This is a genomic window from Micromonospora okii, from assembly GCF_020884795.1.
Lineage (GTDB): Bacteria > Actinomycetota > Actinomycetes > Mycobacteriales > Micromonosporaceae > Micromonospora > Micromonospora okii.
Map to the genome: position 1 here is coordinate 40,812 of NZ_BBZF01000020.1, position 115,343 is coordinate 156,154.

Here is a 115,343-nt window from a genome sequence, read left to right on the forward strand (position 1 = left end):
GACGACCTGCCACTGACGGGTCGGTCCTCGGCGCCCCGGGTGGACACTCGTCCACCCGGGGCCGCCCGCTGTCTGAGGGGAGAACGGATGGGCACGGCCGACCGGCTTTTCCGGCGGGCGGTCCGCGACGCGGGCGGCTGGACGGTGGGGCTGGCGGTGGTCACGCTGACGGGCGCCGTCGCCGAGCTGCTGCTGCCGGCGGCCCTCGGCCTCGCCGTCGACGCGGCGCTGACCGGCGGGAGCCGGTGGTGGCCGGTCGCCGTCTGCGCCCTGGTCGCCGTGCTCGTCGCCACCGACGCCCTCGGCGCCCTCGCCAGCGGGTACGGGGCGGCCCGGGCCACCGCCCGGCTACGCGGCAGCCTGCTGCGGCACCTGTTCGCCCTCGACGTGCGGGCCGCCCGCCGGTACCCCGTCGGGGACCTGGTGGGTCGGTTGGTCGGGCAGGCCGCCGACGCCGGGCAGGCCGCCACCACCGTCGTGCTCGGCGCGATCGCCGTGCTGCCCCCGCTGGGCAGCGTCGTCGCGCTCACCCTGATCGAGCCGGCGCTGGGCGTCACCCTGCTCGCCGGGCTGGCGCTGCTCGCGGTCCTGATGCGCGCCTTCGTCACGGACGCGTCGGAGGCCACCGCCGGCTACCAGCGCACCCTCAACTCGATCGCCGGCCGGCTGCTGGAGTCGCTGACCGGCGCGCGCACCATCGCCGCCGCCGGCACCCGCCGGCGGGAGGAGCAGCGGGTGCTGGCGGCCCTGCCCGAGCTGGGCGGGCACGGTCGGCGCGGCTGGGAGCTGCTGGCCCGGGCCGGCGCCCGCACGGCCGCCGTGGCGCCGCTGCTGCAACTGAGCGTGGTGGCCGTCGGCGGGTACGCGCTGACGGCCGGCTGGCTCACCCCCGGCCAGCTCGTCTCGGCGGTCCGCTACGCGGCCGTCGGCGCCGGCCTCGGCGCGGTGCTGGCCACCCTGAACCGGCTGGTGCGCAGCCGCTCCGGGGCCGCCCGGCTCGCCGAACTGCTGGCCCAGCCCGCGCCCGCCGACGGGGACCGGCCGCTGCCGCCGGGGCGCGGGGCGCTGCGGATGCGCGGCGTCAGCGTGTACGCCGACGACGGCCGGCCCGTCCTCGACCGCGTCGACCTGACCGTCCCGGCCGGCGCCACGGTGGCCGTGGTCGGCCCGTCCGGGTCCGGCAAGTCCACCCTCGCCGCCGTCGCCGGCCGGCTGCACGACCCGGACGCCGGGGAGGTGCGCCTGGACGGGATGCCCCTGTCGCGGCTGCGCCCGGACGCCCTGCGCCGGGCCGTCGGGTACGCCTTCGACCGGCCGGCGCTGGTCGGCGCGACCGTGCACGACGCGGTCGGGCTGGCGCTGCCCGCCGGGCAGGCCGCGCCCCCCGCCGACGGCTCCCCGGCCACCCCCGCCGTGCGACGGGCCGCCGAGGCGGCGGCGGTCGCCGACGTGGTCGACCGGCTGCCGGAGGGCTTCCGCACCCCGCTGGCCGACGCGCCGTTCTCCGGCGGCGAGGCCCAGCGCCTCGGGCTGGCCCGCGCCTTCGCCGGGGCCGACCGGCTGCTGATCCTCGACGACGCCACGTCCAGCCTCGACACCGTCACCGAGCACCGGATCTCCCGGGCGGTGGCGGGGCGGCCGGGCGAGCGTACCCGGCTGGTGGTCACCCACCGGGTCGCCACGGCGGCGGCGGCCGACCTGGTCGCCTGGCTGGACGGCGGCCGGCTACGCGCCCTGGCCCCGCACGCCCGGCTCTGGGCCGACCCCGCCTACCGGGCGGTGTTCCGCGCCGACGGGGAGGCCGCATGAGCCGGTCCGAGCGCACGGCCCCCGGGGTGGGGCGGGCCACCTGGGCGGCGCTGCGCGCCCGGCGGCGGGCCGTGGCGCGGCTCGCCGGCTGGTCGGCGGTCGAGTCGCTGCCGGCGCTGCTGTCCGGGGCGCTGGTGGCGCGGGCCGTCGACGGGGGCTTCCTCGCCGGCCGCTTCGGCGCGGGCCTGGGCTGGCTGGCCGCGCTGGCCACGGCGGTGCTCGTCGGCGCGGTGGCGACCGGCCGCACGTACCGCAGCCTCGGCGCGGTGGTCGAGCCGTTCCGCGACGACCTCGCCGCCCGGGTGGTCCGGGCGGCCCTGCGGGAGGCCACCCGGGCCGGGGGCCGCCCGGACAGCGCCGCCGCAGCCCGGCTGACCCACCAGGTGGAGCTGGTCCGGGACACCTTCGCCGGCCTGCTGATGGTGAGCCGGGGGTTCCTCTTCGCCGCCGTCGCGGCGCTGCTCGGCCTCCTCGCCCTCGATCCGGTGGTGGCGGCCCTGGTCGCCGCGCCGCTGGTCGTCGGGGTGGGCGTGTTCCTCGCCGCGCTCCCGGCGATGGTCGGGCAGCAGCGCCGGTACGTGCGCGCCGGTGAGGAGCTGGGCCGGGCCGCCGCCGGCGCGCTCTCCGGGCACCGGGACGTGCGGGCCTGCGGCGCGGCCGGGCGGGTCGTCGCCGACGTGGAGGGCCGGGTGGCCGACCAGGCCGCCGCCGAGCGGACCCTGGCCCGGATGGCCGCCGTGCGCGGCCTCAGCATCGGCGTGGGCGGCTGGCTGCCGCTGGCCCTGCTGCTGGTGGCCGCGCCCTGGCTGGTAGACCGGGGGCTGACCGCCGGCGCGGTGCTCGGGGCGCTGGTCTACGTCACCACCGGCCTCCAGCCGGCCCTGCACGCGCTGGTGCAGGGCATCGGCGGCGGGGGGCTGCGTTACGTGGTCACCCTGGAACGCATCCTGCGGACCTGTCCCGACGACGACGCCCCCACCGGCCTCGACGGGGCCGCGCCCGCTCCCGGCGACGGCGGGGAGCCGGCCGTGCGGGCCCGGGGGCTGACCTTCCGGTACGGCGTCGCGGCGCGGCCGGTGCTGGAGGACGTGACCCTGACCCTGCCGGCCGGCGAGCACCTCGCCGTGGTCGGGCCGAGCGGGGCGGGCAAGTCCACCCTGACCGCGCTGCTGTCCGGGCTGCTCGCCCCGCAGGCCGGCGCGGTCCTGCTGGGCGGGGCGCCGGTCGACGCCGTCGCGCCGGAGGCCCTGGCCCGGCTGAGGGTGCTGGTGCCGCAGGAGGCGTACGTCTTCACCGGCACCCTCGGCGACAACCTGCGCTACCTGCGGCCGGACGCCGACGACGCGACCGTGGCCGCCGCCCTCGACGCCCTGGGCGTGCGACCCCTGGCCGACCGCCTCGGCGGGCTGGACGGTGCGGTGACACCCTCAGACCTCTCCGCCGGCGAGCGGCAGCTCGTCGCCGCCGTGCGCGCCTACCTCTCCCCCGCCCCGCTGGTGCTCCTCGACGAGGCGACCTGCCACCTCGACCCGGCGACGGAGGCGAGGGTCGAGGACGCCTTCGCCCGCCGGCCGGGCACGCTGGTGGTGATCGCGCACCGGATCAGCTCGGCTCTGCGGGCCCGCCGGGTGCTGGTGCTCGACGGCGAGCGGCCGGCGCTCGGCACGCACGAGGAGCTGCTGGCGACGTCGGCGACGTACCGGGAGCTGGTCGGTCACTGGGACGACCAGCCGGCGGCGTCCCCGGCGTCGGCCCGGCGGGGCTGAACGCCCCGCCGGGCCGACGGGTCAGATCCAGCCCGACTCGCGGGCCACCCGGACCGCCTCGATCCGGGTGCGGGCCCCGGTCTTGCGGGCGATCCGCCCGAGGTGGTTGCGGACGGTGCCGCAGGACAGCCGCAGCGACCCGGCGACCTCCGCGACCGGGGCCCCGGCGGCGGTCAGCCGCAGCACCTCGGTCTCCCGCTCCGTCAGCGGGCTGTCGGCGGCCAGGGCCGCCAGGACCAGTTCGGCGTCGACCACCGACTCGCGGCGGGCGAGCCGCCGGACGCCGTCGACGACCCGCTGCGGCGGGACGTCGTTGGCCAGGATGCCGACCGTACGACCCGGGGCGAACACCCCGTGCAGCCCCCGCACCCGGCGCGGCGCGGCGAGCACGAGCAGCGGGCACTGGCCCACCGCCACCGGACCATCACTGATCAGATCGAAATCCACCACGGCGACGTCCGGCCGACCGACACGGACCGCCTGGCCGACCGCGTCGCCGCTGCCGACCTCCGCCACCACGTGGATGTCGTCCTCGGCGGCGAGGACGAGCGACAACGCCCCCCGAACCAGTGCACCGTCCAGGGCCAGCAGGGTACGGATCACTTGGACCTCTCCCAGCGTCTCGACGTATCACAGATCGTGAACATCTAAACACGGCCTCCCCGACCCCGCTCGGTGAGCGAAAAAGACGCCGGTGACCAGGGCGAAAGCGATTTCCGGCGGTTACAGCCAACCGTCGCGCTGCGCCAGCCGGACCGCCTCCATCCGGTTACGGGCGCCCGTCTTGTGCAGGATCGCGGACAGGTGGTTCCGCACCGTGCCGTGGGCCAGGAAGAGCCGGCGGGCGATCTCCTTCAGCGGCACCCCCTCGGCGGCCACCCGCAGCACCTCCAACTCACGCCGGGTCAGCGGGTTGACCGGCGGGCTGAGCACGGCGACTGCGGCGGCCGGGTCGATCACCCGTTCCCCGCCTGCCGTCGCCCGTACCGCGCGGACCAGCTCGGCCAGCGCGGCGTCCTTGCTGACGAGGCTGCGCGCCCCGGCGGCCAGGGCCGCCTCGACCAGCGGCGGGCTCCACCGGTGGCTCATCGCCACCACGGCCGTCTCCGGCGCCTCGGCGACCACCTTGGCCACCACCCACGCCGACTCGGGCACCTCCGACCTCAGCTCCAGCACCAGCACGTCGGGGCAGCCCCGGCGCAGCACCCCCCACAGCTCACCCACGCCCGCGGCGTCGGCGATCACCTCCATGTCCTCCTCGTTCGACAGCGCGGCGCACAGCGCGCTGCGCAGCAGTCCCATCTCCTCGGCCACGACGACGTGGATCACCACGGATCTCCGATCTCGGGTACGCGCGCCGCCCCGGCCGCCGGCTCTTCGGCGGCCCGGGGTTCCGTACGCGCGTAAACGGACAAGGTCGGCCCGACGAACGTCCATAGTGGACTGTGCCGGGCTACCGTGTGGCCACGTCGAGCGGGTTCGGCGGCGCGGGGGCCGACGAGCGCGGGACGGGCCCGGCCGGGACTCAGCCGGGACGGGCGGCGACCGCCGGGGCCCGGCTGCGGACCGGGACCGGCGGGACGGCGGTGCGGGCCCGCCCGTCCAGGTGCGGCGGCCAGCGGAACGCGTCGGCGACGGCGCAGGTGCTCCCGCCGCCGGAGCTGGCGTCGCCGGCGCATTCGCCCGGGGACGGCACGGGCCGGGGGGTCGGGCCGCCCGTCGCCGGGAGCCCGTCGAGCACCCGGTCGGCGTCGCGGCCGTCGTCGCGGGGCGCGTTGCGGTGTGCGCTGCGGTGTGCGTCGGCGACGTCCGGCCGACCGGCCCGGAACGCCCCGGGCCGCACGTCGTCGGTCGCGCCCGCCGCCCTCGCGGTCGACGACGAGACCCCGGCGGGCGCGGGGAGGCCGGGCAGCCCGGCCGGCGGATCGGGCGTCGGGCCGGGCGTCGGCGCGGGCCCGACCGGCGGCGACGGCCCGGTCGGGCCGGGCGGGAGCGGCAGATCCGGCAGGAGCGGTAGATCCGGCAGATTCGGCAGGGCCGGCAGCCGCGGCAGGGCCGGCAGCGCCGGCGGGAGCAGGTCGCCGACCAGCCCCAGGGCCGAGGGCACGACCTGCTGCGCCAGGTCGGAGGCCACGGTGGTGGCGGTCAGGCGGTGCGCCGACGCGCCGACGGGTTCCGGCAGGAAGGCCGGGACGGTGACCAGCCCGCGCCCCGCTCCCCCGCCGGGCGCCGGGACGGGGGGTTCAGGGGCCTCGGGGGGTGACGGCGCTCGCGTGGAGGGTTTTCCAGGCCCGGCGGGCTCTTCCGGAGAGGCGGGCTTCTCGGGCGCGGGTTCTTCGGGAGCGGCGGGCTTCTCGGGCGCGGCGGGCTCGTCGGGAGCGGCAGGCTTCTCGGGCCGGTGCGGCTCGTCGGGCCCGTCCGGCGGGGGCGCGGGTGGTGCCGGTACGGATGGAGCGGGTCCCTCCGGCTCCGCCGGTCGGGGCAGCGGCAGCGGCCGGGTCAGCCGGCCCAGAACCCGCCCCAGTGCGGGACGCCCCCGGTCGGACGGCGCGGGACGCCCCTGCTCGGCTGACTCCCGGCGCCCCCGGTCGGACGGCGCGGGACGCCGCAGGTCGCCGTCGCCGTGCGACGGGAGGACCACGGCGAGCGGGCGGTCGACGCGGAGCGCGGGAGCCGCCTCCGCCGGGCCCGCGCGCGGGATCCGCTCACTCGCGGCGGCCGAGCCGGCGAGCAGGACGGCCGCGACCACCCCGGCGCCCAGCGCCGCCGCGAGCAGCGCGAGCCGCCGCACGAGCCGGGCCGCGTCGCGCCCCGCCCCGGCGCACCGCGGCGCGGCCACCAGGGGCGAGCGGACAGCGGAACAGCGCACGGACCGACCTCTCTCCCGGGCGAAGATGTCGACACATGGTAGCTATGCGATCACTCACCCGCAGCCCTCCGCGCCGGCCGATAACACCGGCCGTTCGGGGGGATCCGGCCGGCCGGTCAGCCCGACGGGAGGTGGTCGCGGAGCGCGTCGAACTCGCTCCTCGTCAGGTACGACGGATTGGCCGCCTGCGGCTGACGGAACACCTCGATGCCGGCCAGCCGGGCGTCGGCGCGCAGCCGCTGCCGGGGGACCCGGTCCGGCTCGGCGAGGACGGTCAGGTCCAGCGGCACCGACCAGCCGCCGTCGCCGTCGACGACCGGCGCGGCGGTGATCCGGCCCACGCCCCAGACCCCGTACGGCAGCCGGCCCCGACTGCCGCTGGCCCAGAGCACGACCGGCTGGCCGGGCCGCATGAGCCGGGCCCGGTAGCCGGGCCGCACGCACCAGCTCGTCACGTGGGGCTCGCGCCGGAACCGGGCGGCCAGGTCGACCCGGTCGGCGTTGCCCTTGACCAGCCACGCCCCCAGGTCGTCGAGGGTCACCCGGCGCTCGCTCACCCGGCCATTGTGCCGCCCGTCCGGCGTCCCCGCCGGACGGGCGGCCGGTGTCACTCGGCGAGCCAGCGGTGGATGCAGTTCAGCAGGTCCTCGGCGTCGACCGGCTTGGTGACGTAGTCGCTGGCGCCGGAGGTGATGCTCTTCTCCCGGTCGCCGTGCATCGCCTTCGCGGTGACCGCGATGATCGGCAGGTCCGCGTAGCGCGGCATGGCGCGGATCGCGGCGGTGGCGGCGTACCCGTCCATCTCGGGCATCATCACGTCCATCAGCACGAGGTCGATGTCGTCGTGCCGCATCAGGGTCTCGATGCCCTTGCGGCCGTTCTCCGCGTAGACCACGTCGAGGCCGTGCAGCTCCAGGATGTTGGTCAGGGCGAAGACGTTGCGGGCGTCGTCGTCGACGACCAGGACCTTGCGACCGCCGAGCCCGCCGGCGAAGCCGACGCGGGGCGCGGGGGCCTCCGGGACGGCCGACCGGGGCAGCGGCACCACGCGCTCGGTCGCGTCCACCGACAGGTGCAGGGTGATCCGCTCACGCAGGTCGTCCAGGCTGCCGAGGACCTCCAGGGGGCGGTCGCCGGCCATCGCCCGCAGCAGCGCCTCCTGCCCGGCCGCCAGCGGGCGCGCGTGGTACGCGAGCACCGGCACGCCCCGGTTGGCCGGGTCGTCGTGCAACGCCCGCAGCAGCACGGCCGCGCTGTCGTCGGGCAGGTCCAGGTGCACGACCAGGCAGCGGTGCCGGCGGCCGACCGCGGCCTCCAGCCCGGCGGGGGCGTCCAGCGCGGTGGCGACCTCGACCGGCGACCGGCCGTCGGCCAGCCCGGCCGCGACGCCGTGCACCAGCATGGTCAGCAGCCCCTTGTCGTGGTGTTCGAGGACGAGCACCCGCCGCTCGCCGGCAGCCTGGTCGGTCACCCCCGACCCGAGCGTGTCCGGCGTGGCGGCCAGGCCCAGGTCGGCGACGAGGGCGGCCAGGGACGCGCCCGCGTCGGAGCCGGACGACGGGGCCGGGGCGACGACGGCCTGGTCGGGCAGCGTCGCCGGCAGGTAGAGGGTGAAGGTGCTGCCCCGCCCGAGGACGCTGCGCGCGGTGATCCGGCCGCCGAGCAGGTGGGCGATCTCCCGGCTGATCGACAGGCCCAGCCCGGTGCCGCCGTACCGGCGGCTGGTGGTGCCGTCGGCCTGCTGGAAGGCGTCGAAGATGGCGGTGAGGTGCTGCTCGGCGATGCCGATACCGGTGTCCACGACCCGGAAGGCCAGCACCTTCTCCCCCGGCGTGAAGTGCTCCGACAGCTCGTCCGGTCGGGCCAGCTCGATGCGCAGCGTCACCCGGCCGTGCTCGGTGAACTTGACCGCGTTGGAGACCAGGTTGCGCAGCACCTGCCGCAGGCGCTGCTCGTCGGTGTGCAGCCGCTCCGGCACGTCCGGGGCGGTGCTGATGTCCAGCTCCAGGCCGCGCGGGGTGGTCAGCGGCCGGAACGTCGCGTCGACGTAGTCGCGCAGCTCGCTGAGCGCGAACGTCTCCGGGTTGACGTCCATCTTGCCCGCCTCGACCTTGGACAGGTCGAGGATGTCGTTGATGAGCTGGAGCAGGTCGGTGCCGGCGGAGTGGATGACGGTGGCGTACTCGACCTGCTTGGCGGTGAGGTTGCGGTTCGGGTTCTGGGCCAGCAACTGGGCCAGGATGAGCAGGGAGTTCAGCGGGGTACGCAGCTCGTGGCTCATGTTGGCCAGGAACTCCGACTTGTACTTCGAGGCCAGCGCGAGCTGCTGGGCGCGCGCCTCCAACTCCTGGCGGGCCTGCTCGATCTCGGAGTTCTTGGTCTCGATGTCGTGGTTCTGCCGGGCCAGCAGCGCCGCCTTGTCCTCCAGCTCCGCGTTGGAGCGCTGGAGTTCCTCGGAGCGGGCCTGGAGCTCCTCGGAGCGGGCCCGCAGCTCGGCGGCGAGCCGCTGCGACTCGGTCAGCAGCACGTCGGTGCGGGCGTTGGCGACGATCGTGTTGACGTTGACGCCGATGGTCTCCATGAGCTGGTCGAGGAAGTCGCGGTGGACCTCGGTGAACCGGCTCATGCTGGCCAGCTCGATGACGCCGAGCACCTGGTCCTCGAAGAGGATCGGCAGCACCACGAGGTGCAGGGGCACGGCGGCGCCGAGGCTGGAGGAGACGGTGACGTAGCCGGCGGGCACGGCGTCCACCACTATCGCCCGCTTGCTCGCCGCGGCCTGTCCCACGAGGGAGTCGCCGAGGGTGTACCGGCGGTCGGAGGCACGGTGACCGTACCCGCCGACGACCCGCAGGGTGGGGGTGCCGGCGGCCTCCTCGACCAGCAGGAACGTGCCGAGCTGCGCGGAGACCAGCGGGGCCAGCTCGTCCATCACCAGGCCGGCGACGACCTCCAGGTCCCGGTGGCCCTGCATCAGCCCGGAGATGCGGGCCAGGTTGGTCTTGAGCCAGTCCTGTTCCTGGTTGGTCCGGGTGGTCTCGCGCAGCGACTCCACCATCGAGTTGATGTTGTCCTTCAGCTCGGCCACCTCGCCGGAGGCGTCCACGGTGATCGAGCGGGTGAGGTCGCCGGTGGCCACGGCGCTGGTCACCTCGGCGATCGCCCGGACCTGCCGGGTGAGGTTGCCGGCCAGCTCGTTGACGTTCTCGGTGAGCCGCTTCCAGGTGCCCGAGACGCCCTCGACCTCGGCCTGGCCGCCGAGCCGCCCCTCGCTGCCCACCTCGCGCGCGACGCGGGTCACCTCGGCGGCGAACGAGGAGAGCTGGTCCACCATCGTGTTGATGGTCGTCTTCAGCTCCAGGATCTCGCCCCGGGCGTCCACGTCGATCTTCTTGGTCAGGTCGCCCTGCGCGACGGCGGTGGTCACCTGGGCGATGTTGCGGACCTGGCCGGTGAGGTTGTTGGCCATCGAGTTGACGTTGTCGGTGAGGTCCTTCCAGGTGCCGGCCACGTTGGGCACCCGGGCCTGCCCGCCGAGCCGACCCTCCGTGCCCACCTCCCGCGCCACCCGGGTCACCTCGTCGGCGAACGCGCCGAGCGTGTCCACCATCGTGTTGATGGTCTGGGCGAGCACGGCGACCTCGCCCTTGGCCTCCACCGTGATCTTGCGGCTCAGGTCGCCCTGCGCCACGGCGGTGGCGACCAGCGCGATGGAGCGCACCTGGTTGGTGAGGTTGTTGGCCATCTCGTTGACGTTGTCGGTGAGGTCCTTCCAGGTGCCGCCGACGTTGAGCACCCGGGCCTGCCCGCCGAGCCGACCCTCCGTGCCCACCTCCCGCGCCACCCGGGTCACCTCGTCGGCGAACGCGGAGAGCTGGTCGACCATCGTGTTGATGGTCTCCTTCAGGGCGAGGATCTCGCCCCGGGCGTCGACCCGGATCTTCTGGGTCAGGTCGCCCTTGGCGACGGCCGTGGTGACCTCGGCGATGCTGCGCACCTGGGCGGTGAGGTTGTCCGCCATGACGTTCACCGACTCGGTGAGGTCCTTCCAGGTGCCCGAGACGCCCTTGACGTCGGCCTGGCCGCCGAGCCGGCCCTCGGTGCCGACCTCCCGGGCCACCCGGGTCACCTCGTCGGCGAACGACGAGAGCTGGTCCACCATCGTGTTGATGGTGTTCTTCAGCTCCAGGATCTCCCCGTGCGCGGTGACGGTGATCTTCTGCGACAGGTCGCCCCGGGCCACCGCCGTGGCCACCTGGGCGATGCTGCGCACCTGGTCGGTGAGGTTGACGGCCATCGAGTTCACCGAGTCGGTGAGGTCGCGCCAGGTGCCGGCGACGCCGCTGACCTGGGCCTGGCCGCCGAGCCGGCCGTCGGTGCCGACCTCCCGGGCCACCCGCGTCACCTCGTCGGCGAACGACGAGAGCTGGTCCACCATCGTGTTGATGGTGCTCTTGAGCTCCAGGATCTCGCCCCGGGCGTCGACGGTGATCTTCTGCGACAGGTCGCCCCGGGCCACCGCCGTCGTCACCTGGGCGATGTTGCGCACCTGGCTGGTGAGGTTGCCGGCCATGAAGTTGACCGAGTCGGTGAGGTCGCGCCAGGTGCCGGCGACCCCCGGCACCTCGGCCTGGCCGCCGAGCCGCCCCTCGCTGCCGACCTCCCGCGCCACCCGCGTCACCTCGTCGGCGAACGACGAGAGCTGGTCCACCATCGTGTTGATGGTGATCTTCAGCTCCAGGATCTCGCCCCGGACGTCGACGGTGATCTTCTGCGACAGGTCGCCCCGGGCCACCGCCGTGGCCACCTCGGCGATGTCGCGCACCTGGTCGGTGAGGTTGCCGGCCATGGCGTTGACGGAGTCGGTGAGGTCCTTCCAGGTGCCGGAGACCCCCGGGACCTCGGCCTGGCCGCCGAGCTGACCCTCGGTGCCGACCTCCCGGGCCACCCGGGTCACCTCGGAGGTGAACAGCGACAACTGGTCGACCATGCCGTTGAAGACGGTGGCGATCTCGCCGAGCAGGCCGTCGGCGTCCTGCGGCAGCCGGGTGCCGAAGTCGCCGTCGCGCACCGCGGTCAGCCCGGCGAGCAGTTGCCGCAGCCCCGGGTCCGTGACCGACCCGGCAGGGCCGGACGCGGCCCCGCCGCCCGCGCCACCACGTCGTACCGCCGACCGCTCGACCATCGCAAACCCCCGGAACCACCCAGCCGGACGGATGGTCCGGCGGCGACAGAGAACCGCGCAAGTATGCACGGAACGTCGCCGGTGCGCAGCGGCCGGAGGGGCAGCCGTGGCGCGGGGTCAGCGGGGGTGGGTCGCCGGGGCGGGCAGGCGCGCGCTGACCCAGGCGGTGGTGCCCCGGCCGTCGTCGCGGATCTCCAGGCCGTCGGTGAGCTGCTGGGCCAGCCACAGGCCGCGGTGGCCCACCTCGTTGGGGGCGGGCAGGGCGACCCGCACGTCGCCGAGGCCGGGGCCGTCGTCGCTGATCTCGCAGGTCAGCAGGGCGCCGTGGCGGCGCAGCCGCAGCCGCCCGCTGCCTCCGCCGTGCCGGACGACGTTGGTGACCAGCTCGTGCACCGCCAGCACGAAGTCCTCCAGGGCGTCGCCGGCCAGCCCCGCACCGCCGGCCGCGTCGGTGACGGCGTGGCGCAGTGCCGTCACCGCCTCGGCGCGGATGGACTCCGCCAACAGCGCCACTCCGGTATCCCCACGGGACGCGCCGGCTGTCGTGCCGCCGCCGTCACCCCCACCGCTGCTCATGGCGGGACCGTACACGTCCGCCACGCGCCGTGGGCGGGTCGGCCGGCTGATGGGGGTGACGGAGGCCGTCCGACGCCGGCCGTCGGCCGCCACGCCGCTTCGCCCGGCGGGTCACGGGGTGGACGCGGCCGGCAGCTCGGAGAGCATCTTCACCTGGGCGGTGCGTGAGCGCTCGATGCGGTCGGCGAGGTCGCGCACGTCGGGGCCGACCGCCGTCGGCAGGTGGGCGCGGGCCAGCGCGGCGGCCTGCCGCTGGTGGGCGGCGAGCACGTCGACGAGGACGGCGTCGAACCGGTCGGCGGTGGCGGAACGCACCCGCTCGAGGTCGGCGTCCACGGCGGCCGTCGGCTTCGCGCCATGCCCGGCGTGCTCGTCGGCGGCGCCTGCGGAGGCCGTGGCCTTCGCGCCATGCCCAGCGTGCTCGTCGGCGGAGGCCGCGGAGGCCGTGGCCTTCCCGCCATGCCCGGCGTGCGGGTCACCAGCGTCGGCCGGGACGGCGCGGAGCCACCGCCGCATGGTGGCCAGCTCGTCGGCCTCGGTGGCGTCGATGGCCGCGACGAGGGTGCGCAGCTTGGGGTCGACGAGGCGGGCCGCCGCCTCGGTGGCGAGGACCCGGGTGCGGTCGTGGTGGGCCACCATCGCCTTGAGGAACGGCACGTCCGCCGGGTTGGGCGGTTGCGCGGCGGCCGACCCGGCGGGCGGGCCGGGCTCGGCGGCGGGCGCGGCGCCGGACGCGGCGCAGCCGCCGACCGCCAGGAGCGCGGCGAGCGCGACGAGCGCGGGGAACTGTCTCATGCCGGGGCCTCTCGTGCGGGCGGGTGTGGCCCGTGACCGGGCCACACCCCTTTCGCGTGTCAGATCCGGGTCCAGAGGGCCGGCACGTTCGGCGGCTCCCAGCCGGCGATGGCGGTGTGCGCCATCGTGCACTGGTAGGTCGAGCCACCGTAGGTGACCCGGTCACCCGCCTTGTACGACTGGCCGGTCGCCCAGGTGCCGCTCGGGGCGGGGGTGGTCGCGGGCGGGTTGCTCGGCGCCGGGGTGGACGGCGCCGGGGTGGACGGCGCCGGGGTGGACGGCCGGGTCGGGGACGTGGTGGGCCCCGGGTTGCCGCTCCCGCCGCCGATCTGGAGGTCGACGCAGGAGTAGAAGGCGTTCGACGTGTCGGAGATGTTCCAGATGGCGAGCAGCTTCTGCCGGCCGCTGAAGCCGCCCAGGTTCACCTGGTGGGAGACGGTGGCCGCGGGCTGACGACCGCCGCCGTCGACCAGGCCGACCCGGGTGCCGCCGATGTAGTACTCCCAGTTGCTGGTGGCGTGCCGGGCGGTGTTGGTCCAGGTGAAGGTGACCGAGCTGCCGACCGAGGTGGCCGGCCAGTTGCGGCTGTCGTCGTTGAGCTCGGCGAACATGGGGATGCCGGCGTGGCAGTTCCGCAGCCCCTTCGGGCCCTCGACGCTCTGCGGCTCGTACTTGACCTGGCCACAGTTGGAAACCCGGCCCTGGGCGCAGAGCGCCTGCCGGCTGGGCGGGCCCGAGACGTAGCCATGGGCCTGGACGGGGGCCGCGATGGCCAGGGACGCGACGACGGCACCGGCCGACGCCAGCGGGAGAACGATCTTTCGACTCACGTGCGCGCTCCTTGGTCAGGTCGGGCGTGTTACGCAGCGGTGAGCTGCTGCTACACGCCCTCGGTGGGGTTGTGGTGAACATATAGTAAGCTTTGTTAACAGTAAATACCCCAAGCACAAAACGCCAAACCGGACACATTGGTCAGGATGAGCCCCGCCGACCCCCTTCCGCCGACCCCGGCGGCGGCAGAAGTCCGACCCAGCGCCGGCAGCACGAGCAGGGGCGGACGGAACCCACGGCGGTCCCATTCCATTCCGCGCCGACGGCACACGTCTTCGGTTCCGCGCAACCAATGAAGCATTGACGGCGGATGAACGTTTTCGCACCCGACCCCGACCGACATCCACTCGCGCGGCAGGAAATGCGCAGGTCGGCGGAGGCGGAATCCCCTCCCCGGGCGGCGGTCGACAATTCCAGACGGAGGGTGACAAACCCCTCCGCAGAAGCCCCTCCACCGGGGCGGCGCAGCGGTCATCTCCCTGCTCAGCACCCCGAAGCGCCCACGACTCGGGGGCACCGGCAGCGCCACCTGCCATCACCGAGGGACGACGAGCCGCGAACCGCGAGTCGACGCACCCGACCCCGGATGCAATGACCGTCCTAACTGGACAAACAGCAAGATAAGATGACCTCACCGAATGCGAGCCAGGCCCGCTCCCCGCTGTCCGGAAGACGCGACGACGGCCGCCACAGAAAAGCAGCGTTAAAGCCGCCGCGACTCGCAGGAAAAGGATCGTCGGAACGGCTGAACGGCGCTCACCGCGCGCCCGGGGGGTGCTGCGCCCAGCCGCGCTCGACCGAGCGGCGGCACCGGTCGGGGTCGTCCCCGGCGCTGGCGAACAGCGCGGCCAGCAGGAGGATGCCGTGGTCGAGCGTGGCGACCGGCAGGGGGCCGGTGGCGACCAGCGAGACCAACCCGTGGCCGATCACCCAGCTCTGGGTGGCCAGCTCCAGCGGCACGACGTCGGGGCGGAAGCGGCCCGCCGCCCGGCCGCGCGCGGCGGCCTGGACCAGGTACTCCAGGGTGCTGTCGGCGGCCTGGGCGTCCTCCAGGTCGAAGGTCGCGTCGAACATGACCCGGTACAGGTCGGGGTGCTCCAGGGCGTTGCGCAGGTAGGCGGCGACCAGGGCGGTGAGGTCCCGCACCGGGTCGTCGGAGACCGGCACCCGCGCGAGCCGGGCGCCCAGGCGGGTGAAGCCCTCCTGCCGCAGGGCCTTCCACATGCCGTCCATGCCGCCGAAGTACGTGTAGACGGCCATCGTCGACACTCCGGTCCCGGCCACCAGCGCGCGCAGCGTGATGGGCTCGCGCGTGCGCAGCATGTGGGCGGCCCGCTCGATGAGCAGGGTCCACACCGTCGGGTCCTTCGTCCTAGCCACGGCCCCAGAATATATAACATAGCTGTGCTATGTTTCGCCCTGGCCTCGGTCGACGGCTCCTTCGCCGACGTGGCCAAGCTGACCGTCTACGTCGTCGACTTCACCCCCGACAAGATGGGGCCGCTGGTCGAGGGGATCGCCCGGGCCTGCGCGACGCTGGGCGTCACCCCGGCCCCTCCGCTGACGGGGATCGGTGTCAGCGCGCTCGCCGGCCCCGACCTGCTGTGCGAGGTCGAGGCCACCGCGGTCCTGGACTGAGCGAGCGGCGCTCCCGGGGCCCGGCCCCGAACCTTGGGAACGGCCGGGCCCCGGGAGCGGCCGTCAGGAGCGCCGGGCGTACGGCGCGATCGGGTTGACCAGGGTGCCGGCGAACTGCAACGCCGCCGACGGGTCGGACAGGTCCACCATCTGCTGGTTGTCCCGCAACTGGAGCCGGTTGAGGCAGGAGTGCGCGAACTCCGGGACGAACAGGTCGTGCCGGCGCAGCCGCTCGGCCAGGTGCGGCACCCGCTCGGCGTAGTCGGACGCGCAGTCGGCGACCGTGCGCCAGAACTCCTCCTCGGTGAGCAGCCCCGCGTCGGTGAAGACCACGTTGAGGTGGCGCAGGTAGCAGGAGAAGACGTCCGTGAAGATCGACAGGATCTTCTCGTCCTCGGGAATGTTCGCCCGGACCCGGTGCACCGCCTCGGGCAGGTCGGCGTCGGGGTCCATCACCACGATCTCCTCGGCGATGTCCTTGAAGATCGCCCGCTCCACCGCGCCGTCGCGCAGCACCAGGATGACGTTCTCGCCGTGCGGCATGAACGCCAGGTCGTAGGCGTAGAGGCAGTGCAGCAGCGGGACGAGGTACGCGTCGAGGTAGCGGCGCAGCCACTCCCCCGCCGCCAGCCCCGACTCGGCGACCAGCGCGGCGGCGAACGACGCGCCGGCCGAGTCGACGTGCAGCAGCGACGCCATCGTGGCCAGCCGGCGCCCCGGCTCCAGGCCCGGCACCGGGCTCTCCCGCCACAGCGCCGCCAGCATCTTCCGGTACGGGGAGTACCGGTCGGTGGCCGCCTCGAAGCGGCGGTTGCGGTACCCGATCGCCGCCCGCTCCCGGATGATCGTCAGCCCGGTGGCCTTGAGCACCTCGTCGCGGTCGATGAGGTCGGCGAGCCAGTCGTTGATGGCCGGGGTGGCCTCCATGTACGCCGCCGACAGCCCCCGGATGAAGCCCATGTTCAGCACGGCGAGGGCGGTCTTGACGTAGTGCCGCCGGGGGTGGCTGACGTTGAAGAAGGTGCGCAGGGACTGCTGGGCCAGGTACTCGTCGGGGCCCGCGCCGAGGAAGACCAGCCGCCGCTCGGCCACGTCGGCGGCGAACGTGACGGCGAGCCGGTTCCACCACTGCCACGGGTGCACGGGCAGGTAGAGGTAGTCGGCCGGGTCGAGGCCGAGCCCGGTCAGCGTGGCGGCGAACCCGGCGAGCACCTCCTCGCCCAGTTCCTCCCGGTAGAGCGCGTCGACGTCGGTGTCGGTGCAGCAGGTGAACGTGGTGTGGTCGCGGTGACCCGCCACCCAGAACAGCCGCACCGGGCGGGCGACCTCCGGGGCGTACCGGTGGTATTCGTCGATGCCGAGGCCGATGCGGCCGTTGTTGGCGACGAAGCCGGGGTGCCCCTCGGTCATCCGGGTCTCGACGGTCTGGAAGTCCGCCCGCGCCAGCTCGGCCGCGTCGATCTCCGGCCGGTCCAGCTTGTACGCCCACCCGGCGAGGGTGGAGGTGATCTCCTCCAGGTAGACCGGCAGCACCCGGTCGGTAAGGCCGAGCGCCCCGCGCAGCTCCACGCAGAGCTCCAGGGCGTCCAGAGGCAGCTCGACCCCGTCGCGGCGGCGGGTGATGCTGTCCGGGTCGATCCGCCAGTGGTCGAGGGCGAGCCGCCGGGCCGCGAAGCGGTAGGTGACGGTGCCGTCGTCGCTGGTCACCTCGTACTCCCCCGAGCCGCCGACGGGCGCGGGGGTGAGCAGCCGCTCGTGGGAGAACTCGGCGAGCGCCTTGCGCACCAGCAGCCGGTTGGCCCGCGCCCAGTTCTCCGGGGTCAGGTGGCCGACGGCGTCGTCGGGGTCCACGACGGCCGACGCGCCGTCGCTGTCCGCCCCGCCGGTGGCGGCGGCGAACTGGGCGCGGGTGCAGAAGCTCAGCAGCCCGGTCTTGTCGGGCAGCTCCACCGTGCCGGCCGGCACGAAGCCGACGGCGGCGTTGAGGGCGTGCACCGCGCTGTTGCGCGCGTCCGGCTCGACCACCACCCGGCGGTGGGTCGGGTCGGCGAAGAGCCACGCCATCACGGTGGTGATGACGGCCCGGCTGAAGCCGGAGACCGGGGTGTCGGTCGGCGCGCAGAGGAAGTGCATGCCCACGTCGCCGGGGCGGGCCGGATACCTGCCGGCCAGCTCGACCTGGGCCGGGTCGTACCGCTCGACGAGGAAGGCCGGCTCGCCCCGCCACAGCCCGACGAACGCGGCCTGGTGCGGGTTGGCGGCGATGCGGGCGTAGTCGGCGGCGACCCGGTCCACGTCGGCGTCGGCCATCAGCCAGAACGCCGCCTTCGGGTGGGTCACCCAGGAGTGCACCAGCGCGGCGTCTGCGGCCGGGTCGAGCGCGCGCAGGGCGAACTCGCCGAGCCGGGGGTCGGTGCGGGTGTAGAGGATCTCCGTCATGCCCGCACCTCCGCCGGCACCCCGAACTCCTGGAACGCGATCCGCTCCTCGACCGGGTAGTGCTCGCGGCCGAGCACCTGCCGGATGATGATCGAGTTGCGGTACGGGCCCATGCCCAGGTCGGGCGAGGTGACGCTGTGCGTGTGGGTGCCGCCGTTCTGGAGGAACACCCGCCCGGCGTGGTCGACGCGGTAGTCGCGGCCCACGTCGAACCGGCCGTGCGAGTCGAAGCGCAGCAGGTGGCGCACCGGATCGAGGAACGAGGGCACCTCGAAGTGGTACCCGGTGGCCAGCACCAGCCCCTCCGTGTCGAGCCGCCCGGCGGTCCCCTGCTCGACGTGGCGCAGCCCGAGGCCGTACGCGCCGGTGGCCGGGTCGCGGCTCGCGTCGGTGACCTCGGTGTTGGTCAGCAGCCGGGTCTCCACCGGCCCGTGCACGCTCTTGGCGTACAGCAGGTCGTAGATGTCGTTGATCAGGTCCGCGTTGATCCCCTTGGACAGCCCCTTCTGCTCGCCTTCCAGCCGGTAGCGGGTCGGCTCGGGCAGGGCGTGGAAGTAGTCCACGTAGTCCGGGGAGGTCATCTCCAGGGTCAGCTTGGTGTACTCCAGCGGGAAGAACCGGGGCGAGCGGGTGACCCAGTTCAGCCGGTAGCCGTACGTGTCGATGTCGGCGAGCAGGTCGTGGTAGATCTCGGCGGCGCTCTGGCCGGAGCCCACGACGGTGACGCTGCGCTTCTCCCGCAGCGCCGCCCGGTGCTGGAGGTACGCCGACGAGTGCACGACGCCGTCGCCGTCGAGCCCGGCGCAGGCCGCCGGGACGTACGGCGAGGTGCCGGTGCCGAGCACCAGGTTCCGGGCCCGGTGGGTGACGGTCTCCCCGGTGGCGGTGACCGTGGCGCGGACGGTGAACAGGTCGTCGGTGGAGTCGTGGGTGACGGCGGTGACCCGGTGGCCGAAGCGCACGCCGCTCAGCTTCCGCGCCGCCCACTGGCAGTACGCGTTGTACTCGCTGCGCAGCGGGTGGAACCGCTCGCGGATGTAGAAGGGGTACAGCCGCCCCGACTCCTTGAGCCAGTTGAGGAAGGAGTACGGCGAGGTGGGGTCGGCGAGGGTGACCAGGTCGGCCACGAACGGGGTCTGCAACCGGACGGATTCGAGCAGCATCCCGGGGTGCCAGTCGAAGGACTCGCGGCCCTCCAGGAAGAGGCAGTCCAGATCGGCGATGGGTTCGGTGAGGCAGGCCAGGCCCAGGTTGTACGGGCCCAGGCCGACGGCGACGACGTCGTGGGTGGACATAGGGTCGCTTTCTGCGCGGAGTCGAGGGGTGGGCACGGTGCGCACGGCTCAGCCGACCGGGCAGGTGGCGGCGGTGCGCTCGCGCACGTACCGATGGGCGTGGCCGGCGAGGAGGTCGACGACGTGCGCCACGTCGTCCAGGGTGGTCTCCGGGTTGAGCAGGGTGAACTTGAGGTACTGCCGGCCGTCGACCCGGGTGCCGGCGACCACGGCCTCGCCGGAGGCGGCCAGCGCCCGGCGGGCGTACCGGTTGGCCTCGTCGGCCAGCGCCCGGTCGGGGCCGTCGGGCAGGTAGCGGAACACGACGGTGCTCAGCGCCGAGCGGGTGACCACCTCGAAGCGGGGGTCGCCGGCCAGCAGCCGCCACGCCGCGCCGGCGGTCTCCACCACCTCGTCGAAGAGCTGCCCGATCGCGTCGGGGCCCATCATCCGCAGGGTGAGCCAGAGCTTGAGCGCGTCGAAGCGGCGGGTCGTCTGGAGGCTCTTGTCGACCTGGTTGGGCACCCGCTCGTCAGCCGCGAGCGGGGCCGGGTTGAGGTAGTCGGCGTGGTACGTGGCGTGCCGCAGCACCTCGCCGTCGCGCACGATCAGCGCGGAGCAGGAGACCGGCTGGAAGAAGGACTTGTGGTAGTCGACGGTCACCGAGTCGGCGCGTTCGATGCCGGCGAGCAGGTGCCGCCGGGTGGGCGAGACCAGCAGCCCGCAGCCGTACGCCGCGTCGACGTGCAGCCGTACCCCGGCGGCGGCGCACCGGTCGGCCACCGCGTCGAGAGGGTCGATGGAGCCGAAGTCGGTGGTGCCGGCGGTGGCGACGACCGCCATCACGGTGAGCCCGTCGCGGGCGCAGCGGGCCAGCGCCGCCGCGAGGGCGTCGGGGCACATGCGACGGTCGGCGTCGGTGTCCACGGTGACCACCGCGTCGGCGTCGAGACCGAGTAGGACGGCGGCCTTCTGCACGCTGAAGTGGCCGGCGGCGGAGGCGAGCACCCGCAGCTTGGGCAGCAGCTCGCGGCGGGGCAGCGGCGACGCCGCGCACGCCTCCTCCCGGGCCAGCAGCAGGGCGTGCAGGTTGGACTGGGTGCCGCCGCTGGTGAAGACGCCGTCAGCGCCGGGGCCGAAGCCGATCCGCTCCGCCGTCCAGTCGACCAGGCGGCGCTCGATGAGGGTGCCGCCGGCGCTCTGGTCCCAGGTGTCCAGGGAGGAGTTGACGGCGGAGAGCACGGCCTCGCCGAGCAGCGCGGGGATCACCACCGGGCAGTTGAGGTGGGCCAGGTAGCGGGGGTGGTGGAAGTAGACGGCGTCGCGCAGGTACACCTCCTCCAGCTCGTCGAGCGCGGCGGCCGGGTCGGCGAGAGGCCGGTCCAGGTCGACGGCGGCGACCCTCGGTGCGAGCGCGGCCGGGGTGACGCCCGTCAGCGGCCGGTCGGTGCTGGCGATCCGGGCCCGGACCCGGTCCAGCCCTTCGGCCACCACCCGCCGGTACCGATCGGTGTTGTCCCGGCTCAGCAGGTGGGTGCGGGGGTTCGGCTGGCGGCCGGTGGCGGGGGGATCGTAGGCAGCGGTGCGACCCGAGATGCTCATACGGTTTCCTCGTCGGTCGGTGGGAGTCCGGGGCCGGCGGCGCGTCAGCGCGACGGCCGACGCCGGACGGGGTGTTGCCGGGGTCAGGGTCAGGCCGCCGCGGCGGCGGGGGACTCGCCGCGCAGGTGGTCCTCGGAGGCGCCGCGCCGCCAGTAGCCCGCGAAGGTGACCCGGCGGCGGTCGACGCCGCGCTCGGAGACCAGGTGGCGGCGCAGGCCGCGCACGGTCGCGGACTCGCCGGCGATCCAGGCGTACGGGATGTCGGCGGGGAGCCGGGCCGCGCGGAGGGTGTCGCGCAGCAGCCCGGAGCCGGGCGGGGTGGCGCCCCGGACCAGCCAGGAGACCTCCACCCCGGGCGGGGTGCGCAGCTCCTGGATGTCGGCCACGTGGGGCACCTCGATCCACGCCCGGACCCGGACGCCGGCGGGCAGCCAGTCCAGGATGGCCCCGACGGCGGGCAGGGCGCTCTCGTCGGCGGCGATCAGGGACCAGGCGGCGTCGGCGGGCGGGCGGAAGCAGACCGCGCGGTTGTCGGGCACGGCCGGGCCGAGCAGCACCACCGGGTCGCCGGGGCGGGCCCGGCCGGCCCACCGGGAGGCCGGGCCGGTGTCGCCGTGGCGGACGAAGTCGATGTCCACCTCGCCGCGCTCGGGCCGCTGGGCGCGGATCGTGTACGAGCGCATCACGGCGCGGACGGCGGGGTCGACGGCCCGCCAGCGGGCGAACCAGTCGTCGCCGGCGTCGATCGGCACCACGGGGGCGGGCTGTCCGGCGGCGGGCAGGAAGAGGGTGGCGCTCTGGTCCCGGCCGCCGCCGGCGAAGGTGGTGAGCTGTGGGCCGCCGAGGGTCACCCGGACCAGGGTCGGCCCGAGCCGGCGGGTGCGGACGACCTGCGCCTCGTAGAACCGGAACTGGGTGGCGACGGTGTCGAGGGTGGCGCTCGGCATGGCGGTCAGCTCACTTTCTTCGCGGCGCTGATGGCCTTGGCGAGGTTCTCCAGCAGCGGTGCGACCCCGGCGTACGACAGGCGCGGCACGGAGTCCCAGGCGGTGATCTGGTTGGCCCGCACGGCGGGTAGCTGCGCCCAGGTGGGCTTCTTGGCCAGGTCGGCCGGTTGCAGGGAGGTGCCCCGGTTGTCCAGCAGGATCAGGTCCGCCGGGTACTTGCCGGCGTTCTCCCAGCTCAGTGCCTCGAAGTAGTCGCCCTTCTCCAACTTGGTCGGCACCACGATGTCGACGCCCAGCTCGGCGAAGTACATCAGGTCGCTGGAGACCTTCGGGTTGGAGGCGTAGAACAGGTCGGGGCTGCCGGAGGCGGCGAGGACCTTGATGCCGGGGTTGGCCTTGACGGCCTGCCGGACGCTGTCGGCGGCGGCCTCGAATCGGGCCTTGGCGTCGACAACCTTCTTGGCGTTGAGGTCGGCCCCGAGGGCGGCGGCCAGCTCGGCGTACCGCTCGATGGGGCGGTTGATCGGCACCCGCGCGGTCTTGATGGCCACGGCGGGGGCCAGGCCCAGGATCTTGTCGCGGCTCTCGTCGGGCACGTACCAGAAGGCCCCCGGGTCGTACATGTGGGTGACCAGCAGGTCGGGGTTGAGGCCGGCGTACTTCTCGATGCTGAACTCGCCCCAGACGTTGCCGAGCACGGTCACCCTGCCCACGTCGAGGTCGCCGGCCTGCGGGTCCTTCGAGCCGTCGGAGCGGGTGGTCTCGCCGAACACGCCGACGATCTGCTTGTCGAGTCCGAAGTCGACCAGCGCGGCGGCCACGCCGGTGAAGGCGACGACGCGCGCCGGGGTGGCGTCCCGCGTGATCTTCTCCGGACGGTCGTCTGTGAACGACCAGGGACCGCCGCCTCCGGACGGTGAGGAGGTGTCGTCCTTGCCGCCGCAACCGCCGAGCAGGGCGCCGAGGGCGAGGGCGCCGCCGGCGGAGAGCAGACCGCGGCGGGTCAGGCGCGGACGGGACACGGGTACGGGCATGACGGCTTCTTTCCGGTCCGGGGTGGTTCGATGACCACGAGCGAGGTTAAGTTACCCTAACCTAAGTTGTTGTCAACAGAAGCGGACCCGCGTCACACCACAAAGGAGCTTCCACTGACAGTGATCGAATCGTCGCCGAGCGCCAAGGCCGCGGCGGCGACTCCCCCAGCCCCGCCGGCCCGGCGCGGCCGCCCGGCGGCCCGCCTGGCCGGCCTCCTGGTCGCGGCCCTGCTGCTCGTGACCGTGTGCGCGGTCAGCCTCGCCGTCGGGGCGAAGCAGCTCACCCTCGCCGAGGCGTGGGGCGGGCTGGTGGACCCCGACTCCCCCGCGCACGCGGTGGTGCGGGAGATGCGGCTGCCCCGCACCCTGCTGGGCCTGCTCGCCGGCGCGGCGCTCGGCGTGGCCGGCGCGATCATGCAGGCCGTCACCCGCAACCCCCTCGCCGACCCCGGGCTGCTCGGCATCAACGCCGGCGCGTCGGCGGCCGTCGCCACCGCGTCGGCCTTCCTCGGAGTCACGACCGTCGGCGGGTACGTCTGGTTCGCCCTCGCCGGCGCCGCCGCCGTCACCGCCTGCGTCTACGCCGTCGGCGGCGGCCGGGCCGCCACCCCGGCCCGGCTGGCGCTCGCCGGGGCCGCCCTCAACGCGGCCCTGTACTCGTACGTCAGCGCGGCGATGCTGCTCGACGCGGCCTCGCTGGAACGGATGCGGTTCTGGACGGTCGGCTCGCTGGCCGCCGCCGAGCCGGGCACGGTGGTGCGGGTGCTGCCGTTCGTCGCGGTCGGGCTGGTGATCGCCCTCGCGGTGGCCCGGCCGCTCAACGCCCTCGCGCTCGGCGACGACCAGGCGCGGGCGCTCGGCGCCCGCCCCGCCGCGACCCGGGCGACCGTCATCGTGGCCGTCACCCTGCTCTGCGGCGCGGCCACGGCCGCCTGCGGGCCGTTGGTCTTCGTCGGGCTGCTGGTGCCCCACCTGGTCCGCGCCGTGACCGGGCCGGACATGCGCTGGCTCCTGCCGGCCTGCGCGCTGCTCTCGCCGGTGCTGCTGCTCGCCGCCGACGTGGCCGGCCGGGTGCTCGGCCGCCCCGGCGAACTCCAGGTCGGCATCATGACCGCCGTGCTCGGCGGCCCGCTCTTCCTGCACCTGGTCACCCGCACCCGGGCGGTGCGGTCGTGACCGTCGTGCGGGTACGCCACATGTCGGTCCGCTTCCGGGCGCGGGCCCTGCTCGTGGGGCTCGGCTGCGCCCTGGCCGCCCTCGCGCTGGGCGTGCTCTCCATCGGCGGCGGCGACTACCCGATGAGCCCCGCCGACGTGCTGCGCACCCTCGCCGGCAACGGCACCACCGCCGAGAACTTCATCATCGGCGAGCTGCGGCTGCCCCGACTGGTCACCGCGATGCTCGTCGGGGCCGCCCTCGCCCTGGGCGGCGCGGTCTTCCAGGCCCTCGTGCGCAACCCGCTCGGCAGCCCCGACATCCTCGGCGTCACCCAGGGCGCGGCCACCGGCGCCCTGGTCGTGGTGGTCGCCGGCGGCGGCACCCTGGCCCTGGCCGGCGCGTCGGTCGTCGGCGGCCTCGCCACCGGCCTGCTGCTCTGGGCGGTGGCGTGGGCGCGCGGCGCGCACGGCCACCGGCTGATCCTCGCCGGCATCGGCATCGCGGCGATCCTCACCGGGGTCAACGGCTGGCTGCTGACCCGCGCGCAGCTCATGGACGCCGCCCGCGCGGTGCTCTGGCTCACCGGCAGCCTCGACGGGCGCGGCTGGGCGCAGGCGGTCCCCCTGGCCGTCACCCTGGCGGTGCTGGCCCCGGTGGTGCTCTTCGCCTGCGGCCCGGCGCTGCGGATGACCGAGCTGGGCGACGACACCGCCGCCGCGCTCGGCGTGCCGGTGCGCCGGCTGCGCACGGTGCTGCTGATCGCGGCGGTGCTGCTGGTCTCCGTCGCCGCGTCGGCCGCCGGGCCGGTCAACTTCGTGGCGCTCACCGCCCCGCACCTGACCCGCAGGCTCACCCGCGCGCCGGGCCCGAACCTGGCCGCCGCCACGGCGCTGGGCGCGGCGATGCTGGTCGCCGCCGACCTGGTCGCCCAGCGCGGCTTCCCCGGCCACCAGCTCCCCGTCGGCGTGGTCACCGGCGCGATCGGCGGCGGCTACCTGATCTGGCTGCTCGCCACCGAACGCCGCGCCGGCCGACTGTAAGGAGGGGCACCTTGTTAACGCATTCGGTAGAGGAAGGGCCCCCTCCAAACACCCGCCCGGCCCACCGCCCCCCGACAGAGAACGGAGCACCGCCCATGCGCCCCGGAACCCCTCGGCTCAGCGGCGACGGGCTGACCCTCGCGTACGACAAGCGGACCATCGCCGAGCGGCTCGACGTGACCATCCCCGACCACTCCTTCACCGTGGTCATCGGGCCCAACGCCTGCGGCAAGTCGACGCTGCTGCGCGCGCTCGCCCGGATGCTCAAGCCCACCGCCGGCACGGTGCTGCTCGACGGCCGGGACATCCACGCCCAGCAGGCCCGCAAGGTGGCCCGCACCCTCGGCCTGCTCCCCCAGTCCTCGACCGCGCCGGACGGCATCACCGTGGCCGAGCTGGTGGCCCGGGGTCGGTACCCGCACCAGGGCCTGCTGCGGCAGTGGTCCCGCGACGACGAGCGGGTGGTCGACGAGTCGATGGCCGCCACCGGCGTGGCCGACCTCGCCGACCGGCTCGTCGACGAGCTCTCCGGCGGCCAGCGGCAGCGGGTCTGGATCGCCATGGCCCTGGCCCAGCAGACCGAGCTGCTGCTGCTCGACGAGCCCACCACGTTCCTCGACATCGCCCACCAGATCGAGGTGCTCGACCTCTGCGCGCAACTGCACGAGGAGCAGGGGCGCACGCTGGTCGCGGTGCTGCACGACCTCAACCAGGCCGCCCGGTACGCCAGCCACCTCATCGCCATGCGCGACGGGAAGGTGGTGGCCGCCGGGGCACCCCGGGAGATCGTCACCGAGGAGCTGGTGCGGCGGGTGTTCGGGCTGGCCTGCCGGGTGATCGACGACCCGGAGACGGGCGCGCCGCTGGTCGTCCCCGCCGCGCGCCGGGCGGTCGCCCTGCACCGCTGACCCGCCCGCACCACCGCTCCCCCGGTACGTCGGCCGGCACCGGTCCAGTGACGAGGAAGGCGACGAGCATGCGCATGGCGATGATCTCCGGGGACGGGCTGCCGGTCAGCGGGCTGCTGACCACCTTCCGCAACGTCGTCGACCTGGCCCGCGCCGACGGCCTGCTGGAGCTGCCCGTCACCGCCGACCTGGGCTACTCGTGGCGGCCCGACAAGGCGGCGTTCTACCCGTCGGGGGCGGACGTGCGCGGGTACCCGGAGTGGCTGCGGGTCGGCGACGCGGTCCCCGTCGCAGCCGATGTCGCCCGGGAATGGATCGCGCTGCGCACCGCCGTCGCCGACGCCGACCGGCTCGACCCCGCCGCCCGCGCCGACGTGCACCGGCGCATCGCCGCGCTGGCCGAGCCGTACGAGCGGTACTTCACCGCCTGGTTCGCCGAGCGGAACGTCGACTGGGTGATCGCCATGAACATGACCCTCACCGACGCCACCCCGGTGACCGTGGCCCTGCACCGCGCCGCCGAGCGCCGGTGGGGCGGCGGCCGGCCCGGCGGGGTGGTCTTCTGGGACCACGACCTGTTCGCCAGCTACGCCGTGCACGAGGGCGACGCGCGCGTCTACCCGACCGCGCCGAACGAGTTCACGCCCGTGCCGCAGGACGTGCCGTACCACCGCTGGGTCGTGCCCACCGGGGAGCTGGCACGCGAGTGCGAGGCGTACCCGACGCGGGCCCGGCCCACCGTGGTGCCGCTGGTCCTGCCCACGGTGGAGCCGGCCGCGCCGACCGGCGCCCACCGCGAGTTCCTGGCCCAGCGGGGCGTCCCGGCGGGCGCGCCGGTCGTCGTGGCACCGGTGCGCGTGTTCCGGGTCAAGGGCGTCGAGATCGCGGTCGCGCTGCTGGCCGAGGCCCGCCGGGAGGCCGCGCGGCGCGGCGAGCCCCTGCCGCACCTGCTGGTCTTCGGCACCCTCGACGAGGACCCCGAGTACGCGAAGGAGGTGCTCGCCGTCCTGCGCGACGACCCCGGGGGCGTGCACTTCCTGGGCGGGGTGCCGCTGTCGACGTACCGCGACGACGCGGGCGGGTGGCACCTGGACGAGGTGGACCTGCTGCGCGTCGCCGCCGCCACCGACGGCGGGGTCTTCTACACCCCCAACCGCCCCGACGTGGAGAGCGTCGGCCTGGGCCCGGCGCTGGCGGCGGTGGCCGGGGTGCCGTGCGTGACGACGGCGTACCACGCGCTGGCCGGCGCGTACGGTGCGGGCCTGGACCAGGTCCGCGTCACCGACCCGGCGGAGCTGCGCGCGCCCGCCGCCGCGTTCCTCGACCAGCTCGCCGAGCTGCGCGCGGGGTCGCCGGAGCGACGGGCGGCGCTGAGGCGGAACCGGGAGGTCGTGGCGCGCAGCTTCCCGCAGGAGCCGTGGCGGCGGCTGCTGGAGGAACTGGCCGACGCGGTACGCCGGGTGAGGTCCCCCCGGCGTGGCAACTGATCATCAGTCGAGCGGGCACGTCCGGCGGCGCGGCGCCGCCGGACGGTGGCCGGGTGCGGTCAGACGCCCCGGTCGCAGAACTCGTTGTCGACGTACCGCAGGCCGGTGACGACGTTGATGACGGGCACCCACTCCTGGACCGGGGTGGAGCCGTTGTCGGTCCGCGGCTTCCACTTGACGTTCTCCACGGTGATGCCGGTGCCCCAGAGCGAGAAGCGGTTCCCGGTGCTCATCGTGTAGAGCGGCGTGCTGGTGAACCCTGGCGCGCCACGGACCGCCTGGCCGTTACCGGCCGGGGCCACGACGACCTCGCAGATGCGCGGCGGCACCGCAGCCGATGCCGGGGCGGGGACCAGGGCGCCGGCCGCGACGGCCGCCGTCACGGCGGCGGCACCGCACGACCGGCGGGAAAATGATCGATAGTTATGCATACGTGGAGGCTATCGTGGTCCTGCGCGCCCCCACTCGGCCAGTCGCGCGTCCGACACGACCTGCCCGCTCTGCCGAAGGCCCCGAAATCGCTGAGCGATCCACTCACGGCAGGCCGGGCCACGACCCTCGTCCGCGTCGAGTGGCACCGGTTATCCGGCCCCGGCTCCCCTACGATCGCGGGATGTTCCGGCCGACGTACCCGATTCGCACCGCGCGGCTCGCCCTGCGCCCGTTCACGCTGGACGACCTCAACGACGTGCACGCGTACCAGAGCCGGCCGGACGTCGTCCGCTGGATGTTCGGGGCCGAGCCGCGCAGCCGCGAGCGGTCGCGGAAGTCGCTGGTCGCGATGTCGGGCCAGGACGCGCTGCGCGCGGAGGGCGACTGCCTGACCCTCGCCGTGGCCACCGACGCCGGGGTGATCGGGGCCGTCGAGCTGGTCTGGCGCAGCGAGGTCGACCGCACGGCCGAGCTGGGGTACGTCCTGCACCCCGACCACTGGGGGCACGGGCTGGCCAGGGAGGCGGTCACGGCGCTGCTGGACTGGGGGTTCACCGACTTCGGGCTGCACCGCGTCTACGCCCGCTGCCACGCCCGCAACGAGGCGTCGGCCCGCCTGATGACCCGGCTCGGCATGCGCCGGGAGGCGCGCCACGTCGAGAGCTACCTGTTCCGGGGCGAGTGGGCCGACCGGCTCGTCTTCGCCATCCTGGCCCGCGAGTGGCGGTCGACCACGGAGAATGCACAGGGCTGAGTCCCTGGCCGGTCGACCCGCACCGCCTCGGGACGGAGGACGGCGACCAGAGGAGGTCGCCCGGGAAATTACCGACCGGTCAGTCTAGTTTCGGGGGTGGCCTTGACCTTCGCGCCCGCCTCCACCCTGTCCCCGTTCCGCCGCTGGGCGGCGCTCGGCGTGCTCGCCGCCGCCGTCCTGCTGCTCGCGATCGACGGCACGGTGCTCGCCCTGGCGGTGCCGTCGCTGACCGCGAGCCTGTCGCCGACCGCCGAGCAGATCATCTGGATCGGCGACATCTACTCCCTCGCCCTCGCCGGCCTGCTCGCCCTGATGGGCAACCTCGCCGACCGGATCGGCCGCAAACTCGTCCTGCTCACCGGCTCGACCCTGTTCGGGCTCGCCTCGCTGGGCGCGGCGTTCGCCACCAGCGCCGAGTCACTGATCTCGGCCCGGCTCCTGCTCGGCGTCGCCGGCGCGACGCTGATGCCGTCGACGCTCTCGCTGATCCGCAACATCTTCCCCGACGACGCGGAGCGCACCCGGGCGGTCGCCATCTGGTCGGCCGCCTTCGCCGGCGGGTCCGCCATCGGGCCCATGATCGGCGGTTTCCTGCTCGAACACTTCTGGTGGGGCTCGGTCTTCCTGATCAACCTGCCGGTCATCGCCGTCGTGGTGATCGCCGGCTTCCTGCTGCTACCCGAGTCCAAGGACCCGAACCCGGGCCGCTTCGACCTCCCCTCCGCGCTGCTGTCGATGCTCGCCGTCGTGCCGATCGTCTACGCCATCACCCACCTGGCCTCCGCCGGCATCAGCCCGCTCATCGTGGCGTGCGTGGCGCTCGGCCTGGCCGCCGGCATGATCTTCGTACGTCGGCAGCGCCGCCTGCCCAACCCCATGCTCGACGTCGACCTGTTCCGCAATCCCGCCTTCACCGGCGCGGTCGCCGCCGACGTCGTGTCGATCTTCGGGCTGATCGGCCTGCTCTTCTTCTTCTCCCAGTACCTCCAGTTCGTGCGCGGCTTCAGCCCGCTGCAGGCCGGCGTCGCCGAACTCCCCGCCACCGTCGCGTCGGTCGTCGTGATCGGCCTGGTCGGCGTCGCCGTCGCCCGGCTCGGCCGGGGCCGCGCGATCGCCCTCTCCCTCGTGGTCGCCGCCGTCGGGCTCGCCCTCGTCGCGCCGGCCGCCGGCCAGGCGTCGTACGTGTGGCTCGCGCTCTGCCTCGCCCCGGTGGGCCTCGGCGTCGGCCTGGCGATGACCCTGGCCGCCGACGCGATCCTCTCCGCCGCGCCACCCCACAAGGCGGGCTCCGTGTCGGCGGTGACCGAGACCGCCAACGAACTCGGCGTCGTGCTCGGCATCGCCGTGCTCGGCTCGCTGATCACGACCGGGTACCGCACAGAACTCAGCCTGCCCGGGGAACTCCCCGAGGCGGTGCGGGCCCGCGCGGAGGACTCCCTGGGTTCGGCCCTGACCGTGCTCGCCCCGGACAGCGCCGCCGCCCAGGCCGCCCGGGACGCCTTCCTCGCCGCCATGCAGACCACCTCCCTGGTCGCCGCCGCTGTCATCCTGGTCGCCGCCGGCCTCGCGTGGTGGCTGATCCCCTCACCGCGCCGCCCCCGCTAGCCTGCCCCCGCCGCTGTGGAGCTGAGTCGGCTACGACATCACGCCCGCTTCCGTACGAGTCGCTGACGACATCAGCTCCACAGGACCCAGAACAACCACCACCGGCGCACCGTCAGCTCCACGCCAGGTGCGACGACTCCGGCCGGACACGGGGCTACGCCTCAGCGCCCCGCCCCGCCGTGTCCGGGAGCCAGCCCGCCCGGACGAAGTACCCGACGTACGTGTCGAACAGCGCCTCGTCCACCTCCGGGCGGGACACCCCGGAGCCGGCCAGGGCCGCGTCGGTGGCGCTCGGGTCGAAGACCAGGCCGCCCTCCGAGCCGGCCCCGGTCAGCTCGGCCGCGAGGGTGCCGAGCAGCGGGAACGCCGCGTTGGCCGGGTCCGCGCCGATGCGGTCCAGCCACTCCCCCGGCGCGACCTCGGGCAGCGCGTACCCCCGGTCGCGCAGCCAGCCCAGCGCCGTGTCCAGCCGCAGCAGCCGCCCGGCGGCCAGGTGGAACGTGCGCCCGGCCGCCGCCGGCCGGCGGGACAGGGTGACGATCGCGTCGGCGACGTAGTCGACGGGCACCAGGTCGAACGCGGCGTCCACCCCGGCGGGCGCGGCCTGGGCCTGCACGCAGCCCTTGAGCAGCAGCCACAGGTAGTCGCCGCGCTGGCAGGCCCCGGTGCGGCTGTGCCCGGCGATGCGGGTGGGCCGGTAGATCGTGGCGGACAGCGAGCGGGCGCGGGCGGCCTCGATCAGCCCCTCGGCCACCCACTTGCTGCGCGTGTAGCCGTGTTCGAGGCTCCCCGCCGGGCCGGTGGGGTGCTCGGGGCCGACCGGGTGGTCGGCGCGCCCCGCGTAGACGCCGACGGTGGAGACGTGGTGCACCGGCACGCTGCGGTGCCGGGCCGCCAGCCGCAGGATCTCGGCGGTGCCGCCCACGGTGGCGGGCCTGAGCTGCGCGTACGGGGCGAAGAGGTGCACGGCCGCGCCCACGTGGTACACGGCGTCGACCCGGCGGGCCAGCTCGTCGAAGGCATCCTCGGTGAGCCCGAGGCGGGGTTGCGCCAGGTCACCGTGGACGGTGACGACCCGCCGTTCGGCGCGCTCGTCCCAGAGGCCGTACCCCTCCAGGGTCCGGCGCAGCCGCGCCGCCGCCTGCCCGGCGTCCGCGCCGCGCACCAGGCAGTGCACGACGGCCCGGGTGCGGTCCAGCAGGGCGCGCACGGTGAACGCCCCGAGGAACCCGGTGGCCCCGGTGAGCAGCACGTGCGCGGGGTCCACGGCCACCCGGACGGTCTCCCCGGCGGGCCGAATGTCGGCCGGCAACGCGACCTCGGCGGCGAGGTCGAGACCCGAGTCCACGCTCCGGTCGACGGCCGGGTGGCGGCCCGGCTCCACGCTCAGGTCGGCGGCGGGGTCGAGACCCGGCTCCCCGCTCCGGTCGGCGGCGGGCCGCCGTTCGCGGTCGACCAGGGCGGCGAGGCCGGCGACGGTCGGCGACGCGGCCAGCGCCCCCAGGGGGACCTGTACCCCCGACTCCTCGCGCAGCCGCAGCATGAGGCGGGTGGCCAGCAGGGAGTGCCCGCCGAGGGCGAAGAAGTCGTCGTGCACGCCGACCCGGGCCACGCCCAGCACGTCCCGCCAGATCGCGGCGATGCGGGTCTCGGTGGCGGTGCGCGGCGGCGCGTACGAGTCGACCGGCGCAGGCGCGTGCGGCGGCGGCAGCGCGGCCACGTCCAGCTTCCCGCTCGACGTGCGGGGGAACTCCCGCACAGGCACGCAGACCGACGGCACCAGGTACTCGGGCAGCCGCCCGGTCACCGTACGGCGCAGGTCTTCGGGTCTCAGGGTGACCCCGGCGGCCGGGCGGTAGTACGCGACCAGGCGCTTGCCGGCAGCCCCGAAGTCGTGGGCGACGACGGCGGCGTGCGCCACCCCGGGCACCGCCTCGACGGCGGCGGCGACCTCCTCGACCTCCACCCGGTGCCCCCGGATCTTGACCTGGTTGTCGAGGCGGCCGAGGCACTGGATGCGCCCGTCGGGCAGGTGCCGGGCCAGGTCGCCGGTGCGGTAGAGCAGCTCGCCCGGCTGGAACGGGTCGGCGACGAACCGCTGCGCGGTCAGCTCGGGCCGCCCCAGGTAGCCGGCGGCGAGCACCGGCCCGCCGACGCACAGCTCCCCCACCGCGCCGATCGGGGTGAGCCGCTGCCGGTCGTCCAGCAGCAGGACCCGCGCGCCGGGCACGGGTCGGCCGATGGGCGGCAGGTCGGGCCAGGCGTCGGGGTCGGCGTCGAGGCGTTCGGCGGTGACGACGTGCGTCTCGGAGGGGCCGTACTGGTTCTCCAGGGTTGCGCCGGGGGCCCAGCGCCGGAAGAACTCCCGCAGGGCGGGCGTGGCGTGGAGCTGCTCGCCGGCCGTGACGACCTCCCGCAGCGTGGCCGCCGGGCGGCGGGTGGCGCAGGCGTACTCGGCGAGCTGCTGGAGGGCCACGAACGGCAGGAACAGCCGCTCGACGCGCGCGGAGTCGAGTAGGTCGAGCAGGCGGGCCGGGTCGCGCCGGGTCTCGTCGTCCACTAGGACGAGGGTGCCGCCGGTGGCCCAGGTGGCGAAGAGCTCCTGAAAGGCCACGTCGAAGCTGAGCGCGGCGAACTGGAGCGTGCGGGTGCCGGGCCCGGCGGCGGAGCGGGCGCGCTGCCAGGCGAGGAGGTTCGCCAGGGACCGGTGCGGCACGGCGACGCCCTTGGGGCGGCCGGTGGAGCCGGACGTGAAGATCAGGTACGCGAGGTCGGCCGGGCCGACCGCGGGCAGCTCCACCGGGGGCGCGGCCGGCAGGTCTTCCGGGTGGAGCGTGTCGACGGTCCCGGGGAGCAGCCCGGCCAGTTCCCGCCCGACGAGGGCGACCGGGATGCCCGCGTCGGCCGCCATGTGGGCGATCCGCTCGCGCGGGTACGCGGGGTCGAGGGGCAGGCACGCGCCGCCGGCCCGCAGCACCCCGAGCACCGCGACGGCCAGTTCGGGCGAGCGCCGCAGGCAGACGCCCACGGGCCGCCCGGCCGCGCCCCGCGCAACCAGGTGCGCCGCCACCGCGTCGGCCGCCCGGTCCAGCTCCGCGTAGGACAGGACCCGGTCGCCGTGCACGACCGCCGGGGCGTCCGGCGTACGGCGGGCCTGCGCGGCGACGGCCTCGTGCGCGAGCGGCGGGGCGGCCGGGGCGGCGGGTCCGGGCGCCCAGGTTTCGAGGAGCAGCCGGCGTTCGGCGGCCGGCAGGGGTTCCAGGTCGCGCAGGGGCGCGTCGGGTCGGGCGACGGCCTCGGCGAGCAGGGTCCGCAACCGCTCCGCGAGGCGCTCGGCGGTGCTGCGGTCGAACAGGTCGGTGGCGAACTCCAGGAACCCGTGGAAGCCGCCCCGCTCGGGCACCAGGTGCAGGAAGACGTCGTACTTGGCGGTGCCCGAGTGGACGTAGAGGCGCTCGGCGGTCACGCCGGGCAGGCTCAGGGACGGCGGCGGGGCGTCGTCCACCCCGATCACCACCTGGAACAGCGGGAACCGGCCCGGCGAGCGCGCCACGTCCAGCTCGCGCAGCAGGTGCGAGTACGGCACGTCCCGGTGCCGGACGGCCCCCCACACCTGCTCCTTCGTCCGGGCGACCAACTCGGCGAACGTGATGTCGGCGGGCACCCGCTGGCGCAGCGGCATGACGTCGGTCAGGCAGGCGATCATCGGTTCGAGGGCCTCGTCGTCCCGGCGGGACACGGGCGTACCGATCACCACGTCGTCGGCCCCGGCCAGCCGGGCGATCAGCGCGGTCAGCGCGGCGGTCAGCACCGCGAACGGCGTGGTCCTGCCCCGGCGGGCCAGCGCCCGGATGCCGGTGCCGATCCCGGAGTCCAGGGTGAACTCGACGCGGTCGCCGCCCGCGCCGAGGACCGCCGGCCGGGGCCGGTCGGTGGGGAACGACGACTCCGGCGGGGCCCCGTGCAGGGCCTCCCGCCAGTGCTTGAGCGACTCGGTGCCGTCGGCGGCGTCGGCCCGGCGGCGCTGGAGCGCGTACGGGCCGAACTGGAGGGGCAACTCGGGCAGCCCGGCGTCCGTGCCATCGAGGGCGGCCCGGTAGAGCGCGCCGAACTCGGCGTCGAGCAGGCTGAAGCACCAGCCGTCGATCACCGCGTGGTGGATCGCCACCACCAGGGCCGCGTCGTCGTCGGCCAGCCGCAGCAGCGTGGCCCGCAGCAGGGGCGGGGCGTCCAGGGGCACCGGGCAGGTTGCCGCCGCGACCAGGGCGGCGGGCAGTTCGTCCGGGCCGACCCGGCGCACGTCCAGCTCCACCGGGGCGGGCGGCAGCACCGTCTGCCACGCCTGCCCGTCGACCAGGGACAGGCGGCTGCGCAGCGCCTCGTGCCGGGCCACGATCCCGTCGAGCGCCCGCCGGGCGGCGTCCGCGTCGACCGGCGCGCCCCGCAGCCGGTACGCCCACGACTCCACGTACCGGGAGGGCCCGTCCTGGAACTGGTCGTTGAGCCAGATCGACTCCTGCTCGTCCGACATCGGGTAGCCGGGGGCGGAGGAGGGGGCGGGCGTCATGAGGGGCGCTCTCCGGTTCGGACGAGGCTTCACAGGAAGGCGAGCAGGGCGTTGCGGTCGAGCTTGCCGGTGGCCGTGGTCGGCAGGGCGTCGCGGCGGCGCACGTGGTTCGGCACCAGGTAACGGGGCAACGTGGCCGCCAGGGCGCGACGCAGCGCGACGGGGGCCGGCGCGGCGGGCTCGTCAGCCGTGTAGAACAGGGCCAGCCGGTCGTACCCCTTGCCGCTCGCGGCCGGGACGGCGACGACGGCGGCCTCCCGCACGCCCGGCACCCGGCGGGCGGCGGCCTCGACCTCGCCCGGCTCGATCCGGTGGCCGGCGATCTTCACCTGGAGGTCGGCGCGGCCCCGGAAGTGCAGCACCCCGTCGGCGTCGAGGAGGCCCAGGTCCCCCGTCCGGTACACGCGCACGGGCTCCCCGCCGTCGAGCGGCAGCCGGGTGAACGCGGCCGACGTGGCGGCGTCATCGCCGACGTACCCGAGGGCCAGGCCCTCGCCGGCCAGGCAGACCTCCCCCACCGCCCCCGGGCCGAGCGCCCGGTCCCCGGCCAGGATGTGCACGCCGGTCCCGGGCACCGGCACGCCGAGCGGGACGCCGCCCGGGGCGTCGCAGTCCGCCGCCGTGACCCGGTGGGTGGTGGCGAAGACGCAGCTCTCCGCCGGCCCGTACCCGTTGGTCAGAATGGTGTCCGGGTAGCGGGCCAGGAAGCGGGCGACGTGGGTCGGCGAGAGCCGCTCGCCGCCGGTCAGGATCTGGCGCAGGCCGGCGAGGCAGGGGCGGGCCGGGTCGTCCTCGTCGACGAGAAAGTTGAACAGCGAGGCGGTCAGCCACGCGGTGTCCACCCCCGCCGAGGCGACCAGCTCGGCAAGATCGTCGGGGAGCAGGTAGTCGGCGTCCGCGATGGCGCAGGTGCCGCCGCTGGTGAGCGGCCCCCACACCTCCAGGCTGAACGCGTCCCAGGAGACCGGCGCGGCCTGGAGCATCACCCGGCCGGGCCCGAGGTCCGCGAATCCGCCCCCGGCGGGAAAGAGCCGGGTGGTCGCGCGGTGCGGCGAGAGCACCCCCTTGGGTACGCCGGTACTGCCCGACGTGAAGAAGACGGTGGCGGCGTCGCCGCCGTCGACGTACACCTCGGGTGAGGCTTCGGGGTGGCGGGCCGCCGCCTGAGCCAGCGGCTCGTCCGGCACGATCCACTGGGGTACGTCGGCGCGCGCCCCCGCGTCAGCGACCACGATGGACGCTTTGAGCAGCTTCGTGACCTGGCTAATTCGCTCCTGCGGCCAGCGGCGGTCGATGGCCGCGTACGCCGCGCCGCACTTGAGGATGCCCAGCAGGACGGCCACCAGGCGGGGCGAGCGGGACAGCCGCACCGGCACGACGGTCCCGGGGCGCACGCCCGCCGCCCAGAGGTCGGCGGCGTACGCGTCGGCGGCGGCGTCGAGGGTCGCGTAGTCGACGCGCTCGCCCCGGTGGACGAGTGCGACGGCCGAGGGGCGCAGCCGCGCCTGGCGGGCGACCGCCTCGTGGATGAGCTGGGGCGCTGCGGCGTGGGGGTGGGGCACGGGGGTGGCTCCTGAACGTCCGGCAGGGTGGGGCGGGTCGGGTGGCCGGCGCTCAGGCTTCGGTCGCCGCGATCACGTCGGCGAGGGTGTCGCTGTCGAACAGCACCTCCGGGCCGACGCGCAGGCCCAGTTCCTTGCTGAGGCGGGCGCAGATCCGCATGGCCTGGAGGGACGTGCCGCCGAAGTCGTAGAAGCTGTCGGCGGGCGAGACGTGCGGAACGTTCAGCACGTCGGCGACGATCCGAAGGACGGCCTCGTCGGTGCCGGTCGACGCTGCGGGGAGGTGCTGCTCGGTCAACGTCCTATCCCTACTCTCGCCTCGGCGGACGACACTGTGGAGTGTGCCTGAACCCGAGAACGACTCTACGAGGGCGTGCCGCCTCGCAGACGGTTGGGGAGGTGTCACGCACCGACGCGGCCCGGCCGGCCCGGACGTGTGGCCCGGGCCGGCCGCCCCCGATGGCGAACCGTCTGACGACGTCCCACCCGCGGAGTCCGCAGCTCAGGTGCGGATGTTGGGTAGGTTGACCCCGCAGGTGCGTTCGATGAACTCCCCCGCGCGGCGTCCGCTCGCCTTCACCGCCGTGTCGTTCGGCACGGCCGCCTCCGCAGCGGACGCGTCGTCGTGCTCGTGCGCGGCCGTGCCGGGGTCGTGCTCGTGCTCGGCCGCGCCGGCGTCGTGACCGGCCGCCTCCGGGCTCGATCCGGTCGGGCCGTGGTCGTGCGGGGTGGTGGGCTCGGGTCCCCCCAGTGCACCGGCGAGCCGCTCCAGGTCCGGGGTGAGTTCCCGTGGTGCGGAGCGGATCAGGGCGGCCATCGCCTCGACCCGCTGCTCACCGGTGAGCTCGCCCTGGTTGACCAGAGCGAAGGTCTGCGCCTCGGCGCAGAACTCGCTGCGGCCCGACCAGTCCGAGGGCAGATCCGGCCGGGACAGCCACCACCCGCCCAGCGCGGCGGCGGCCACCGCGACCACCGCCGCACCGGAGAACAGCAGACGACGATCAGACGTTGTCATTGATCGCGGTGATGTCGTGGCTGTCGAAGTTCTTGGGCCAGATATCGCTGCGCATACACGAGTTGTTGTCCGTGTCGGCGCTCTTCGAGCGGTGGCCCAGCGAGCCGGTGTGCCCGAGTTCGTGACAGCCGAGGCTCTGCCAGTAGCCCGTGGACTTGCCGCTCATCGTCCGGGTGTTGAACTTGACGTCGTACTGGTCGCACAGCCCGTTCCACCAGTTGGTGTCGGTGCAGGTCGTCTGCCCGTACCAGGAACTGGAGTACGACTTGTCGTAGACGTGGATGTCCCCGCCGCCGGTCGAGGTGGTGATCTGCGAGCGGTCGAGCTGAGCCCGGCCGTGCGAGACCGCCGCCTTGCCGGCGCTCGTCAGCGAGTTCGACTCCACCGCCTGTTCCTTGTTGTCCGGCTTGCCGCTGTTGGCCTTGCCGCCGTGCCCGGCCATGGCCGGTGGCGCCAACGCCACCACGGCGATCAGCGTGGCACCGAGGACGATCGTCGTGCGCTTCATTCCCCACTCTCCTCCGGAGGCTGCGGCAGCTCCGCGGTCGGCATCGACTCGGTCAGCGTGCCGGCGGCGACCTGCCCGCTCGCCGCGACGACCGTGTTGTTCAGGAACGAGGGCGCCATCGTGGTGATCGACGTGGCCAGCTCGTTCTCCGGGTTGCTGGGCCGCAGCGCGCCGTCGACCACCAGCGCGCGCCCGTCGGAGCTGGCCAGCTGGTAGGTGTAGGGGTTGCTGGCGCCGACGGCGCGGCGCAGGAAGAAGTAGCCGGTGTCGCCCACCGCACTCCACGCCACGTTGTTGGAGATGTAGCCGCGCCCCTCCTCGTCCCAGCCCTCCTCCTCGAGGGTGATGGACGGCGGGATGATCAGGTTCTTCGGGTTGTGTAGGACGTCGGACTGGCTGATCGTCACCGTCCGCAGCCGGATGTCACCGCCAACCGCCGCCGGGTCCTCGTCGGCGCTGGCCAGCCGGCCGGGCTCCACCGAGGTGACCGTGCCGAAGACCACCAGGTGTGAGGTGGCGGTCATCTGCTCGACGGTCTGGAAGTCGTACATCTCCTTGCCGAAGGCAAGCGCCTCGGGCTGTGTGTCGTAGCGCACGCCGGGGTCGGCCCGGCCGACACCCACGGCCGCCACGAGCGCGGCCACCGCGACGGCCCCTGCCGCCGTCAGGCCCAGCCGGCGTAGGCCGGGACGCCTGAGTTTCTCCACTCGCCGTTCTCCCTTTTCGAGGTCAGGCGCGGCCGGTGCCGGCCGCGCGTCCCGACCGAACGGCCGAAGGGCCGCCAGATCAGGACGGGATACACGGTCCACACCCGTGGCTGCAGGATGCTTGCAACCGGCTTGCAGCTCGTCCACTGCGGACCGCCATACTCGCGGGTGGGGAGGTGGCGGTGGAGTTCCGGGTGTTGGGCACGGTCGAGTTGTGGGCGCACGGCGTCCAGGTCGACCTCGGTGGGCGCCAGCCTCGCCTCGTTCTCGCGACGCTGCTGCTGGAGCCGAACCGGGTGGTGGCGGTGGATCGGCTGATCGACCTGGTCTGGGGTCCAGCGCCGCCGCGCAGCGCCCGGGGCACCGTGCAGGCGCTGGTCTCCCGGCTGCGCACCGCGTTGCGGCAGGCGGAGGTGCCGGTGGAACTGATCGGCCGTGCGCCCGGCTACCTGCTCCGGGTCGACCCGCTGGCGGTCGACGCGCACCGGTTCACCGACCTGGTCGCGCGGGCGCGGGCGGCCGGCGACGACGACGCCGTGGCCCTGTTCGACCAGGCGCTGGCGCTGTGGCGGGGGGAGCCGCTCGCCGACGTGGCCGACGAGGAGGTGCGGCACCGGCTCTGCGCCGGCCTGCGCGAGGCCCGCTGGACGGCGGTCGAGGAGCGGGCGGACGTGCTGCTGCGGCGGGGGCGTTCCCGGCAGGTCGCCGACGAGTTGACCGACGCGGTGGCCCGGCAACCCGGACGCCAGCGGCTGGTCGGTCAGCTCATGCTGGCCCTGTACCGGGAGGGCGGCGCCGACCGGGCGCTGGCCACCTACCGGCAGGTACGCGATCGGCTCGCCGACGAACTCGGCCTCGATCCGGCCCCGGCGCTGCGCCGCCTTGAGGAGCGGATCCTGCGCGCCGACCCGACGCTGGGGCCGCCCGCCGACGTCGCCGGACCGGGCGGCGACGACCGCTCCGCGCTCGTCCGCCCCGCCGGGCTGCCGCACAGCAGCACGACCCTCACCGGACGGGACGCCGAGCTGGAACGGCTCGACGCCGGGTTGGCGGAGCCGGCCGACCGTACCCGGATCTGGGTGATCAGCGGCACCGCCGGGGTGGGCAAGACCGCCCTGGCGCTGCACTGGGCCCACCGGGTCCGCGCGGAGTTCCCGGACGGGCAGCTCCACCTCGACCTGCGTGGCTTCGACGCCGACCGGGAGCCGATGCCGGTGGAGACGGCGCTGACCCACCTGCTGACCGCGCTCGGGGTCGACCCGAGGGCGGTGCCGGACGGGTTGGACGGCCGAACGGCGCTGCTCCGCTCGCTACTGGCCGGTCGGGACGTGCTGCTGGTGCTGGACAACGCCCGCCACGCCGACCAGGTGCTGCCGCTCATCCCGTCCCGCGGCACCGTGCTCGTCACCAGCCGGCACCGCCTCGGTGACCTCGTGGTCCGCGCCGACGCCCGGCTGCTCCCGTTGGACGTGCTCACCCCGGTGGCGTCGGTACGTCTCCTGGCGACGCTGCTGGGTGCGGCGGCCGTGCGAGCCGACCCGGCGGCGGCAGCGGAGCTGGCTCGACTCTGCGGCCACCTGCCACTGGCCCTGCGCATCGCCGCAGCCAACGTGCAATCGGCCGGCAGGGCGGACGTCGCCGGCCTGGTCCGCGAGCTGACCGACGGGGACCGGCTGGCCGGGTTGACCGTCGACGGCGCCGAGGAGGGGGCGGTGACGAAGGCGTTCGCCCTGTCGTACCGGGTGTTGTCCGGGCCGCAGCGGGAACTGTTCCGCCGCCTCGGCCTGGTGCCCGGGGCGAGCATCACCGCCGGCCCGGCCGGCGCGGTCGCCGGCGTGCCGGTGCCCACCGCGACCCGGAGACTGCGGGCCCTGGCGGCAGCGCACCTGCTGGAGCGGCACCCCGGCGAGCGCTACCGCTTCCACGACCTGCTGCGCCGGTACGCCGTGGACCGGCTCACCGCGGAGGACGACGAGGCGGCCCGCGGGGTGGCCCGGAGGCGGCTGTTCGACCACTACCTGGACACGGCCGACGCGGCGGGCCGCCGGGTCATTCCGCATTTCGTGCGGCTGCCGCGGCCGGTGGCAGCGGACCCCTTCCCCGACACCGACGCCGCCCTGGCCTGGTTGGATGCCGAGTGGGCGAACCTCACGGCGGCGGTCGAAGAGGCCGCCCGGTGCGGTCCCCGCCGGTACGCCTGGCATCTCACCGACGCGCTGCGCGCCTACTTCCACCAGCGGGGTCGTCGGGAGGAGTGGCTGAACGCGGCGACGGTGGCGCTGGCCGCCGCCCAGACCGACGGTGACGCCCGCGCCCAGGCCGCGATGCACCAGAGCATCGCGCTCGTGCAGGTCAACAGCGGCCGGTACGAGGAGGCCCGCGAGCACCTGCTCGAAGGGCTGCGGTGCAGCGACGCGGACAGCTGGCAGGAGGGACGGGCCGGGATCCTGAACAACCTCAGCGCGGTGCACCAGCGGCTCGGCGACCCGCACGCGGCGATCGACTGCGCCCGCCGGTCGTTGGCGCTCAACCGCCGGTCGGGCAATGACGGCGGGGAGGCCATGTCCCTGGCCAACCTCGGGTTCTCGCACTGGCAGCTCGGCGCGTTCGCGGAGGCGGACGCCCACTTCCGGGCCGCACTGGAGCGCGGGGAGCGGGCCGGGGCGCACTACAACGTGGCCGTGCTCCTGGTCGACCTGGCCAACGTGCGCCGGGACCGGGGCGACGCGGACGGCGCGGATGATCTCTACGCCCGCGCGCTCGCCGCCAATCGGGAGCTCGGCTACCGGTACGGTGAGGCGACCGCCCTGGCCGGCCGTGCGGTGCTCTGGAGCGACACGGATCGCGCCGAGCCGGCCCGTGCCGACGCCGAGCGGGCGGTGACGCTGACCCGGGAGATCGGCGACGCGGGCACCGAGGCGTGGGCTGCCGACGCGCTGGGGCGGGTGCTGCTGGCGCTGGGACACCCGGGCGAGGCGGCCGAGCAGCACCGCCGGTCCCTCGAACTTGCCCGGCGTACCCGATTCTGCTGGTGCGAGGCGACGGCCCTGACCGGCCTCGCCGCCGCCGAGCTGGCCGGGGGCGACCCGGAGGCCGCCGGGCGACACGGGCGGGCGGCGTTGGGTCTGGCCACCCGCTCGGGCTACCGGCCGCTTGAGATTCGGGCGTCCTATCTCCTCGCCCGGCTCGCGGAGCGGGCCGCGGACGCGGCCGAGGCAGCGCGGCTGGACGGCCAGGCGACGCGGCTGGCCCGGGAGACCGGGTACGCGCTGCCGGGTCGCCCGGCACCGCAGCCGCAGCGCTAGGTTCTGTCTTGCGGATCGCGAGTCTCGCTCGTTAGGCCCCTGCATGGCGCGAGGTGATCTCACGAACCATGAGTGGGCTGTGCTGGCACCGTTGTTGCCAGCAGTCCGTGCGGGGTGGCCGGTGGCGGGCCCCCTCGAACGCTGACTTCCACAGGCGGCACCTCTGCACCTCGCAGAGCCCGGTGCCCTGCGAAGCAGGCGTTGCCCCTATAACGCGACCGTCTTGACATCGGTCACAAGATCAGCTCGTTGGCACGGCCTTGACGTAGACGCCCTCGCCCTGGCGGCCTTCCACAAGGCCCTCCGCCTTGAGCACCAGCATGGCTCCACGGATCGAGCCGTACGACACGCCGTGCTGGGCCTGCAGCGCGTTGATCGAGGGCAGCTTGTCCCCCACGGCCAGTTCACCGGTGCGGATCTGCTCGCGGATGGCCTCCGCCACCCGCTCGTACTTCGCGGTCATCTTTACTCCTCGGGTCGCACCCCCGAGTAGATCACTTCGAGATAACCACATCAACTATGTCTAGCAACGTAGACCACGGATACTACGTCGATTATGCTCCGAGTCGTGTTCGTCCTCGGGTCGCACCAGGAGGGGCACAACGTCCGGTGTCTGCCCGCTTGTCCCACCTGCCAAGTTGGGGCAGGCACCGGACCGATCAGCAACAGCCACGCCGAGTCGGCCCTTCGACGGCCCGGACGGCGGCACTGCCGACAGCGCAGAACGGAGGCACATGGAGCCCAACCCGGACGAGCCACCAGACCCGACCGATGCCATCCCCTCCCCCGGGATCGGCCGTGCCACGGCGGAAGGCGGGGTCTACCGATCCCGGCGGAACCTGCTTACGCCGGCCGACATCCGGCGGCAGTGCTTTCCCATGACGGGGTTCGGTCGGCGGGGCCTCGATCCGGAGGCGGTCGGCAGGTTCCTGGGCCAGGTCGAAGCCGACCTGGAGGCCCTGTACCGGGAAATCGTGGCCGCGCGGGACGAGGCCAGCTACTACCGGGACACCGCAGCGGAGTTGCGCGCGGAGCGCTGGCGGCTGCGCACGCCGTGGGCACCACGTCCCCGCAACGAATACCGCCGTCCACCCATGTGCCCGCCCTACTCGCGTCAGCAGCCCGGCGGGCACCGGAGGGCGGACGACGGGCGCGGCGATGGCTGACTATCCGGCGTTGCACGGCCCGTCGCGGCCGGACTGGAACTGCCTGTCCTGCGGCGAACCGTGGCCCTGCCCGACCCGCAAACGCCAGCTCAAGGAGCTGTGCCACTGCAACATCCGCACCCTCACCCGCTACATGAGCGACTACCTACGCGACGCCCGCACCGAGATCACCGGCCTGAACGCCGCCGAAATCACCGAACGCTTCATCGGCTGGTGCGCCCGACCGCTCGGATCATGGGCGCACCAGGAACACCCGACCCGCCAGGCCGCCGACTCCGGCGGCACCCACACCAACCAGGAGGCGGAAGACATGGCCAGCAGGGACGACGAAGCGAAGCAGAGCCGGGGCGAGCAGATCCAGGAAGCCGAACGGGAAGCGGCACGGCGGCGGATCCTGGAACTGGCCGAGGCGGAACGCATCCCCGCCGAGGAGACCACCCGGGCCATACCCGACCGGCGGTGGCGTCGTGGCCAACCGTGACCTGCCCATAGGCCGCCGCGTCGCCCGCCTGCGGACCCGGCGGCAGATGACCCAACAGATGCTCGCCGACCGCCTCGGCAAATCCAAGAGCTGGGTCGACAAGGTCGAACGCGGCGTCCGCACCCTCGACAGATACTCCGTCATCACCGAAGTCGCCACCGTCCTGCGCGTCGACCCCACACTCCTGCTCGGCCACACCACCCCACCACCGACGACCAGCGGCGCAACGATCACGGCCGGAATCGACGCGGTACGCGCCGCCCTCGCCCACTACGACACCCACCCCGACCCGTACAACCCACCCGCCACCCCACCCCACGAACTGAGCCGACGCGTCGGGCACGCCTGGCTCACCTACGACCACGCCGACTACCCCGCCCTCCTCCGAGCGCTACCCGACCTGCTCGCCGACACCCAACACACCCACACCACCCACCGCGACGACGACACGACCGGCCTGCTCGTGCAGGCGTACCGCATCACCGCCTCCGTGCTGGTCAAACTCGGCGAAGCCGACCTCGCCTGGCTCGCCGCCGACCGCGCCATCGCCACCGCCACCGGCAACCCACCCCTGTCCGCGACAGCCGTCGTACCGCTCGCCCAAGCACTACGCGCCCTCGGCCGCGCCCCGCTCGCCCTCGCCGCTGCCCTCCCCGCCGCACACCACACCACCACCCACCGGCCGCCCCACGACACCCCCGACATGCTGCCGCTGCGCGGGGCCCTGCTGGTCGAGGCCGCCCACGCCGCCGCAGCCTGCGCAGACCCGGGCGGCGTACGGGAACTCCTCGACCAGGCCGCCGACATCGCCGTCCAGGTGGACGACGACACCGACCCGCACCACGTCGGCTTCGGCCCCACCACCGTCGCACTCGCCCGCATCACCACCACCGCCGACCTCGGCAACGCCCACCAGGCCATCACCCGACACACCCAGGCCATCGCCTCCGGCCACTGGCGACGACTGCCCGTCGAACACCGCGCCGCGTACCTGCTCGACATCGCGCGGGCGTACCTGTTGGTCGGCGACCTCCTCGCGGCCGGACGCACCCTGATCCACGCCGACCGCACCGCACCCGCCGAAGTACGGCTACGACCGGTGGCACGTACCGTCATCGCCGACCTGACACGCGGCGGACCGCTCCCGGCCGACGTGGCAGCCCTGGCCACGACCGTCGGCCTCCCGGCTTGACCGGCGCGCGAAACCGCCACCACGCGGACGGCTTGCCACCGAAGCTGTAGTAGCGGGTGGCGCGGTGCTCGGCGCGGCCGGCTCAGGGGCGGCGGCCCCTCGCTCCCGGTCAGGAGCCCGACGTAACAGGGCCGGGCGGTTCCTTCGGCAGCGGTTCCGCGAGATAGGTCAGGAAACTGGCGTGCCGGAACTCGTACGTGGTGCCGGAGCGCCGAAGGACCCCGCGCCGGTGCGCGTCCTCGAGGAACGTGACGAGACGGATCGGGACCCTGCCGGTGGCGGCCAGGACGAGGCGGGCCCAGGCGAATCGCAGCCAGGGCACTCCGATATTGGCCGCGCACAGCGCGACCAACGTGATGACGGCACTCCGAGCGAACTGCTGCACCCCCGACCACAGGCTCCACTGGAAGGCCGACCGAGCTCCGTTCAGGGCCGACACGGCCACCACCGACAGCAGGACGGTGCGGTCGTCCCGCAGTTGTCTCCGCAGGTCGAGGCGTTGGTCGTCGCGAGGATCGTGCAGCCCGCCGAGCAGGACAACCACTCCGATGAGGATGAAGAGGCCGGACCACACGCCGGCCAGCGCCGCCACGAGCAGACTGGTGCGCGGCCGCATGGGAACGTACGTGGCCACACCGGCCACCACGCCCGCCACCACAGCGACCGACAGGCCCCTGAGCCTCGGCGCGAGACGTGCCGGAGGGGTACCGACCCTCATCCCGTGGACCAAGAGCATCGCCGAGATGCCCGCCAGCCACCCGGTCAACAAACCGTAGCGGATTCTCATGAAGAACGAGGCGACGACGAAGGCGACGAACGACAGTGCCCTCATCGCTCCCGGGCTGAAGGTGGGGAGCTGCCACCAGGACAGGGTGGTCGTGCCGCTGGACACCATTCCCCGAGCCAGGAACCGGTGCCACCGCTCCGCCGATTTCGGCGGATACGACCGGAGCGCCCCGTCGACCCGGCTCGCCCGTTCTCCGTAGATCGCCGGTAGGTACGAGCGCATGAGCTTGGCCCGCACGTCCGGTATCCGCATGCCGACCAGCTCGCGGGGGTCCGTTCGCGGATCCTCGTAGGCGACACGCGTCAGGTATATGGCCAGCGGCGACGAGAGCAGCCGCGCCAGGCCGCCTTGCGGCTTGCTTCGGACCTGTTGGAGCACCTCCTGCCAGCGCGCCTCGCCTTGATGCTGACCCACCACGAGGAAGGCAGCGGACTCCTTGATGTCGAGGGCTTGGACCTCCACGACGGCCGCGCGGGGCAGCGTCACGCCGGACCGCTTGATCGCAGCCAGGAACGCCTTCCGCTCGCAGACCAGGACGGCAGGTCGTCCGGCCGCCAACTCGTCGCGGAAGTGGCGCAGCACGTCCGGCTGCGCCAGGATCGGAAGCTCGTCCAGACCGTCCAGGACCGGCAGGATCTGCTTGACCGCGCAGGCTGCTGCCCCCTTGCCGAAGCGGCGAGCGTCGGCCAGCGCCGGAAACTGCCGGATGAGCGTCGCCTCCAGCCAGTCGTCCAGCCGCTGATCGGAACTCCAACTCGACAGGCTGAGCATGACCGGCACGGGTTGGTTCTTGGCGTCCTCGGCCGCCAGCAGGTCGATCGACATCCGCAAGGCCATCGAGCTCTTTCCGCTCCCCGGCGCCCCGACGATCACCAACTGCCTTACCGGCAGGCTTCGGAGGAAGTCGGCGAGTTCGTCGATACGCCCGCGTGCGGTGTCGCTGTTCCACCGGATGGGCTGGAGGTAGGGCGGGTGCAGGTCCCGCCAGGTCGCCTCCTCGGCGAGCAGCGGGGTCATCTGCTCGGCTAGGAATTCGCGGACGGCTTTGGCCTGCTCCGCAGGCCCCCGGGAAGGGATGCCAGCCCGGGTCGCCGCCAGCCCGGAGGCGATCGCCACGGCAAGACCCGCGACGGCGACGGGCGGGCCGAGGCTGCTCGACAGCTTGTCCATTCGATCGAGCTGGGCGTCCGGGAGCAACCGGAGCCACTGGACGAAGGCGATCGCGGCGACAGCCGACGCGAGGACGAACAGCACCAGGAGCAGGCGCCGAACCAACGGCCGGGACATCGGCTCATTATGGGGTTCCCGCTCGGCGCGGAGGCGCCCCCGCCCCGCCGGGGACCACCGCGCGGCGGGGCGGCGGGCGGGTTACTTCGGCAGGGCCGCGGTCGACTTCGCCGACAGGTACGCCGGGAGCATCGCCGCGAACTCGTCGTCGCCCGCGCTCTCCAGGCTGAGCATGACCCGGCCGTACAGGGTGGAGACCACGAGTGCCCGCTCCCGGCTGCCGTCCTCCTCGATCCAGGTCGCCTCGTACGCGTCCAGCGAGCCGGCCTTGGTCCGGCGGTACTGCTTCTCCTTGGCCTCCTTGCCGTACCCGGCGATGTACTTGTCCACCGTGACCTGCGGGTCCAACGGCTTGGCGCCCTCGATGCGCCACACCCGCAGGAAGCCGATGTGCCCGGCCGGCTTCGCGTCGATCTCGCAGAGCATCAGGGCGGGGCCGATCTTGGCGTCGGCTACCTTGACCGCCTCCACCTTCCACTTCGGCGGCACCGAGAAGGTCATCGGCAGCGGGCAGGCGCTGCCCTCGGGGCCGACCGTGGTGCCGGCCGCCGCCGGGGCGACCTCGTCGTACCAGGGCGCGCCGCCCGCGACCGGCGACGCGCTCGCGCTGGCCGACGGCGCGGGCGAAGGCGACGCCGCGGGCTCCGTCTTCTCGGCGCAGCCGGCCGTCGCGGTGAGAGTGAGTGCGGCCAGTACGGCCACCCGTCGGAACATCGTTGCCCCCGTCGTGTCGGCGCCGCCGGTGCTGCGGCCGACGGATGCTAACCCATCACCCGTCGGGGACGATCGAGACGGTGACGGTCAGGCGGCCTCGCGGCCCCGCTCGTCGAGGGACCGGCGCGTGGCCTGGGCCGGAGCGGGGAACGGGTGGTAGGCGGACCGCTGCGGGGCGGCGTCGGCGCCGCCCCGGGACAGCCGCATGGCGCGCTCGGCGTTGGCCAGCGGGGCGCAGGGGGCCGGCTGGTGCTCGCAGAGCAGGTTCGGGCAGCGGCCGTGTTCGTCGGGCTGGTGCGCCTCGGCGACGTCGTACGCCAGGCGCCACAGCAGCGTGTCCGTCACGTCGCTCGGTGCGACCGCGTCGTGACTGGACCGGTGGTGTGTCGTGCCGGACACGGGGGACCCCTCTCGTCGTCGCTTCCCCTCAAGGTTCACCCTTCCGAGGCCGAGTAAACCACTCTCGCGACGCGTCGTTGATCACACCTCGCAGCGGGGGCCTCAGATGACGAAGTGCGTCCAGTAGGTCAGCCAGACCACGAACAGGGCGCCCTGGAGCAGGGCTAACGCGGCGGTGAGCCAGGTGTCGGCCGTGGCGTGGCGGGCCCACCGGGCCAGGACGAGCCCGACGGGGAACGCGGCGAGCAGGTAGCGCAGCAGGCTCTTGTACACCGGTGGCCCCATCGACAGCGGCACGAGGACCACGATCAGCGTGTAGACGAGGTACGGCAGCTCGGCGCGGCGGTAGCCGGCGGCGACGACCGCCACGACGGCCACGGCCAGCCAGACCCGCGCGGCGTCGGCGGCCGAGCCGCCGGTCAGCCCGTGGTACGCCACCCAGAGCGGGTCCTGCACCCGGATGCCCCAGCCGCGTTCCTGGGCGTGCTGGTAGGCGAACCAGTCCCCCGTCCGCCACGCGGCGAACGCCATGAAGGTGAGCCACCCGGCGGGCAGGAGCGCCAGCGGCCAGCCGAGGCGCGCGTACCGCAGCAGGGCGCGTGCGTTCAGGCGGTAGCTGTGCTGGCGGAGCAGGACCAGGGCGAGGGGCACGACGACGAGGAAGCCGACCGATCGGCTCAGCGCGAGGAAGAAGCCGACCACGCCGACGAGCAGCCATCGCCGCCGCTCGGCGAGGTGGAAGGCGGCGAGGGCGAGGCAGAGGAAGAGCGACTCGGTCAGCGCCGCCTGGAACAGGAACGCGACGGGCAGGAGCAGCAGGTACCGCACGAAGCGCCGGGCCGTCGCGTCGTCGCCGGTGAGCAGCTCCCCGAGCCGGTGGGCGTAGTAGAGCTGGAACAGGAAGGCGACGTTGGCGACGAGCAGCAGCGCCAGGGCGGTGTCGCCGCCGAACAGCGCCGCGACCGGCCGGGCCAGGAACGGGTAGAGCAGCGGGAAGGCGAACTCGTCCCACCCGGCGAGCGGCCGGCGGGCCAGGTGGTCGTAGAGGAAGGAGTCCCAGGCGAACCAGAGCGAGACCCAGCGGTACGGCGAGGCGGCGTGCTGCTGGTCGCGCATCATCGCCTCGTCGGGCGGGGGCGCCCCGGGCACGCCGTCCCAGGCGGTCAGCGCGATCACGCCGACCAGCGACAGCGCGAGCTTCGAGCCGGCGAAGACCGCCAGCACGTACCCCCAGGGGGCCGGCACCCGGGCGGCGGCCCTCCTGGCCCGGCCCGGCCAGCCGCGTACGCCGGTCGGCCGGTCGTCGGCGGCCCCGCGCCCCTGGCTCATCCGCTGGTCCCCCGACTCGTCCGCGCCCGGCCGGATCTTCCCGCTTTCGACCGGTTCACACCCGGGCGCGTCGGCAGGTGAGATTCGGGACGCAGCGGGTAAGGGCGGTGCCTCGTTCGGCAATCACGGGGGGCACGGGCATGGGCGCAGAAGCCGGCACGGTGGTCATCGGCGCGGGCCCGGCCGGGCTGACCGCGGCGTACGAGCTGCTGCGGCACGGCGAGCCCGTGCGGGTGTACGAGGCCGACGACGTGATGGGCGGCATCAGCCGGACCGTGGAGCGCGACGGGTGGCGCTTCGACATCGGCGGGCACCGCTTCTTCACGAAGGTGTCCCGGGTGGAGGCGTTCTGGCACGAGATCCTGCCCGACGAGGACTTCCTGCTCCGCCCCCGGATGAGCCGGATCTTCTACCGGGGCGGGCTCTACGACTACCCGCTGAACGCCCGCAACGCGCTGCGCAACCTGGGCCTGTGGGAGGCGACGCGCTGCATGGCCTCGTACGGCCGGGCGCGGCTGCGCCCGCCGAGGGACCAGTCGCACTTCGAGGGCTGGGTGTCGGCGCGCTTCGGCTGGCGGCTGTACTCGATCTTCTTCAAGACGTACACGGAGAAGGTCTGGGGAATGCCGGCCGACCGGTTGCAGGCCGACTGGGCGGCGCAGCGGATCAAGAACCTGTCGCTGTCGCGGGCGGTGCTCGCCGCGCTGCTGCCCCGGCGCAACCGCAGGGACGTGACCAGCCTGATCGAGGAGTTCCAGTACCCGAAGTTCGGGCCGGGGATGATGTGGGAGCGTTGCGCCGAGCGGGTCCGGGAGCGCGGCGGGACGGTCCGCACGGGCACCCGCGTCCGGGCGGTGCACCGCGACCCGGCAGGACGGCGGGTCACCGGCGTGACGGTCGCCGGCCCGGACGGCGTGCGGCGGGAGGAGGCCGCGCACGTCGTCTCCTCGATGCCGATCTCGGAGCTGGTGGCGGCGCTGGACCCGCCGGCCCCGCCGGAGGTGCTGGCCTGCGCCGCCGACCTGCGTTACCGGGACTTCCTGACGGTGGCGCTGGTGGTGCCGGAGGAGTTCTCGTTCCCCGACAACTGGATCTACGTGCACGACCCGGGGGTGCGGGTGGGGCGCATCCAGAACTTCGGCTCCTGGTCGCCGTACCTGGTCAAGGACGGTCGCACCTGCCTGGGCCTGGAGTACTTCGTCTTCGAGGACGACGACATGTGGCGGCGCTCCGACGCGGAGCTGGTCCGGCTGGCCACCGCCGAGTTGGAGGGGCTGGGCCTGGTCGCGCCGGACTGCGTGGAGGCGGGGCACGTGGTGCGGATGCCGAAGGCGTACCCGGTGTACGACGAGCGCTACCAGCGCAACGTCGACGTGCTCCGCGGCTGGCTGGCGCGGGAGACGCCGAACCTGCACCCCGTCGGGCGCAACGGGATGCACCGCTACAACAACCAGGACCACTCGATGCTGACCGCGATGCTCACGGCGGAGAACGTCGCCCACGGTACGGCCCACGACGTGTGGTCGGTCAACGTCGAGCAGGACTACCACGAGCAGCGGACCGGCGACGGGGACGGCCGCCGGGGCACGGGCCGCGACGCCCCGGTCCTCCCCTCCCGCCCCTCCCTCTCCCCCCGTTGATCAAGAGGTTTCCGTCAGGAGCGAGGCCGGGTTCGACGCAAACCTCTTGATCAACGCGAGCAGGAGGCGGCAGGAGAGGGTGGTCCAACCAGTTGACGGGTTGATGTGAGCGGGGCCACACTGCTGCGCATGGTCTTCGTTCCCGTTCCCCGGGTCTCCGTCTCCGATCACGTCTTCGGGCAGCTTCGGGATGCCGTCGTCAGCGGCGCGTATCGGCCCGGCGACACGCTGCCCGGCGAGCGGGAGCTGGCCGCCGGGTTCGCGGTGAACCGGCACGCCGTGCGGGAGGCGCTGCGCCGGCTGCAACAGCTCGGCCTGGTGCAGGTCAGCCAGGGCGGCGCGACCCGGGTGCTGGACTGGCGGGTGCACGCCGGGCTCGACCTGGCGCTGTCGCTGGTCCGCTCCGGCGACGCCCTGCCGGTCGACACGCTCGTGCGGGACATGCTGGAGATGCGGGCCTGCGTCGGCGTCGACGCGGCCCGGCTCTGCGCCGAGCGGGCCGACGCGGCGACGCGGGAGACCGTCGTCCGCGCCGCCGAGGAGTACGCCGCGCTCGCGCCCGACCTGCCCCGGATGGCCGAGGCCAACATCGCCCTGTGGCGGCACGTCGTGCGCGGCTCGGGCAACACGGCGTACCTGCTGAGTTTCAACAGCCTGGTCGCCGGCGCGCTCGCCGTCGGCGCGATGCCCCCGCAGCGGCACGCCGCCGAGCTGCTCGACGTCGCCGGGCACCGCCGGCTCGCCGGGGCCGTCGCCGCCGGCCGGGGCGACGTCGCCGCCGAACAGGCCCGCGCCCTGCTCACCGCCGCCCTCACCACCCCCACCCCCACCACCGCCCCCGGAAGGGAATGCCGAGCATGATCCCCGCCGTGCTCTACGCCGTGCCCGCGTTTCTGCTGCTCATCGTCGTGGAGGCGCTGTCCTACCGGTTCGCCCCCGACGACGACGAACGCGGCTACGAGCTGCGCGACACCACCACCAGCCTCACCATGGGCGCGGGCAGCCAGGTCATCGGCTTCCCCTGGAAGCTGCTCACGATCGGCCTCTACGCCGCCGCGTGGACCGTCGCCCCGGTGCAGCTCTCCCCCACCAGCGTCTGGACCTGGGTGCTGCTGTTCTTCGCCGACGACCTGGCCTACTACTGGTTCCACCGCACCCACCACGAGGTGCGCCTCTTCTGGGCGGGTCACGTCGTGCACCACTCCAGCACGTTCTACAACCTGTCGACGGCGCTGCGGCAGAGCTGGACGCCGATGACGACGCTCCCGTTCTGGCTGGCCCTGGCCCTGCTCGGCATTCCCCCGTGGATGATCTTCCTCCAGCAGTCGGTCAGCCTCCTGTACCAGTTCTTCCTGCACACCGAGCGGGTCCGGACGCTGCCCCGGCCGATCGAGTGGGTGTTCAACACCCCGTCGCACCACCGGGTCCACCACGGGGCGAACGCCGAGTACCTGGACCGCAACTACGGCGGCATCCTCATCGTCTGGGACCGGCTGTTCGGCACCTTCGCCCCGGAGCGCGCCCCCGTCCGGTACGGGCTGACGAAGAACATCGCCACCTACAACCCGCTGCGGGTGGCGACCCACGAGTACGGGGCGATCTGGGCCGACGTACGGGCGGCTACGTCGTGGCGGCACCGGCTGGGCCACGTCTTCGGCCGCCCCGGCTGGCAGCCCGCCCGATGAGCTGGCTCGCCCTCTTCGGCGTGGCCGCCGCCGTCGAGCTGGTCGGCGTGGCGCTCGACGAGCACGTGCTCCAGTGGCTGGCCAAGCCGCTGCTCGCCCCGCTGCTGCTGCTCTGGCTGCTGCGCGCGGGGCGACGCGGCGACGGGCCCGCGCCCGGGTCAAGCGGCGACCGGCCCTCATCGGGGCCGCGCGGCGACGGGCCCGGGGGCCGGCACGTCGGCGGGATGGCGGGGCGGCGGTTCGACGCCTTCGCGCTCGGGCTGGTCTTCGCCACCGGCGGAGACGTGGCGCTGCTGCTGCCCGGCGAGGCCGCGTTCCTGGTCGGGATGGGTTCCTTCCTCGGCGCGCAGGTGAGCTTCATCGTGGCGTTCGCCCGGCACCGGCGGCCCCGGGTGGCGGCCGTGGTCGCGTACCTGGTGGCGTGGGCGGCGGCCAACGTCGTGCTGTGGGGGCCGCTCGGGGACCTGCGGCTGCCGGTGCTCGGCTACAGCCTCGCGCTGTGCCTGATGGCCGCGGCGGCGGTCGGCGTCTCGGCCCGCGCGGCGGTCGGCGGGGCCCTCTTCCTCGTCTCGGACCTGCTGATCGGGGTGGACGCGGCCGGCGTGACGCTGCCCGGCCACGGCCTGCTCGTGATGGGCACGTACATCCCCGCGCTGCTGCTGCTCACCACGGCGTGGGCGGCGGCGGGTCGGACCGACGCCGCCCGCCGGACCGACCGGCCCGCCGGGACGGTCCCGGCCACCCCGGCGTCCGGTCCGGCCGGATCGTCCTGACCCGGCCCGCCGAGCACCCCTGACGCGGCTCGCCGGCCCGCCCCGAGGTGGGGCGGGCCGGCGAGCGGCAGGGCGGGCCGGCGGGTCAGTGCCGGCGGCGGCCGTAGGCGCCCGCTGCGATCGAGACGCCGATCGCGGCGAAGACGACCTGGATGAGCAGCTCGATCCAGTCGATGCCGCGCGTGTCGTCCACGCCGAGCGCGGCGGCGACGAACGTGCCGAGGATCGCGGCCACCACACCGATCAGCAGGGTCAGCCAGATCGGAATGTGCTGCTTGCCCGGCACGACAAGCCGGCCCAGCGCGCCGACGATCAGGCCGATGATGATCGCGGTGAAGATACCGGTGATTTCCACGGTGAACTCGTTCCTCTCAAAGCGTTCGTCGTAGACGCTTCCACGAGTGCCCCGGTCAGCCGGGCAACCAAACCGATGACAACCCGATCGGGGTGTTTGTCACAAAGTTTTCCCTGGTCGCAGCGGGGTGGAACGCGCCTCAGCCGGCCGAGTGGGCGTAGCGGGCGGCCCGCTCGGCGAGCCACAGCCAGCGGCGCTGCACCTCGCCGCCGGTGGCCGCGACCATCGCGAGGGCGTCGCCGCGCACGGCGGTCAGGGCCGCCGCGTCGGTCGCCGGGTCGTCCAGCAGGGCCGCGCCGTCACGGAACGCCTCGGCCTCGGCCGAACCGCCGAACCGGGGGGCCACGTCGTCGCGCCAGAAGTCGGCCCAGGGCAGCTCCGGGTTCCAGGAGAACCGGGCGTACGCCAGGTAGCTGATCTCGTTGGTCGGGTGGTAGGCGGACGGCTCGGCGAAGATGGTCAGCCCGCGCATCCCGGCCGCGCCGGAGCGGGTGGCCATGTCGGCGTACATCTCGGGCACCCACGAGTGCCGCTGCCGGTTCCACTGCGACCCGGCGTGGGTGCGCAGCACGTTCGTCGTGTGCGGCAGCCGGCCGACGTGCTCGGCGGTGAGCCGGTCGCGCTGGTCGTACCAGAAGGCCCGGTTCACGCAGTACTGGTACGCCACGTCGTCGGGCAGGTCGGCCAGGGGCTTCTGGGCGTCGAGGTCGAAGATGTTGTCCCAGTAGACCTCGACGAGGTGGCGCAGCGGCACCCCGGCCGGGCCGGGGCGGCGGGCCGTCTCCAGCAGGGTCGGGTAGACCGAGCGCATCGCCTCGTACGACCAGGAGGTGCGCTCTCCCCCGGCGCGATCGGCGCAGCGGGCGCAGGCGCAGCTTCCGTAGTCGCCGGTCTCGAAGTTGATCCCGCCGACGGGCAGGGTGTCCAGCAGCCAGTCGATCGCGTCGCGGTGCCAGGCCAGGTTCTCCGGCCGGGAGGGGCAGGCGGCCATCATGTAGTCGCTGGCCGGGAAGTGCAGGTCGCCGAACTCGTCGATGTCGAAGCCGACCTTCTTCGGCAGCTCGGCGGCGAGGTCGGGGCGGTGGTGCAGCCAGGTGGCCAGGTTGTAGCGGTGCCGGCCGTCGAAGTAGATGCCGCCGTAGGCGTTGATCCCGACCCCGGCGATGATCCGCACGCCCCGGGCGTTGGCGTACTCGCACAGGTCGCGGGCGGCCTCGACACCGCCGTGGGCGTCGCGCAGCAGCCCGTACACGACGATCCCGCCGATGCGCTCCCGGCTGCAGAAGTCGACCAGCCGCCGGTAGTCCGCGCCGAACGCGTCGGCGGACTTGCCGTACGGGTTGAGCGCGCCGATCTCCTGCTGCCCGAGCTGCCGGGTGTCCCAGTTGGTCGAGTGGTCCCAGGTCCACAGGGTGCGCAGCGGCAGCCCGGGGGCGGCGGCGGACGCGCCGACCGGCAGGCCGGCGGGCGTGGCGCGGGCGAGAAGGTCGCGGGCGGCGTAGACCAGGCCGGCGAACGGGTCGCCGGTGAGCCGGACCTCGCCGGTCTCCGGCACGTCGACGCGGTGGCCGCCCTCGGGCAGCGCCGGGTCGACAACGAGGCGGACCGGCACGGCGTCCGGGCCGCCGTCGCCCCACGCCTCGCGCAGCAGCCCGGCGGCGTACGGGGCGTGCTCGGCGTCGAGCACCCGCACGCCGGAGACCTGGCGGTACGACGACATCATGTCCTCCCGAGGGTGTGAGGTGTGGCGGCGAGGTAGTCGACCACGTCGAGCGCGGTCCACACCCCGTGCCGCCAGTAGGGGTCCTGTTCGACGATGGCGCGGGCGGCGGTCGCGTCGGCGGCCCGCAGCACCAGCACGGAGGCGGTGAGGTCGGCGCGCGCCCCGGCGACCAGGGCGGTGCCGTCGGCGAGCAGGGCGCGCACGCGGGCCAGGTGGGCGGCCCGGTGGGGTTCGCGCCGGGTGGCGGCGTCGGCGGCGAAGGCGGCGGTGACCAGGTACGTGGGCTCGAACCGCAGCGACGCGCCCGGGTCGCCGGCCGGGCCGCTCACGCCCCGGCCCTCGGCTGCGGCGCGGCTTCCGGAGCTGGCTCGACTTCCGGACCCGGCTCGGCCTCCGGCTGCGGCTCGGCTTCCGAACCCGGCTCGGCTTCCGGACCCTCGGCTCCGATCGCGCCGAGCAGGCGGCGCATGGCGACCCGGTAGACGGCCTGCGGGCGGCCCGCGCCCGTGCTCACGTGCACGCCGACCTCCTCGGCGAAGCCGGCGGCGCGCAGGGCCTTGAGCAGCCGGCGGGCCGAGCGGGCCTCCACCCCGTACGCGTCGGCGAGACCCCGGGCGGTGACCTGGTCCGGGTCGATCTGGTGCAGGGCCTCCAGCAGCCGGCGGGTGGAGAGCGGCCCGATGCGCAGTTGCTCGGAGACCCGCAGCACGCCCGGGGCGGTTTCCCGCAGCCGGGGCCGCACGGCCGTCTCCCGGCTGGAGTAGACCTCCCCGTCGGGGAAGACCACGTGGGTGTCGCCGCTGTGCCGGCCCAGGGCGAGCGCCTTGCGGGCGTTGTCCTCGGCGGCGGCGATGGTGGTGCCCGCGCCGAAGCCCACGGCGTGCTCGACGTCGACCCCGCGCAGGGTGAGCAGGGAGGCGTGCCCGTCGCGGTGCCGGGCGATGGCGCTCTCCACGGTGCCCCGGGTCGTGGTGATCAGCATGGTCCGGTCGTCGACGGTGGCGAGCCGGCCGCGCATCCGCTCGGCGTGCTCCAGCAGCGCCTCGCGCACCCGCAGCCGCTGCCGCTCGGCCTGGTACGGGTCCTGCGCGCGGTGCGTGGGCGCGCCCAGATCGACCATCATCACGGCGATCTGGGTGGCCCGGGACTGGCGCACCTCGGCGGCGAGCCAGGCCCGGCGCAGCGCGTCGCGCACCGAGGCGCGGGTGTGCTCGACGCGCCACACCGGCACGCCGGCGTCGGCGAGGTCGCGGTGCACCGCGCCGAGGCAGGTCAGGCACGCCTCGACCGCCCCGGAGTCGTACCGTTCCCGGTGGTAGGCGGTGATCTCGTCGAGGCCGGAGAAGAGCAGCCCGGAGGAGTCGGCGATCGGCAGGATCTCCGTGGGCGGGGCCACCTCGATGTCGTGGTAGGTCTCCCGTACCGTCTCGGCCTCGATGGTGTCCACACTGACCCGGGGCAGCCTCCCGCCGGTGGCCAGCAGCATCCGCGACAGCGTCCGGTACAGGTCGATGCCGGCGTGCGGGACGTAGTCGATCTCCGCCCGGAGGTCCCCGGCGGCGCTGGCGAACGCGTACGGGATGCGGCCGGTGAAGAGCAGCACCGGGCACACCTCGTCCAGCTCCCGGGCCAGCTCGGGGGCCTGCTCCGGCCGGCTGTAGACGCGGGTGGTGACCGTGTCCGCGCGACCCTCGGCCTCCGCCACCTCCCGCACGAGCCGTATCGAGTCCTCCGGGCCGATGATCCCGATCACGATTGCTGCCTCCACGTAGTGCGCGCCGCTGGCCTGGTGGGTGGGTGCTCAGCCGGTGCAGACGGTGCCGGCGAGGCCGGCGCTGACCGGCGAGGCCAGCAGGACCAGCACCGAGGCGACGTCCTCGGGGCGGCCCAGCGCGGCCTCTATCGCGGCGACCCGCCCGCCGTCGGTGCCGTTGGCCCGCGCCTCGTCGAGCGACCGCCGCATCAGCGGCGTGTCGATATCCCCGGGGCAGAGCGCGTGCACGCGGATCCCCTGTGGACCGAGCTGTCGGGCCAGCGTCAACGACAGACCGTGCAACCCTCCCTTACTCGCGCCGTAGGGTACCGAGCCGGAGCCGCTCTGTACGCCCGCCTTCGACCCGACGAGCACGAGCACCCCGCCGTCGCCGAGCCGCCGGGCGGCGTGCTTGGCGACCAGGAACGGGCCGGTGAGGTTGACGGCGATGACCCGCTCCCACAGCTCCACGGGCACGTCGCGCACGTCCAGGCCCTGGCCGCGCATGACGCCCGCGACGTGCAGCACGGCGTCGATGCCGCCCAGCTCGTCGGCGGCGGCGTCGAACGCGGCGGCGACCTCGGCCTCTGCGGTGACGTCGACCCACTGCGCGCAGGCGCGTGCCCCGGCGGCGCGGGCGAGCGCGGCGGCGGCCCGGGCCCCGTCGGCGTCGGCGTCGAGCACGGCGACGTCCGCGCCGGCTGCGGCGGCGGCCCGCACGGTGGCCAGGCCGATGCCGGACGCGCCGCCGACGACCACCACCCGCCGGCCGGCCAGCAGGCCGGCCGGCGGGGTGTCGTGGCTCACGCCCGCACCGTCCGGCGCACGGCGTCGACCACGGTCGCCGCCTCCGGCACCACGACGGCCTGGAGGGCGGGGGCGGCGGGCATCGGCACGTCCGGGGCGGCGACCCGGGCGACCGGGGCGCGCAGGTCGGCGAAGCACTCGGCAGCGGCACGGGCGGCGATCTCCGCGCCGAAGCCACCGGTCAGGTTCGCCTCGTGGGCGACGACGAGGCGGCCGGTGCGGGCCACCGACGCGGCGACCGTGTCGAAGTCCAGCGGGTTGAGCCAGCGCAGGTCGACCACCTCGACGTCAACGCCGTCGGCGGCGAGGGTCTCGGCGGCGTCGAGGGCCGCCGAGACCATCCGGGACCAGGCGACGACGGTGACGTCGGCCCCCGGGCGGACGACCCGCGCCCCGCCGATCTCCTCCACGGGGGCGTCGGTGCGCACCGGGCCCCGGGTCGGGTAGAGCATCCGGGCCTCGGCGACCACCACCGGGTCGTCGCTGACCACGGCGGTGCGCAGCATCTGGTACGCGTCGTCCGGGGTGGCCGGCAGCGCGACCCGCAGGCCGGCGGTGTGCGCGAAGTACGCCTCCGGCGAGTGCGAGTGCTGGGCGCACGCCCCGGGCGAGTAGCCCTGCTGCATCCGGATCACCAGCGGGGCCTTCCAGCGGCCGGCGCTGGAGTAGTGGATGGTGGCGATCTGGTTGACGATCTGGTCCATCGCCACGAAGGAGAAGTCGGCGTACATGATCTCGGCGATCGGCCGCAGCCCGGTCATGGCCGCGCCGAGGGCCATGCCGAGGAAGCCGGTCTCGGAGATCGGGGTGTCGAAGATCCGGTCGGAGCCGAACCGCTTGTGCAGCCCCTTGGTGGCGCCGAACGGCCCGCCGGGCAGCGCGACGTCCTCGCCGAAGTAGACGGTGTCGGTGCGGCTGTCGAGCGCCCAGGTGAGCGCCGCGTTGACGGCCTGGATGTAGCGCAGCGACTCAGACATAGACGTGCTCCTTGGCGGTCGCCGGGTCCGGGTACGGCACGGCGCGGGCGGCGGTGACGGCGGCCTCGATCTCGGCGGCCACCTCGGCGTCGATCGCGTCGAGCCGGGCGGTCAGCTCGGCGTCGGCGGCGGCGCGGACGCGGGCCAGCGGCTCGCGCTGGCGGGCGGCGGCGATCTCACCGGCCGGGCGGTAGTGCTGCGCGTCGCCGCTGTAGTGGCCGACGAGGCGCTCGGTCATCGCCTCCACGATGGACGGGCCGGAGCCTTCGCGGGCCCGCTCCACGGCCTCGGCGACCGCCTCGTGCACGGCGGCGGGGTCGTTGCCGTCGACCACGCGGCCGGGCACGCCGTAGGCGGGGGCGCGCTCGGCGAGCTGCTTCACCCGCACCATGTCGGAGATGCGCGACATCTCGGAGTAGACGTTGTTCTCCACCACCAGCACCAGCGGCAGGTCGAGCACGGCGGCCATGTTGAGCGCCTCGTGCACGTTGCCCTGGTTCATCGCGCCGTCGCCGATGCTGACCACCGACACCGCCCCGCTGCCGGTGCGCTGCGCGGTGAGCGCCGCGCCGGTGGCGATGGGCACCCCGGCGCCCACGATGGAGTTCTCGCCGACGAACCAGCGCCCCGGGTCCGACAGGTACGGCGAGGCGGCGCGCCCGCCGCAGAGCGCCGAGTCGCGCCCCATCATCTCGGCGAAGAGGCCGGCGAGGTCGACGCCCCGGGCGACGGCCCAGCCGTGGCCCCGGTAGGTCGCGGTGACGAAGTCCCCGTCGCGCAGCGCCCGGCTCGCGCCGACCGGGATGGCCTCCTGGCCGTTGCACAGGTGGATCGAACCCGGGATCTCGCCGGCGTCCTTGAGGGCGGCTAGCCGCTCCTCGAACCGGCGGATCCGGGCCATGAGCCGATAGTCGTCCGGCAGCCCCATCACACCCCCAGAGATAATTGAGCCCTATTCCGGCTCGTTGGTTGTGGAGCCTAGACCAGCAGTCCAAGGCTATGGAAGAGTGCACAAGCAAGTTTGTGGCCGTTATTGGTCTCTAATTTGGGGAGCGGGCATGGAGATCGTCGGGGTGGAGTCGGTGGTGCGCGGCGACGCGCACTTCGTCGCGCTGCGCACGTCGGACGGGACGACCGGGGTCGGCCAGTCCGCCTGCTGGGGATACCCGACGGCGGTGCACGCCGTGGTGGAGACGTTCCGGCCGTACCTGCTCGGGGCCGACGCCGACCGCATCGAGCACCACTGGCACCACCTCTACCGGATGGGGCCGTTCCGCGGCTCGGTGCTCACCGCCGCCGTCTCCGCCGTCGACCTGGCCCTGTGGGACCTGCTCGGCAGGCGGCTCGGCGTGCCGGTGTGGCAGCTCCTCGGCGGGCGGGTCCGCGACCGCATCCGGCTGCACCTGCTGCTCGGGGGCACCGGGGCCGACGCCCTCGCCGCCCAGGCCGCCGCCGCCGTCGCCGACGGCTTCACCGCCGTGAAGTTCGACCCGCTGCCGGCGAACTACGGCGACCTGTCGCAGGCGCGCCTCGTCACCGAGACCGAGGCCACCACGGCGGCCGTGCGCGACACCGTCGGCCCCGACGTCGACCTGCTGATCGAACTGCACCGCAAGCTCACCCCGTTGCAGGCCGAGGCGGTCGTGCCCGCGCTCGCCCGGCACCACCCGCTGATGGTGGAGGACCCCATCCAGATCGACAGCGTCAGCAGCCAGGCCGAGGTGGCCCGGCGGGCGCTGGGCGTGCCGATGGCCAACGGGGAGCGGCTGCACACCATCTGGGAGTTCAAGGAGCTGCTGGCCCAGGGCGGCGCGCAGTACGTGCGGCCCGACATCGGGCTGGCCGGCGGGCTCAGCCACGGGCGCAAGATCGCCGCGCTGGCCGAGGCGCACCACGCCGCCGTGGTCACCCACAACTGCCTCGGCCCGCTGCTGACCATGGCCTCCGCGCACCTCGACGCGGCCATCCCGAACTTCGTCACCCAGGAGTACTCCCCCCTGGACGACCAGCTCGCCGACGGCCCCGCCCGCGCCTGCGTGCGCCGCGAGGGCGGGTTCCTGCCCGTGCCGCAGGCCCCCGGGCTGGGCGTCACCCTCGACCTGGCCGACCCCACCCCGCTGGACCTGACGGGCCGGCCGCTGACCCGCATCCCCCTGCGCGCCGACGGCTCCATCGCGTACGCGGTGTAAGGGCGGCGCAGGGGTCGTGCAGGCGGCCGGTCGCGGCAGCGGAGAAGGCACTTCGGGTACGCCTCGCGCGGTCGCGTCCCGGCGACGTCGGATCGCCGCGCGTCAGCCCTTGATCCGGCTCCATGTCGGCGACATTGCGCCTTCATTCGCCGCTGACCGCGCGACGTCGGCGACATGGAGGCCGGATCAGCAGTGGCCACCCGGAACGGTGGCACCGTCAGCGATCACGGTGGGTATCCGAAGCTGCCCCACCACCGACCCCAGGCGCCTCCTTTGCTCTGCACCCACATACGCAACAGGACGTTGACCAGGGACGACGATAGCGCCGCCAGCCGCAGCACGATGACCGAGCGTCACTGTTGCGTATCCGGGTGCAGAGCAAAGGCGGTGAGAAGGCGGGGTGGCAGGGCGGCGAAACTCGAGCCGAGGAACTGCGGTCGACGCGGCGAACGCGTCGGACGGCCCCGACCGGCCAACTGATCAGGCTCGCGCGCCCTCATGGATGGGCGGGTGACCGGAATGGTGGAAGACGCGGTGCGCCCACAGTGGCTCGCCGTCGGCGTCGGCGATCTCGGCGAACAGGTGGGCCAGCGACGCCGTCCAGCGGGCCTGCACGTCGGAGCAGCCGGTGACCGCCGCCGCGTGGGCGAAGCCCCACCGGGTGCGCAGCACGCAGATCAGCAGCAGGTCGCGCCGGTAGATGGCGTAGTCGTAGATGCCCGCCTCGTCGAGCAGGGCGGCCATCTCCGGCCACAGCTCGGCGTGGCGGCGCTCGTACTCGGCCTCCGCGCCGGGGCGCAGCCGGTACAGGTGACAGACCTGCTCCCCCGGCCCGGCGGTCGCGCTCACCGCGCGCCCCGCCGGGCCGGTCCCGCCGCTCGGCCCAGATCCGTCACTTGCCGGAGCCGGCGAGCGCGCCGGCGACGAGCTGCCGCTGGAAGACCAGGTAGATGACCAGCACCGGCAGCAGGGCGACGATCAGGCCGGCGCTGACCAGCGGCACCGACACGTCGTACTGGCCGCTGAGCAGGGAGACGCCGACCATGAGGGTCTTGCTGTCCGAGCCGCCCATGATGACCAGGGGCAGCAGCAGGTCGTTCCACATCCAGACGAAGTTGAAGATGGCCAGCGCGGCCAGGGCCGGGGTGGCGATCGGGGCGAGCAGCCGGAACAGGATGGTCAGGTGCCCCGCGCCGTCGACCCGGGCCGCCTCGATCAGCTCGTCGGGCACCTGCTGGAAGTACCCGGCGAGCTGGTACGTGCCCAGTGGCAGCCCGAACGCCGCGTACGCGAGGATCAGGCCCTGGTACTCCCCGGACATGCCCAGGTCCAGCACCGTCTGGTAGAGCGGGTAGATGATCGCCTGGCTCGGGATGGTCAGCGTCACGATGATCAGCAGGAAGACCACCTTCCCGCCCCGGAAGCGCAGCTTCGTCACCGCGTACGCGACGAGCAGCGCGGCGAGCACCGACAGCACCAGCCCGCCGAGCGTGGTGATCAGCGAGTTGAGCAGCAGCCGGGGCATGTCCATCCGGCGGAACGCCTCGAGGTAGTTGTCCAGGGTGATGCCGGCGGGCAGGCCCAGCGGGTCGTTGGCGAAGCCCGACTGCGTCTTCAGCGAGCTGACCACGGTGAACAGCAGCGGGTAGACGGCCGCGACGGCGACGACGACCAGCGCGAACGTCAGCAGGTAGCGCCCGATGCGGGCGGAGTGGCGCGCGTTCATCGCGGCTTGCGGGTCCCCTCTGTGAACATGTGCCGCACGCTGAAGATCGACAGCAGGGCGACGAAGACGAACAGGGCGATGCCGATGGCCGAGCCGTAGCCACGGTCCAGGAACTGGAAGGTGGTGAGGAAGACCAGGTACTCGGGGAGCATGGTGGCGTCACCCGGCCCGCCCTGGGTCAGCGCGTAGATCAGCGGGAACAGCCAGATGAGCACCCCGGAGGCGCAGAGCACGCTCCAGTACGCCACGGTGGGCCGCAGCATCGGCACGACCACCGACCACAGCCGCCGGAAGAAGCCGGCCCCGTCGAGGTACGCGGCCTCCAGGGTCTCCTCGGGGATGGTGGCCAGGCCGGCGAGGTACGTCATCACGCCGAGCCCGAAGAAGCTCCACAGGGCGACGGCGACCAGCGAGAACAACGCGCTGTTGCGGCCGTTGAGCCACTCGATCGCCAGCGGCTCCAGCCCGACGCCGCGCAGCAGGGCGTTGACGGGCCCGTCCGGGGAGAGGATCTGCCGGAACATGATGCCGACGACGATGGGCGCGATCGTGTACGGGACGAAGTAGACGGCCCGGAAGAACTTCCAGCCCGGGGCGCGCTGGTGGATGAGCAGCGCCAGCACCAGCGGGACCACGATCCACACCGGCAGGGTGGCCACCACCAGCAGGGCGTTGCGGAAGCTGGTGAGGACCATCGGGTCGTCGAACATCCGGGTGTAGTTGTCGGCACCGGCGAACTCGCTGCCGCCGAACCCGCTGGACGACTCGAAGCTGGTGATCACGCCCCGGACCAGGGGCACCACCTTGAACAGCAGGGCCAGGACGAGCGCGGGCAGCACCAGCGCGGCGCCGAGCCACCACTCCCGGGCGTGCGCCGGCCGGCGCGGCGGGCGGGCCGGCGCGGTCGGGGCGTCGGCGGCCGCCGGCTCCGCCACCGGCGCGGTGGAGATCGTCATCAGGGTTCCTCCCCCGGGCTGGCCGGGCGGGGCGACGTCGGATCGCCCCGCCCGGGGTGGCTACTTGGTCTGCTTCTTCGTGGGGCTGCGCTCCAGCGCCTGCTGCATCTGGTCGGCCCACTTGTCGACGGTGAGCTGGCCGAGGGTGACCTGCTGCCAGCCGCGGGCCAGGGCGTCGGCCTCGGGGCCGGAGAGCATCACCCCGGCGTGCAGGGTGGGGGCGGCCACGAACTCCTGGATCTTCAGGAAGGCCGGCGACGAGGGCAGCAGCGCCTTGTCGACGTTCTTGTTCAGCGGCTGGCCCTTGGCGTGCTTGACCCACAGCTCGCCGTTCTCCTTGCCGGCGAGCCAGGTGATGAACTCCAGGCCGGCTTCCTTCTTCTTGCTCCACTGGGTGACGCCGTAGACGGCGCCCTCGATGCCGGAGAACTTCTGCGCCAGCGGGGCGGCCGGGTCGATCGCCGGCCACCGGGTGACGCCGAGTTTGTCGTCGCCGAGGGCCTTGCCGAACGCCTCCCAGTTCACCGCGTCGGAGATGATGGTGCCGGCGAACGCGGCGTCACCGCGCTGGAAGATGTCCGCGCCGTCGGGGAGCATCGTGATCGACGGGGCGTTCTTGTTGGTCCAGCCCTTCGTGGTGATCTCGGCGAGCTTCTCCAGCACGGCGACGAGCTTCGGGTCCTTCCAGGACAGCTTGCCGGCGAGCAGGGCGCGCACGTCCTCCTCGGTGAGGTAGTTGCGGGCGATCTCCGGGAAGTCCCAGTACGCCGGGAAGGTGCCGGACAGCCCGAGCGCCAGGCAGGTCTTGCCGGACTTCTTCACCGCCTCGCAGGCCGCGCCGAACTCGTCCCACGTCGCCGGGGGCTTCTCCGGGTCCAGCCCGGCGGCGGTGAGGACGGCCTTGTTGTAGTAGAGGACGTTGCCCTGGTAGGAGAAGGGCACGCCGTAGCAGGGCTTGCTCGTGTCGAAGCCCTCGCACGCCCCGCTGTAGGTGACCAGGTCCTTGTTGATCTCGGCGGCCTTGGCGCCCAGCGGCACGTACGCGTTGCGCCGGTCGAACAGCTCCAGCCCGGCGTTGTTGGCCATCACGTCCGGCCCGGACTGCGAGGTGATGTAGGGGCCCTGCACCTCGGGGTACTTGTCGAACGGGACGGACTGCATCTCCAGCTTGATGTCCGGGTGACCGGCCTCGAAGGTGGTCTTGACCTGCTTCCAGTACTCGGTGCCGCCCGGCTCCCAGGTCAGCACCTTCAGGGTGACCGGGCCGTCGGCGGTGGCGTCGTCGCCCCCGCATCCGGTCAGCAGCGCGGCTGTCGCCACGCCGGCGGCGAGGACGCCGGCCAATCTCCGTCGAAACATCGGAAAGCTCCTGTCACAAGTGGGGGCTCGGGGGGATCCGGCGGGTCACGCCGCCGGCGGTGGCGCTGTCGACCACGGCCTCGGCGACCCGGACGACGTGCAGGCCGTCGGCGAGCGGGACGACCGCCGTGGGCGCGGCACCGCCGATCCGGTCGAGGAAGTGCCGCAGCTCGGCGGCGAGGGCTCCCCCGCCGTCGACCGGGGAGAGGAGCCAGTCCGGCGCCTCGGTGGGCTCGCCCTGGACGAGCAGCGTGGGATGGCCGAGGTCGACGTGCGCGACCCCGTCGGTGCCGTACACCTCGACCAGGTCCGAGGTGTGGTTCGGGGTGTGCTCGGGCAGCAGGTAGCTGTTGCGGATCGACGACACGACGTCGTTGGCGTGCCGCAGCTCCGCCCACACCAGGACCGGCGTCGCCGATCCGGGTCGGGTCCGGGCCGCCGCGCGGACCTCGACCACGGGCGCTCCGGCGTACCAGAGGGCCAGGTCGATGTCGTGCACGGCGGTGAGCAGCGCGGGGTGCTCGCGCAGGAAGAGCCGGCTGAGGGTGCGGGGCCGGTCGCGGCGCGACGACACGGCGAGCACGTCGCCGAGCCGGCCGGCGCGGACCGCGTCGTGCAGGGCCCGGTGCGGGGCGCTGTAGCGCAGGATGTGCCCCGGCTGGCAGAGCACGCCGGTGCGCGCGGCGGCGTCGACGATGGCGGCGGCGTCGGTCACCGTGGCGGCGAGCGGCTTCTCCACCAGCACGGGCACCCCGGCGGCGAGCAGGTCGACGGCGACCGCCCGGTGCGCCGGGCCGGGCACGCAGACCGAGGCGGCGTCCGGCGGGCCGGCGGCGAGCAGGTCGGCCACGGAGGCGTACGCCTGCGGCACGTCGTGCTCGGCGGCGACCCGCGCCCGGGTCGCGGCGTCCGGCTCGACGAGGGCGCGCACCGGCACCCCGAGCGACCGGTACGCGGCCAGGTGCCGCACGCCGAACGCTCCCGCGCCGATCACGGCGACCGCCGGGCCGCTCACGCCCCCACCGCCCCGGCGGCGGCGCGCTCCCCGGGTGCGGTGTCGTCCGCCCCGGCGGGGGTGGCCTGGTCCGCCCCGGCCTGATCCGTTCCGGCGGGGGTGGCCGGCGCGCCCGGCTCGGCGAGGCGGCCGGCGAGGACGGCGCGGGTCAGGCGCTCCAGGGCGGCGACCCCCACGCCGACGCACCGCTCGTCGACGTCGAACGCGCCGGAGTGCAGCGGCGCGCCCCCGCGCTCGCCGGTCACCCCGAGCTTGACGTACAGGCTGGGGCCGAGCGCGCCGAGCAGAGCGAAGTCGTCGGTGGTCAGCGGCGGCTCGGTCAGGTCGGCGACGTCGACCAGCCCGGGCAGCTCGGCGTGGGCGAGGGCCACCAGCGACGCGGCGTTGCGCACCGGGGGCATCTCGTTGGCCCAGGTGAAGCGCAGGCCCAGGTCGAGCGCGGCGGCCTGCTGGCGGGCGATGCGCTCGACGACCTCCTTGAGCCGGCCCCGGACGGCCTCGTCGTGGGTACGCAGCGTGCCGGTGGCCTCCGCGCGCTCGGCGACCTGGCTCTGGCTGGCCCCGCCGGCGATCGTGCCGATGTTGAAGGCGACCAGCTCGTGGGGGTTGCGGGAGCGGGCCACCCCGGCGTGCAGCAGGTTGACGATGCCGGAGAGGCCGAGGATGGCGTCGCGGCCCAGGGCCGGGGTGGCGGCGTGCGCGGCCCGGCCGAGCACCTCGACGCGGAAGGCGTCCTTGGCCGCCATCGCGGTCTCGCGGTCCACGCCGACGGTGCCGGCCGGCAGGTCGGGCCAGCAGTGCAGGCCGAGGACGGCGTCGAAGCGCCGGCCGCGCAGGGCAGCGTCGGCCAGTGCGGCGGCGGCGCCGGAGGCCTCGCCGAACGGGATCTCCTCGGCCGGCTGGAACAGCAGGGTCACCGAGCCGCGCGCGGGCGGGTCGGCGACGATCCGGGCGGCGACGCCGGCCACGACGGCCATGTGCACGTCGTGCCCGCAGGCGTGACAGACCCCCGGGTTGCCCGACGCCCAGGGCACCTCCTTGACGTCCTGGACCGGATAGGCGTCCATATCGGCCCGAAGCAGAACCGAAGGGCCCGGGGCACGTCCCTCGATCTCGACTACGAGGCCCGTGTCGGCGACTCCGGTGTGGACGCGGGCGATCGGGGCGAGCCGCTCGGCGAGGAGGGCTGCGGTCCGTCGCTCCGTGAACCGCAGCTCGGGGTGCCGGTGGAGCTGTCGTCGCAGCCGAACCAGATCGTCAACGTCATCGTGCGCCAGCACCACGCGGTCCACCCCTCGCCTGCGCCCGGTAATCCGGACCTAATTGAGACAAGAACCTAAAGGAGGGGTCCTCCCACGTCAATGGCCTGTTCGGAATCGGTTAGGGTCCGCCCATGCCACGCGCCGACGCACACCTGCACCTGTTCGCCGGGGGGTACCCGGGCCGCTACGGAAGGTCCCCGGCCGGGGGCGACGAACTCGCCGTCTACCGGACGTTGCGCCGCGAACACGGCATCGACCGGGCGCTCGTGGTCGGCTACGAGGGCGGGCCGGAGTTCGCCGGCAACAACGCGCACCTGGCCCGGCTCGCCGCCGCGCACGACTGGATCGCGCCGCTGGCGTACGTCGCGGCCGGCGGCACCGACCCGGACGGCCTCGACCGGCTCTGGGCGGCGGGGTTCGCGGGCATCGCGGCGTACCTGCCGGACCCCGCCTCGGCCGACGCGTTCGCCGGGTGGGCCGCCACCGCCGCCGGGGCGCTCAACGACGCCTCGGCCGTGGTCAGCCTCAACGCCCCGCCCGAGGCCGCCGACCGGCTCGGCCGCGCGCTCGCCGCCCTCGACGGGTGCGCCGTGCTGGTCAGCCACCTCGGCCTGCCCGGCCGGCACGCCACCGCACCGACGCCGACGGCCGCCGCCGCCCGGCTCGCGCCGCTGACCGAGCTGGCCCGGCTGCCCCACGTCGGGGTCAAGGTCTCCGGCCTGTACGCCGTCAGCGACCCCGCCGAGGCGTACCCGCACGACGCCGCCCGGCCGTACGTCGCGCTGTTGCTGGACCGCTTCGGCGCGCGGCGGCTGTACTGGGGATCGGACTTCTCCCCCAGCCTGGACCACGTCTCGTTCGCCCAGACCCTGCACCCGGTCGGGCTCGACGGGCTCTCCCCCGCCGAGGCGGCCGACGTGTACGGCGGCAACCTCCGCCGCGCCCTCGACCGCCGCTGACCCCGGCACGCGCCGGCCGGGAGGCGCGGCAGCAGGGAGGCAGCGGGGAGCGGGCGCGGGGCGGGCGGGCGCGCCCCGCGCCCGGGGGTCACGCCTGCGGTGCGGTCTCCCGGCGCAGCTTCGACGAGCCGGCCCCGACGGACCACCCGGCCACCCACCGGCCGGCGCTGCCCGGCCTGGTCCGGTCGGCCAGGTGGTACCAGTCCATCCGGCACCGCTGCCGGGTCACCTCCAGCACGCCGTAGCCGTGGCCGTCCAGCTCCGCCCAGCGCACGTGGGGGTTGGCCGCGCGCACCAGCGACGCCCCCAGGACGCTGAGCCCGTTCCCCTCGGGCTGGCCAAGGACGTCGTTGATGTTGTCGCTGGTCACCGACGGCACGACGAACTCGGCGGCGACCGGGGCCAGCGGGCCGGTCGCCCGGGTGGTCACCTCGTTGGCCCAGGAGGTGTGGATGTCGCCGGTCAGGAAGACCACGTCACGGGTGCCGGCGGCGCGCAGGTGGTCGACCAGCTCGTTGCGGTCGGCGTTGTAGCCGTCCCACTGGTCGGGGTTGAGCGCCGCGCCGTTCTCGGGGATGCCGAGCAGCTCGCCGAGCGGGCCGAGCAGCCAGGCCGGGAGCGTGGCGAGGTCGAGGCGGGCGATCATCACCGGGTTGCCGACCAGTTTCCACCGGGCCGTCGAGGCGGCCAAGCCGCCCTTGAGCCAGGCCATCTGGGCGTCCCCGGTGATCGTGCGCGCCGGGTCGTCGACGGCCGCGCCCGACGCCTGCTTCGAGCGGTACGTCCGCAGGTCGAGCATGGAGAGCTCGGCCAGGTTGCCGAAGCGCAGCCGGCGGTAGATGGCGCCGTCGGCGCCCACGCGCACCGGCATCCACTCGGCGTACGCCCGCCGGGCGGCGGCCACCCGGTCGGCGTACGCGCCCTCGGTGCCCGGGGTGTGGTTCTCCGCCCCGTCGGCCCACTGGTCGTTGGCCACCTCGTGGTCGTCCCAGGTGATCACCCAGGGCACGGAGGCGTGCAGCGCCTGGAGGTCCGGGTCGGTCTTGTAGAGCGCGTGCCGGATCCGGTAGTCGGCGAGGGTCAGCACCTCGTGGGCCGGGCGCACCGGGCGCACCACCGTGCCGCCGGCGTCGTACTCGCCGGTGCCGTACTCGTAGAGGTAGTCGCCGAGGTGCACGACCAGGTTGAGGTCGCCCCGGTCGGCGAGGTTGCGGTAGGCCGCGAAGTAGCCCGCCTCCCAGTTCGCGCAGGAGACCACCCCGAGGCGGAGCCGGTCGATGTCGGCGTCGGCCGGTGGGGCGGTCATCGTGCGCCCGGTCGGCGACCACGCGCCCGCGTACCCGAACCGGTACCACCAGGTGGTGGCGGGGGCCAGGCCGGTGACCGCCACCTTGACGGTGTGGTCGCGGGCCGGCCCGGTGGTCAGCGTGCCCTGCGCGGCCAGGGCCGAGAAGTCGGGGTCGGCGGCGACCTGCCAGGTCACCTCCGCCTCGGGGCCGACGCCGGAGCCCGGCTGCGCCTCCTCGGTCGGGGTCACCCGGGTCCAGAGCAGGACGCCGTCGGGCAGCGGGTCGCCGGAGGCCACACCGTGCCGGAACGCCCCGCCGGCCGCGCGGACGGGGGCCGGGCCGGAGAGGGTGGCGCCGGCGAGCACGGCCGTGCCGGCGGACGCGCCGGCCATCCGCAGGACGGTACGACGGTCGATGGTGTTCGTCATGGCTCATGTATCTACCGCCATCGTCGTCTCCGCGCTGCCCCGTGCCGGCGGGTTCGCCGAACCGCCACCGGGCGTCCACCGCCCGCTCGCCGTGGCACGCCCGCGCCGCCCGGCCGGACGGGGATAGGGTCGGCAGCCATGCGGACGAAGCAGGAGCTGGGCGCGGCCATCCGACAGCGACGGCGGGCGGCGCTGGTGGTCAACGCCCGCTCGCGCCGGGGTCGCCGGCTCTACGAGCACGCCCGGAACCGGCTGGCGGAGGCCGGCTTCGACCTGCTCGGCTGCTATCCCGCCGACCGGCCGGGCGAGCTGGAACGCGCCCTGGCCGACGCGCTCGCGCTCGGGCCGGACCTGCTCGTGGCGGGCGGCGGCGACGGCACCCAGAGCGCCGCCGCGCGGCTGCTCGCCCACCGCGACGTGGCGCTGGGCCTGCTGCCGCTGGGCACCACGAACAACTTCGCCCGCACCCTCGGCCTCCCGCTGCACCTCGACGCCGCCGTGGCGGTCCTCGCCGAGGGCAAGGTGATCGACGTGGACCTGGGGCTGGCCGGGGACGTGCCATTCGCCAACCACGTGGGCGTGGGCCTGTCGGCCGACATCATGCTGCGCACGCCGCCGGCGCTCAAGCGGGTCACCGGGCGGCTCGCGTACCCGGTCACGGCCCTGGCGCTGCTGGCCCGGCACCGGGCGCTGCGGGCCACCGTCCGCGCCGGGGACGAGACCCACGAGTTCCACACCCACCAGCTCTACGTGGCCAACGGCGGTTTCCACGCCGGCCGGCCCATCACCGCCGACACCGACGCCGACGACCGGCTGCTGGTGGCGTACCCGGTCGGGGGGCCGACCCGGCGCGGGCTGCTCCGGGACACGGCCCGCAACGCCGCCACCGGGGCGCGGCGCACCCTGGCCGAGACGCCGTTCCTGGCGGTGGGCGAGCTGTGGCTGACCACCGACCGGCCGGCGCGCGTCGAGGTCGACGGCGAGCTGTGCGGGCGGACCCCGATCCGCATCGGGCTGGCCGCGAACGCGCTGCGGGTGATGGCCCACGCCGACAGCCCGGACCGCTGACGGGCGACCGCCCCGGCCTGGGGCCGGGGCGGTCGGGGGAGCTGCCGTCAGTGCTGAGGGCCGGGGCGGTCAGCGGCTGCCGTCAGCGCTGGGCGACCGCAGCCGGCCAGCTGCCGGAGAAGACCTCGGCGCCGGTCGTGCCGCGGGCCGCGAAGCCGAACAGCGAGTCGACCCGGGCGGCCTCGGCGGCGGTCGGGTACGGGTTGGTGCAGGAGGTGCCGGCGCTGCCGCCGGACATCAGGATGCCGCAGTTGCCGTTGTAGTTGTCCGGAAGGCCGAGGATGTGCCCCAGCTCGTGGGTCATGATCCGCAGCGGGCTGTACTGCTGGGCCTGGTAGTAGTCGATGACCACGCGGCCGTTGCCGAGGCTGGTCCGCTGGGCGTACGAGCCGCCGCCGTAGGTGTAGGAGATGATGATGTTCGACCCGCACTGGGCCATGTTGATGTTGTTGGTGTAGTTGTTCCAGATGGTGGCGGCCTGACCGGCGTAGGTGGCGAAGGGGCCGGCCTGGCTGGCGTTGTAACAGACGTTGCGCACGGCGGCGGAGGCGGGCGCGGCGGACACGACGCCCAGGCCGAGGCTGGCCATCGTGACGGCGGCGAGGGTGGCGAAGGCCCGGGACAGGTTGGACAGACGCATGGGTCACGCTCCACTGGGTGACGGGGTGGTCGGGACCGGGCCAGCGTATTCATCGACACAACTCGATTGCAATCCCCCTTCTTATTTAACAAACTTTACTGATACGCTCCCGCCCATCGACGGGAGGAGATGTCATGAAACTTCGACAGCGGGCCACGGGGGTGCTGGCCGCGACGGCGCTGGTCGTCACCGCCGCCGGCAGCCTCGCCGCCACGGGCGGTCTCGCGGCGGCGGCCACCGGCACCGCGACGGCCGCCGTGGCCTGCTCCGCCCCCGGCTGGGCTGAGGGCACCAACTATCCGGCCGGCACCCGGGTCAGCTACGCCGGCCGGCTCTACCAGGCCCTCGTCGGGCACACCCCGCCGGTCGGCGGGGGCTGGAACCCCGTGGCCGCGCCCTCGCTGTGGAAGGATCTCGGGGTCTGCGACGGCACCCCCTCCCCCACACCCACCGCGACCGCGTCGCCCTCGACCCCACCCCCCACGACCCCGCCCCCCACGACGCCGCCGCCCACCACGCCGCCGCCCACGTCACCACCGCCGGGCACCGACACCTGCGCGCTCAAGCCCAGGCCGGCCGGCAAGGTGCTCCAGGGCTACTGGGAGAACTGGGACGGCGCGGTCAACGGCGTGCACCCGCCGCTGGGCTGGATCCCGATCACCGACTCCCGGATCACCGCCCACGGGTACAACGTGGTCACCGCCGCGTTCCCGGTGATCCGCTCCGACGGCACGGTGCTGTGGGAGGACGGCATGGACTCCACCGTGAAGGTGCCCACCCCGGCGGAGATGTGCCGGGCCAAGGCGTCCGGCCTGACCATCCTGCTCTCCATCGGCGGCGCCGCCGCCGGCATCGACCTCAGCTCGGCGACCGTCGCCGACCGCTTCGTCGCCACCGTCGTACCGATCCTCAAGCGGTACAACTTCGACGGCATCGACATCGACATCGAGACCGGCCTGACCGGTAGCGGCAACATCAACCAGCTCTCGGCGTCGCAGGCCAACCTGATCCGCATCATCGACGGCGTGCTCGCCCAGATGCCCCCCAGCTTCGGCCTCACCATGGCGCCCGAGACCGCCTACGTCACCGGCGGCAGCGTCACCTACGGCTCGATCTGGGGCTCGTACCTGCCGATCATCAAGAAGTACGCCGACAACGGCCGGCTGTGGTGGCTGAACATGCAGTACTACAACGGCAGCATGTACGGCTGCTCCGGCGACTCCTACTCGGCCGGCACCGTGCAGGGCTTCACCGTGCAGACCCAGTGCCTCAACAACGGGCTGACGATCCAGGGCGTGACGATCAAGGTTCCGTACGACAAGCAGGTGCCCGGCCTTCCCGCGCAGCCCGGAGCGGGCGGTGGCTACATGAGCCCGTCCCTGGTCTCGCAGGCGTACAACAGCATCAGCGGGCTCAAGGGCCTGATGACCTGGTCCGTGAACTGGGACGGGTCGAAGGGCTGGACGTTCGGCGACAACGTCAAGGCCCTGCAGGGCCGCTGACGCACCACCGGGGCGTCCGGCCCGACGCGGGCCGGACACCCCGGACGGGGACGGCCCTCCCCACCGACAACCGCCACCCTCCCGGCCCTGCCGGGAGGGTGGCGTCGTATTTCGCCCCCCGCTCGCCGGGGTCGGCCGGCCCGACGCGGCGGCACCCAGCACGAAAGTTTCCTCCATCGGCGGCATGCGATGCCGTAGACGATTTTCCGCGCGTTGCCTATCGTCTACCGCAAGAAGCGACCTTCGTCGATGGAAAGAGGGTTCCGATGGTTCATGCACGACGCGCCGCCGGTGTCGCCACGGCCGTCCTGATGACGGGGGTGCTCGGCGCGGGCACCGCCGCGCACGCCGCCGCGCCCGCACCCGCGCCGAAGCCGATCGGCGCGAGCGTCGAGAGTGTCGTGGCCGCCAAGCTGCTCGGGCAGGCCCGGGCCGCCGGCGCGGCCCGCGCCGACGGGTCCGACGCCCGGATCACCGTCACCCGCAGGAGCGGCGGCTGGGCCTTCGGCACCGCCGTCGCCGTCGCCGGCCACGGCAAGGACGACCACCCGACCGGCGCGGTCTTCGTCGCCCGCGCGGAGGGCGGCACCTGGCGGGTGGGCTTCGACGGCGAGGCCGAGTTCAGCGCCCTGGCCGCCGAGTCGCCCGTGGTCGACGAGCGGGAGAAGAAACTCTTCGGCACCGCCCCGAGCGCGATGTACGCGGGCGGCGACTACCGCACCGGGATGGCCCTGCCGTTCGCCGTCGGGCAGACGTGGACGCTGACCGGCGGGCCGCACGGCTGGGGCGGCGGTGCGCCGTTGAGCTCGATCGACCTCGCCGGCGGCGACCAGGTGGTGCGCGCGGCGCGGGCCGGCGCGGCGTACACCATGTGCCAGGGCTGGGTCCGGGTCATCCACGACCGGGGCTACTCCACGGACCACTACCACCTGTCCGGCAACATCTCGGCCAACGGCACGTCGGTGGCCCAGGGCGCGTTCCTGGGCTACACGGGCACCGACGTCACCTGCGGCGGGTCGGCCACCGGCCGCCACGTCCACTTCGGGCTGCGGCAGAACAGCGCCTACGTGCCGATCGCCGGCCACGGCATCGGCAAGTGGGAGATCGCCAACGGGGCCGCCGCGTACCAGGGCGGCGCGCGGCACGGCTCGACGTGGGTCGGCGTCGGCGGCGGGCTCTACAACTACGGCGCCCTCGGCCTCAACCAGGCGGTGGTCGACGCCAACGGCGGCGGCACGCTGACCAGGCGCTCCGGCCCGGGCACCGGCCACGCCGCGCAGGGCTCCGTGGGTGACGGGGCGACCGTCACCGTCTCCTGCTCGGCCAACGGCACCTCGCACACCGGGCGGTACGGCACCACCGCGCTGTGGAACCGGCTGAGCGACGGCACCTGGGTGTCGGACGCCTACCTGTGGACCGGCGTGAACGGCCCCGTCAACGGCTGGTGCTGAACGACGATCGCGGGGACCGGTGGGCAGCACGCCCGCCGGTCCCCGCGATCCGTTCGCGAAGGGTCAGACCCGGGTGACCCGCACCGCGTCGGCGATGACGTAGCCGGGAGCGCTGGTCCAGCGGCTCACCCCGACCAGGTCGCGGTCGCCCGCGGCGAGGTTGAAGGTGCCGATCGAGCGCCACGCCCCGCCGCCGCTGCGCTGGTCGACGTGCACCGTCTGGTTCCCGGAGGCGGTGGCGACCACGTGCGGCGCGGCGCTGTTGTAGCCGGGGTCGGCCGGGTACCACACGTCGACGCGGTAGTTGCCGGCCGCCGGGATGTTCACCTTGAACCAGGCCGAGTCGCTGGCCAGCACCGGGTCGGCGAACCGGTACTCCGTCCCGTAGCGCTGGGACGAGTAGGCCGAGCTGGACCAGTTGCCGCTGGCGGTGAAGCGACCCGCGGTGGCGTTGTCCACGATCGTGCTGTACGCGGGCGGGGTGGTCCCGCCGAGACCCAGGTAGGCGGCGATGCCCTGGGCGTGCCCGCGCGCCACGGCGGTGATGAAGTCGGCGCGCTTGAGCAGGTTCGCGTCGGCGAGCGTGTCGATGAACAGGTTCTCGGTCAGGACCGCCGGCATGGTGGTCTCGCGGAGGACGTGGAAGTTCGCCGACTTCTGGCCCCGGTCCGTGACCGACCCGATCGAGCGCATGCCGGCCAGGACCCGCGGGTGCAGGGCGTTGTGCAGGGCGATGTCCCCCGACCCGGGCGCGGTGTAGCGGTAGCTCTCGAAGCCGGTGCCGCCGCCGGAGTTGATGTGGACGCTGACGAACAGGTTCGCGCCCCAGGCGTTGGCGTCGTCGGTGCGGTAGGCGAGGCTGCGGGTGATGTCGCTGGTGCGGGACATCCGCACCTCGACGCCCCCGTAGCCGAGCAGGATGTCGCGCGCCTGTAGCGAGATGGCGAGGGTGAGGTTCTTCTCCTGGAGGCCGTTGGCGCCCGCGCCGGGGTCGGTGCCGCCGTGGCCGGGGTCGATGTAGACCTTGGGGACGGCGGCGTGGGCGGGGCTGCCGGCGAACGCGGGGGCGACCAGCGCGCCGGCCGCGGCGGCCAGGAGGGTACGGCGGCGCAGGTGGGGCCTGTCGGAACTGGACATGGACGCCTCTCGGTACGGGGGTGGGGGGATGGGGATGACGAGCGGCAGTGGTGGTTGGCGGGGGCGGGTGTGCCGCGCCCCGCTCAGACCCGGGTGATGCGGACCGCGTCGGCGATGACGTAGCCGGTGCCGCTGGTCCAGCGGCTCACGCCCACCTTGTCGGCGTCGCCGGCGGCCAGCGTGAACACGCCCAGCGAGACCCACTGGCCGCCGTTGACGCGCTGGTTGACCCGCACCGTCTGGTTGCCGGTGGTGGTGGCCACGATGTACGGGGTCGAGTCGTTGTAGCCGGCCACGGCCGGGTACCACACGGAGACCTCGTAGCTGCCCGTCTCGGGCAGGGCCGCCCTGTACCAGGCGACGTCGCTGACGGCGGCGGGGTCGGCGTAGCGGTAGTCGGGGCCGATCCGCTGGCTGGAGTAGGCCGAGGTGCCCCAGTTGGCGCTCGCCGTGAACCGGCCCGTGGTGGTGTTGTCGACGGTGACGGTGAAGCCCTGCGGCGGCTGCGAGGTCGACGGCGCGACGTCGAGGTAGTTGCGGTCGATCTGCATCTGCACGCCGCCCCAGGTCTCGGTGACGTCGCCGCTGTACTGGTGGAGGCGCTGGCGGTTGGCGTAGTACCCGCTCGGGCAGTAGGTGCCGGTGTTGGTGTCCGCCACGCCGTTCCACCAGGCGAACCAGAGGTGGTCGACGCGGGTGTATCGGGTGTCGTCGTACGCGGAGCAGAGGTCCTTCACGCCGGAGGAGCCGCTGGAGTACATGCCCGACAGGTAGCCCAGGGCGTGCAGCCGCTCCGTCCAGCCGGAGAGGTACGACAGCACCGCCGCCTTGCACGACTCGGTCGACGGGTACTGCTCGATGTCGTTGTAGATCGCGCTGCCGGCGGGGATGCCCAGGGCCTTGGCCGCGTTCACGGCGCTGGTCGCCCGGGTCGCGCCCTGCGACCGGGCGGTGGCCGGGTCGTACGACATCTTCGGCAGGCGGGTGCCGCAGGGGGCCTGGTTGTCCAGCTCGATCGGGATCAGCCGCCAGCCGTTGTTGGTCTGGTTGGTCACCCACGTCGCCGTCAGGTTGGCCTGGGTGCAGGAGCGGCTGGCGCCGCTGATGTAGATGCCGACCGCCCGGTACGGCGAGCTGGTGCGCCAGGTGTTCATGGTCGACTGCGCCGGGGCCGTGCAGGTGTCGAAGCCCTTGCCGGTGTACGTGCCCGGCTGCGGGCTCGCGGCCAGCGGCGTCGCCGTCGCGGACGCCGTGGGCGCCCGGAGCGCGTCCGGGGACGCCGGGACGGCCCCCCGGCCGAGGCGGGCGGAGCCCAGGACCCGGCGCACGGCCGACTCGGTGCCCGGGGCGTGCTCGGCCGTGACGAGCAGGCCCGCGTCGCGTACGGCGAGCCGGATGACGCCCTCGCGGGACGGCGCGGCGGCGGTCGCCCGGCCGGGCGCGGTGACGACGGTCTCCGCCGTGAGCCGGCCGGCGCTGACGGCGTCGATCGGCTCGACGACCAGCCCGCCCGTCCGCCCGACCAGGTCGGAGGGGCACCGGGGCGCGTCGCCGGGGTGGCCCAGGTAGATCGCGGGCCGGTCGAAGCGGACGCAGGCGTCCGGGTCCTCGGAGAGGTCGACGACCCGCCAGTCGGCGGGCACCGCCAGGTGCAGGCCCCGGTAGCTGACGGCCTGCTCCCCCGTGGGGGCGGCCCAGGCCGGGGCGACCGCCACCGCCGAGCCGACGACGGCCGCCGCCAGGCCGGCCATGATCCTTCGTATCCTCACGCGAGCCTCACCTGGGAGAAAAGTTCCGACAAGGGAGCGGTGCTGAAAAATTATTACCATCCCGGGTCGGCTTTAGCCAGGTAAATGTTTCGATGTAATCGACTCGCTACCGGGCGGTAACCTCCCGGGTGTCGTAACGCTCGCGGTGACACCCGGGAGCCGGCCGCACCCCTTCCAGGGCCCTACCGGTAGGCCGTCACCGCGACCTCGGCGCCGTAATCGACCGGGTAGATCTGCCGGAACGAGAGCGTCTCGCCGTACCACGGCGGCGGCGGGGGCGGCGGCCGACGCCACCACCAGAACAGCCACCACCACAGGCCGTTGCCGCACCAGGAGGTGTAGAGGTAGTCACCGAGGGCCACGACGCTCAGCGGACCGCCCGGCCGGGCGATCCTGGCCGGCGTGGTCGCCGACTCCACCCACGAGCCGGTCAGGTTCGTCACCACCCGGACCGCGCCGTCGGCCCCGGCGAAGAACACACTCGTCGGGCCGCCGACGGGCCGTGCCGCCGCGAGGCGGGCGCCGGCCGGGACCACGCCGACCGCCGAGATCGCCACCGGCGTCCACGGGTCGGGCAGGGCGCCGCCGGCGAAGCCGACCTGCCAGAGCCGCCCGTCGAGCCCGGCGAAGTACGCCTGGGCGCCGGCCGTGGAGACGGCGGCGACCCCGCCACCCGGGGGCGCCAACCCGGCCGGGCTCGCCGGGACCGTCGTCCAGGTGCCGGCGGAGGTGCGCCAGACGGAGTTCAGCCCGCCGTCGACGCCGACGAAGACGACGCCGGGCAGACTCGACCGCCAGGCTGCGGCGACGGTCGCGCCCGGCGGCGCGAGGCCGGGCTCGGAGATCCGCTGGGGACCGGCGCCCGGCAACACCGCCCCGGTGTACGACTTGCCGTAGATCGCTCCGTCGCTGCCGACGAAGAAGGCGTGCACGGAGCCGACCGGGTCGGTCACCGCGCTCACCCGGGCACCGGGCGGGGCCAGCCCGGCTCCGTACGAGTAGACGGTGACGCCGGAGCCAGCCGAGTTGGTGACGGTGGCGAGGAGTTCTCCCCGCGTGCCGACGGTGAACACGGCCAGGTTGCCGTCCTCCTGGCGGACGGCGCTGATGCCCGCTCCGGGCGGGCCGACGACCGTGCTCCCGTACGGCGTCAGGCCCTCCGGCGTGGCGGCGTAGAGCCGGCCGTCCCGCCCGACGGCGAAGCTGGCGAGTTGCGAGGCGGCGGCGGCCGGCGCGGCATGCGCCGATGGCGTCACGGCCGGCGTGGCGGCCAGCGCCAGGGCGACCCCGGCCGCCACCGCACCCCGGAGCCATCGTCGGCGAATCGGTGTTTCCATGTCCTCTCCGTTCCTCGGGAATGGAGTACCAGATTTGCCGGGCCGGCCGCTTGATCGCCACGATGAATCGAAACTACGAACTATTCGTCAATTGCCGCCCGAGCCGTTGACGAAGTCACCTCCGGGAGCCTATGCAGGGCCGATCACGAGCGCAAACGCCTCGACGCGGCGCGAGCCCTCTCTTTTCACCGATCCTCGTCCGGCATATTCTCGGACGCCCTCCGGACAACAGATAAAAATTCGGCCGGCCCACCAGGGACAATTCCTGTGACGACGGTGACCACTGTCCGGGAATCCGCCGGACGGCCCGCCGGCACGTCATCCTGGAGGCCGGTGCACGGTCGGTTCCGCCGGAGCGCGGGTGGCCCGGAGCGGGAGGGTGGCGGGGTCAGCGGGCACCCGGAGCGAGCCGGTCGCGGAGCTGGTCGGCGTCGGGATGGCCGATCTGGTCCAGGATCTCGACCGCGCGACGCCAGGCCGCGCGGGCCGCGTCGGAATCGCCCGCGCGCCGGCGGGTGTCGCCGAGGTGCGTCAGCGTCGTCGCCTCGAAGTAGCGTTCGCCGGCCTCCCGCCACAGCGCGAGCGCGTGCTCGTAGCAGTCGACGGCCTCGGGAAACTCGCCGAGGTGGTGGTGGGCGTAGCCCAGGCTGTCCCAGGCGTGCGCCTCCCAGTAGCGGTTGCCGGCCCGCTGCTGCCCCGCGAGGGCCCGCCGGCAGTAGTCCAGCGCCCGCCGGTGGTCGCCGAGCTGGATGTGGTACCAACCGATGTTGTTCAGCGCGTTGGCCCGGCCGTAGGCGTGGTCGGCGGCCTCGAACAGGTCGTGGGCCCGCTGGGCGTGCCGCAGGGCCTCCCGGTGGTCGCCCTGCCGCTCGGCCAGGATGCCGAGGTTGAGCTGGGTGCGGGCGCAGCCGACGCGGTCGCCGAGCCCGTCGTGCAGGGCGAGCGCCTGCGCCAGGTGCGCGCGGGCCTCCTCGTGCGCACCCAGGCGCAGGCACGCCACGCCACGGTTGCGGTGGGCCAGGGCCTGACCGTTGCGGTCACCCGCCGTGGCGGCGGCCCGCAGCGCCAACCGCTGCGCGGTCGACTGGTCCTGCCACGCCCCCACCCGGTCGAGGTAGGTGTTGACGCTCCACGCGAGCTGCCAGGCGTGGGTGTCGAAGCCGGTGGCGGCGGCGAGGGCGATCACGGCGAGCAGCGTGCGGTGCTCGGCGGTGAGCCACGCCCACGCCCCGTCCCGGTCGCGCAGCTCCGGCGGCGCCGCGCCGACGTGCGCCGCCGGCAGGTCGATGGGGTCGCGGTGCCGGTACAGCAGCAGGTCCGCGGCGTGGGCGGCGCGCAGGTGGTGGTCGATCAGCCGCCCCAGGGCGGCCCGGCGCTCCGCCTCGCCGTCGGTGGCGTGGGCCTGCTCGACCGCGTACGCGCGCAGGAGGTCGTGCAGCGCGTACCGGCCCGGGGCATGCTCGGCGAGCAGGTTCGCCGCGGTCAGCGCCGCCAGCGGACGGCGCACCTCGGCGGGGGTCGCCCCGGCGAGGCTGGCGGCGGCGGCGCGGGTGACGTCGGGGCCCGGGTGCAGCCCGAGCAGGCGGAACAGCGCCGCCGCCGCCGGGTCCAGGCGGCGGTACGACCAGGACAGGACCGCCCGGACGTCCGTGCCGGCCTCGCCGTCGGAGAACCCGTCGAGGCCGCCCCGCGTGTCGTCCAGCTCGTCGGCGAGCCGGGCCAGGCCGAAGTCCGGCTGCGTGGCAGCCCGCGCGGCCACGACGGCGAGGGCCAGCGGCAGCCCGGACGAGGCGGCGACGATCCGGTCCACCGCCTCCGGCTCCGCCGCCACCCGGGCCGCGCCGAGGCGGCGGGACAGCAGCTCCCGGGCCTCGGCGACGGAGAGCAGGCCCAGGGCGAGCGGGCGGGCGCCCTCCGCCGCGACCAGGCCCGGCATCCGGTGCCGGCTGGTCACCACCACCAGGCAGCCCGGCGAGCCCGGCAGCAGCGGCCGCACCTGCTCGGCGTCGCGGGCGTTGTCCAGCACCACGAGCATCCGCCGGTCGGTCAGCAGGCTGCGGAAGAGACCGGCCTGCGCGTCGAGCCCCGTCGGCATCCGAGCCGCCGGCACCGCCAGGGCCTCCAGGAAGCCGCCCAGCGCCTCGGCCGGGCTCGTCGGCGCGGCCGGGTCGAACCCGCGCAGGTCCACGTAGAGCTGCCCGTCGGGGAAGCGGTCCTTCACCTGGTGCGCCCAGTGCACGGCCAGGGCGGTCTTGCCGACCCCCGCCGTGCCGCCGATCGCCGAGATCAGCACCGCGCCGGGGGTGCCGGCGGGGTCGGCCGACAGCGCGGTCAACGCGGCGAGCTGCGCGGCCCGCCCCACGAAGTGCGGCACGGCCGCCGGCAACTGGCGGGGCACCACCCAGCCCCGGTGGGCCGGCCGGTCCCGCCGGTCGGGCGGGGGCCGGCGGCCGGCTGCGGCGGCGCGGCCGAGTTCGGCGCGGGCCACCGCGCCGAGGCGGTCGTCGGCCCGCGCCGCGTCGACCACGCGCAGCAGCCGCCAGTGCGCGGCGTCCCAGTGGGCCAGCTCCGCCAGCTCGGCCGGCAGCGCGACGCCGGCGGACTCGGCGTGGGCGACGCAGGCCCCGACGTACGCCACGACGAAGTCCCACTCCGGCAGGGACTTGGCGTTGAGCTTGTCGCTGAGGGTGGACCGGGCCAGGGGCGCGCCCCGCCGGGCGGCGACCGCGACCAGGGTGTTCAGCGACGGCCCACCGGCGAGCTGCCGCAGCCGCCGCAGCTCGGCGACGAACCGGTCCAGCTCCGCCCGAGCGCCCTCCCCCACCCCACCACACCCCCTGCCACGCGGACGCGCCTCGACGGGACCGGCACCAGGGTAGCCACCGCCGGGGGGCGGGACGGCCCGTGAAGGCGACGGTGTCCGAAAGCCAACCGCAAGTGGACCGCTGCCGGCCCGCCACCTTCCGCGCGACGGGGGTCGCCCCGGGGGGGCCGGCAGCGGGCAGCGGGCATCGGTCGCCCGTTCACCCGGAAGCCGGGCACCTCCGGCCCCTAATGGAGCTGCCCGCAGGAACGGGGCAGACGATCGCGTCGGGGGCGGTATCCCGTGTGGGGTGTCGCCGTGCACGCTGCTGTCGGGCGGATGCCGCAGTGCAAAGTGGCACCGTTCGGAGTGGCACCGTGCAGAGCGGCACCGTGCAGAGCGGCACCGTGCAGAGCGGCACCGTGCAGAGCGGCACCGTGCAGAGCGGCACCGTGCAGAGCGGCACCGTGCAGAGCGGCACCGTGCAGAGCGGCACCGTGCAGAGCGGCACCGTGCAGAGCGGCACCGTGCAGAGCGGCACCGTGCAGAGCGGCACCGTGCAGAGCGGCACCGTGCGGGAGCCGCCGTGCGCGATGTGGGCTCGGCCGGCGCGCCGGTCTGACCGAGCGGGGCGGGCGCGCAGGCGGGGCAGCTCCATCAGGGGCCGTGACGCCACTGCCCGGCGCGCCCGGGGGCGGTGCCCGCCGCGACGGCGCGGCGCCCGGCGGTACGGGGTCCGGCGGTACGGCGTCCGGTCACCGGCTCGACGCGGACGTCAGCAGGTCGAGGATGTCGTCGCGCAGCGCCGGCCAGCCCTCCGGGTCGGCGCTGCGCGCGTGCGACAGGGCCGCCGCCAGGGCCTGCCGGGGGTCGGCGTGCAGGCGGCCACGGGCGGCGGCGTACGCGAAGGCCCGCCGCGCGGCCTCCCCCGAGGCGCGTTCCGCGGCCTCCTCGGCGGCCCGCTCGGCGATCAGGTCCTCGATGCCGCCGCCCGCCGGCCCCCACTCGTCGGTCTCGAGGTCCGCGACGACGGCGTCCCAGTGGCGCTGCACCCCGGCGTGGTAGCTGTCCCGCGCGGCGGCCAGGAGCCGGGCCCGCAGCCGGTCGCGCTCGCCGTCGCCGAGCCCGGCGGCGTCCGGCAGCGCGGCGATGTCCGCCGGGAGCACCCGGGCCACGACGAGGTCGGCTGCCCAGCGCAGGATCTCGCTCCGCTGCTGGGCGGTCAGGCTGCGCTTCGGTGGCGTAGGGTCGACCACCCAGCGCAGGACCTCCCCACTTCGCCGGGCGGTCAGGTTGGGCTCCGGCGGCGCGGGGTCGACGTCGGGCCGCCAGTCCGCGTCGTCGACGCCGGGCAACAGCCCCGCGAGGCTGCCTCGGTCGTCGTCGAACAGCTCGGGCTGGACGACGATCGAGGCCGGGTGGGCGGCGGTGAACCAGTGCGCGGTCAGCCGCGCGCCGCTGACCCGTTCGAGGAACGCCAGCGCGACCGCCTTCGGGCCCCGGCCGAAGTCGAGGCCGTCGAACAGCGCCGCCACCCCCGGATCGTCCCCGCGAGGGACGCCTCCCAGGACGGCATCGACGTCGACCTGCGTCCCGCCGTCGCGGGCGTAGACGATCCGGCCGCCGGAGTTGACGTGCCAGTAGACGCTCGCGGCGGTGGTGCCCGCCGACAGCCGGCGCAGCACCTCCGGCCGGGCCCCGTGCAGGCCCTGGATCTCCCCCAGGAGCACGTGCTCGCCGTGCCGCGCGGCGACCACGACCGGCATCTCGGGCGGGAACTCCCACCTGCCGACGTCGGCCAGGGAGACGCGGCGGTCGGCCGGGAAACCGCCGTAGCGGGTCAGGGCCTCGTCGACGTCGGTGAGCCCGACGGCCGTCAGGCACAGGGATCCCCCGGTCGGGATGTCGCGGCGGTCGAGCAGGGCGCGGTAGTGGTCAACGGCGTCGGCCATGCCGGCCATCCTCGCGGCCCCCTACGACAGAACCGCGCCCCGGACAATGGGTCAGCGCAGCAGGCGCACCGCGCCCGGCACGGCCGTTACGGTCACCGGCAGGTCGAGGGCCCGCTCCCCGTCGGCGTACGTGGTGATCCCCTCGGCGGCCACCTCCACGGTGCGGGCCCGGTGGACGCTGACCAGCGGGTGCCGCACGTGGGTGCCCCGGTAGATGCGCGGCTTCACCCGGACGAGGGTGCGGCGGTCGAACCGCCCGCCGACCACCACGTCCAGCAGGCCGTCGGCCGGGTCGGCGTCCGGGCAGACCCGCATCCCGCCGCCGTAGCTGGCGCAGTTGCCGACCGCCACGAGCACCGCGTCGCACTCCAGCGGCACCCCGTCGAGGCGCAGCGTGTAGCGGCGCGGCCTCAGCCGGGCCAACTCCACCAGGATCGCCAGGTCGTAGCGGCGGGGACCGCGTGGGCGGCGCATCCGGTTGGCCCGCTCGTTGACCATCGCGTCGAAGCCGGCGGCGAGCACCGCCCCGTACCAGCGGGTCGCGCCGTCGCGGCCGGTCATCCGGGCCAGGTCCAGCGGGCGGGTCCGGCCGTCGCGCAGCGCCTGCGCGACGGCGTCGGCGGCGGCGAGCGGGTCGGCGGGGTAGCCGGTGTCGGCGGCGAAGTCGTTGCCGGTGCCCACCGGCACCGGCGCGAACGGCACGCCCGTGGTCGCCACCGCCTGCAACCCCAGGTGCACGGTGCCGTCGCCGCCCACGGCCACCAGGGCGGCGGCCCCGGCGGCGACCGCCGCGTGGCACGCCCCCTCGGCCTCGGCGGCCGTCCCCGCCTCCAGCAACCGGACGGGCCGGCCGGCCCGCGCCAACCGGTCGAGCACGCGCGGCAACAGGTCGCGGTGCCGCCCACGGCCGGCCGTCGGGTTGGCGAGCACGGCCACGGGGGCGTCGGGGCCCGGGCCGGTGCGGGGATGCTCGGCGGTCACGGCGAGCACCGTACCGCCGACGGCGGCCCCGCCGGCACCGGCGGATCGGTCACGGACGACGCGGGCCGCCCTCATACCGAGGGCGGCCCGTGCCGTGCGTGTTCCGGTCAGGTCATGTCGTCGTAGCGGCGCTCGATCGGCGCCGGGGCGGTGATCGGCTCGGGCGCGTCGACCGGCGCGGCGGCCTCGATCCGCTGGCCGGGCGCCACCGGGTCGTCGTCGAGTTCCAGCGGCGACACCTCGTCGTCGTCGAGCCCGGCGTAGGCCGGCTTGTTCCGGCCGCGCCGCCGGTCGTTGAGGAACGCCACCCCGACGGCGGCGAAGTACAGCAGGGACAGGCACAGCGCCAGGGCGGTCATGCCGAACGGATCCGGCGTCGGAGTGACCACGGCGGAGAAGGCAAAGAACACGAAGACCGCGATCCGCCACCAGCCCAGCAGCCGCTTCGCGCTGGCCAGCCCGACGAAGTTGAGCATCAGCACCACGAGCGGGAACTCGAACGCCACCCCGAACAGCAGGATCAGGTTGGTGACGAACGAGATGTACCGGGTCACCTCCAGCGTGGTGGCGATGTCGTCGCCGGAGACGCTGAGCAGGAACTGCAGCCCCTTCGTGGTGACGAAGAAGGCCAGCACCGCGCCGGCGGCGAACAGCGGCGCCGCCAACGCCGTGAAGACGTATGCGTAGCGGCGCTCGTTCCGGTGCAGGCCGGGGGCGATGAACGCCCAGAGCTGGTACAGCCATACCGGACCGGCGATGATCAACCCGACCCAGAGGCCGATCTTCAGGTTGAGCAGGAAGACGTCGGCGACACCGAGCTGCACGAAGTTGCACTTGCCCGTCACCGGGTCGATCGACGCCGGCAGATCGCAGTACGGCTTCGACAGCAGCTTCCGCACCGGCTCCGCCAGCCAGATGCCGAAGCCGAACCCGACCAGGATCGCCAGCGACGCCCGGAACAGCCGGTTGCGCAGCTCGCGGACGTGCTCGATGAGCGACATCGAGCCGTCGGCGGCCCGTTCGAAGTTGCTCGGGCCGCGCTTACGCAGAGCGAAGGCCACGGTGGGGGCCCTCGGTCAGTTGTCGCGGACGCGCTGCACCGGGTCGATGACCGGCTGCTGCGGGGCCTGCGGCGGGGCGTAGGGCTGCTGCGGATAGGGCTGCGCCTGCGGCTGCGGGGCGTAGGGCTGCTGCTGGGCGTTCGGCGGAACCGGCTGGTAGGCGGCCTGGGCGTCGGCCTTCTCCGCCAGGTCGCGATCGTCGTCCTGCAGGCTCTTCGTCTCGGCCTTGATGATCCGCAGCGAACGGCCCAGCGAGCGGGCCGCGTCCGGAAGCCGCTTCGCGCCGAACAGCAGGATCAGCACGACCACGAGTACGGCGATGTGCCACGGCTTGAGGGCACCCATGGGAAGCTCCAGTCGCTGGTGAGTCGTCGTGGGGGTGTACCACAGCCATCGTACGTGCGTCGAGGGCCGTTGCCACCCGCCGGGCCGCCGCAGGTCGCCGGCCGGCCGGTGAAGTCTCGACCAACGCCGCGCGTCCCGTCAACCGTCGGCGGGCGGATCTTTCCCGCCCACCCGGGTCGGTCAGTGGCCGCGCTTGGCCTTGATCAGGGCGAGCCGCCGCTCGGCGACGGTCACCTGCCCCTGCAACGCCTCCGCCCGCTCCTGCAACGCCAGCGCGCCCGCCTGGAGCGCCTCCGCCTCGGCCTGGCGGCGCTGCAACGCCAGCGCCGCCCGCCGCAGCCGGGGCAGCCGCGCCACCACCGGCCGGACGGCCAGGGCCAGCACCACCAGCGCGAACACCACCACCGCGACCACGATCCACGTCACCACGGCGGCCAGCCTACCGGGGCGACGCGGCCCCCGCCGGAGCGGCCGACGGCGCCCCGGCGGGGACGGCGTACGCCTCCAGCGCGGCGACCGCTTGGGCGCGCACCTGCTCGGCCAGCTCCGCCGGGGCCACCACGGCGACCCCCGGGCCCAGGCCCAGCACGAACCGGCGCGCCCAGCCCAGGTCGGTCACCCGCAGCGACACCAGCCACTGGTCGCCGTCGCCCCGCTCGACGTGCTCGCACGGGTAGTACTCGGTGATCCACCGCTCGCCCCGGCCGACCCGCAGGGTGATCAGCGGCAGGTCCGGCGACGGGCGGAACACCCCCTCGGTCAGGTCGTGCGGGCGGGCTTGCGGCGGCACCGTCGCCGGCTCGTCCAGCTCCGTGACCGCGTCGATCCGGTCGGCCCGGAACAGCCGGACCGCCTCGGCGCGGCGGCACCACGCCTCCACGTACGCCCGGCCGCCCACCATCAGCATCCGCAGCGGGTCGACGGTGCGCTCCGTCGTCTCGTCCCGGGCCGGGGTGTAGTAGGTGATCCGCAGGGCCCGGCCCCGCTCCACGGCGGCCCGCAGCTCCTCCACCCCCCGGCTGTCGGCGGGCAGGCGCACCTCCACGGGCGCGCCGACCAGGTCCCCGGCCGCGTTCTCGATCTTCGCGAGGGCCCGCTCCACGGCCTCCCGGTTGGTGACCCCCGGCGTCTCGGCGAGCATCCGCAGCGCCACCACCAGGGCGAGGGCCTCGTCGGGCGTCAGCCGCAGCGGCCGGTCGATCCCCGCGTCGTAGGTGATGGTCACCCGGTCGCCGTCGAAGGCCATGTCGATGAGGTCACCCGGGCCGTACCCGGGCAGCCCGCACACCCACAGCAGCTCCAGGTCCTCCCGGAGCTGCCGCTCGGTCACCCCCAGGTCACCGGCCGCCTCGGCGATCTCGATGCCGGGCCGGGCCAGCAGGTAGGGCACCAGGTTCAGCAGGCGGGCCAGCCGGTCGGCCGAGGCGCGGTTCGCCCCGCCCCGGGCCCCGCCGGCGGGACGGGTCGCCGGGCGGGTCATCGGGCACCTCCGGTCACCATCAGCTCCTCGTGGCGGGCCGCGATCTCCTTGAGCCGCTGGATGACCGCCTCCCGCACCTCCGGCGGGTCGACCACCCGCACGTCCGGGCCGTACCCGACGAGCTGACCGGCCAGGGACTCCGCGTCGGCGTACGGCAGGACCAGCCGGTCCCCCTCCGGGGTGGCGCCGCCGCCCACCGCCCAGCGGCGCAGCCCGGCCGCCCGACCCGGCGCGACCAGCACCGTGGCCCGGCCGGACCGCTCCACCGGCCCGGACATGCTCGCCACGTGGCTGATCAGGTCCACCCCGGCCGGCGGCTCGTAACCGCGCGGCGCCCCGGTCACCCGGACCGCGCCCACCACCCGGGAGAGCCGGAAGCAGCGCGTCGCCGCCCGGTCCAGGTCGTGACCCACCACGTACCACCGGCCGCGCCAGCAGACCACCCCCCAGGGCTGCAAGCGGCGGCGGGTCGGGGCGTCCCGGTCGGGCACCCGGTAGTCGAAGCTCACCTCGCGGCGGTCCCGCGCGGCGGCCGTCAACGGCGCGAACGCCGGGTCGACCGTCACCATCGGCTCCAGGCCCAGGGTGGCCTGCGGGTCCACGTCCACCCCGGCCGCGCGCAGCTTCGCCAGCCCCGACGACGCCGCGGCGGCCAGCCCGGCGTGCTGCCACAGCCGGGCGGCGATGCCGACCGCCGCCGCCTCGTCCGGCTCGAGGGGGATGTCCGGCAGCGCGTACTCCCGGTGGGCGATCCGGTAACCCGGCTCCGCGTCGAAGACGCTGGCCGTCCCCGTCTCCAGCGGCACCCCCAGCTCACGCAGCTCGGCCTTGTCCCGCTCGAACTTGCGCTGGAACGCCTCGTGGTCCTTCGCGTCCTCCGGGTCGTGCTCGTAGCCGGGCACAGTCGCGGCGATCTGGGCGGCGGTCAGGAACCGTCGCGTCGACAACAGGCAGATCACCAGGTTGACCAGGCGTTCGGTGCGGGTCCGGGACACGGGTGAACGCTAGCAGCCCGCGCGACGCGCCCGTGCACCCGCGCGGGCGCGTCGCGCGTACCGGCCTGCCCGTACCGGAAGGGGACCGCGATGTGGATCACGTTCCGCTCGCCGGGCGGCCGGCGGTGGCGCCGCCATAGGGTTTACCTCATGGCGGAAGCGCAGGTCAAGACCGAGAGCGTCGGCACGGTCGTCGTGGCCGGCGCCGCCAACCTCGCCATCGCCGTGGCGAAGCTGGTCGCCGGTCTGCTCTCCGGCTCCGCGGCGATGCTCTCCGAGGCCGCGCACTCCGTCGCCGACACGACCACCGAGGTGCTGCTCTACCTCGCGCTGCGCCGCGGCGCGCGCCCCGCCGACGTCCGGCACCCCTTCGGGTACGGCAAGGAGAGCTACGTCTGGGCGTTCCTCGCGGCGCTGTTCACCTTCGTCGCCGGCGCGGGCTTCGCCATCACCCACGGCGTCACCACCATCCTCGTACACGAGCACACCGGCAACTACCTCGTCGCCTACATCGTGCTCGCCGTGTCGTTCGCCATCGAGTCGGTCTCCCTGGCCCGGGCCGTGCGACAGATCCGCCGCGAGTCCCGCCGGTGGAACACCACCCCCCGCCGGTTTTTGCGGCTGACCGCCGACACCGCCGTCAAGGCCGTCTTCCTGGAGGACAGCGCCGCCCTCGTCGGCCTGCTCATCGCCGCCGCCGGCCTGACCCTGTCGCACTGGACCGGCGACGAGCTCTACGACGGCCTCGCCTCCATCGCCATCGGCCTGCTGCTGCTCGTCGTGGCCGTCGTCCTCGCCAAGGCCAACATCTCGCTGCTCGTCGGCCGGGCCGTCCCCGAACGGCTACGCCACGACATCGAGCGGGAACTGGCCGGCCTGCCCGCCGTCGAGCGCATCGACACCCTGCTCACCATGCAGCTCGGCCCCGACGACATGCTGGTCGCCGCCAAGGTCGACTTCCGCGACGACGCCAGCGGCGCCGACATCGAGGCCGCCGCCGACGAGGCCGAGCACCGCCTCACCGCCCGCTACCCCGAGATCGGGTACGTCTTCCTCGACCCCACCCCCTCCCGGCCCGGCACCCACGACCGCCGCACCCGGCACACCCAGGACGAACCCCCCGCCTGACGCCTCCCCGGGTGGGCCGGGGCAGCACGGCGACAGCCGGGGCGCTAGCGTGCCGGGCATGGTGCGATGGCGGGCGGGAACCGTGACGGCGCTGCGGCGGGAGTGGACCGGCGCGGTCGAACTGGACGTGACGCTCGCCGACGGCGGCACCATGCGGGCCCTGGCCTACCCCGACCTCGTCGGCCGGCCCCAGCCCGGCGACCGGGTGCTGCTCAACGCCGGCGCGCTGCTCATGGGCCTCGGCACCGGCGGATACGCCCTGGTCGTCGCCCTGCCCGACCGGCTGCCGGCCGACCCGCCCGACGCGGGCGACAGCCGCGACGCCGGGCACCTCGTCAAGGCCCGCTACACGCCGCTGCAACCCATCCTGCTCGGCGTCGACGAGGAGGCCAGCCCGCACCGGGACGTGCTCGCCGCCGCCGAGGACGTCGCCGGCCTGCCCGTGGTCACCGCCGACCTGCACTCCGCGCTGCCCGCGATCCTCGCCGGCGTCCACGCCGACGCCCCCGACGCCCGGGTGGTGTACCTGCTCACCGACGGTGGGGCCCTGCCCGCCTGGTTCTCCCGCACCCTCGACGGGCTGCGCGGGCGGCTCGCCGGCACGATCAGCGTCGGGCAGGCGTTCGGCGGCGACCTGGAGGCCACCACCGTGCACAGCGGCCTGCTCGCCGCCCGGCACGTCCTCGCCGCCGACGTCGTGATCCTCGCCCAGGGCCCCGGCAATCTCGGCACCGGCACCCGGTGGGGCTACTCCGGGGTCGCCGTCGGCGAGGCCGTCAACGCCGTCGCCGCCCTCGGCGGGCGCCCCGTCGGCTCGCTGCGCATCTCCGACGCCGACCCCCGCCCCCGGCACCGGGGCGTGTCCCACCACAGTCTCACCGCGTACGGACGGGTCGCGCTCGCCCCCGCCGACCTGGTCGTGCCCGACGGCCTCGACCCGGACCTGGCCCGCGACGTCGACGCCGCCCTCGCGCCGCTGGCCGAGCGCCACCGGATCGTCCGGGTCCCCGCCGACGGGCTCGACGCCGCGCTGCGGGCCAGCGTCGTGCCGCTGTCCACCATGGGCCGGGGCCTCGACGCCGACCACGCCTACTTCCTCGCCGCCGCCGCCGCCGGCCGACACGCCGCCGCACTGGCCCGCTGACCGGCGGCCCGGCCCGCTGACCGGCTGGCCAGCACGGTCGCGAGGAGGATGGACCCGTCAGGCCAGGAAGATCAACGCAAGCCAGGCGCCCACGATCACCACCAGCGCGACCGCCAGCACCCAGGTCGGCACCGTGTAGTCGCCCCGGCGGTTCCGCTCCACCTCCGCCCGGATCTTCTCCCGGCGGCGCTCGATCCAGCTCGGCTTCGGGGCGCGCGGATCACGCCCGGGTTCATGCGTCGTCATGGCCCGGCCAGCCTACCGGGCCGGCCCCCGCCCGCCGCCACCAGCGCCACGGGCGGGAACCAGCGCCGCTCACATGCTCGCGATCAACCGCTCCACCCGCTCGTCGTACGCCCGGAACGGGTCCTTGCACAGCACGGTGCGCTGCGCCTGGTCGTTCAGCTTCAGGTGCACCCAGTCCACCGTGAAGTCCCGCCGCTTCTCCTGCGCGTGCCGGATGAACTCACCCCGCAGCCGCGCCCGCGTCGTCTGCGGCGGCGTCTCCTTCGCCTCGAAGATCTCCGGATCCGTCGTCACCCGGTCGACCTGCCCGCGCCGCTCCAGCAGCCCGTACAGGCCCCGGCCGCGCCGCAGGTCGTGGTACGCCAGGTCCATCTGCGCCACCCTCGGGTGCGACAGCGGCAGGTCGTGCTTGCGCTGGTACCGCTCGATCAACCGCAGCTTCGACACCCAGTCGATCTCCCGGGACACCGGCTCCAAGTCACCGGTCTCCACCGCGCGCAGCACCCGGCCCCACAGCTCCACCACCCGCTTCGCCGTCTGGTCCCCGCCGCGCCGCTCCACGAACTCCGTCGCCTTCGCGAGGTATTCCTGCTGGATCTCCAGCGCGCTGACCTCCTTGCCGGAGGCCAGCCGCACCTTGCGGCGGCCCGTGATGTCGTGCGACACCTCCCGGATCGCCCGGATCGGGTTCTCCAGCGACAGGTCCCGCATCACCACGCCCGCCTCAATCATGCGCAGCACGATGTCCGCCGAGCCCACCTTCAGCAGCGTGGTGACCTCGTTCATGTTCGAGTCGCCCACGATCACGTGCAGCCGCCGGTACCGCTCCGCGTCCGCGTGCGGCTCGTCCCGGGTGTTGATGATCGGCCGGCTCCGGGTGGTCGCCGACGACACCCCCTCCCAGATGTGCTCCGCGCGCTGGGACAGGCAGTACACCGCCCCCCGGGGCGTCTGCAGCACCTTGCCCGCCCCACAGATCAACTGCCGGGTCACCAGGAACGGGATCAGCACGTCCGCCAGCCGGCCGAACTCACCGTGCCGCGAGACCAGGTAGTTCTCGTGGCAGCCGTACGAGTTGCCCGCCGAGTCGGTGTTGTTCTTGAACAGGTAGATCTCCCCGGCGATGCCCTCGTCGTGCAGCCGCTTCTCCGCATCGACGAGCAGCCCCTCCAGGATGCGCTCCCCCGCCCGGTCGTGGGCCACCAGGTCCACCACCGAGTCGCACTCCGGCGTCGCGTACTCCGGGTGGGAACCCACGTCCAGATAGAGCCGGGCACCGTTGCGCAGGAACACGTTGCTCGACCGGCCCCACGACACCACCCGGCGGAACAGGTAACGCGCAACCTCGTCAGGGGACAACCGCCGCTGCCCACGGTAGGTACAGGTGACGCCGTACTCGGTCTCGAGGCCGAAGATTCGCCGCTCCATGATGTGACATTAGCCCTCTGGAGCCCCGAATGGGCAGGGCTGACCGCTCTCCGGCACCCCGCCGCGCGGGGCGGCCGGCGGGCCGACACACGCGACCGGCCGCCCCACGAGGGACGGCCGGTCGCAAACGCTGAGGTCGACGCGGGGCGCGCCGGCTACGCCTCGGGCGTGTCGGCGTCCCGCCGCCCCTCCAGGTCCGCCGAGCCGGCGGACGTGGTCGGCTTCCCCGCCTCCTCGGTCGGCGTGGTCGGCGTCTCCGCGCGCTCCCCGACCGGCTCCGCGCCGCCGGCGGCGTCGCCGTCGAGCAGCGCGGTCAGCGCCGCCCCCGTGATCCGCCGGAACGTCCGCCCCACCCGGTGCCGGTCCAGGACCGCCACCTCGAGCTGGTTCGCCGCGATCGTCCGGGCCGCGCCGCCCTCCCCGCCGACGCTGCTCAGCGCCGCCAGGGCCAGCCGGACCGCCTCGCCGAGCGACATGTCCGGCCGGTGCTGCGACTTGAGCGACCCGGCGATCGCCTCCGCCTGCCCGCCCATCGCCATCCGGCCCGGCTCGTCGTTGACCGAGCCGTCGTACGTCAGCCGGTACAGCGCGTCCTCCTCCGGCGTCGCGCCCACCTCCGCCACGCAGATCTCCACCTCGAACGGCTTCGACTGCTCGGTGAAGATCGCGCCGAGGGTCTGCGCGTACGCGTTGGCCAGCGCCAGGCCCGTCACGTCCCGCCGGTCGTAGCTCAGGCCGTTGAGGTCGGCCATCCGCACCCCGGCGCGGCGCATGTTCTCGAACTCGTTGTACCGGCCGACGGCCGCGAAGCCGATCCGGTCGTAGATCTCGCTGACCTTGTGCAGGGTGCTGGAGAGGTTCTCCGCGACGAAGAGCACCCCGCCGGAGTAGCTCAGGACGACCGCGCTGCGGCCCCGGGCGATGCCCTTGCGGGCCAGCTCGGAGCGGTCGCGCATGATCTGCTCGGGCGAGGCGTAGAACTGCATGGCCACGGCGGCGGTTCTCCTTTTGGCGCTGGGTGGGCGACGACTGCTGACAGGGGCGGGCGGGAGACGGGCTCAGCCGCCCGGGTTCTCCATCCGGCCGGCGACCACGGCCTCGGCGATGGCCGCCGTCTCGGCATCGGTGAGCCGGTGGGTGCCCTCCGCCGTCGCGGTCATCACCACCGGGTAGATCCGACGCGTCAGGTCCGGGCCGCCGGTGGCCGTGTCGTCGTCGGCAGCGTCGTAGAGCGCCTCGACCGCGAGCCGCACCGCGTCGTCGACCGACAGGCCCGCCCGGAACCGCTTCTTCAACGCCGAGCGGGCGAAGAGCGAGCCCGACCCGATGGCGTCGTAGCCGGTCTCCTCGTAGGGGCCGCCGGTGACGTCGAAGCTGAAGATCCGCCCGGCCCGCGCCGGGTCCTTCGCGGCCAGGTCGAAGCCGGCGAACAGCGGGATGACCGCGAGGCCCTGCATGGCTGCGCCCAGGTTGCCCCGGATCATCGACGCCAGCCGGTTGGCCTTGCCGTCGAGCGAGAGCATCGCGCCCTCGATCTTCTCGTAGTGCTCCAGCTCCACCTGGAACAGCCGCATCAGCTCGATGCCGATGCCCGCCGTGCCCGCGATGCCGACCAGCGAGTACGCGTCGGCCGGGTGCACCTTCTCGATGTCCCGCTGGGCGATCAGGTTGCCCATCGTCGCCCGGCGGTCGCCCGCCATCACCACGCCACCGGCGGCCGAGATCGCCACGATGGTGGTCGCGTGCGGCGCCATGTCGGCGGCCATACCCGGCGGCAGCGGCCGACGGCCGGGCAGCATCTCGGGAGCGACCTTGCTCAGGAACGTGGTGAAGGACGACGTCCCCGCGTTGGTGAACACATCTGGTAGACGCCCGGATGGATCAAAACCCGCTGCCACGTGGTTCCTCTCAGGTACGTGATCGCCCTGGCCAGCCTCGTGGGACTGTCACGGAACTGGCCAAGACCACCGTTGCAGTTGAAGCAGAGTATCCCGCGCACCCATCCGGTGCGGTGGTCGTGGTCCAGATGTTGCGGGTCCGCGCCGCCACAGATCGCGCAGACCCCGCCCTGCTCGGCGAGGAGCTCGTCGAACTCCTTCTGCCCGACCCCGTACCGCCTGCGTAGGTGGTACTCCCGGTTGCCGCCGTAGAGCCGCTGCTTGGTGTCGCGGGTCCGGGTGTTGTGGCAGGGTTTGCAGTAGCTCGCGTAGCCAGTGCTGTCGGACCTGTTCCGAGGGAAGTCCGCCACAGGCTTGACGGTGCCGCAGTCGGGACAGAAACGGTGCCCGTCAGGGAGCTGCCGCGCCTGCCTAACCTCCCGACCGTGGCTCTCCCTCATCCGTTTGGCGTAGCTGGCCTTGGAGCGCTGGTTGAAGCAGGGCTTGCAGTAGCTGCCTCGACCACTGGGGCGCTTGCTGCTCGCGCAGAAGTCGTCGAGCGGCTTCCAATCCCCACAGTCGCGACAGCGGCGCAGGCCATCGCGATCATCCAAAGAGCGTGCCATGTCCGATTTGCCCCGAAATGATCACTGACCTCCTTTTTGTACGTATCCTCTCACGAACTCCTCGGCGTTCTCCTCCAGGACGGAGTCGATCTCGTCGAGCAGGTCGTCGACGTCCTCGGTGATCTCGGCGTGCCGCTCGGCGACCTCCGGGTTCGCCTCCGTGGTGACGTCCTCGATCTCCTCGCCCTGCCGCGACCTGCCCGACTGCGACTGCCCGCCGCTGTCACGAGTGGCCATTGCTGCCTCCTCCACGCATCGCTGGCTCCACGACCGTGTCACTGCCGCCGCCACGATCGTCTCCGATGAACTTACCTCGCGGAGGCGACGAAAAGCCCGCCGCGCGCCGGCTTCCGACGTACGGCGGGCTTCCGGTTCGCGGCGGGCCGGCCGCCGGGCAGCGTCGGGGTCAGCCGCCGGTGAGCGTCTCCAGCAGGTCCTTGGCGCTGACGCAGCGGTCGAACAGGGCGCCGACGTGCTTGCGGGTGCCCCGCTCCGGCTCCATCATCGGCACCCGCACCAGCGACTCCCGGCCCACGTCGAAGATCACCGAGTCCCAGCTCGCGGCGACCACCTCGGAGGCGTACTGGGCCAGGCAGCGGCCCCGGAAGTAGGCCCGGGTGTCCTCCGGCGGCTCGGTCATCGCCGCAGCGGTCTGCTCGGCGGTCAGCAGCGTCTTCATCGAGCCGCGCTGCACCAGCCGGTGGTAGAGGCCCTTCTCCGGGCGGACGTCGGAGTACTGCAGGTCGACGAGCTGGAGCTTGTGCGAGCCCCAGCCCAGTTTCTCCCGCTCCCGGTACCCCTCCAGCAGCCGCAGCTTCGCCACCCAGTCCAGCTCGTCGGCGCAGAGGAACGCGTCGCGGCCGAGGCGGTCCAGCACGCTCTCCCAGCGGTCCAGCACGTCGCGGGTCTGCGCGTCGGCGTCGGCGCCGTACCGGTCGTCCACGAAGGACCGGGCGCGCTCCAGGTACGCCCACTGGAGGTCCAGGGCGGTCAGCCGCCGGCCGTCGCGCAGCCGCATCCGGTGCGTGAGCGACGGGTCGTGGCTGACCGCGCGCAGCTCGCTCACCGGGTCGGCGATGCCCAGGTCCGGCCCGAGCGCCTTCTCCTCGATCATGGTGAGGATCAGCGCGGTGGTGCCGACCTTCAGGTACGTCGAGATCTCCGACAGGTTCGCGTCGCCGATGATGACGTGCAGCCGGCGGTACTTGTCGGCGTCGGAGTGCGGCTCGTCGCGGGTGTTGATGATGGGCCGCTTGAGGGTGGTCTCGAGGCCGACCTCGACCTCGAAGAAGTCCGCGCGCTGGGAGATCTGGAAGCCGGCGGTGCCGCCGTCCTGCCCGATGCCGACGCGACCGGCGCCGCAGACGATCTGCCGGGTGACGAAGAACGGCGTCAGGTACGCGACGATGTCGGCGAACGGCGTCTGCCGGCGCATGAGGTAGTTCTCGTGGGCGCCGTAGCTGGCGCCCTTGTTGTCGGTGTTGTTCTTGTACAGGTGGATGGGCTGGGTGCCCGGGATGCTGGCCGCGCGCCGGGCGGCCTCGGCCATCACGCGTTCGCCGGCCTTGTCCCACCGCACCACGTCGAGGGGGTTGGTGACCTCGGGGGTGGAGTACTCCGGGTGGGCGTGGTCGACGTAGAGCCGGGCGCCGTTGGTGAGTATGACGTTGGCGAGGCCCAGGTCCTCGTCGGCGAGGGCCTCGGCGGGGTCGTACACGGCGCCGGAGTAGGTGAAGCCGCGGGCGTCGCGCAGGGGCGACTCCTCCTCGTAGTCCCAGCGGGCCCGGCCGCCGCGGTTGAGTTCGGGGCGTGCCCCGTAGGCGTTGACCACCTGGGACGAGGTGACCATCGGGTTGGCGCCCGCCTGGCCGGGCACGGAGATGCCGTACTCCACTTCGGTGCCCATGATCCGTCTTACGCTCATCGACCTACCCGCTCCGCTCGCCGACCCGGTCCCCCCGTCACGTCGAGCGTAGTCCGCGCCGCGCGGTGAGGAGGCGCGGCGGGCGGGCCGGTGTGGGGTGTCGGTGTCGGACGGTCGCGTCGGGTCGGGACGCGACGGGGCCCGCGACGTGGTGGTCGCGGGCCCCGGGCGTGCCGGTGCGGTCCTACCTACAGGTACTGGCCGGTGTTGCTGGCGGTCTCGATCGACCTGCCGGCCTCCGTGCCCTTGCCGCCGGAGACGAGCGTGCGGATGTAGACGATCCGTTCGCCCTTCTTGCCGGAGATACGGGCCCAGTCGTCCGGGTTGGTGGTGTTGGGCAGGTCCTCGTTCTCGCGGAACTCGTCGACGCAGGCGTCGAGGAGGTGCTGCAGTCGCAGCCCCTTACGGCCGGAGGTGAGGAACTCCTTGATCGCCATCTTCTTGCCCCGGTCGACGATGTTCTGGATCATCGCGCCGGAGTTGAAGTCCTTGAAGTAGAGGACTTCCTTGTCGCCGTTGGCGTAGGTGACTTCGAGGAAGCGGTTCTCCTCGGTCTCGGAGTACATCCGGAGCACGACCGCGTCGATCATGGCCGCGACGGTGGCCTGGGTGTCGCTGCCGTGCTCGGCCAGGTCGTCCGGGTGCAGGGGCAGGCCGGGGAGGATGTACTTGGAGAAGATGTCCTTGGCCGCCTCGGCGTCCGGCCGCTCGATCTTGATTTTCACGTCGAGCCGGCCGGGGCGCAGGATGGCCGGGTCGATCATGTCCTCCCGGTTGGAGGCGCCGATGACGATGACGTTCTCCAGGCCCTCGACGCCGTCGATCTCGCTGAGGAGCTGGGGGACGATCGTGTTCTCCACGTCGGAGGAGACGCCGGAGCCGCGGGTGCGGAAGATGGAGTCCATCTCGTCGAAGAACACGATGACGGGGGTGCCCTCGCCGGCCTTCTCCCGGGCCCGCTGGAAGATCAGCCGGATGTGCCGCTCGGTCTCGCCGACGTACTTGTTGAGCAGCTCGGGGCCTTTGATGTTGAGGAAGAAGCTGGTGTGCCGCTCCTTGCCCTCGCGCTCGGCGATCTTCTTGGCCAGGGAGTTCGCGACCGCCTTGGCGATGAGCGTCTTGCCGCAGCCGGGCGGACCGTAGAGCAGGATGCCCTTGGGCGGGCGGAGCTGGTGCTCACGGAACAGGTCCGCGTGCAGGAAGGGCAGCTCCACGGCGTCGCGAATCTGCTCGATCTGGGACTGGAGGCCGCCGATGTCGCTGTAGTCGACGTCGGGCACCTCCTCCAGGACCAGCTCCTCGACCTCGCTCTTCGGCACCCGCTCGTACGCGTACGCCGAGCGGGGCTCGATCATGAGCGAGTCGCCGGCCCGGATCGGGGAACCGATCAGGGTCTCGGCGAGGTGCACGATGCGCTCCTCGTCGGAGTGCGAGACCACCAGTGCGCGGTCGCCCGGCGCGCCGTCGGTGCCCGCCAGGATCTCCTTGAGCATCACCACCTCGCCGACCCGTTCGAAGCCGAACGCGTCGACGATGTTGAGCGCGTCGTTGAGCAGGACCTCCTGGCCGCGTCGCAGCTCCGCGACGTCCAGCGAGGGAGAGACGGCCACCCGGAGCTTGCGCCCCCCGGTGAAGACGTCCACCGTGCCGTCCTCGTGCGCCGCAAGGAAGACCCCGTAGCCACTCGGTGGTTGCGCGAGGCGGTCGATCTCCTCCTTGAGCGTCACGATCTGCGCTCGGGCCTCCTTGAGAGTGCTCACAAGCCGGTCGTTGTTCTCGGTCAGCCGCGCCAACTGTGCCTGGGTGGCCGCCAGCCGCTCTTCGAGCTGCCGGACGTGTCGGGGGCTTTCGGTCAACTTGCGCCGCACCAGAGCGAGTTCCTCTTGAAGGAACGCGACCTGCGTGGAGAGATCGTGGGCCTCCTTCTCCCACCGTGCGGCGCGCGAGTCCGCGTCGTCGCTGCGTGCCACGTCCCACCTCCCCGGGGGGCTTGAACGTTCTGCCCTAACACTAGCCGCTATGAGGCCGATTCGGTCCCACGCAACGCCCTCGTCACTGAAGCTTGATCGCCAGGGTGGCCGACGGGGCAGGTCCGGGCGTTCGGGTACCGTCGTGGGGTGGGACGGGAGAACATGGGGGGTGCACCGGTGACCGACGTCGCGACCGACGAGTTGCAGGTCTGGGTGGATCAGGACCTGTGCACGGGCGACGGCCTGTGCGTGCAGTACGCGCCGGAGGTCTTCGAGTTCGACGTCGACGGCCTCGCGTACGTCAAGGGCGCCGACGGCGAACTCCGGTCGGCCCCGGGCAGCCGGGTCGGCGTGCCCGGGCACCTGCGCCTCGAGGTGATCGACTCGGCGAAGGAGTGCCCGGGCGAGTGCATCCACGTGGTGCGCGGCGACGGCGTCGAGGTCGCCGGCCCGGACGCCGAGGAGGACTGACCGCCCCCGGGTCGCCCCCGACCGGGGCGGCCCGGTCGGCGCGGCCCGCGCCCGGCGGTCACAGCAGCGGGCGGCCGACCGCCGAGGCGACCAGTCGGGCGAACTCCTCCAGCCGGGCGATCTGCCCCGCCCCGCCGTCGTCGAGGGTCTTGCCGAAGCGCAGCGCGTCGTGCCGGGGCATGCCGACGATCTCGTCGCCGGGCGGCGCCTCGTCCAGGGAGGTCAGCAGCAGGTAGACGTCGATGCTGTCGACCCGGATCGCGCCGTCGTCGTCGCGGGTGAGCCGCCGCCGGCAGCCGACCTCGGTGACGGTGGAGACCGGCACGACCCGCAGCGAGGAGGTCATCGAGCCGGGCGGCCCCTCCCCCGGCGGGACGTCCTCGCCGTGCCAGAGCACGAGGCGGCTGCCGTCGCAGACCACCACCTCCTGCCACACCCCGTTGACCTCGTTGACGAAGCGTTCCAGGGTGAAGCCGAGCACGGACGCGCCGCCGAGCACCCCGCCGAGGGCCTCCAGGGCGACGTCGGGGTCGCGCAGGTAGGCCCGCGCCGCCGGCTCCAGGTCCCGGTAGGGCGACCAGTCGGGGAAGACCGCCGGCACGTCCTGGCCGCCGAAGCCCGGCTGGGTCATGCGCCCTCCCCCCGCTCGTCCGGTCCGCCGGCCCGGTCCGCTCCGGGTCGGGTGGTCCGCTCGGTCATGCCGCCGCCTCCCGTCGCCTCGGCGCGGGCCGGCGGGTCGTACCCCGCCCGCCGGCCGCGTGCCCGCTCACATCCCACCACCGTCGCGCCGGTCGGGTCACGGGGTGTCCCGCTCCTCCACGGCCTCGGTCGGCGCCCCGGCGGCGGCCTCGCGGGCGGCCTCGGCCGCGCGCAGGGCCGCGCGCCGCTCGGCGTACGCCTCGGCGCCCTTGCTGGGCTTGCGGCGGCGCGGCGGGGCGGTGACGCCGGGGGCGAGCCGGCGGGCGGAGACCAGGAACGCGGTGTGGGCGATCATGCGGTGGTCGGGGCGCACGGCGAGGCCCTCGGCGTGCCAGTCGCGCACCAGCGACTCCCAGGCGCGGGGCTCGGTCCAGCCGCCCCGCTCGCGCAGGGCCTCGACCAGCTCGGAGAGCTGCGGGGTGGTGGCCACGTACCCGATGAACACCCCGCCGGGGATGAGGGCCCGCTCGACCATGTCGAGGGTCTCCCAGGGGGTGAGCATGTCCAGGATGATCCGGTCGAAGCCGGTCTCCGGGCAGGCGGCGACGTCGCCGACGTGCAGCCGCCACGCGGGGTGGGGGCCGTTGAAGAACGCCTCGACGTTGCGCCGGGCGATCTGGGCGAAGTCGTCGCGCACCTCGTAGGAGTGCAGCTCGCCGGTGGTGCCGACGGCCCGCAGCAGGGAGCAGCTCAGCGCGCCGGAGCCGGCGCCGGCCTCCAGCACCTTCGCGCCGGGGAAGATGTCGCCCATGGCGACGATCTGCGCCGAGTCCTTCGGGTAGATGACCTGGGCGCCGCGCGGCATGGACAGCACGTAGTCCGACAGCAGGGGGCGCAGCGCGAGGAACGCGGTGCCACCGCCGGAGGTGGTGACGACGCTGCCGTCGGGCAGGCCGATCAGCGCGTCGTGGGCGAGGATTCCGCGGTGGGTGTGGAACTCCTTGCCGTGCTCCAGGGTGACCGTGTGCATCCGCCCCTTCGGGTCGGTGAGCTGCACCCGGTCGCCGGGGCGGAACGGCCCCCGGTGGACCGGGGGCGGCCCCGGTGTGCCGGGGTCGGCGGGGTGGACGGGGGGTTGTGCGGTCACGTGTTCATCTTCCGTTTGGGTTCGAGGAGCTGCGCCAGGTCCGCGATGTGCAGAACGCCGACGACATCTTCGCCTGCCGTCACGACGTACTGTGCGCCCGGGTGGGTCCGCACGGCCTCCATCACGCCCTGCCCGTCGAGGCCCGCCGGCAGGGCGGGCAGGCCGGCCAGGGAGCGGGACACCGCGTCGACGGCGATCCAGGGCCGGCGGGCCGGCGGCACGGCGTCGGCGGCGGCGGGGTCGACGAGGGCGACGGGCCGGCCGGAGGCGTCGGTGACGGCGAGCGCGGCGTCGGGTCGGGCGCCCTCGGCGCGGCGGCGCTGCGCCTCCGCCAGGGGGGTGCCGGTGGGGACGGGGTAGACCGGCCGGGCCAGCCGGGCGAGGTCGATCAGCGGGAACCGGCGGCTGATGCGGGCCAGCCGCACCGACTGGCCGGCGCCGCGCCACAGGGTGAGTGCGACCAGCAGCGTCAGCGGCAGGGCCAGCGGCGCGAGCAGCCGGTTGAGGGTCAGCACGACGGCGAGCGCGGCGGTGCCGAGCGCCACGGCCCGGCCGACCCAGCCGGCGACCTCGGTGCCGGTGTGCCGGTCCCGGGTGAGCGCCCACACGGCGGCCCGCAGCGCCCGGCCGCCGTCCAGCGGCAGCCCGGGCAGGATGTTGAACACCGCGACGATCACGTTGCTGACCGCGAGCTGGAAGGCGAGCTGGTTGGCCAGGGTGCCGTCGGGCAGGGCCAGGGTCGCGGCGACGGCGGCGACGCCGAGGACCGCGGAGACGGCGGGGCCGGCCAGTGACACCAGCAGGTCGACCCGGGGGGTGGGGGCGTCGCGTTCCATCTCGGTGTACCCGCCGAGCAGCTCCAGGGTGATCCCCCGCACGCCGATGCCGTGGCGGCGGGCGGTGAGGGCGTGGCCCAGCTCGTGCAGCAGCACCGAGCCGAGCAGCGACACGACGAACCCGAGGCCGATCAGGTAGCCAGCGAACTGGGACAGGTCGAGCTGGCGGCGGGCGAACTCGGCGTACAGGACGGTGACCAGCAGGGTCAGCAGCAGCATCGACCCGTTGAGGTGCAGCGGCACCCCGAACACCCGGCCGACGGTGAGGCCGGGGCGGCGCGACGGTCGGGGGGTCTGCTTCTGCTCCATCGCCCCGATGCTACGGACCGGGGGGCCGGCGAACGCCCGGCGGAGCGGCGGGGCCGGTCGTGTCGGACCGGTGTCCTACCCTTCCGGACATGACGGCGCAACGGGTGATCCACCAGCAGGAGGCGACGGCGGGGACGCCGGCCACGGTCCGGGCGTCGCTGTCGCCGTCGCGGGCGGCGGACTTCAAGACCTGCCCGCTGCTCTACCGGTTCCGCAGCATCGACCGGCTGCCGGAGCGGCCCAGCGTGGAGCAGGCCCGGGGCACCCTGGTGCACGCGGTGCTGGAGCGGCTGTTCGACCTGCCGGCGGCCGGGCGCACCCCGGAGGCGGCCGGCGACCTGGTGGCCCCGCAGTGGGACCGGCTGGTCACCGAGCAGCCGGAGCTGGCCGCCCTGTTCGACGCGGGTGATCCCGACGGGACGGCCGAGTTCCTGCGCTCGGCGGCGGGGCTGTTGGAGGGCTACTTCGCGGTGGAGGACCCGCGCCGGCTGGAGCCGGCCGAGCGGGAGGCGCTGATCTCGGCGGTGGTCGACGACGAGCTGCTGATCCGGGGCTACCTGGACCGCCTGGACGTGGCCCCCGACGGGGCGCTGCGGGTGGTCGACTACAAGACCGGCGGGGCGCCCCGGGAGGCGTTCGAGGCGCGGGCGCTGTTCCAGCTCAAGTTCTACGCGCTGGTGCTGTGGCGCACCCGTGGGGTGGTGCCCCGGGTGCTGCGGCTGCTCTACCTCAAGGACGCGGAGGTCTGCGACTACACCCCCGACGCGGAGGAGCTGGAGCGCTTCGAGCGCACGGTGGTGGCGCTGTGGCAGGCGATCGAGGCGGCCACCGCCCGGCAGGACTTCCGGCCCCGCCCGAGCCGGCTGTGCGACTGGTGCAACCACCGGGCGCTGTGCCCGACCTTCGGCGGCACGCCGCCGCCGTTCCCGGCCGCGGCGGCGTCGGCGGACCCGCTGGTCGACGCCCGTTCCCGGCCCGCCCCGCCCGGGGCGGACGAGTGAGCCTCCTCCCTGGGGAGGAGGCCGGGTTCACCGCCGGCGACGACAGATCGGGCCGGGGGGCGGCTAGCGTTCCGGTATGACCGGAGGGCCGAGGGCGCTGCTGCGCCGCCACCCGCTCGCCGCTGACGCGCTCTTCGCCGCCGCCCTGGTGCTGGTGGAGGCGGTCTTCGCCCTGCTCACGCCGGCGGAGTTCCGGCCCGGGCCGCTGCCGGCGGCGATCGGCTGGAGCGTGCTGTGTGCCGCCCCGGTGGCGCTGCGGCGGGTCGGGCCGTGGCCGGCGATGGCCGCCGCCGTGGCGACCCTGGCGGTGCCGGTGCTGCTGGGGCAGGCCCCGGCCACCCAGAGCCTCGCGTTCGTGGTGCTGACGTACACGGTGGCGGCGCACCGCCCGGCCCGGTCGGCGGCGGTGGCCGCCCTGGCGCTGTGGGTGCCGGTGGCGGCGGTCAACGTCGTCGTTCCGCCCGTCGAAGCGGCCCTGGTGGAGGTCAGCCGGGCGTACCTGGTGTTCAACAACCTGCTGACCGCCGTGGTCGCGTACGCGGTGGGGCGGGCGGTGCACGCCCGGCGCGCCACGACCGAGGCGCTGCGGGAGCGGGCCCGCTCGGCCGAGCAGAACCAGCGGGGCCTGGCGGAGCGGGCGGTCGCCGACGAGCGGCGGCGCATCGCCCGTGAGCTGCACGACGTGGTGGCCCACCAGGTGAGCGTGATGGGGGTCCTCGCCACCGGCGCCCGGCGGGTGCTGCGCCGGGACCCGGACGCCGCGGACGAGGCCGTCGCCACGATCGAGGACACCAGCCGCGCCACGCTGCGGGAGCTGCGCCGGCTGCTCGACGTGCTGCGCACCGACGCCGAGCCGGCCGCCGAGCTGGCCCCGCAGCCGGGCCTGGCCGGCATCGAGACCCTGGTGGAGCAGGTGCGCGAGGCGGGGCTGCCGGTGACGCTGCGGATCGAGGGCGCGCCGGGGCCGCTGGAGGAGGGGGTGGCCCTGACGGTCTACCGGATCGTGCAGGAGGCGCTGACCAACGCGCTCAAGCACGCCGGGGCGGCCACGGCCGTGGTGCGGGTGACGTACGGCGCGGCGTTCCTGGCCGTCGAGGTGACCGACACCGGCCGGGGGCCGGGGCCGGACTCCGACCGGGTCGGGCACGGGCTGGTGGGTATGCGCGAGCGGGTGGGCCTCTACGGTGGGACCCTGCGGGCCGGGGCCCGGCCGGGCGGGGGCTACCGGGTGTACGCGAGGATTCCGGTGGAGCGGCTCGGGGCGGTGCCGGTGTGAACGGCCCGCGAGGGACGGCCGACGTGACGGGGGGACGGGCGATGGGCGAGGGCGCGACGACGGCACGGCCGGTGCGGATCCTGCTCGCCGACGACCAGCCGCTGCTGCGCACCGGCTTCCGGATGGTGCTGGGCTGCGAGGACGACCTGGACATCGTCGCCGAGGCCGCCGACGGCGTGGAGGCGGTGGAGCTGTCGCGCCGGCTGCTGCCCGACGTGGTGCTGATGGACATCCGGATGCCCCGGATGGACGGGGTGGCGGCGACCCGGGCCATCGTCGACGCCCGGTTGCCGGTGCGGGTGCTGATCCTGACGACGTTCGACCTCGACGAGTACGTGGTGGGGGCGCTGCGCGCCGGGGCCAGCGGCTTCCTGGCCAAGGACGTGCCGGCGGAGGACCTGGTGACGGCGATCCGCACGGTCGCCGCCGGGGAGGCCGTGGTGGCCCCGCGCATCCTCAGGCGGCTGCTGGACCGCTTCGCCGACGTGCTGCCCGACCCGGCGGCCACCCCGCCGAAGGCGCTGAGCACGCTCACCGAACGCGAGCGGGAGGTGCTCGTGCACGTGGCCCGGGGGCTGTCCAACGCGGAGATCGCGCGGGCGCTGACGGTCAGCGAGACCACCGTCAAGACCCACGTCGGGCACGTGCTGACCAAGCTGGGGCTGCGCGACCGGGTGCAGGCCGTGGTGCTGGCGTACGAGTCGGGCCTGGTGCGGCCCCGGGGGTGAGCCCTGGCGGCGCCGCGCCCGCCGTCACCGGCGCGGCGGTGATCGTCATCCACCGTGACCGGCGGTGAGGCGCTGGGGGTCTGGTCCTGGACTGCCGCCGGTCCCGGCGGCCACGCCCGGGCACGCCGCTCAACATGGTCGGAAACGGTCAGGGTGAACCCTGAGCCGTCCTCCGGGGCGACCCGCAGCGGGAAATCCGCCACCGCTCCGTCCCGAGTCGGACGGATCGGCGACACCGGTCACCGAGGATGAGGACATGCCGCACCGGTCAGCGGGGGCGGTGCGGAATCAGCCAGACGGAAGAGGTGGACAGGTGACCGCCACGGTAGGCCGCGAGGCACGGGCCGCAGCCCGCGCGAGCGACGTGTGGAAGGTGTACGGCAGCGGCGAGGCGCAGGTCGTCGCGCTGCGGGGGGTGAGCGCCGAGTTCGAACGGGGCCGGTTCACCGCGATCATGGGCCCGTCCGGGTCGGGCAAGTCGACGCTGATGCACTGCCTGGCGGGCCTGGACTCGGTCACCCGGGGGACGGTGTCGATCGGCGACACCACCGTGACCGGCCTCGGCGACGCCGGGCTGACGAACCTGCGCCGGGACAAGGTGGGCTTCATCTTCCAGCAGTTCAATCTGCTGCCCACGCTGACGGCGAAGGAGAACATCCTGCTGCCGATGTCGATCGCCGGCCGCCGGCCGGACCCGGCCTGGTACGACACCGTGATCGACACGGTCGGCCTGCGCGCCCGGCTCGACCACCGCCCGGCGCAGCTCTCCGGCGGTCAGCAGCAGCGGGTGGCGTGCGCCCGGGCGCTGGTGGCCCGCCCCGAGGTGATCTTCGCCGACGAGCCGACCGGCAACCTCGACTCCCGCTCCGGCGCGGAGGTGCTGAACTTCCTGCGCAACTCGGTGCGCGAGCACGGCCAGACGATCGTCATGGTCACCCACGACCCGACCGCGGCCGCGTACGCCGACCGGGTGGTCTTCCTCGCCGACGGGGAGATCGTCTCGGAGCTGATCGAGCCGACCGCCGACACGGTGCTGGACACCATGAAGAAGCTCGACGTCCCGGCGGCCACCGAGGTGGGGAACCCGTGAGCGCGAGGAACGAGCGCAGCGAGTCCCGCAGTCGCGAACAAAGGAAGCACTAATGCTCCGGGCCACCCTCAAGAGCCTGTTGGCGCGCAAGGTGCGCCTGATCCTCTCCGGCCTGGCCGTGGTGCTCGGCGTCATGTTCGTCTCCGGCGCCTTCGTGCTCACCGACACCCTCGGCCGGTCCTTCGACGCGGTCTTCGCCGACGCGTACGCGGGCGTCGACGTCAGCGTCGCCGCCAAGCCGAAGGTCACGGTGGGCGAGGCGGAGGGCGACCAGGTCGCCCCCGCGTTCCCGGCCGACGTGGTGGGCCGGGTCCGGGCGGTGCCCGGCGTGGCCGAGGCCACCGGCGTGGTCAGCGCCGACGGCGCGCGGCTCATCGGCAGCAACGGCAAGGTGGTCACCTCGCTCGGCCCGCCCCAGCTCGGCCAGAACTGGACCGGCGAGAGCGACCTGGTGGAGCTGCGCCAGGGGCGCGCGCCGCAGGCCGACGACGAGATCGTGGTCAACGTGGCCCTTGCGACGGCCGCCAAGGTCGAGGTGGGCGACCGGGTCGGCGCGCTGACCGCGTTCGAGTCCAAGCGCCGCGACTTCACCCTGGTCGGCCTGTTCGGCTACAGCGGCGGCCGGGACTCCGTCGGCGGGGCGCACGAGATCGGGTTCACCACCCCGGCCGCGCAGCGGCTGATGCTCGGCAAGCCCGACACGTTCAACAGCGTGACGGTGCGGGCCGCCGGCGGGTTGACCCCGGAGGCGCTGCGCGACGACCTGGCCCGGGCGCTCGGCCCGCAGTACGAGGTCAAGACCGGCGAGCAGCTCTCCGCCGACGCCGCCGCCAGCTTCAAGGAGGGGCTGTCGTTCTTCAACAAGGTGCTGCTCGGCTTCGCCGCGGTGGCGCTGCTGGTCGGCACGTTCCTGATCCTCAACACGTTCTCGATCATCGTGGCGCAGCGGACCCGGGAGCTGGCCCTGATGCGGGCCATCGGGGCCAGCGGGCGGCAGATCATCGGCTCGGTGGTGCTGGAGGCCCTCGCGGTCGGGCTGATCGCCTCGGTCCTCGGCCTCGGCGCGGGCATCGGGGTGGGCGCGCTGCTGGCCTGGGCGTTCGGCACGTTCGCCGGCGGGCTGGCGCTGGCCGGGCTGGGCGTGCCGCCGGCCGCCGTGGTCAGCGCCTTCGCGGTCGGCATGCTGATCACCGTGGTGGCGGCGCTGCTGCCGGCGCTGCGGGCCGCCCGCATCCCGCCGATCGCGGCGATGCAGGACGTGGCCACCCCGGACCGGCCGCTGACCCGGATCACCGTCTCCGGCGCGGTGGTCACCGCCGTCGGCGGCGCGTTGCTGGCGGTGGGGCTGACCGGGAACGCCGGCGGCGGCACGCTGCCGGTGATCCTGGGCGGGGTGCTGTTCGCGTTCATCGGGGTGGCGCTGCTGACGCCGCTGCTCAGCCGGCCGGTGGTGTCCCTGCTCGGCGGGTTGTTCGCCTGGTCGGTGCCGGGCCGGCTGGGCCGGCTCAACTCGGGGCGCAACCCGCGCCGCACGGCCATCACCGCCGCCGCCCTGATGGTCGGCATCGCCCTGGTCACCGGGGTGACGGTGATCCTCGACTCGGCCAAGTCCAGCATCGCGAAGACGGCGGAGAGCACCCTCGACGCGCAGTTGGTGATCTCCGGGGCGCAGACCGGGCCGAGGCAGCCGGTGTTCGACCCGGCGGTGGTCGACCGGGCCGCCGAGGTGCCGGGGGTGAACACCGTGGTGGGCATCTACAACGACAACGCGGTCGTCGACGGCGGCCGGATGAGGTACGTGGTCGCGCTGACCGACCTGGCCGCGATGGGGCAGATCTTCCACGCCACCGCGCAGGCGGGCACGATCGCCACGCTACGGCCGGACCAGGTGGCGCTGAGCGTCTCCGGCGCGAAGGAACTGGGCAAGTCGGTGGGTGACCGGCTGACCGCCCAGTTCGCCCGGAGCGAGGGCTCGCACACGTACACCGTGACGGCGGTCCTGCCCGACGACCGGTCCATCGGGTCGATCATGCTGCCGCGGGGGGCCGGGGCGGAGTTCACCAGCCCGCAGCCGTTCTCCGCGCTGGTGCAGCTCACCCCGGGCACGGCCGTGTCGCAGGTGCAGCCGCGGCTGGAGGCGCTGGTCGCGGACAACCCCGAGGTGTCGGTGGCCGACCGGGCCAGCTTCATCGAGCAGCAGACCAGCGGCTTCGACACGCTGCTCACAATGATCCAGATCCTGCTGGCGTTGGCCATCGTGATCGCCGTGCTCGGCATCGTCAACACCCTGGCCCTGTCGGTGCTGGAGCGGACCCGGGAGCTGGGCCTGCTGCGGGCGATCGGGCTGCGCCGGGCGCAGACCATGCGGATGATCACCGTGGAGGCGGTGGTGATCTCCGTCTTCGGCGCGCTGCTCGGCATCGTCGTCGGCGCCGGCCTCGGCGCGGCGGTGGTCCGGGCGCTGCGCGACGAGGGCATCACCGACCTGGTGCTGCCCTGGTCCCAGATCGGGGTCTTCCTCGGCCTGGCCGCGCTGGTCGGGGTGGTCGCGGCGGCCCTGCCGGCGGTCCGCGCCGCCCGGCTCAACGTCCTGGGCGCGATCGCCCACGACTGAGCTGGGTAAGGAAGGGCCCCCTGTTAACGCATTCTGCATAGCAGGGGGCCCCTGTTAACGCACCGCCGGCGCGGTGGCCCGTCAGGCGGGCGGCTCGCCCAGCAGGGCCGCGAGCAGCTCCAGGTCCACGCCGGTCAGGCTCTCCCGCTGGTGTACGCCGTCGGTCGGCGCGATCGGCACCTCCAGCGGCACGGCCAGCACGGCGGCACCGGCGGCCAGGGCGCTCGCCACCCCGGTCGGCGAGTCCTCGATCGCCACGCACCGGGCGATCGGCACGCCGAGCAGCCGGGCGGCCGTCAGGTACGGCTCCGGGTGCGGCTTGGCGGCGTCCACCTCGTCGCCGCAGACCACCGCGTCGAAGCTGTCCCGGCCCAGGGTGTCCAGCGCCACCTCGACCACCGGCCGGCCGCTGGAGGTGACCAAAGCCGTCGGGATCCCCGCCACGCGGACCGCCCGCAGCAGCGCCAACGCGCCCGGACGCCAGCGCAGCCCGCTGCGGAACAACTCCAGGATCCGGGCGTCGATCCACGCGGCGCTGGCCAGCGGGTCACGATCGGGCTGACCGAGGTCGGCGTGCATGATGCGCATCGACTCGGCCATGCTGGTGCCGGTCATCGCCCGGCGGGCGGCGTCGGAGAGGGTGCCGCCGTACTCGGCCGCGAGCTCGCGCAGCGCGACGTCCCACAGCTTCTCACTGTCGATCAGGGTGCCGTCCATGTCGAAGAGCACGGCGGCGGGATGGGTGCTCAGCGGGTCCTCCAGGCGTCGTCCGGTCGGCCCGATCCTTTCAGCCGGCCCGCCGTCGGCGGGGCCCGGACCCGGCCGGGGTGACGCGATCGACTCCGGCGGCACGGTCAGCCCAGGTCGCAGGCCGACAGCCCCTTCTCGTACCCCCGGAAGAAGGAGTCGGTGCGCTGCTCGGCGGTGCCGTGCGCCCCCTCGGCGAACCACGGCTGGTCGGGGTCGTCGCCGACGGCGAGCAGCCCCTCCCGGAACTCCTCCAGGTCGCCGTCCTCCAGCGTCAACTGCCGGGATCGGATCGACCCGCCGAGGTACGCCCCGGCCATGCAGTCGGCCTGCAACTCCTGCTGGATGGTGAAGGAGTAGCGGATGCCGAGGCGCACCTGCACCCCGTGGGCGTACTCGTGGCCCAGCAGGTAGTACAGGAACGCGTCGCCGACCTGGCGGAACGCCGCCACCGACCACCTGACGTCGTAGGCGATGAAGTCGCCCGCCGAGCAGTACACCGCGTTGTTGCGGGGCAGCGCCTGCCCGCCGCAGGAGACCTCGCCCTCCCGCTGGTACGGCACGACGCGCCGGATCGGCTGGAACCGCCGGCCGGAGGCCCGGAACTGCTCGGCCCAGTAGACCTCGGCCTTCTCCACCGCGACCGCGAAGTCCTCCTTGAACTCGGCGACGCTGGTGCTGCCGTCGGCGCGGGTGCGCTCCGCGCCCGGCGCGGCGGACTGCCGGGGCGGCTCGGGGCGGGACTGCGGCCCGCTCTCGCTCACCCCGCCGACGACGCAGCCGCCGGCCAGCACCATCGCGGCCACGAGGCCGGCCAGCGGGCCTCGCGGCCGACGTACCCAGCGTGCCGTCACAGCGCCTCCCCGGCTCATCCCCGCCGGTGCTGTACCCCGGCGCAAGTTCGATCATGCCGATCGGCCGCGCCGGGGGCCATCCCCCGCCGGTGGCGGTCCGGGACCGCCGGGCCCTTCCACCGGCAGGCCGGGACCGCGGGGGTCGCGGGCGGCGACGGGCCCCGACCGCCAGGGGTCGCGGGCGGCGACGGTCAGGGGCTCGCCGCGAGGAAGACGAACGCGGCCATCAGGACCAGGTGTACCCCGCCCTGGAGCAGGGTGGCCCGGCCCGGCACCACGGTCAGCACGCCCGTGACGACGGTCAGCGCCAGCAGCGTCATCTGGGTGCCACCCAGCCCGAGCAGCAGCGGCCCGTCGAGCCAGATGGACGCCAGCGCTATGGCCGGGATGGTCAGGCCGATGCTGGCCATGGCCGAGCCGAGGGCCAGATTGAGGCTGATCTGCACCCGGTCCCGGCGGGCGGCGCGGGCCGCGGCGAGGGTCTCGGGCAGCAGCACCAGCAGCGCGATGACCACGCCGACGAACGACTGCGGCAGGTTCGCGGCCCTCACCCCGGCCTCGATGGCCGGCGACACCGTCTTCGCGAGGCCCACCACGGCGATGAGCGCCACCAGCAGCAGCCCCACGCTGGCCAGGGCCGCCCGGGTCGACGGCGGGTCGGCGTGCCCGTCGCCGTCGGCGTCGACCACCGTCCCGTCGGCGCGTACGGGCAGGAAGTAGTCGCGGTGCCGGCCGGTCTGCACCAGCACGAACAGCCCGTACAGGGCCAGGGAGGCCACGGCGGCGAAGGTGAGCTGGGCCGAGGAGAACTGCGGGCCGGGCCGGCTCGTGAAGGTCGGCACCACCAGGCTCAGGGTGGCGAGGGTGGCGACGGTGGCCAACGCCCCGCCGGTGCCCTCCGAATTGAACACCGCCACCCGACGGCGCAGCGCCCCGAGCAGCAGGGAAAGCCCGAGTATGCCGTTACAGGTGATCATGACGGCGGCGAAGACCGTGTCCCGGGCCAGCGACCGGGTCTCCTCCCCGCCGCTGATCATCAGCGTGACGATCAGGGCCACCTCGATCACCGTGACCGCCACCGCGAGCACGAGCGAGCCGAACGGCTCTCCCACCTTGTGGGCGACCACCTCGGCGTGGTGGACGGCCGCGAGCACCGCCCCGGCCAGGAAGGCGGCCACCGCCACCACGGCTAACCCGGAGAGTTCCCTCCCCCACGTCAGGGCCAGGACGACCACGGCGAGCACAGGCACGACGAGGGTCCAGTCGGTGACGCGCGAGCGAATCAGGGCAGCCATGGCGCCAACCCTGCCAGAATTCTCGATCACCGCCCACAAGCTGGGACGATATCGAGGCATACGACTTCCCGTTCTCGCAGCCACGGACCGGGCGTCCCGACCCTGCTTGCAAGCTCTGGACGCTCCATCCGGGCGTATCCGCGCCCGCCCCTGACGGCGGGGTTGATCCGAAGCCATCCCTGCTTGGCCTCCGCGTTCGGCTCTGTTGCTGTCAGGGCTGCTGCCGCGTTCCGGTTGAGACCAGCACAATGGCCGCGTTGGCTCGTGTGACCTCTGCGTCGGGCACGGGTCAGGCACGCGAACGAGGACGGTTGGCTTCCCGGGTGAGAGGCTGAACGCGTGGGACTGAACAAGGAGATCGCAGCGCCGCTTGCCGACGCGCGTCTCGCGCAATGGCGACGCATCGGCTATGGCGAGTGGCGCGCGATGCTCGACGACAAGGACGTACGCCAAGTCGTCGGCAAGGATGGCAAGAGGTACAGCGTGGTCAGCTACGCCCTTGATGACGGCGACGGATGTGTCCGCATGTCGGTGGCTGTGGATGACGGGGGCTGGTCGACGTTCGCACCGCTAGTCCGCGACGAGATCATGAGGCCGGATGGCACGTTCGTCGAGTGACCTCTGCTGCGAGAGACCGACCACGACCGCCTGACTTGCCGGCGGTAAGCCTGCTAGTTGTTCGAACGACCCTGATGGTCCATGGTCGTCCCTTGATGTTCACCCCGTAGTTCACTCAGTCAGGCACCCTCGTACGTCCGTTCGGTCTACACCAGTTCGGTCTCCCAATCTTCGAATGGCGGCTCGACGACGTAGCTCGGGTCACAGTGTCGACGTACGTATTGAGCTGCCCGGTACATGGCGTCTCCAGCGTTGGTAACGCTGCCGTCAGGCTGCACGTCGAGCACGTTCGTGAAGATCGCGAAGACTTGTTCGAGTGGTGACCCGAACTGCATGAGGGCCGACCGGTAGTCGATGCCGTCGAGAAGCTCGACATCAAGGGTGCCGTTTGCGATGTAGAACGCGAAGTACCGACAAGTCGACCGAACGTCCTCGGGGAGTTGGCTCACCCCGGGCATCTTGGCAGACTCGCATCCCTACCCGCCGCGCCATCGACGCCGCCTTCGGGCACAGCCCGACGAGCCCCGACGGCCTGGTGACGGCCCAGAGAGCCGCCGGGGCGACGTTTGCGCAGGTCAAGCAGGTTTACAGCGTCACTTGGCGTTGAAGTAGTTCGCCTCCGGGTGGTGCACCACGATCGCGTCCGTCGCCTGCTCCGGCACCAACTGGAACTCCTCCGACAGCCGCACCCCGATTCGCTCCGCGCCCAGCAGGTCCACGATCTTCGCCCGGTCCTCCAGGTCCGGGCAGGCCGGATAGCCGAACGCGTACCGGCAGCCCCGGTAGTCGGTGCGCAGCAGGCCCGCCAGATCCGTCGGGTCGCCGTCGGCCACCGTGCCGCCGCCCGGCAGCGTCAGCTCCGCGCGGATGCGCCGGTGCCAGTACTCGGCGAGGGCCTCGGTGAGCTGCACCGACAGGCCGTGCACCTCCAGGTAGTCCCGGTAGGAGTTGCCGGCGAACAGCTTCGCCGTGTACTCGCTGATCGCCTCCCCGACCGTCACCAACTGCAACGCCACCACGTCGAGCTGCTCGCCCTTCGGCCGGAAGAAGTCCGCCAGGCACAGCCGCCGCTCCTGGCGCTGCCTCGGGAACGAGAACCGGGCCCGCTCGGCGTGCCCGTTCTCGTCGAGCACCACCAGGTCGTTGCCCTCCGAGTACGCCGGGAAGTACCCGTACACCACCGCCGCCTCGAGAACCTGGTCGGCGGTCAGCCGGTCCAGCCAGTACCGCAGGCGCGGCCGGCCCTCCGTCTCCACCAGCTCCTCGTACGACGGGCCCTTCCCGCCCCGGGCGCCGCGCAGCCCCCACTGCCCGAGGAACGTCGCCCGCTCGTCCAGCAGCGCCGCGTACTCCGCCAGCGGCAGGCCCTTCACCACCCGCGTACCGAAGAACGGCGGGACCGGGACCTCCACGTCGCGGGCCACGTCCGAGCGCACCGACGCGTCGTCCAGCTCCGGCAGCGCCTCGGCGACCAGCGCCCGCTGCCGCGCCCGACGCTCCCGGCGCGCCGCGAGGGCCGCCTCCCGCTCCGGGTCCACCACCGGCGCGCCGCCCCGCTTCGCCGCCATCACCCGGTCCATCAGGGACAGCCCCTCGAACGCGTCCCGCGCGTAGTGCACCTGACCCGGGAAGACCGCGCGCAGGTCGTCCTCCACGTACGCTCGGGTCAGCGCCGCCCCGCCGAGCAGCACCGGCCAGCGCTCCGCGACCCCGCGCGTAGCCATCTCGGCCAGGTTCTCCTTCATGATGACCGTGCTCTTCACCAGCAGCCCGGACATCCCGATCGCGTCGGCCCGGTGCTCCTCGGCGGCGTCGAGGATCGCCGCGATCGGCTGCTTGATGCCGATGTTGACGACCTCGTAGCCGTTGTTGGACAGGATGATGTCCACCAGGTTCTTGCCGATGTCGTGCACGTCGCCCTTGACCGTGGCCAGCACGATGCGGCCCTTGCCGCCGTCGTCGGCCTTCTCCATGTGCGGCTCCAGGTACGCCACCGCGGTCTTCATCACCTCGGCCGACTGGAGCACGAACGGGAGCTGCATCTGGCCCGAGCCGAACAGCTCGCCGACCTCCTTCATCCCGTCCAGCAGCAGGTCGTTGATGATCGACAGCGGGGACCGGCCGCCGGCCATCGCCGCCTCCAGGTCGGCCTCCAGGCCGTTGCGCTCCCCGTCGACGATCCGCCGCCGCAGCCGCTCCTCCAGCGGCAGCGCCGCCAGCTCCTCCGCCCGGGTGGCCCGCGCGGAGGCGGCGTCGACCCCCTCGAAGACCTCGATGAAGCGCTGCACCGGGTCGTACCCCTCGCGGCGCCGGTCGTAGATCAGGTCCAGGGCGATCTCGCGCTGCTCGTCGGGGATCTTCGACATCGGCAGGATCTTGCTGGCGTGCACGATCGCCGAGGTCAGCCCCGCCCGCACGCACTCGTGCAGGAACACCGAGTTGAGCACCTGCCGGGCCGCCGGGTTCAGCCCGAACGACACGTTGGAGATGCCCAGGGTGAAGTTCACCCCCGGCCAGCGGCGGGCGATCTCCCGGATCGCCTCGATCGTCTCGATGCCGTCGCGGCGGGTCTCCTCCTGGCCGGTGGCGATCGGGAAGGTCAGCGCGTCGATCAGGATGTCCGCGCGGCGCAGCCCCCACCGGCCCGTCAGGTCCTCGATCAGGCGCCCGGCGACCCGTACCTTCCACTCGGCGGTGCGGGCCTGGCCCTCCTCGTCGATGAGCAGCGCCACCACCGCCGCGCCGTGCTCGGCCACGACCGGCATCACCCGGGCGTAGCGGGATTCGGGG

At 74.1% G+C, this 115,343-nt stretch carries 99 protein-coding genes and 1 pseudogene (1 of these 100 only partly in view); 31 read left to right on the forward strand and 69 right to left on the reverse strand.

From position 1 onward, the window contains the following. Positions 1-87 precede the first annotated feature (87 nt). Together LPU43_RS18760 and LPU43_RS18765 are read left to right on the forward strand one after the other, a co-directional pair. Positions 88-1,809, forward strand: coding sequence for an ATP-binding cassette domain-containing protein (locus LPU43_RS18760; RefSeq protein ID WP_229401769.1), 1,722 nt, complete (start codon positions 88-90; stop codon positions 1,807-1,809). Further along, a complete protein-coding gene (locus LPU43_RS18765; RefSeq protein WP_229401770.1) occupies positions 1,806-3,575 on the forward strand; it encodes an ATP-binding cassette domain-containing protein in 1,770 nt (589 codons plus the stop codon). The genes LPU43_RS18760 and LPU43_RS18765 overlap by 4 nt, the downstream gene beginning before the upstream one ends. A 21-nt stretch (positions 3,576-3,596) precedes the next feature. On the opposite strand, the gene LPU43_RS18770 is transcribed toward LPU43_RS18765, so the two are convergent. The 9 genes from LPU43_RS18770 to LPU43_RS18810 form a co-directional block, all read right to left on the reverse strand. Then, entirely contained in the window at positions 3,597-4,178 is a 582-nt protein-coding gene (locus tag LPU43_RS18770) for a response regulator transcription factor (protein WP_229401771.1), read from the reverse strand. A 120-nt stretch (positions 4,179-4,298) separates the two neighbouring features. Further along, a complete protein-coding gene (locus LPU43_RS18775; protein ID WP_229401772.1) occupies positions 4,299-4,904 on the reverse strand; it encodes a response regulator transcription factor in 606 nt (201 codons plus the stop codon). 196 nt (positions 4,905-5,100) lie between these two features. Beyond that, complete coding sequence (locus LPU43_RS18780) at positions 5,101-6,414, reverse strand: hypothetical protein (RefSeq protein ID WP_229401773.1); 1,314 nt, start codon at positions 6,412-6,414, stop codon at positions 5,101-5,103. Positions 6,415-6,560: 146 nt separating this feature from the next. Continuing rightward, complete coding sequence (locus tag LPU43_RS18785; protein WP_229401774.1) at positions 6,561-7,001, reverse strand: hypothetical protein; 441 nt, start codon at positions 6,999-7,001, stop codon at positions 6,561-6,563. A gap of 50 nt (positions 7,002-7,051) precedes the next feature. After that, positions 7,052-11,629, reverse strand: coding sequence for a HAMP domain-containing protein (locus LPU43_RS18790; protein WP_229401775.1), 4,578 nt, complete (start codon positions 11,627-11,629; stop codon positions 7,052-7,054). Between the two features lie 117 nt (positions 11,630-11,746). Beyond that, positions 11,747-12,205 carry an ATP-binding protein gene (locus tag LPU43_RS18795; RefSeq protein ID WP_229401776.1) on the reverse strand — a complete coding sequence of 153 codons (459 nt, stop codon included), beginning with the start codon at positions 12,203-12,205 and terminating at the stop codon, positions 11,747-11,749. Between the two features lie 111 nt (positions 12,206-12,316). Then, positions 12,317-13,000: a DUF305 domain-containing protein gene (locus tag LPU43_RS18800; RefSeq protein ID WP_229401777.1), complete on the reverse strand. Its 684-nt coding sequence runs from the start codon at positions 12,998-13,000 to the stop codon at positions 12,317-12,319. A 59-nt stretch (positions 13,001-13,059) separates the two neighbouring features. Further along, positions 13,060-13,830, reverse strand: coding sequence for a lytic polysaccharide monooxygenase (locus tag LPU43_RS18805; protein ID WP_229401778.1), 771 nt, complete (start codon positions 13,828-13,830; stop codon positions 13,060-13,062). A 757-nt stretch (positions 13,831-14,587) separates the two neighbouring features. After that, positions 14,588-15,211 (reverse strand): TetR/AcrR family transcriptional regulator, encoded by a 624-nt coding sequence (locus LPU43_RS18810; protein WP_229401779.1) that lies wholly within the window; start codon positions 15,209-15,211, stop codon positions 14,588-14,590. Between the two features lie 36 nt (positions 15,212-15,247). Here LPU43_RS18810 and LPU43_RS18815 point away from each other — a divergent pair. Next, a pseudogene (locus LPU43_RS18815) lies at positions 15,248-15,469 on the forward strand (RidA family protein); the annotation flags it as partial. A 63-nt stretch (positions 15,470-15,532) separates the two neighbouring features. Here the strand turns inward: LPU43_RS18815 and LPU43_RS18820 are convergent. The 5 genes from LPU43_RS18820 to LPU43_RS18845 all read right to left on the reverse strand — a co-directional run bounded on the left by LPU43_RS18820 (position 15,533) and on the right by LPU43_RS18845 (position 22,765). Further along, a complete protein-coding gene (locus LPU43_RS18820; RefSeq protein WP_306416152.1) occupies positions 15,533-17,908 on the reverse strand; it encodes a GNAT family N-acetyltransferase in 2,376 nt (791 codons plus the stop codon). Next, the gene (locus tag LPU43_RS18830; RefSeq protein WP_229401780.1) at positions 17,905-19,203 is read right to left on the reverse strand and encodes a lysine N(6)-hydroxylase/L-ornithine N(5)-oxygenase family protein; all 1,299 of its coding nucleotides are present in this window, start codon (positions 19,201-19,203) and stop codon (positions 17,905-17,907) included. Before LPU43_RS18830 ends, LPU43_RS18820 begins: the two co-directional genes overlap by 4 nt. A 48-nt stretch (positions 19,204-19,251) precedes the next feature. Further along, the gene (locus tag LPU43_RS18835; RefSeq protein ID WP_229401781.1) at positions 19,252-20,784 is read right to left on the reverse strand and encodes a pyridoxal phosphate-dependent decarboxylase family protein; all 1,533 of its coding nucleotides are present in this window, start codon (positions 20,782-20,784) and stop codon (positions 19,252-19,254) included. Between the two features lie 89 nt (positions 20,785-20,873). After that, a complete protein-coding gene (locus LPU43_RS18840; protein WP_229401782.1) occupies positions 20,874-21,731 on the reverse strand; it encodes a siderophore-interacting protein in 858 nt (285 codons plus the stop codon). Positions 21,732-21,736: 5 nt separating this feature from the next. Beyond that, positions 21,737-22,765 carry an ABC transporter substrate-binding protein gene (locus tag LPU43_RS18845; RefSeq protein ID WP_229401783.1) on the reverse strand — a complete coding sequence of 343 codons (1,029 nt, stop codon included), beginning with the start codon at positions 22,763-22,765 and terminating at the stop codon, positions 21,737-21,739. A gap of 66 nt (positions 22,766-22,831) precedes the next feature. On the opposite strand from LPU43_RS18845, the gene LPU43_RS18850 reads away from it, so the two are divergent. The 4 genes from LPU43_RS18850 to LPU43_RS18865 all read left to right on the forward strand — a co-directional run bounded on the left by LPU43_RS18850 (position 22,832) and on the right by LPU43_RS18865 (position 27,358). Continuing rightward, positions 22,832-23,941, forward strand: coding sequence for a FecCD family ABC transporter permease (locus tag LPU43_RS18850; RefSeq protein WP_373321750.1), 1,110 nt, complete (start codon positions 22,832-22,834; stop codon positions 23,939-23,941). A 20-nt stretch (positions 23,942-23,961) separates the two neighbouring features. Further along, positions 23,962-24,963, forward strand: a complete 1,002-nt coding sequence (locus tag LPU43_RS18855; protein ID WP_229402007.1) for a FecCD family ABC transporter permease — start codon at positions 23,962-23,964, stop codon at positions 24,961-24,963. Positions 24,964-25,058: 95 nt separating this feature from the next. Next, the gene (locus tag LPU43_RS18860) at positions 25,059-25,871 is read left to right on the forward strand and encodes an ABC transporter ATP-binding protein (protein WP_229401784.1); all 813 of its coding nucleotides are present in this window, start codon (positions 25,059-25,061) and stop codon (positions 25,869-25,871) included. Between the two features lie 68 nt (positions 25,872-25,939). Continuing rightward, complete coding sequence (locus LPU43_RS18865) at positions 25,940-27,358, forward strand: hypothetical protein (RefSeq protein WP_229401785.1); 1,419 nt, start codon at positions 25,940-25,942, stop codon at positions 27,356-27,358. 59 nt (positions 27,359-27,417) lie between these two features. Here the strand turns inward: LPU43_RS18865 and LPU43_RS18870 are convergent, their stop codons facing one another. Next, on the reverse strand, positions 27,418-27,789 hold the full coding sequence (locus tag LPU43_RS18870) for a hypothetical protein (protein WP_229401786.1): 372 nt from the start codon (positions 27,787-27,789) through the stop codon (positions 27,418-27,420). A gap of 182 nt (positions 27,790-27,971) precedes the next feature. Here LPU43_RS18870 and LPU43_RS18875 point away from each other — a divergent pair, with 182 nt between their 5' ends. Both LPU43_RS18875 and LPU43_RS18880 read left to right on the forward strand, forming a co-directional pair. After that, positions 27,972-28,544 carry a GNAT family N-acetyltransferase gene (locus tag LPU43_RS18875; protein ID WP_229401787.1) on the forward strand — a complete coding sequence of 191 codons (573 nt, stop codon included), beginning with the start codon at positions 27,972-27,974 and terminating at the stop codon, positions 28,542-28,544. A 96-nt stretch (positions 28,545-28,640) separates the two neighbouring features. Then, positions 28,641-30,149 (forward strand): MFS transporter, encoded by a 1,509-nt coding sequence (locus tag LPU43_RS18880; RefSeq protein ID WP_229401788.1) that lies wholly within the window; start codon positions 28,641-28,643, stop codon positions 30,147-30,149. A gap of 154 nt (positions 30,150-30,303) precedes the next feature. On the opposite strand, the gene LPU43_RS18885 is transcribed toward LPU43_RS18880, so the two are convergent. The 6 genes from LPU43_RS18885 to LPU43_RS18910 all read right to left on the reverse strand — a co-directional run bounded on the left by LPU43_RS18885 (position 30,304) and on the right by LPU43_RS18910 (position 38,508). Next, the gene (locus LPU43_RS18885; RefSeq protein WP_229401789.1) at positions 30,304-34,716 is read right to left on the reverse strand and encodes a non-ribosomal peptide synthetase; all 4,413 of its coding nucleotides are present in this window, start codon (positions 34,714-34,716) and stop codon (positions 30,304-30,306) included. A 29-nt stretch (positions 34,717-34,745) separates the two neighbouring features. Next, a complete protein-coding gene (locus LPU43_RS18890) occupies positions 34,746-36,278 on the reverse strand; it encodes an amino acid adenylation domain-containing protein (protein WP_229401790.1) in 1,533 nt (510 codons plus the stop codon). A 52-nt stretch (positions 36,279-36,330) separates the two neighbouring features. Next, complete coding sequence (locus LPU43_RS18895) at positions 36,331-36,576, reverse strand: acyl carrier protein (protein ID WP_229401791.1); 246 nt, start codon at positions 36,574-36,576, stop codon at positions 36,331-36,333. A 204-nt stretch (positions 36,577-36,780) separates the two neighbouring features. Further along, positions 36,781-37,293 carry a hypothetical protein gene (locus LPU43_RS18900; protein WP_229401792.1) on the reverse strand — a complete coding sequence of 171 codons (513 nt, stop codon included), beginning with the start codon at positions 37,291-37,293 and terminating at the stop codon, positions 36,781-36,783. Further along, positions 37,280-37,801, reverse strand: a complete 522-nt coding sequence (locus LPU43_RS18905; protein WP_229401793.1) for a hypothetical protein — start codon at positions 37,799-37,801, stop codon at positions 37,280-37,282. Before LPU43_RS18905 ends, LPU43_RS18900 begins: the two co-directional genes overlap by 14 nt. After that, entirely contained in the window at positions 37,798-38,508 is a 711-nt protein-coding gene (locus LPU43_RS18910; protein ID WP_229401794.1) for a hypothetical protein, read from the reverse strand. Before LPU43_RS18910 ends, LPU43_RS18905 begins: the two co-directional genes overlap by 4 nt. Before the next feature lie 176 nt (positions 38,509-38,684). On the opposite strand from LPU43_RS18910, the gene LPU43_RS18915 reads away from it, so the two are divergent. Further along, positions 38,685-41,813, forward strand: coding sequence for an AfsR/SARP family transcriptional regulator (locus tag LPU43_RS18915; RefSeq protein WP_229401795.1), 3,129 nt, complete (start codon positions 38,685-38,687; stop codon positions 41,811-41,813). Between the two features lie 241 nt (positions 41,814-42,054). Here LPU43_RS18915 and LPU43_RS18920 read toward each other — a convergent pair whose 3' ends face one another. Then, entirely contained in the window at positions 42,055-42,276 is a 222-nt protein-coding gene (locus LPU43_RS18920) for a winged helix-turn-helix domain-containing protein (protein WP_229401796.1), read from the reverse strand. Positions 42,277-42,547: 271 nt separating this feature from the next. On the opposite strand from LPU43_RS18920, the gene LPU43_RS18925 reads away from it, so the two are divergent. The 3 genes from LPU43_RS18925 to LPU43_RS18935 are packed head-to-tail and all read left to right on the forward strand — an operon-like array spanning position 42,548 to position 44,652. Beyond that, complete coding sequence (locus LPU43_RS18925) at positions 42,548-42,979, forward strand: DivIVA domain-containing protein (RefSeq protein WP_229401797.1); 432 nt, start codon at positions 42,548-42,550, stop codon at positions 42,977-42,979. Positions 42,980-42,989: 10 nt separating this feature from the next. After that, complete coding sequence (locus LPU43_RS18930; protein ID WP_229401798.1) at positions 42,990-43,460, forward strand: hypothetical protein; 471 nt, start codon at positions 42,990-42,992, stop codon at positions 43,458-43,460. Beyond that, positions 43,447-44,652 (forward strand): helix-turn-helix domain-containing protein, encoded by a 1,206-nt coding sequence (locus tag LPU43_RS18935; RefSeq protein ID WP_229401799.1) that lies wholly within the window; start codon positions 43,447-43,449, stop codon positions 44,650-44,652. Before LPU43_RS18930 ends, LPU43_RS18935 begins: the two co-directional genes overlap by 14 nt. Before the next feature lie 109 nt (positions 44,653-44,761). Here LPU43_RS18935 and LPU43_RS18940 read toward each other — a convergent pair whose 3' ends face one another. From LPU43_RS18940 to LPU43_RS18955, 4 genes are all read right to left on the reverse strand, one after another. Next, positions 44,762-46,726 (reverse strand): NACHT domain-containing protein, encoded by a 1,965-nt coding sequence (locus LPU43_RS18940; protein WP_229401800.1) that lies wholly within the window; start codon positions 46,724-46,726, stop codon positions 44,762-44,764. 81 nt (positions 46,727-46,807) lie between these two features. Continuing rightward, the gene (locus LPU43_RS18945) at positions 46,808-47,440 is read right to left on the reverse strand and encodes a lipoprotein (RefSeq protein WP_229401801.1); all 633 of its coding nucleotides are present in this window, start codon (positions 47,438-47,440) and stop codon (positions 46,808-46,810) included. 87 nt (positions 47,441-47,527) lie between these two features. Continuing rightward, a complete protein-coding gene (locus LPU43_RS18950; RefSeq protein WP_229401802.1) occupies positions 47,528-47,839 on the reverse strand; it encodes a hypothetical protein in 312 nt (103 codons plus the stop codon). A gap of 102 nt (positions 47,840-47,941) precedes the next feature. Further along, positions 47,942-49,168 (reverse strand): hypothetical protein, encoded by a 1,227-nt coding sequence (locus LPU43_RS18955; protein WP_229401803.1) that lies wholly within the window; start codon positions 49,166-49,168, stop codon positions 47,942-47,944. A 140-nt stretch (positions 49,169-49,308) separates the two neighbouring features. Here LPU43_RS18955 and LPU43_RS18960 point away from each other — a divergent pair, with 140 nt between their 5' ends. The 4 genes from LPU43_RS18960 to LPU43_RS18975 all read left to right on the forward strand — a co-directional run bounded on the left by LPU43_RS18960 (position 49,309) and on the right by LPU43_RS18975 (position 53,266). Further along, positions 49,309-50,808, forward strand: a complete 1,500-nt coding sequence (locus LPU43_RS18960; protein WP_229401804.1) for an NAD(P)/FAD-dependent oxidoreductase — start codon at positions 49,309-49,311, stop codon at positions 50,806-50,808. Between the two features lie 129 nt (positions 50,809-50,937). Next, entirely contained in the window at positions 50,938-51,669 is a 732-nt protein-coding gene (locus tag LPU43_RS18965; RefSeq protein WP_229401805.1) for a FadR/GntR family transcriptional regulator, read from the forward strand. After that, the gene (locus LPU43_RS18970; RefSeq protein ID WP_229401806.1) at positions 51,666-52,493 is read left to right on the forward strand and encodes a sterol desaturase family protein; all 828 of its coding nucleotides are present in this window, start codon (positions 51,666-51,668) and stop codon (positions 52,491-52,493) included. Before LPU43_RS18965 ends, LPU43_RS18970 begins: the two co-directional genes overlap by 4 nt. Further along, positions 52,490-53,266 (forward strand): lysoplasmalogenase family protein, encoded by a 777-nt coding sequence (locus tag LPU43_RS18975; protein ID WP_229401807.1) that lies wholly within the window; start codon positions 52,490-52,492, stop codon positions 53,264-53,266. Before LPU43_RS18970 ends, LPU43_RS18975 begins: the two co-directional genes overlap by 4 nt. Positions 53,267-53,351: 85 nt before the next feature. Here LPU43_RS18975 and LPU43_RS18980 read toward each other — a convergent pair whose 3' ends face one another. The 7 genes from LPU43_RS18980 to LPU43_RS19010 all read right to left on the reverse strand — a co-directional run bounded on the left by LPU43_RS18980 (position 53,352) and on the right by LPU43_RS19010 (position 59,782). Continuing rightward, complete coding sequence (locus LPU43_RS18980) at positions 53,352-53,621, reverse strand: GlsB/YeaQ/YmgE family stress response membrane protein (protein ID WP_229401808.1); 270 nt, start codon at positions 53,619-53,621, stop codon at positions 53,352-53,354. A gap of 139 nt (positions 53,622-53,760) precedes the next feature. After that, positions 53,761-55,341 (reverse strand): hypothetical protein, encoded by a 1,581-nt coding sequence (locus tag LPU43_RS18985; protein WP_229401809.1) that lies wholly within the window; start codon positions 55,339-55,341, stop codon positions 53,761-53,763. After that, positions 55,341-55,673, reverse strand: a complete 333-nt coding sequence (locus LPU43_RS18990; RefSeq protein WP_229401810.1) for a YciI family protein — start codon at positions 55,671-55,673, stop codon at positions 55,341-55,343. Before LPU43_RS18990 ends, LPU43_RS18985 begins: the two co-directional genes overlap by 1 nt. Further along, positions 55,670-57,097, reverse strand: coding sequence for a hypothetical protein (locus LPU43_RS18995; protein ID WP_229401811.1), 1,428 nt, complete (start codon positions 57,095-57,097; stop codon positions 55,670-55,672). The genes LPU43_RS18990 and LPU43_RS18995 overlap by 4 nt, the downstream gene beginning before the upstream one ends. 48 nt (positions 57,098-57,145) lie before the next feature. Continuing rightward, the gene (locus LPU43_RS19000) at positions 57,146-57,904 is read right to left on the reverse strand and encodes an SDR family NAD(P)-dependent oxidoreductase (protein ID WP_229401812.1); all 759 of its coding nucleotides are present in this window, start codon (positions 57,902-57,904) and stop codon (positions 57,146-57,148) included. Further along, the gene (locus LPU43_RS19005; protein ID WP_229401813.1) at positions 57,901-58,881 is read right to left on the reverse strand and encodes an alpha-ketoacid dehydrogenase subunit beta; all 981 of its coding nucleotides are present in this window, start codon (positions 58,879-58,881) and stop codon (positions 57,901-57,903) included. The genes LPU43_RS19000 and LPU43_RS19005 overlap by 4 nt, the downstream gene beginning before the upstream one ends. After that, positions 58,874-59,782, reverse strand: coding sequence for a thiamine pyrophosphate-dependent dehydrogenase E1 component subunit alpha (locus tag LPU43_RS19010; protein WP_229401814.1), 909 nt, complete (start codon positions 59,780-59,782; stop codon positions 58,874-58,876). Before LPU43_RS19010 ends, LPU43_RS19005 begins: the two co-directional genes overlap by 8 nt. A gap of 157 nt (positions 59,783-59,939) precedes the next feature. Between LPU43_RS19010 and LPU43_RS19015 the strand changes: the two genes are divergently transcribed. Then, a complete protein-coding gene (locus tag LPU43_RS19015; RefSeq protein WP_229401815.1) occupies positions 59,940-61,070 on the forward strand; it encodes a mandelate racemase/muconate lactonizing enzyme family protein in 1,131 nt (376 codons plus the stop codon). Positions 61,071-61,550: 480 nt separating this feature from the next. On the opposite strand, the gene LPU43_RS19020 is transcribed toward LPU43_RS19015, so the two are convergent. From LPU43_RS19020 to LPU43_RS19045, 6 genes are read right to left on the reverse strand one after another with little or no spacing between them, the layout of a single operon-like run. Beyond that, a complete protein-coding gene (locus LPU43_RS19020) occupies positions 61,551-61,919 on the reverse strand; it encodes an L-rhamnose mutarotase (protein WP_229401816.1) in 369 nt (122 codons plus the stop codon). Between the two features lie 43 nt (positions 61,920-61,962). Next, the gene (locus tag LPU43_RS19025; RefSeq protein ID WP_229401817.1) at positions 61,963-62,796 is read right to left on the reverse strand and encodes a carbohydrate ABC transporter permease; all 834 of its coding nucleotides are present in this window, start codon (positions 62,794-62,796) and stop codon (positions 61,963-61,965) included. After that, positions 62,793-63,752 (reverse strand): carbohydrate ABC transporter permease, encoded by a 960-nt coding sequence (locus tag LPU43_RS19030; RefSeq protein ID WP_229401818.1) that lies wholly within the window; start codon positions 63,750-63,752, stop codon positions 62,793-62,795. The genes LPU43_RS19025 and LPU43_RS19030 overlap by 4 nt, the downstream gene beginning before the upstream one ends. Before the next feature lie 60 nt (positions 63,753-63,812). Continuing rightward, a complete protein-coding gene (locus tag LPU43_RS19035) occupies positions 63,813-65,111 on the reverse strand; it encodes an ABC transporter substrate-binding protein (RefSeq protein WP_229401819.1) in 1,299 nt (432 codons plus the stop codon). A gap of 13 nt (positions 65,112-65,124) precedes the next feature. Next, complete coding sequence (locus tag LPU43_RS19040) at positions 65,125-66,126, reverse strand: Gfo/Idh/MocA family protein (protein ID WP_229401820.1); 1,002 nt, start codon at positions 66,124-66,126, stop codon at positions 65,125-65,127. Beyond that, a complete protein-coding gene (locus tag LPU43_RS19045; protein WP_306416153.1) occupies positions 66,123-67,418 on the reverse strand; it encodes a M20 metallopeptidase family protein in 1,296 nt (431 codons plus the stop codon). The genes LPU43_RS19040 and LPU43_RS19045 overlap by 4 nt, the downstream gene beginning before the upstream one ends. Before the next feature lie 101 nt (positions 67,419-67,519). Between LPU43_RS19045 and LPU43_RS19050 the strand changes: the two genes are divergently transcribed. Beyond that, positions 67,520-68,347, forward strand: a complete 828-nt coding sequence (locus tag LPU43_RS19050; RefSeq protein ID WP_229401821.1) for an amidohydrolase family protein — start codon at positions 67,520-67,522, stop codon at positions 68,345-68,347. An 88-nt stretch (positions 68,348-68,435) separates the two neighbouring features. On the opposite strand, the gene LPU43_RS19055 is transcribed toward LPU43_RS19050, so the two are convergent. After that, positions 68,436-70,064, reverse strand: a complete 1,629-nt coding sequence (locus tag LPU43_RS19055; protein WP_229401822.1) for an alkaline phosphatase D family protein — start codon at positions 70,062-70,064, stop codon at positions 68,436-68,438. 138 nt (positions 70,065-70,202) lie between these two features. On the opposite strand from LPU43_RS19055, the gene LPU43_RS19060 reads away from it, so the two are divergent. Then, positions 70,203-71,132: a diacylglycerol/lipid kinase family protein gene (locus tag LPU43_RS19060; RefSeq protein WP_229401823.1), complete on the forward strand. Its 930-nt coding sequence runs from the start codon at positions 70,203-70,205 to the stop codon at positions 71,130-71,132. An 82-nt stretch (positions 71,133-71,214) separates the two neighbouring features. On the opposite strand, the gene LPU43_RS19065 is transcribed toward LPU43_RS19060, so the two are convergent. Continuing rightward, the gene (locus LPU43_RS19065) at positions 71,215-71,772 is read right to left on the reverse strand and encodes a snapalysin family zinc-dependent metalloprotease (protein WP_229401824.1); all 558 of its coding nucleotides are present in this window, start codon (positions 71,770-71,772) and stop codon (positions 71,215-71,217) included. Positions 71,773-71,906: 134 nt separating this feature from the next. Here LPU43_RS19065 and LPU43_RS19070 point away from each other — a divergent pair, with 134 nt between their 5' ends. After that, entirely contained in the window at positions 71,907-73,274 is a 1,368-nt protein-coding gene (locus LPU43_RS19070; protein WP_229401825.1) for a glycosyl hydrolase family 18 protein, read from the forward strand. A gap of 266 nt (positions 73,275-73,540) precedes the next feature. Then, on the forward strand, positions 73,541-74,725 hold the full coding sequence (locus LPU43_RS19075) for a peptidoglycan DD-metalloendopeptidase family protein (RefSeq protein ID WP_229401826.1): 1,185 nt from the start codon (positions 73,541-73,543) through the stop codon (positions 74,723-74,725). Between the two features lie 63 nt (positions 74,726-74,788). Here LPU43_RS19075 and LPU43_RS19080 read toward each other — a convergent pair whose 3' ends face one another. The 12 genes from LPU43_RS19080 to LPU43_RS19130 form a co-directional block, all read right to left on the reverse strand. Continuing rightward, a complete protein-coding gene (locus tag LPU43_RS19080; protein WP_229401827.1) occupies positions 74,789-75,862 on the reverse strand; it encodes a golvesin C-terminal-like domain-containing protein in 1,074 nt (357 codons plus the stop codon). An 83-nt stretch (positions 75,863-75,945) separates the two neighbouring features. Further along, entirely contained in the window at positions 75,946-77,190 is a 1,245-nt protein-coding gene (locus LPU43_RS19085; RefSeq protein ID WP_373321759.1) for a glycoside hydrolase domain-containing protein, read from the reverse strand. A gap of 623 nt (positions 77,191-77,813) precedes the next feature. Next, on the reverse strand, positions 77,814-78,968 hold the full coding sequence (locus tag LPU43_RS19090) for a hypothetical protein (RefSeq protein ID WP_229401828.1): 1,155 nt from the start codon (positions 78,966-78,968) through the stop codon (positions 77,814-77,816). 388 nt (positions 78,969-79,356) lie between these two features. After that, the gene (locus tag LPU43_RS19095) at positions 79,357-81,792 is read right to left on the reverse strand and encodes an ATP-binding protein (RefSeq protein ID WP_229401829.1); all 2,436 of its coding nucleotides are present in this window, start codon (positions 81,790-81,792) and stop codon (positions 79,357-79,359) included. A 227-nt stretch (positions 81,793-82,019) separates the two neighbouring features. Beyond that, positions 82,020-82,334, reverse strand: a complete 315-nt coding sequence (locus LPU43_RS28970; RefSeq protein ID WP_373321760.1) for a pentapeptide repeat-containing protein — start codon at positions 82,332-82,334, stop codon at positions 82,020-82,022. Positions 82,335-82,526: 192 nt separating this feature from the next. After that, positions 82,527-83,723 (reverse strand): DUF6461 domain-containing protein, encoded by a 1,197-nt coding sequence (locus tag LPU43_RS19100; RefSeq protein WP_229401830.1) that lies wholly within the window; start codon positions 83,721-83,723, stop codon positions 82,527-82,529. Between the two features lie 51 nt (positions 83,724-83,774). Next, positions 83,775-84,713, reverse strand: coding sequence for a diacylglycerol kinase family protein (locus LPU43_RS19105; protein ID WP_229401831.1), 939 nt, complete (start codon positions 84,711-84,713; stop codon positions 83,775-83,777). Positions 84,714-84,811: 98 nt separating this feature from the next. Further along, positions 84,812-85,765, reverse strand: a complete 954-nt coding sequence (gene tatC / locus LPU43_RS19110; RefSeq protein ID WP_229401832.1) for a twin-arginine translocase subunit TatC — start codon at positions 85,763-85,765, stop codon at positions 84,812-84,814. A 15-nt stretch (positions 85,766-85,780) separates the two neighbouring features. Then, entirely contained in the window at positions 85,781-86,110 is a 330-nt protein-coding gene (tatA, locus tag LPU43_RS19115; protein WP_229401833.1) for a Sec-independent protein translocase subunit TatA, read from the reverse strand. A gap of 180 nt (positions 86,111-86,290) precedes the next feature. Next, a complete protein-coding gene (locus tag LPU43_RS19120) occupies positions 86,291-86,539 on the reverse strand; it encodes a hypothetical protein (RefSeq protein WP_229401834.1) in 249 nt (82 codons plus the stop codon). A gap of 10 nt (positions 86,540-86,549) precedes the next feature. Continuing rightward, positions 86,550-87,590: a helix-turn-helix transcriptional regulator gene (locus LPU43_RS19125; RefSeq protein ID WP_229401835.1), complete on the reverse strand. Its 1,041-nt coding sequence runs from the start codon at positions 87,588-87,590 to the stop codon at positions 86,550-86,552. Next, a complete protein-coding gene (locus LPU43_RS19130; protein ID WP_229401836.1) occupies positions 87,587-88,585 on the reverse strand; it encodes a helix-turn-helix transcriptional regulator in 999 nt (332 codons plus the stop codon). The genes LPU43_RS19125 and LPU43_RS19130 overlap by 4 nt, the downstream gene beginning before the upstream one ends. A 150-nt stretch (positions 88,586-88,735) precedes the next feature. On the opposite strand from LPU43_RS19130, the gene LPU43_RS19135 reads away from it, so the two are divergent. Both LPU43_RS19135 and LPU43_RS19140 read left to right on the forward strand, forming a co-directional pair. Beyond that, the gene (locus tag LPU43_RS19135) at positions 88,736-89,713 is read left to right on the forward strand and encodes a cation diffusion facilitator family transporter (RefSeq protein ID WP_229401837.1); all 978 of its coding nucleotides are present in this window, start codon (positions 88,736-88,738) and stop codon (positions 89,711-89,713) included. 58 nt (positions 89,714-89,771) lie between these two features. Next, positions 89,772-90,857: a DUF3866 family protein gene (locus tag LPU43_RS19140; protein ID WP_229401838.1), complete on the forward strand. Its 1,086-nt coding sequence runs from the start codon at positions 89,772-89,774 to the stop codon at positions 90,855-90,857. A gap of 57 nt (positions 90,858-90,914) precedes the next feature. Here LPU43_RS19140 and LPU43_RS19145 read toward each other — a convergent pair whose 3' ends face one another. From LPU43_RS19145 to arc, 8 genes are all read right to left on the reverse strand, one after another. Next, entirely contained in the window at positions 90,915-91,103 is a 189-nt protein-coding gene (locus LPU43_RS19145) for a hypothetical protein (RefSeq protein ID WP_229401839.1), read from the reverse strand. Positions 91,104-91,172: 69 nt separating this feature from the next. Further along, positions 91,173-92,531 (reverse strand): Pup--protein ligase, encoded by a 1,359-nt coding sequence (pafA, locus tag LPU43_RS19150; protein ID WP_229401840.1) that lies wholly within the window; start codon positions 92,529-92,531, stop codon positions 91,173-91,175. A gap of 155 nt (positions 92,532-92,686) precedes the next feature. After that, complete coding sequence (prcA, locus tag LPU43_RS19155) at positions 92,687-93,523, reverse strand: proteasome subunit alpha (RefSeq protein WP_229401841.1); 837 nt, start codon at positions 93,521-93,523, stop codon at positions 92,687-92,689. Between the two features lie 66 nt (positions 93,524-93,589). Further along, positions 93,590-94,429, reverse strand: a complete 840-nt coding sequence (prcB, locus tag LPU43_RS19160) for a proteasome subunit beta (protein ID WP_229401842.1) — start codon at positions 94,427-94,429, stop codon at positions 93,590-93,592. Then, the gene (locus LPU43_RS19165; protein ID WP_306416154.1) at positions 94,348-95,034 is read right to left on the reverse strand and encodes an endonuclease VII domain-containing protein; all 687 of its coding nucleotides are present in this window, start codon (positions 95,032-95,034) and stop codon (positions 94,348-94,350) included. The genes prcB and LPU43_RS19165 overlap by 82 nt, the downstream gene beginning before the upstream one ends. A gap of 21 nt (positions 95,035-95,055) precedes the next feature. Beyond that, positions 95,056-95,271, reverse strand: coding sequence for a ubiquitin-like protein Pup (locus LPU43_RS19170; protein ID WP_229401844.1), 216 nt, complete (start codon positions 95,269-95,271; stop codon positions 95,056-95,058). Positions 95,272-95,440: 169 nt separating this feature from the next. After that, positions 95,441-96,958: a depupylase/deamidase Dop gene (gene dop / locus LPU43_RS19175; protein WP_373321752.1), complete on the reverse strand. Its 1,518-nt coding sequence runs from the start codon at positions 96,956-96,958 to the stop codon at positions 95,441-95,443. A 188-nt stretch (positions 96,959-97,146) separates the two neighbouring features. Further along, on the reverse strand, positions 97,147-98,928 hold the full coding sequence (arc, locus tag LPU43_RS19180) for a proteasome ATPase (protein ID WP_229401845.1): 1,782 nt from the start codon (positions 98,926-98,928) through the stop codon (positions 97,147-97,149). Between the two features lie 177 nt (positions 98,929-99,105). On the opposite strand from arc, the gene LPU43_RS19185 reads away from it, so the two are divergent. After that, a complete protein-coding gene (locus tag LPU43_RS19185) occupies positions 99,106-99,399 on the forward strand; it encodes a ferredoxin (RefSeq protein ID WP_229401846.1) in 294 nt (97 codons plus the stop codon). A gap of 58 nt (positions 99,400-99,457) precedes the next feature. On the opposite strand, the gene LPU43_RS19190 is transcribed toward LPU43_RS19185, so the two are convergent. The 3 genes from LPU43_RS19190 to LPU43_RS19200 all read right to left on the reverse strand — a co-directional run bounded on the left by LPU43_RS19190 (position 99,458) and on the right by LPU43_RS19200 (position 102,330). Next, positions 99,458-100,030 carry a hypothetical protein gene (locus LPU43_RS19190; RefSeq protein WP_229401847.1) on the reverse strand — a complete coding sequence of 191 codons (573 nt, stop codon included), beginning with the start codon at positions 100,028-100,030 and terminating at the stop codon, positions 99,458-99,460. A 165-nt stretch (positions 100,031-100,195) separates the two neighbouring features. Then, a complete protein-coding gene (locus tag LPU43_RS19195) occupies positions 100,196-101,185 on the reverse strand; it encodes a tRNA (adenine-N1)-methyltransferase (RefSeq protein WP_305074599.1) in 990 nt (329 codons plus the stop codon). Then, positions 101,182-102,330, reverse strand: a complete 1,149-nt coding sequence (locus LPU43_RS19200; protein ID WP_229401848.1) for a M50 family metallopeptidase — start codon at positions 102,328-102,330, stop codon at positions 101,182-101,184. The genes LPU43_RS19195 and LPU43_RS19200 overlap by 4 nt, the downstream gene beginning before the upstream one ends. 89 nt (positions 102,331-102,419) lie before the next feature. Between LPU43_RS19200 and LPU43_RS19205 the strand changes: the two genes are divergently transcribed. From LPU43_RS19205 to LPU43_RS19230, 5 genes are all read left to right on the forward strand, one after another. Beyond that, positions 102,420-103,331 (forward strand): RecB family exonuclease, encoded by a 912-nt coding sequence (locus tag LPU43_RS19205; protein WP_229401849.1) that lies wholly within the window; start codon positions 102,420-102,422, stop codon positions 103,329-103,331. Positions 103,332-103,407: 76 nt separating this feature from the next. Further along, a complete protein-coding gene (locus tag LPU43_RS28710) occupies positions 103,408-104,607 on the forward strand; it encodes a sensor histidine kinase (RefSeq protein WP_305074602.1) in 1,200 nt (399 codons plus the stop codon). A 41-nt stretch (positions 104,608-104,648) separates the two neighbouring features. Next, positions 104,649-105,335, forward strand: a complete 687-nt coding sequence (locus tag LPU43_RS19220; protein WP_229402012.1) for a response regulator — start codon at positions 104,649-104,651, stop codon at positions 105,333-105,335. A gap of 313 nt (positions 105,336-105,648) precedes the next feature. After that, positions 105,649-106,425, forward strand: coding sequence for an ABC transporter ATP-binding protein (locus tag LPU43_RS19225; protein WP_229401850.1), 777 nt, complete (start codon positions 105,649-105,651; stop codon positions 106,423-106,425). 52 nt (positions 106,426-106,477) lie between these two features. After that, on the forward strand, positions 106,478-109,039 hold the full coding sequence (locus LPU43_RS19230) for an ABC transporter permease (protein WP_229401851.1): 2,562 nt from the start codon (positions 106,478-106,480) through the stop codon (positions 109,037-109,039). An 81-nt stretch (positions 109,040-109,120) separates the two neighbouring features. Here the strand turns inward: LPU43_RS19230 and LPU43_RS19235 are convergent, their stop codons facing one another. The 3 genes from LPU43_RS19235 to LPU43_RS19245 form a co-directional block, all read right to left on the reverse strand. Next, positions 109,121-109,768 (reverse strand): HAD family hydrolase, encoded by a 648-nt coding sequence (locus tag LPU43_RS19235; protein WP_229401852.1) that lies wholly within the window; start codon positions 109,766-109,768, stop codon positions 109,121-109,123. Positions 109,769-109,893: 125 nt separating this feature from the next. After that, complete coding sequence (locus tag LPU43_RS19240; RefSeq protein ID WP_229401853.1) at positions 109,894-110,640, reverse strand: neutral zinc metallopeptidase; 747 nt, start codon at positions 110,638-110,640, stop codon at positions 109,894-109,896. Between the two features lie 191 nt (positions 110,641-110,831). Then, positions 110,832-111,935, reverse strand: a complete 1,104-nt coding sequence (locus LPU43_RS19245) for a calcium:cation antiporter (RefSeq protein WP_229401854.1) — start codon at positions 111,933-111,935, stop codon at positions 110,832-110,834. A 339-nt stretch (positions 111,936-112,274) separates the two neighbouring features. Here LPU43_RS19245 and LPU43_RS19250 point away from each other — a divergent pair, with 339 nt between their 5' ends. Then, positions 112,275-112,553 (forward strand): hypothetical protein, encoded by a 279-nt coding sequence (locus tag LPU43_RS19250; protein WP_229401855.1) that lies wholly within the window; start codon positions 112,275-112,277, stop codon positions 112,551-112,553. Between the two features lie 146 nt (positions 112,554-112,699). On the opposite strand, the gene LPU43_RS19255 is transcribed toward LPU43_RS19250, so the two are convergent. Both LPU43_RS19255 and metH read right to left on the reverse strand, forming a co-directional pair. After that, on the reverse strand, positions 112,700-113,002 hold the full coding sequence (locus tag LPU43_RS19255; protein ID WP_229401856.1) for a DUF7677 family protein: 303 nt from the start codon (positions 113,000-113,002) through the stop codon (positions 112,700-112,702). 144 nt (positions 113,003-113,146) lie between these two features. Then, positions 113,147-115,343, reverse strand: partial view of a methionine synthase gene (gene metH / locus LPU43_RS19260; protein WP_373321761.1) — the 3' portion only. 1,307 nt of this gene lie beyond the right edge of the window; 2,197 of the gene's 3,504 nt are visible here — the last part of the coding sequence; its start codon lies off the right edge, out of view; its stop codon occupies positions 113,147-113,149.

Bases quoted from the DNA above. Each gene is read 5' to 3' on its own strand.
- LPU43_RS19010 (WP_229401814.1), bottom strand. From the start codon at position 59,782: ATGGCCCGGATCCGCCGGTTCGAGGAGCGGCTAGCCGCCCTCAAGGAC.
- LPU43_RS19125 (WP_229401835.1), bottom strand. From the start codon at position 87,590: ATGACCCGCCCGGCGACCCGTCCCGCCGGCGGGGCCCGGGGCGGGGCG.
- LPU43_RS18920 (WP_229401796.1), bottom strand. From the start codon at position 42,276: ATGACCGCGAAGTACGAGCGGGTGGCGGAGGCCATCCGCGAGCAGATC.
- tatA (WP_229401833.1), bottom strand. From the start codon at position 86,110: ATGGGTGCCCTCAAGCCGTGGCACATCGCCGTACTCGTGGTCGTGCTG.
- LPU43_RS19165 (WP_306416154.1), bottom strand. From the start codon at position 95,034: ATGGCACGCTCTTTGGATGATCGCGATGGCCTGCGCCGCTGTCGCGAC.
- LPU43_RS18865 (WP_229401785.1), top strand. From the start codon at position 25,940: ATGCGCATGGCGATGATCTCCGGGGACGGGCTGCCGGTCAGCGGGCTG.
- LPU43_RS18875 (WP_229401787.1), top strand. From the start codon at position 27,972: ATGTTCCGGCCGACGTACCCGATTCGCACCGCGCGGCTCGCCCTGCGC.
- LPU43_RS18905 (WP_229401793.1), bottom strand. From the start codon at position 37,801: ATGAAGCGCACGACGATCGTCCTCGGTGCCACGCTGATCGCCGTGGTG.
- LPU43_RS18835 (WP_229401781.1), bottom strand. From the start codon at position 20,784: ATGAGCATCTCGGGTCGCACCGCTGCCTACGATCCCCCCGCCACCGGC.
- LPU43_RS19065 (WP_229401824.1), bottom strand. From the start codon at position 71,772: ATGCGTCTGTCCAACCTGTCCCGGGCCTTCGCCACCCTCGCCGCCGTC.
- LPU43_RS19075 (WP_229401826.1), top strand. From the start codon at position 73,541: ATGGTTCATGCACGACGCGCCGCCGGTGTCGCCACGGCCGTCCTGATG.
- LPU43_RS18900 (WP_229401792.1), bottom strand. From the start codon at position 37,293: ATGACAACGTCTGATCGTCGTCTGCTGTTCTCCGGTGCGGCGGTGGTC.
- LPU43_RS18955 (WP_229401803.1), bottom strand. From the start codon at position 49,168: ATGAGCCAGGGGCGCGGGGCCGCCGACGACCGGCCGACCGGCGTACGC.
- LPU43_RS19035 (WP_229401819.1), bottom strand. From the start codon at position 65,111: ATGTTTCGACGGAGATTGGCCGGCGTCCTCGCCGCCGGCGTGGCGACA.
- LPU43_RS18965 (WP_229401805.1), top strand. From the start codon at position 50,938: ATGGTCTTCGTTCCCGTTCCCCGGGTCTCCGTCTCCGATCACGTCTTC.
- LPU43_RS19140 (WP_229401838.1), top strand. From the start codon at position 89,772: ATGGTGCGATGGCGGGCGGGAACCGTGACGGCGCTGCGGCGGGAGTGG.
- LPU43_RS18970 (WP_229401806.1), top strand. From the start codon at position 51,666: ATGATCCCCGCCGTGCTCTACGCCGTGCCCGCGTTTCTGCTGCTCATC.
- LPU43_RS18885 (WP_229401789.1), bottom strand. From the start codon at position 34,716: ATGACGCCCGCCCCCTCCTCCGCCCCCGGCTACCCGATGTCGGACGAG.
- LPU43_RS19030 (WP_229401818.1), bottom strand. From the start codon at position 63,752: ATGACGATCTCCACCGCGCCGGTGGCGGAGCCGGCGGCCGCCGACGCC.
- LPU43_RS19245 (WP_229401854.1), bottom strand. From the start codon at position 111,935: ATGGCTGCCCTGATTCGCTCGCGCGTCACCGACTGGACCCTCGTCGTG.
- LPU43_RS18830 (WP_229401780.1), bottom strand. From the start codon at position 19,203: ATGTCCACCCACGACGTCGTCGCCGTCGGCCTGGGCCCGTACAACCTG.
- LPU43_RS18985 (WP_229401809.1), bottom strand. From the start codon at position 55,341: ATGTCGTCGTACCGCCAGGTCTCCGGCGTGCGGGTGCTCGACGCCGAG.
- LPU43_RS19100 (WP_229401830.1), bottom strand. From the start codon at position 83,723: ATGGCCGACGCCGTTGACCACTACCGCGCCCTGCTCGACCGCCGCGAC.
- LPU43_RS19070 (WP_229401825.1), top strand. From the start codon at position 71,907: ATGAAACTTCGACAGCGGGCCACGGGGGTGCTGGCCGCGACGGCGCTG.
- LPU43_RS18860 (WP_229401784.1), top strand. From the start codon at position 25,059: ATGCGCCCCGGAACCCCTCGGCTCAGCGGCGACGGGCTGACCCTCGCG.
- LPU43_RS18820 (WP_306416152.1), bottom strand. From the start codon at position 17,908: ATGACGGAGATCCTCTACACCCGCACCGACCCCCGGCTCGGCGAGTTC.
- LPU43_RS18790 (WP_229401775.1), bottom strand. From the start codon at position 11,629: ATGGTCGAGCGGTCGGCGGTACGACGTGGTGGCGCGGGCGGCGGGGCC.
- LPU43_RS19135 (WP_229401837.1), top strand. From the start codon at position 88,736: ATGGCGGAAGCGCAGGTCAAGACCGAGAGCGTCGGCACGGTCGTCGTG.
- LPU43_RS18840 (WP_229401782.1), bottom strand. From the start codon at position 21,731: ATGCCGAGCGCCACCCTCGACACCGTCGCCACCCAGTTCCGGTTCTAC.
- LPU43_RS18975 (WP_229401807.1), top strand. From the start codon at position 52,490: ATGAGCTGGCTCGCCCTCTTCGGCGTGGCCGCCGCCGTCGAGCTGGTC.
- LPU43_RS19080 (WP_229401827.1), bottom strand. From the start codon at position 75,862: ATGTCCAGTTCCGACAGGCCCCACCTGCGCCGCCGTACCCTCCTGGCC.
- LPU43_RS19050 (WP_229401821.1), top strand. From the start codon at position 67,520: ATGCCACGCGCCGACGCACACCTGCACCTGTTCGCCGGGGGGTACCCG.
- LPU43_RS18925 (WP_229401797.1), top strand. From the start codon at position 42,548: ATGGAGCCCAACCCGGACGAGCCACCAGACCCGACCGATGCCATCCCC.
- LPU43_RS19205 (WP_229401849.1), top strand. From the start codon at position 102,420: ATGACGGCGCAACGGGTGATCCACCAGCAGGAGGCGACGGCGGGGACG.
- LPU43_RS19230 (WP_229401851.1), top strand. From the start codon at position 106,478: ATGCTCCGGGCCACCCTCAAGAGCCTGTTGGCGCGCAAGGTGCGCCTG.
- LPU43_RS18765 (WP_229401770.1), top strand. From the start codon at position 1,806: ATGAGCCGGTCCGAGCGCACGGCCCCCGGGGTGGGGCGGGCCACCTGG.
- LPU43_RS19015 (WP_229401815.1), top strand. From the start codon at position 59,940: ATGGAGATCGTCGGGGTGGAGTCGGTGGTGCGCGGCGACGCGCACTTC.
- LPU43_RS19170 (WP_229401844.1), bottom strand. From the start codon at position 95,271: ATGGCCACTCGTGACAGCGGCGGGCAGTCGCAGTCGGGCAGGTCGCGG.
- pafA (WP_229401840.1), bottom strand. From the start codon at position 92,531: ATGGAGCGGCGAATCTTCGGCCTCGAGACCGAGTACGGCGTCACCTGT.
- LPU43_RS19060 (WP_229401823.1), top strand. From the start codon at position 70,203: ATGCGGACGAAGCAGGAGCTGGGCGCGGCCATCCGACAGCGACGGCGG.
- LPU43_RS19145 (WP_229401839.1), bottom strand. From the start codon at position 91,103: ATGACGACGCATGAACCCGGGCGTGATCCGCGCGCCCCGAAGCCGAGC.
- LPU43_RS19220 (WP_229402012.1), top strand. From the start codon at position 104,649: ATGGGCGAGGGCGCGACGACGGCACGGCCGGTGCGGATCCTGCTCGCC.
- LPU43_RS18960 (WP_229401804.1), top strand. From the start codon at position 49,309: ATGGGCGCAGAAGCCGGCACGGTGGTCATCGGCGCGGGCCCGGCCGGG.
- LPU43_RS18855 (WP_229402007.1), top strand. From the start codon at position 23,962: ATGTCGGTCCGCTTCCGGGCGCGGGCCCTGCTCGTGGGGCTCGGCTGC.
- LPU43_RS19090 (WP_229401828.1), bottom strand. From the start codon at position 78,968: ATGGAAACACCGATTCGCCGACGATGGCTCCGGGGTGCGGTGGCGGCC.
- LPU43_RS18795 (WP_229401776.1), bottom strand. From the start codon at position 12,205: ATGAGCAGCGGTGGGGGTGACGGCGGCGGCACGACAGCCGGCGCGTCC.
- LPU43_RS19200 (WP_229401848.1), bottom strand. From the start codon at position 102,330: ATGGAGCAGAAGCAGACCCCCCGACCGTCGCGCCGCCCCGGCCTCACC.
- LPU43_RS28710 (WP_305074602.1), top strand. From the start codon at position 103,408: ATGACCGGAGGGCCGAGGGCGCTGCTGCGCCGCCACCCGCTCGCCGCT.
- dop (WP_373321752.1), bottom strand. From the start codon at position 96,958: ATGAGCGTAAGACGGATCATGGGCACCGAAGTGGAGTACGGCATCTCC.
- LPU43_RS19025 (WP_229401817.1), bottom strand. From the start codon at position 62,796: ATGAACGCGCGCCACTCCGCCCGCATCGGGCGCTACCTGCTGACGTTC.
- LPU43_RS19005 (WP_229401813.1), bottom strand. From the start codon at position 58,881: ATGTCTGAGTCGCTGCGCTACATCCAGGCCGTCAACGCGGCGCTCACC.
- LPU43_RS18760 (WP_229401769.1), top strand. From the start codon at position 88: ATGGGCACGGCCGACCGGCTTTTCCGGCGGGCGGTCCGCGACGCGGGC.
- LPU43_RS18845 (WP_229401783.1), bottom strand. From the start codon at position 22,765: ATGCCCGTACCCGTGTCCCGTCCGCGCCTGACCCGCCGCGGTCTGCTC.
- LPU43_RS18945 (WP_229401801.1), bottom strand. From the start codon at position 47,440: ATGTTCCGACGGGTGGCCGTACTGGCCGCACTCACTCTCACCGCGACG.
- LPU43_RS19055 (WP_229401822.1), bottom strand. From the start codon at position 70,064: ATGACGAACACCATCGACCGTCGTACCGTCCTGCGGATGGCCGGCGCG.
- LPU43_RS18800 (WP_229401777.1), bottom strand. From the start codon at position 13,000: ATGAGACAGTTCCCCGCGCTCGTCGCGCTCGCCGCGCTCCTGGCGGTC.
- LPU43_RS18940 (WP_229401800.1), bottom strand. From the start codon at position 46,726: ATGTCCCGGCCGTTGGTTCGGCGCCTGCTCCTGGTGCTGTTCGTCCTC.
- LPU43_RS18870 (WP_229401786.1), bottom strand. From the start codon at position 27,789: ATGCATAACTATCGATCATTTTCCCGCCGGTCGTGCGGTGCCGCCGCC.
- LPU43_RS19190 (WP_229401847.1), bottom strand. From the start codon at position 100,030: ATGACCCAGCCGGGCTTCGGCGGCCAGGACGTGCCGGCGGTCTTCCCC.